General features: G+C 71.7%; 89 protein-coding genes and 1 riboswitch (1 of these 90 running past the window's edge). Of the genes, 28 read left to right on the top strand and 61 right to left on the bottom strand.

Going from position 1 to position 105,258, the window contains the following annotated elements; all coding sequences use genetic code 11:
- Window positions 1-352: 352 nt before the first annotated feature.
- The 3 genes from ACFVWY_RS17760 to thyX form a co-directional block, all read right to left on the bottom strand.
- Window positions 353-2,038, bottom strand: a complete 1,686-nt coding sequence (locus ACFVWY_RS17760; protein WP_389872884.1) for a ribonuclease J — start codon at window positions 2,036-2,038, stop codon at window positions 353-355.
- Between the two features lie 129 nt (window positions 2,039-2,167).
- Entirely contained in the window at window positions 2,168-3,067 is a 900-nt protein-coding gene (gene dapA, locus ACFVWY_RS17755; protein ID WP_389872881.1) for a 4-hydroxy-tetrahydrodipicolinate synthase, read from the bottom strand.
- A gap of 152 nt (window positions 3,068-3,219) precedes the next feature.
- Window positions 3,220-3,957 (bottom strand): FAD-dependent thymidylate synthase, encoded by a 738-nt coding sequence (gene thyX / locus ACFVWY_RS17750; protein WP_389872878.1) that lies wholly within the window; start codon window positions 3,955-3,957, stop codon window positions 3,220-3,222.
- Between the two features lie 184 nt (window positions 3,958-4,141).
- Here thyX and ACFVWY_RS17745 point away from each other — a divergent pair, with 184 nt between their 5' ends.
- Both ACFVWY_RS17745 and ACFVWY_RS17740 read left to right on the top strand, forming a co-directional pair.
- Window positions 4,142-4,381 (top strand): hypothetical protein, encoded by a 240-nt coding sequence (locus ACFVWY_RS17745; protein ID WP_389872876.1) that lies wholly within the window; start codon window positions 4,142-4,144, stop codon window positions 4,379-4,381.
- Between the two features lie 93 nt (window positions 4,382-4,474).
- Window positions 4,475-5,026: a hypothetical protein gene (locus tag ACFVWY_RS17740; protein WP_389872874.1), complete on the top strand. Its 552-nt coding sequence runs from the start codon at window positions 4,475-4,477 to the stop codon at window positions 5,024-5,026.
- Between the two features lie 39 nt (window positions 5,027-5,065).
- Here ACFVWY_RS17740 and ACFVWY_RS17735 read toward each other — a convergent pair whose 3' ends face one another.
- The 6 genes from ACFVWY_RS17735 to eccD form a co-directional block, all read right to left on the bottom strand.
- A complete protein-coding gene (locus ACFVWY_RS17735; RefSeq protein ID WP_389872872.1) occupies window positions 5,066-5,527 on the bottom strand; it encodes a hypothetical protein in 462 nt (153 codons plus the stop codon).
- Window positions 5,528-5,539: 12 nt separating this feature from the next.
- On the bottom strand, window positions 5,540-6,292 hold the full coding sequence (gene dapB / locus ACFVWY_RS17730; RefSeq protein WP_389872869.1) for a 4-hydroxy-tetrahydrodipicolinate reductase: 753 nt from the start codon (window positions 6,290-6,292) through the stop codon (window positions 5,540-5,542).
- Window positions 6,293-6,354: 62 nt separating this feature from the next.
- The gene (locus tag ACFVWY_RS17725; RefSeq protein WP_389872866.1) at window positions 6,355-7,734 is read right to left on the bottom strand and encodes a M16 family metallopeptidase; all 1,380 of its coding nucleotides are present in this window, start codon (window positions 7,732-7,734) and stop codon (window positions 6,355-6,357) included.
- Entirely contained in the window at window positions 7,731-9,941 is a 2,211-nt protein-coding gene (locus ACFVWY_RS17720; RefSeq protein ID WP_389872864.1) for a polyribonucleotide nucleotidyltransferase, read from the bottom strand. The genes ACFVWY_RS17725 and ACFVWY_RS17720 overlap by 4 nt, the downstream gene beginning before the upstream one ends.
- Before the next feature lie 337 nt (window positions 9,942-10,278).
- Window positions 10,279-10,566, bottom strand: coding sequence for a 30S ribosomal protein S15 (gene rpsO / locus ACFVWY_RS17715; RefSeq protein WP_389872861.1), 288 nt, complete (start codon window positions 10,564-10,566; stop codon window positions 10,279-10,281).
- A 187-nt stretch (window positions 10,567-10,753) separates the two neighbouring features.
- Window positions 10,754-12,298 carry a type VII secretion integral membrane protein EccD gene (gene eccD / locus ACFVWY_RS17710; protein ID WP_389872916.1) on the bottom strand — a complete coding sequence of 515 codons (1,545 nt, stop codon included), beginning with the start codon at window positions 12,296-12,298 and terminating at the stop codon, window positions 10,754-10,756.
- A 278-nt stretch (window positions 12,299-12,576) separates the two neighbouring features.
- Between eccD and eccCa the strand changes: the two genes are divergently transcribed.
- Window positions 12,577-16,602, top strand: a complete 4,026-nt coding sequence (eccCa, locus tag ACFVWY_RS17705) for a type VII secretion protein EccCa (protein WP_389872858.1) — start codon at window positions 12,577-12,579, stop codon at window positions 16,600-16,602.
- 89 nt (window positions 16,603-16,691) lie between these two features.
- Here the strand turns inward: eccCa and ACFVWY_RS17700 are convergent, their stop codons facing one another.
- The 5 genes from ACFVWY_RS17700 to ACFVWY_RS17680 form a co-directional block, all read right to left on the bottom strand.
- Window positions 16,692-16,994 carry a WXG100 family type VII secretion target gene (locus tag ACFVWY_RS17700; RefSeq protein WP_389872856.1) on the bottom strand — a complete coding sequence of 101 codons (303 nt, stop codon included), beginning with the start codon at window positions 16,992-16,994 and terminating at the stop codon, window positions 16,692-16,694.
- A gap of 63 nt (window positions 16,995-17,057) precedes the next feature.
- Window positions 17,058-17,417 carry a WXG100 family type VII secretion target gene (locus ACFVWY_RS17695; RefSeq protein ID WP_389872853.1) on the bottom strand — a complete coding sequence of 120 codons (360 nt, stop codon included), beginning with the start codon at window positions 17,415-17,417 and terminating at the stop codon, window positions 17,058-17,060.
- A gap of 356 nt (window positions 17,418-17,773) precedes the next feature.
- On the bottom strand, window positions 17,774-17,971 hold the full coding sequence (locus ACFVWY_RS17690; protein ID WP_389872850.1) for a hypothetical protein: 198 nt from the start codon (window positions 17,969-17,971) through the stop codon (window positions 17,774-17,776).
- Window positions 17,972-18,092: 121 nt separating this feature from the next.
- The gene (mycP, locus tag ACFVWY_RS17685) at window positions 18,093-19,331 is read right to left on the bottom strand and encodes a type VII secretion-associated serine protease mycosin (RefSeq protein ID WP_389872847.1); all 1,239 of its coding nucleotides are present in this window, start codon (window positions 19,329-19,331) and stop codon (window positions 18,093-18,095) included.
- Window positions 19,332-19,344: 13 nt separating this feature from the next.
- Window positions 19,345-20,892 (bottom strand): type VII secretion protein EccB, encoded by a 1,548-nt coding sequence (locus ACFVWY_RS17680; protein WP_389872844.1) that lies wholly within the window; start codon window positions 20,890-20,892, stop codon window positions 19,345-19,347.
- 214 nt (window positions 20,893-21,106) lie between these two features.
- Here ACFVWY_RS17680 and eccE point away from each other — a divergent pair, with 214 nt between their 5' ends.
- The 9 genes from eccE to ACFVWY_RS17635 all read left to right on the top strand — a co-directional run bounded on the left by eccE (window position 21,107) and on the right by ACFVWY_RS17635 (window position 32,636).
- Window positions 21,107-22,408 carry a type VII secretion protein EccE gene (eccE, locus tag ACFVWY_RS17675; protein WP_389872841.1) on the top strand — a complete coding sequence of 434 codons (1,302 nt, stop codon included), beginning with the start codon at window positions 21,107-21,109 and terminating at the stop codon, window positions 22,406-22,408.
- A complete protein-coding gene (locus ACFVWY_RS17670; protein ID WP_389872838.1) occupies window positions 22,405-23,139 on the top strand; it encodes a hypothetical protein in 735 nt (244 codons plus the stop codon). Before eccE ends, ACFVWY_RS17670 begins: the two co-directional genes overlap by 4 nt.
- An 85-nt stretch (window positions 23,140-23,224) precedes the next feature.
- Complete coding sequence (locus tag ACFVWY_RS17665) at window positions 23,225-23,458, top strand: DUF397 domain-containing protein (RefSeq protein ID WP_389872836.1); 234 nt, start codon at window positions 23,225-23,227, stop codon at window positions 23,456-23,458.
- A 355-nt stretch (window positions 23,459-23,813) separates the two neighbouring features.
- Window positions 23,814-26,429, top strand: coding sequence for an SCO5717 family growth-regulating ATPase (locus ACFVWY_RS17660; RefSeq protein ID WP_389872833.1), 2,616 nt, complete (start codon window positions 23,814-23,816; stop codon window positions 26,427-26,429).
- Between the two features lie 198 nt (window positions 26,430-26,627).
- Window positions 26,628-28,499: an ABC transporter substrate-binding protein gene (locus tag ACFVWY_RS17655; RefSeq protein WP_389872832.1), complete on the top strand. Its 1,872-nt coding sequence runs from the start codon at window positions 26,628-26,630 to the stop codon at window positions 28,497-28,499.
- 90 nt (window positions 28,500-28,589) lie between these two features.
- Complete coding sequence (locus ACFVWY_RS17650; RefSeq protein ID WP_389872829.1) at window positions 28,590-29,675, top strand: ABC transporter permease; 1,086 nt, start codon at window positions 28,590-28,592, stop codon at window positions 29,673-29,675.
- The gene (locus tag ACFVWY_RS17645) at window positions 29,672-30,619 is read left to right on the top strand and encodes an ABC transporter permease (RefSeq protein WP_389872827.1); all 948 of its coding nucleotides are present in this window, start codon (window positions 29,672-29,674) and stop codon (window positions 30,617-30,619) included. The genes ACFVWY_RS17650 and ACFVWY_RS17645 overlap by 4 nt, the downstream gene beginning before the upstream one ends.
- Window positions 30,616-31,644 carry an ABC transporter ATP-binding protein gene (locus ACFVWY_RS17640; protein WP_389872824.1) on the top strand — a complete coding sequence of 343 codons (1,029 nt, stop codon included), beginning with the start codon at window positions 30,616-30,618 and terminating at the stop codon, window positions 31,642-31,644. Before ACFVWY_RS17645 ends, ACFVWY_RS17640 begins: the two co-directional genes overlap by 4 nt.
- Complete coding sequence (locus ACFVWY_RS17635) at window positions 31,641-32,636, top strand: oligopeptide/dipeptide ABC transporter ATP-binding protein (protein ID WP_389872821.1); 996 nt, start codon at window positions 31,641-31,643, stop codon at window positions 32,634-32,636. Before ACFVWY_RS17640 ends, ACFVWY_RS17635 begins: the two co-directional genes overlap by 4 nt.
- A 67-nt stretch (window positions 32,637-32,703) precedes the next feature.
- On the opposite strand, the gene ACFVWY_RS17630 is transcribed toward ACFVWY_RS17635, so the two are convergent.
- From ACFVWY_RS17630 to rimP, 9 genes are all read right to left on the bottom strand, one after another.
- Complete coding sequence (locus ACFVWY_RS17630; RefSeq protein ID WP_389872818.1) at window positions 32,704-33,657, bottom strand: bifunctional riboflavin kinase/FAD synthetase; 954 nt, start codon at window positions 33,655-33,657, stop codon at window positions 32,704-32,706.
- 43 nt (window positions 33,658-33,700) lie between these two features.
- Window positions 33,701-37,453, bottom strand: a complete 3,753-nt coding sequence (locus tag ACFVWY_RS17625; RefSeq protein WP_389872816.1) for a trypsin-like peptidase domain-containing protein — start codon at window positions 37,451-37,453, stop codon at window positions 33,701-33,703.
- A gap of 197 nt (window positions 37,454-37,650) precedes the next feature.
- Window positions 37,651-38,547: a tRNA pseudouridine(55) synthase TruB gene (truB, locus tag ACFVWY_RS17620; RefSeq protein ID WP_389872814.1), complete on the bottom strand. Its 897-nt coding sequence runs from the start codon at window positions 38,545-38,547 to the stop codon at window positions 37,651-37,653.
- Window positions 38,544-38,996 carry a 30S ribosome-binding factor RbfA gene (rbfA, locus tag ACFVWY_RS17615; RefSeq protein WP_366295923.1) on the bottom strand — a complete coding sequence of 151 codons (453 nt, stop codon included), beginning with the start codon at window positions 38,994-38,996 and terminating at the stop codon, window positions 38,544-38,546. Before rbfA ends, truB begins: the two co-directional genes overlap by 4 nt.
- 25 nt (window positions 38,997-39,021) lie before the next feature.
- Window positions 39,022-39,318 carry a DUF503 domain-containing protein gene (locus ACFVWY_RS17610; protein ID WP_389872811.1) on the bottom strand — a complete coding sequence of 99 codons (297 nt, stop codon included), beginning with the start codon at window positions 39,316-39,318 and terminating at the stop codon, window positions 39,022-39,024.
- Window positions 39,319-39,486: 168 nt separating this feature from the next.
- Entirely contained in the window at window positions 39,487-42,552 is a 3,066-nt protein-coding gene (infB, locus tag ACFVWY_RS17605) for a translation initiation factor IF-2 (protein ID WP_389872809.1), read from the bottom strand.
- A 147-nt stretch (window positions 42,553-42,699) separates the two neighbouring features.
- Window positions 42,700-42,978 (bottom strand): YlxR family protein, encoded by a 279-nt coding sequence (locus tag ACFVWY_RS17600; protein ID WP_389872807.1) that lies wholly within the window; start codon window positions 42,976-42,978, stop codon window positions 42,700-42,702.
- A 111-nt stretch (window positions 42,979-43,089) separates the two neighbouring features.
- Window positions 43,090-44,130, bottom strand: coding sequence for a transcription termination factor NusA (nusA, locus tag ACFVWY_RS17595; protein WP_389872805.1), 1,041 nt, complete (start codon window positions 44,128-44,130; stop codon window positions 43,090-43,092).
- 2 nt (window positions 44,131-44,132) lie between these two features.
- Complete coding sequence (gene rimP / locus ACFVWY_RS17590) at window positions 44,133-44,630, bottom strand: ribosome maturation factor RimP (RefSeq protein WP_389872802.1); 498 nt, start codon at window positions 44,628-44,630, stop codon at window positions 44,133-44,135.
- A 176-nt stretch (window positions 44,631-44,806) separates the two neighbouring features.
- On the opposite strand from rimP, the gene ACFVWY_RS17585 reads away from it, so the two are divergent.
- Genes ACFVWY_RS17585 through ACFVWY_RS17575 form a run of 3 tightly spaced genes read left to right on the top strand, consistent with a single transcriptional unit; the run spans window position 44,807 to window position 46,768 of the window.
- A complete protein-coding gene (locus tag ACFVWY_RS17585) occupies window positions 44,807-45,334 on the top strand; it encodes a hypothetical protein (protein ID WP_389872800.1) in 528 nt (175 codons plus the stop codon).
- Entirely contained in the window at window positions 45,331-45,834 is a 504-nt protein-coding gene (locus ACFVWY_RS17580; protein ID WP_389872797.1) for a ferritin-like domain-containing protein, read from the top strand. Before ACFVWY_RS17585 ends, ACFVWY_RS17580 begins: the two co-directional genes overlap by 4 nt.
- A gap of 28 nt (window positions 45,835-45,862) precedes the next feature.
- Window positions 45,863-46,768 (top strand): aminoglycoside phosphotransferase family protein, encoded by a 906-nt coding sequence (locus tag ACFVWY_RS17575; RefSeq protein ID WP_389872794.1) that lies wholly within the window; start codon window positions 45,863-45,865, stop codon window positions 46,766-46,768.
- A 69-nt stretch (window positions 46,769-46,837) separates the two neighbouring features.
- On the opposite strand, the gene ACFVWY_RS17570 is transcribed toward ACFVWY_RS17575, so the two are convergent.
- The 9 genes from ACFVWY_RS17570 to ACFVWY_RS17530 all read right to left on the bottom strand — a co-directional run bounded on the left by ACFVWY_RS17570 (window position 46,838) and on the right by ACFVWY_RS17530 (window position 60,433).
- Window positions 46,838-48,532, bottom strand: coding sequence for a proline--tRNA ligase (locus tag ACFVWY_RS17570; protein ID WP_389872791.1), 1,695 nt, complete (start codon window positions 48,530-48,532; stop codon window positions 46,838-46,840).
- A gap of 37 nt (window positions 48,533-48,569) precedes the next feature.
- On the bottom strand, window positions 48,570-49,184 hold the full coding sequence (locus tag ACFVWY_RS17565) for a GNAT family N-acetyltransferase (RefSeq protein ID WP_389872789.1): 615 nt from the start codon (window positions 49,182-49,184) through the stop codon (window positions 48,570-48,572).
- A gap of 75 nt (window positions 49,185-49,259) precedes the next feature.
- A complete protein-coding gene (locus ACFVWY_RS17560; protein ID WP_389872786.1) occupies window positions 49,260-50,105 on the bottom strand; it encodes a GNAT family N-acetyltransferase in 846 nt (281 codons plus the stop codon).
- 153 nt (window positions 50,106-50,258) lie between these two features.
- Window positions 50,259-51,413: a flavodoxin-dependent (E)-4-hydroxy-3-methylbut-2-enyl-diphosphate synthase gene (ispG, locus tag ACFVWY_RS17555; RefSeq protein WP_389872783.1), complete on the bottom strand. Its 1,155-nt coding sequence runs from the start codon at window positions 51,411-51,413 to the stop codon at window positions 50,259-50,261.
- A 200-nt stretch (window positions 51,414-51,613) separates the two neighbouring features.
- Window positions 51,614-52,924 (bottom strand): M50 family metallopeptidase, encoded by a 1,311-nt coding sequence (locus ACFVWY_RS17550; RefSeq protein ID WP_389872780.1) that lies wholly within the window; start codon window positions 52,922-52,924, stop codon window positions 51,614-51,616.
- On the bottom strand, window positions 52,921-54,183 hold the full coding sequence (dxr, locus tag ACFVWY_RS17545; RefSeq protein WP_389872777.1) for a 1-deoxy-D-xylulose-5-phosphate reductoisomerase: 1,263 nt from the start codon (window positions 54,181-54,183) through the stop codon (window positions 52,921-52,923). Before dxr ends, ACFVWY_RS17550 begins: the two co-directional genes overlap by 4 nt.
- 473 nt (window positions 54,184-54,656) lie before the next feature.
- Window positions 54,657-56,102 carry an aldehyde dehydrogenase family protein gene (locus ACFVWY_RS17540; RefSeq protein ID WP_389872775.1) on the bottom strand — a complete coding sequence of 482 codons (1,446 nt, stop codon included), beginning with the start codon at window positions 56,100-56,102 and terminating at the stop codon, window positions 54,657-54,659.
- Window positions 56,103-56,389: 287 nt separating this feature from the next.
- Window positions 56,390-57,958 (bottom strand): PucR family transcriptional regulator, encoded by a 1,569-nt coding sequence (locus tag ACFVWY_RS17535; RefSeq protein WP_389872772.1) that lies wholly within the window; start codon window positions 57,956-57,958, stop codon window positions 56,390-56,392.
- A gap of 120 nt (window positions 57,959-58,078) precedes the next feature.
- The gene (locus ACFVWY_RS17530; RefSeq protein WP_389872769.1) at window positions 58,079-60,433 is read right to left on the bottom strand and encodes an ATP/GTP-binding protein; all 2,355 of its coding nucleotides are present in this window, start codon (window positions 60,431-60,433) and stop codon (window positions 58,079-58,081) included.
- A 275-nt stretch (window positions 60,434-60,708) separates the two neighbouring features.
- Between ACFVWY_RS17530 and gabT the strand changes: the two genes are divergently transcribed.
- Together gabT and ACFVWY_RS17520 are read left to right on the top strand one after the other, a co-directional pair.
- Entirely contained in the window at window positions 60,709-62,049 is a 1,341-nt protein-coding gene (gabT, locus tag ACFVWY_RS17525; protein ID WP_389872768.1) for a 4-aminobutyrate--2-oxoglutarate transaminase, read from the top strand.
- A gap of 382 nt (window positions 62,050-62,431) precedes the next feature.
- On the top strand, window positions 62,432-63,010 hold the full coding sequence (locus ACFVWY_RS17520; protein ID WP_389872765.1) for a phosphatase PAP2 family protein: 579 nt from the start codon (window positions 62,432-62,434) through the stop codon (window positions 63,008-63,010).
- Here the strand turns inward: ACFVWY_RS17520 and ACFVWY_RS17515 are convergent.
- The 8 genes from ACFVWY_RS17515 to ACFVWY_RS17480 form a co-directional block, all read right to left on the bottom strand.
- Complete coding sequence (locus ACFVWY_RS17515; protein ID WP_389872763.1) at window positions 62,995-64,824, bottom strand: chitinase; 1,830 nt, start codon at window positions 64,822-64,824, stop codon at window positions 62,995-62,997. The two genes, ACFVWY_RS17520 and ACFVWY_RS17515, sit on opposite strands and share 16 nt — an antisense overlap.
- Window positions 64,825-64,952: 128 nt before the next feature.
- A complete protein-coding gene (locus ACFVWY_RS17510; protein ID WP_389872762.1) occupies window positions 64,953-65,414 on the bottom strand; it encodes a hypothetical protein in 462 nt (153 codons plus the stop codon).
- A 190-nt stretch (window positions 65,415-65,604) separates the two neighbouring features.
- Window positions 65,605-67,020 (bottom strand): NAD(P)/FAD-dependent oxidoreductase, encoded by a 1,416-nt coding sequence (locus tag ACFVWY_RS17505; RefSeq protein WP_389872759.1) that lies wholly within the window; start codon window positions 67,018-67,020, stop codon window positions 65,605-65,607.
- Between the two features lie 24 nt (window positions 67,021-67,044).
- Window positions 67,045-67,845, bottom strand: coding sequence for an ABC transporter permease (locus ACFVWY_RS17500; protein WP_389872755.1), 801 nt, complete (start codon window positions 67,843-67,845; stop codon window positions 67,045-67,047).
- Window positions 67,845-68,771: an ABC transporter permease gene (locus ACFVWY_RS17495; protein ID WP_389872753.1), complete on the bottom strand. Its 927-nt coding sequence runs from the start codon at window positions 68,769-68,771 to the stop codon at window positions 67,845-67,847. Before ACFVWY_RS17495 ends, ACFVWY_RS17500 begins: the two co-directional genes overlap by 1 nt.
- The gene (locus ACFVWY_RS17490) at window positions 68,768-69,916 is read right to left on the bottom strand and encodes an ABC transporter ATP-binding protein (RefSeq protein ID WP_389872750.1); all 1,149 of its coding nucleotides are present in this window, start codon (window positions 69,914-69,916) and stop codon (window positions 68,768-68,770) included. The genes ACFVWY_RS17495 and ACFVWY_RS17490 overlap by 4 nt, the downstream gene beginning before the upstream one ends.
- Before the next feature lie 117 nt (window positions 69,917-70,033).
- A complete protein-coding gene (locus ACFVWY_RS17485; protein WP_389872747.1) occupies window positions 70,034-71,284 on the bottom strand; it encodes a PotD/PotF family extracellular solute-binding protein in 1,251 nt (416 codons plus the stop codon).
- Window positions 71,285-71,324: 40 nt separating this feature from the next.
- Window positions 71,325-72,839 (bottom strand): gamma-aminobutyraldehyde dehydrogenase, encoded by a 1,515-nt coding sequence (locus ACFVWY_RS17480; protein WP_389872914.1) that lies wholly within the window; start codon window positions 72,837-72,839, stop codon window positions 71,325-71,327.
- Between the two features lie 215 nt (window positions 72,840-73,054).
- Between ACFVWY_RS17480 and ACFVWY_RS17475 the strand changes: the two genes are divergently transcribed.
- Window positions 73,055-73,594 carry an NADAR family protein gene (locus ACFVWY_RS17475; protein ID WP_389872912.1) on the top strand — a complete coding sequence of 180 codons (540 nt, stop codon included), beginning with the start codon at window positions 73,055-73,057 and terminating at the stop codon, window positions 73,592-73,594.
- A 123-nt stretch (window positions 73,595-73,717) separates the two neighbouring features.
- Here the strand turns inward: ACFVWY_RS17475 and ACFVWY_RS17470 are convergent, their stop codons facing one another.
- Window positions 73,718-74,512: a DUF4190 domain-containing protein gene (locus ACFVWY_RS17470; protein ID WP_389872744.1), complete on the bottom strand. Its 795-nt coding sequence runs from the start codon at window positions 74,510-74,512 to the stop codon at window positions 73,718-73,720.
- Window positions 74,513-74,644: 132 nt separating this feature from the next.
- Between ACFVWY_RS17470 and ACFVWY_RS17465 the strand changes: the two genes are divergently transcribed.
- From ACFVWY_RS17465 to ACFVWY_RS17445, 5 genes are all read left to right on the top strand, one after another.
- On the top strand, window positions 74,645-75,673 hold the full coding sequence (locus ACFVWY_RS17465) for an adenosine deaminase (RefSeq protein ID WP_389872741.1): 1,029 nt from the start codon (window positions 74,645-74,647) through the stop codon (window positions 75,671-75,673).
- 207 nt (window positions 75,674-75,880) lie between these two features.
- A complete protein-coding gene (locus ACFVWY_RS17460; protein ID WP_389872739.1) occupies window positions 75,881-76,585 on the top strand; it encodes a glycerophosphodiester phosphodiesterase in 705 nt (234 codons plus the stop codon).
- Between the two features lie 110 nt (window positions 76,586-76,695).
- Window positions 76,696-77,820: a sensor histidine kinase gene (locus tag ACFVWY_RS17455; protein WP_389872910.1), complete on the top strand. Its 1,125-nt coding sequence runs from the start codon at window positions 76,696-76,698 to the stop codon at window positions 77,818-77,820.
- Window positions 77,817-78,473: a response regulator gene (locus ACFVWY_RS17450; protein WP_389872736.1), complete on the top strand. Its 657-nt coding sequence runs from the start codon at window positions 77,817-77,819 to the stop codon at window positions 78,471-78,473. The genes ACFVWY_RS17455 and ACFVWY_RS17450 overlap by 4 nt, the downstream gene beginning before the upstream one ends.
- 447 nt (window positions 78,474-78,920) lie before the next feature.
- Window positions 78,921-80,120, top strand: a complete 1,200-nt coding sequence (locus ACFVWY_RS17445) for a serine hydrolase domain-containing protein (protein ID WP_389872733.1) — start codon at window positions 78,921-78,923, stop codon at window positions 80,118-80,120.
- 33 nt (window positions 80,121-80,153) lie between these two features.
- Here ACFVWY_RS17445 and ACFVWY_RS17440 read toward each other — a convergent pair whose 3' ends face one another.
- The 3 genes from ACFVWY_RS17440 to ACFVWY_RS17430 form a co-directional block, all read right to left on the bottom strand.
- Window positions 80,154-80,735 carry a hypothetical protein gene (locus ACFVWY_RS17440; protein ID WP_389872731.1) on the bottom strand — a complete coding sequence of 194 codons (582 nt, stop codon included), beginning with the start codon at window positions 80,733-80,735 and terminating at the stop codon, window positions 80,154-80,156.
- A 78-nt stretch (window positions 80,736-80,813) separates the two neighbouring features.
- The gene (locus ACFVWY_RS17435; RefSeq protein WP_389872908.1) at window positions 80,814-81,977 is read right to left on the bottom strand and encodes a PotD/PotF family extracellular solute-binding protein; all 1,164 of its coding nucleotides are present in this window, start codon (window positions 81,975-81,977) and stop codon (window positions 80,814-80,816) included.
- 233 nt (window positions 81,978-82,210) lie between these two features.
- Window positions 82,211-83,650, bottom strand: a complete 1,440-nt coding sequence (locus ACFVWY_RS17430) for a gamma-aminobutyraldehyde dehydrogenase (RefSeq protein ID WP_389872728.1) — start codon at window positions 83,648-83,650, stop codon at window positions 82,211-82,213.
- 161 nt (window positions 83,651-83,811) lie between these two features.
- Between ACFVWY_RS17430 and ACFVWY_RS17425 the strand changes: the two genes are divergently transcribed.
- From ACFVWY_RS17425 to ACFVWY_RS17410, 4 genes are all read left to right on the top strand, one after another.
- Window positions 83,812-84,318, top strand: coding sequence for an Lrp/AsnC family transcriptional regulator (locus ACFVWY_RS17425; RefSeq protein WP_376686254.1), 507 nt, complete (start codon window positions 83,812-83,814; stop codon window positions 84,316-84,318).
- A complete protein-coding gene (locus ACFVWY_RS17420; RefSeq protein WP_389872725.1) occupies window positions 84,303-85,682 on the top strand; it encodes an aspartate aminotransferase family protein in 1,380 nt (459 codons plus the stop codon). Before ACFVWY_RS17425 ends, ACFVWY_RS17420 begins: the two co-directional genes overlap by 16 nt.
- Before the next feature lie 220 nt (window positions 85,683-85,902).
- Window positions 85,903-86,640, top strand: coding sequence for an ABC transporter ATP-binding protein (locus tag ACFVWY_RS17415; RefSeq protein WP_389872723.1), 738 nt, complete (start codon window positions 85,903-85,905; stop codon window positions 86,638-86,640).
- Window positions 86,622-87,809 carry a hypothetical protein gene (locus ACFVWY_RS17410; protein ID WP_389872720.1) on the top strand — a complete coding sequence of 396 codons (1,188 nt, stop codon included), beginning with the start codon at window positions 86,622-86,624 and terminating at the stop codon, window positions 87,807-87,809. Before ACFVWY_RS17415 ends, ACFVWY_RS17410 begins: the two co-directional genes overlap by 19 nt.
- A 28-nt stretch (window positions 87,810-87,837) precedes the next feature.
- On the opposite strand, the gene ACFVWY_RS17405 is transcribed toward ACFVWY_RS17410, so the two are convergent.
- From ACFVWY_RS17405 to rpsB, 9 genes are all read right to left on the bottom strand, one after another.
- Window positions 87,838-88,863, bottom strand: coding sequence for an ABC transporter ATP-binding protein (locus ACFVWY_RS17405; protein ID WP_389872718.1), 1,026 nt, complete (start codon window positions 88,861-88,863; stop codon window positions 87,838-87,840).
- 109 nt (window positions 88,864-88,972) lie between these two features.
- Complete coding sequence (locus ACFVWY_RS17400; protein ID WP_389872716.1) at window positions 88,973-90,586, bottom strand: ABC transporter permease; 1,614 nt, start codon at window positions 90,584-90,586, stop codon at window positions 88,973-88,975.
- A gap of 95 nt (window positions 90,587-90,681) precedes the next feature.
- A complete protein-coding gene (locus ACFVWY_RS17395; RefSeq protein WP_389872713.1) occupies window positions 90,682-91,791 on the bottom strand; it encodes a thiamine ABC transporter substrate binding subunit in 1,110 nt (369 codons plus the stop codon).
- 73 nt (window positions 91,792-91,864) lie between these two features.
- Window positions 91,865-91,981, bottom strand: a riboswitch (TPP riboswitch).
- A 55-nt stretch (window positions 91,982-92,036) separates the two neighbouring features.
- A complete protein-coding gene (gene rlmN / locus ACFVWY_RS17390; RefSeq protein WP_389872710.1) occupies window positions 92,037-93,143 on the bottom strand; it encodes a 23S rRNA (adenine(2503)-C(2))-methyltransferase RlmN in 1,107 nt (368 codons plus the stop codon).
- 94 nt (window positions 93,144-93,237) lie between these two features.
- A complete protein-coding gene (locus ACFVWY_RS17385; protein ID WP_389872708.1) occupies window positions 93,238-94,293 on the bottom strand; it encodes a phosphatidate cytidylyltransferase in 1,056 nt (351 codons plus the stop codon).
- Complete coding sequence (gene frr / locus ACFVWY_RS17380) at window positions 94,293-94,850, bottom strand: ribosome recycling factor (RefSeq protein ID WP_389872706.1); 558 nt, start codon at window positions 94,848-94,850, stop codon at window positions 94,293-94,295. The genes ACFVWY_RS17385 and frr overlap by 1 nt, the downstream gene beginning before the upstream one ends.
- Before the next feature lie 178 nt (window positions 94,851-95,028).
- A complete protein-coding gene (gene pyrH, locus ACFVWY_RS17375; protein ID WP_389872704.1) occupies window positions 95,029-95,805 on the bottom strand; it encodes a UMP kinase in 777 nt (258 codons plus the stop codon).
- Between the two features lie 161 nt (window positions 95,806-95,966).
- On the bottom strand, window positions 95,967-96,803 hold the full coding sequence (tsf, locus tag ACFVWY_RS17370) for a translation elongation factor Ts (RefSeq protein ID WP_389872702.1): 837 nt from the start codon (window positions 96,801-96,803) through the stop codon (window positions 95,967-95,969).
- Between the two features lie 99 nt (window positions 96,804-96,902).
- Window positions 96,903-97,826, bottom strand: coding sequence for a 30S ribosomal protein S2 (gene rpsB, locus ACFVWY_RS17365; RefSeq protein WP_389872699.1), 924 nt, complete (start codon window positions 97,824-97,826; stop codon window positions 96,903-96,905).
- A 643-nt stretch (window positions 97,827-98,469) separates the two neighbouring features.
- On the opposite strand from rpsB, the gene ACFVWY_RS17360 reads away from it, so the two are divergent.
- Window positions 98,470-98,892, top strand: coding sequence for a peptidoglycan DD-metalloendopeptidase family protein (locus tag ACFVWY_RS17360; protein WP_389872696.1), 423 nt, complete (start codon window positions 98,470-98,472; stop codon window positions 98,890-98,892).
- Window positions 98,893-98,962: 70 nt separating this feature from the next.
- Here ACFVWY_RS17360 and ACFVWY_RS17355 read toward each other — a convergent pair whose 3' ends face one another.
- The 8 genes from ACFVWY_RS17355 to lepB all read right to left on the bottom strand — a co-directional run.
- Window positions 98,963-99,529, bottom strand: coding sequence for a TetR/AcrR family transcriptional regulator (locus ACFVWY_RS17355; RefSeq protein ID WP_389872905.1), 567 nt, complete (start codon window positions 99,527-99,529; stop codon window positions 98,963-98,965).
- Window positions 99,530-99,637: 108 nt separating this feature from the next.
- Window positions 99,638-100,474, bottom strand: a complete 837-nt coding sequence (gene whiG, locus ACFVWY_RS17350; RefSeq protein ID WP_389872694.1) for an RNA polymerase sigma factor WhiG — start codon at window positions 100,472-100,474, stop codon at window positions 99,638-99,640.
- A 239-nt stretch (window positions 100,475-100,713) separates the two neighbouring features.
- Window positions 100,714-101,946 (bottom strand): DNA-processing protein DprA, encoded by a 1,233-nt coding sequence (gene dprA / locus ACFVWY_RS17345; protein ID WP_389872691.1) that lies wholly within the window; start codon window positions 101,944-101,946, stop codon window positions 100,714-100,716.
- An 11-nt stretch (window positions 101,947-101,957) separates the two neighbouring features.
- The gene (locus ACFVWY_RS17340; RefSeq protein ID WP_389872688.1) at window positions 101,958-103,583 is read right to left on the bottom strand and encodes a YifB family Mg chelatase-like AAA ATPase; all 1,626 of its coding nucleotides are present in this window, start codon (window positions 103,581-103,583) and stop codon (window positions 101,958-101,960) included.
- Between the two features lies 1 nt (window position 103,584).
- Complete coding sequence (locus tag ACFVWY_RS17335) at window positions 103,585-103,944, bottom strand: YraN family protein (RefSeq protein ID WP_389872687.1); 360 nt, start codon at window positions 103,942-103,944, stop codon at window positions 103,585-103,587.
- Window positions 103,945-104,071: 127 nt separating this feature from the next.
- A complete protein-coding gene (locus ACFVWY_RS17330) occupies window positions 104,072-104,380 on the bottom strand; it encodes a DUF2469 domain-containing protein (RefSeq protein ID WP_003965949.1) in 309 nt (102 codons plus the stop codon).
- Between the two features lie 64 nt (window positions 104,381-104,444).
- A complete protein-coding gene (locus ACFVWY_RS17325) occupies window positions 104,445-104,933 on the bottom strand; it encodes an NUDIX hydrolase (RefSeq protein ID WP_389872684.1) in 489 nt (162 codons plus the stop codon).
- Window positions 104,923-105,258, bottom strand: the end of a protein-coding gene (lepB, locus tag ACFVWY_RS17320; protein WP_389872682.1) for a signal peptidase I. 414 nt of this gene lie beyond the right edge of the window; only the last 336 of its 750 coding nucleotides appear in the window; its start codon lies beyond the right edge, outside the window — the gene reads right to left on this strand; it ends in the stop codon at window positions 104,923-104,925. Before lepB ends, ACFVWY_RS17325 begins: the two co-directional genes overlap by 11 nt.

Genomic DNA, 105,258 nt, shown 5'->3' with positions numbered 1-105,258 from the left:
CTTGCGTTTCCGACTCTATCAGACTCTTTCGAGTGCCGATTCCCAGTCGAAGCGGGATTCGCTTTCCAGTTCCTCGCTTCCGCGATTCCCTTTCCGGCGGTTCCGACCTTACCAGACTCTTTTTCGTTCCGTTTCCGGTCCGAATTTCAATTCCGGTGACCTGTTGGAAGGTCTTTGCCTTTCGGCGGATCCGACTTTATCAGAGATTCTGAGTCGGAATTCCCGCCTGTCCCGGGACGACCGCGGCACACGAGTGTGTGCGGCTGTTCCCTTCAGGCGGAGCCGTAAACGTACTGGAGCGGGGCGCCCGATGCAAATCGGGGCCCCGCTCCCGTGTTCCTGTCCCTCGGCGTCAGACCTCGACGACGACGGGAAGGATCATGGGCCGCCGTCGGTAGGTGTCGGAGACCCACTTGCCCACCGTGCGGCGGACGAGCTGCTGGAGCTGGTGCGGCTCCAGCACACCGTCCTGCGCGGACTTGTTGATCGCTTCCTCGATCTTCGGCGCGACGGCGCTGAACGCCGCGTCCTCGATGCCGGACCCCCGGGCCTGGATGTGGGGACCGGCCACGATCTTGCCGGTGGAGCTGTCGACCACGATGAAGACCGAGATGATGCCCTCGTCGCCGAGGATGCGGCGGTCCTTGAGCGACGTCTCGGTGACATCGCCGACGGAGAGACCGTCGACGTAGACATAGCCCGCCTGGACCTTGCCCACGATCTTGGCCTTGCCGTCGACCAGGTCGACGACGACCCCGTCCTCGGCGATGACGATGTGGTCCTTGGGCACTCCGGTGAGCGCGCCGAGTTCGGCGTTGGCCCGCAGGTGGCGCCACTCCCCGTGGACCGGCATCAGGTTCTTCGGCTTGCAGATGTTGTAGAAGTACAGCAGCTCGCCGGCCGAGGCGTGGCCCGAGACGTGGACCTTGGCGTTGCCCTTGTGGACGACGTTGGCGCCCCAGCGGGTCAGACCGTTGATCACGCGGTACACCGCGTTCTCATTGCCCGGGATCAGGGACGACGCGAGGATCACCGTGTCGCCCTGGACGATCCGGATCTGGTGGTCGCGGTTGGCCATCCGGGACAGCGCGGCCATCGGCTCGCCCTGGGAACCGGTGCACACCAGCACGACCTCGTCGTCCGGCAGGTCGTCGAGGGTCCGCACGTCGACGATCAGCCCCGCGGGGACGTTCAGATAGCCGAGGTCCCGGGCGATGCCCATGTTGCGGACCATGGACCGGCCGACGAAGGCGACCCTGCGGCCGTACTCGTGTGCCGCGTCGAGGATCTGCTGGATGCGGTGAACGTGGCTGGCGAAGCTCGCCACGATGATGCGCTTCTGGGCATTGGCGAAGACCGTGCGCAGCACGTTGGAGATGTCGCGCTCGGGCGGCACGAAGCCGGGGACCTCGGCGTTCGTCGAGTCGGAGAGGAGGAGGTCGATGCCCTCCTCGCTCAGCCGGGCGAAGGCGTGCAGGTCCGTGAGGCGGCCGTCCAGCGGGAGCTGGTCCATCTTGAAGTCGCCGGTGGCGACGGCCAGGCCCGCCGGGGTGCGGATGGCGACCGCGAGGGCGTCCGGGATCGAGTGGTTGACCGCGATGAACTCGCAGTCGAAGACGCCGATGCGTTCGCGCTGGCCCTCCGCCACTTCGAGCGTGTACGGACGGATGCGGTGCTCCTGAAGCTTCGCCTCGATCAGCGCGAGGGTCAGCTTGGAGCCGATGAGCGGGATGTCCGGCTTCAGACGCAGCAGATACGGGACACCGCCGATGTGGTCCTCGTGGCCGTGCGTCAGGACGATGCCCTCGATGTCGTCGAGGCGGTCCCGGATCGTGGTGAAGTCCGGCAGGATCAGGTCGACGCCCGGCTGCTCCTCCTCGGGGAAGAGGACGCCGCAGTCGACGATGAGCAGGCGGCCGCCGTACTCGAAGACCGTCATGTTGCGGCCGATCTCACCGAGGCCTCCGAGCGGGGTGACGCGCAGTCCGCCCTTCGGGAGCTTCGGCGGGGTGCCGAGTTCGGGATGCGGATGACTCAAAAGACTCTCCTTACCACGCGCGCCACGTACCGCTTGGGCACGTGGCGCGCAGGTCATTCGTGCACTTGCTGTTGTCTGTGATGTCTTGCCGGCGAGGGTTCCCCGCCTATTCAGTTGTGAAGTCTGTGGCTAAAGCTCTACCCCGCCAGCCGCGAGATCGATCTTGAGCTGAGCCGTTTCCTGCGCGGTGAGCTCCACCAGGGGGAGGCGGAGCGGGCCCGCGGGAAGGCCCTGGAGGGCCAGTGCGGCCTTGGTGGTGATCACACCCTGGGTGCGGAACATGCCGGTGAAGACCGGGAGGAGCTTCTGGTGGATCTCGGTGGCCTTCTGGACGTCACCGGAGCTGTGCGCCTCGATGAGGGCCCGCAGGTCCGGGGTGACCACATGGCCGACCACGGAGACGAAACCGACGGCACCGACCGAGAGGAGCGGCAGGTTGAGCATGTCGTCGCCGGAGTACCAGGCGAGACCGGAGCGGGCGATGGCCCAGCTGGCGCGGCCGAGGTCACCCTTGGCGTCCTTGTTGGCCACGATGCGCGGGTGCGCGGCGAGGCGTACGAGCGTCTCCGTGTCGATCGGCACACCGCTGCGGCCGGGAATGTCGTAGAGCATCACCGGGAGACCGGTGGCGTCGGCGATGGCCGTGAAGTGGCGGAAGAGCCCTTCCTGCGGCGGCTTGTTGTAGTACGGCGTCACCGCGAGCAGGCCGTGGGCGCCGGAGCGCTCGGCGGTACGGGCGAGCTCGACGCTGTGCCGGGTGTCGTTGGTGCCGATGCCGGCGACGACATGGGCCCGGTCCCCCACGGCTTCCAGGACCGCTCGTACGAGCTGGTCCTTCTCCTCGTCGCTGGTGGTCGGGGACTCACCGGTGGTGCCGTTGACGACCAGGCCGTCGTTGCCCGCGTCCACGAGATGGACGGCGAGCCGCTGGGCGCCGTCGAGGTCGAGTGCACCGTCCGCCGTGAAGGGCGTGACCATAGCGGTGAGGACCCGCCCGAAGGGGGCCTGCGGAGTGGAGATCGGAGCCATGGGTAACACGCTACTCGCTGCTCAACGGGGACTGCCCCCTCGGGGGGACAAGCAGAAGGAGCCCGGCACTGCCTGCTCGGGGGTTCAAGCAGTGCCGGGTCCGTTTGATCAGCCTAGATGAACTTCATGAAAGGCCGCAATACGGACACCGCTTACGGGGCGACGCGTCCGTTCTTGTTGAAGGCTGCATGGGTGAGCGGCATCAGCCGGGCCCAGTGCTCCTCCATCCGCTCGCCGACCATCTCGATCTCGCGCTGCGGGAAGGACGGCACCTTGGCCAGCTCGTGCTGGGTACGCAGGCCGAGGAAGTGCATCAGCGAGCGGGCGTTGCACGTGGCGTACATCGAGGAGAAGAGGCCGACGGGGAGCACGGAGCGGGCGACCTCGCGGGCCACTCCAGCGGCGAGCATCTCCTGGTACGCCTCGTAGGCCCGGCGGTAGGAGTCCTCCATGACCCGGCCGGTGAGCTCCAGCTGGGTGTCGGTGCCCTCCACGAACTCGTACTTGCCGGGGCGGCCCTGCTGGACCAGCTTGCGGGAGGCGTCAGGGACGTAGAAGACCGGCTGCAGCTCCCGGTAGCGGCCGGATTCCTCGTTGTACGACCAGCCCACGCGGTGGCGCATGAACTCCCGGAACACGAAGATCGGGGCGCTGATGAAGAAGGTCATCGAGTTGTGCTCGAACGGGCTGCCGTGGCGGTCGCGCATCAGGAAGTTGATGAGGCCCTTGGAACGCTCGGGGTCCTTGGTGACCTCCTCCAGGGACTGCTCGCCAGCCGTGGAGACACGGGCCGCGAACAGGACATCGGAGTCGCCCGCGGCGTGTTTCACCAGCTCAACGGTGACATCACTGCGGAAGCTGGGCTGTGCGGGCTCGGGGGTCTCGGTCACCGGCGGGGTCCTTCCAATCGCGTCGCTCGGGCGGCGCCCACTCTACGGGCCGCCACTGACAAGCAGGCTGGAAGGGTCGTGCCGGGATTTCTTCGACGAATTCGGTGATTCAGGCACCGATCGGGCCGTTCACGCGTCTGACTCAATAGCAGCATCCACCACAGAGTTCAAGGAGATCCTCCTCATGTTCCGCCGGCGTGAATCCGTTCCGTTCTCGTTCGTGGCCGAGAGCGACCGATTCCGCAGTAATGTCACTCCGCCGCCGAGGCAGCGGCCCTCCGTCTCCGAGCTGGCCGGCCGCTCCCTCGTGGGGCTGACGGTGATAGCCGGTCTGGCCGGGGCACTGATCCTCGGCCTGCCCGCGCTCAGCCCCTCCCAGGGCCCCGCGCACACGGAACAGGCCGAGGCCGCCCAGGGGCGGTGACTCGTACGGGCCCCCTGGGGTGGTCCGGTCGTGATCGTCTCGGTAGCCTCACCGGGCACAGCAATCGAGTGTGCTTGTGAGTGAGGATCAGACGTGCCCCTGCCCTTCCTGACGGCCGATCGCGCGTTTGACGCGCAGGCCGAGGACATCGCGCTGCCGTTCGACGACCACGACAGCTGGCGGCGTCCCTACCGTCCCGGGCCCTGGCGGGTCGCGGCAGCGGCCTCCGCGCTGCTGCTGGCCTCCTTCGTCCTGCTGGCGGGCATGATCATCGCGTTCGCCGCGGAGTTCCCGGGCGCGACGGTGTGTCTGGTGCTGGCGCTGGTGATCATCGGCTGTGCCCTGCGGCTGCTGCGGATGGGCACCTGGGTCAGCCGCCACGGCGTACGCCGGGTCGGTTTCTTCGGCACGGTGACCGTGCCGTGGAACCGGGTCACCGCGGTCCGCACGGTGCAGCAGCCGGTGAAGTGGCTCGGCTTCCCGCGCACGGTCCAGGGGCAGGCGCTGCTCCTCGTACGCCAGGGGGGCGGCGCGCTCCCGCCGCTGCTCACCGACAACAACGCCGACTTCCTGACCCGGGGCGAGGCGTTCGACCGCGCGGCCGACACGGTCGAGGCCTGGGCGGACGAGTACCGGCAGGCCTGAGGCCCCGTACGACCGGAAGGCTCGGCCCCGCGCGCCCGTTCAGGACGTGCTGGGCCGGGCCTTCTCGGCTCCCCGCAGGGCGATGGCCCGCTGCATGGCCTTGCGGGCCCTCGGGGTGTCCCTGGCGTCCTGGTAGGCGACAGCGAGGCGGAACCAGCAGCGCCAGTCGTCCGGGGAGTCCTCGGTCTCCTCGCGGCGGCGGGCGAAGACGGCATCGGCCGAATCACGGTCGACGCGGCCGGACGGGGTGCGGACCAGTTCGTCGACCGGCAGGCCGCCCTCCGCGTCGAGCTGCGCGGCCAGCGCGTTGGCCCGGGAGACGAACTGGGTGTTCTTCCAGAGGAACCAGACCCCGATCACCGGCAGGATCAGCACCGCGATCCCGAAGGTGACCGTCAGCAGGGTGCCGTGCTTGATGAGCAGGACGCCGCGGCTGCCGACCAGGACGAAGTAGAAGACCAGGACGGCGGCGGTGACGAAGTAGGTGATCTTTGCGCGCATGGCAGGGCTCAGTCAGTTCAGGTCGAGGAAGTGTTCCAGGCCGAACGTGAGGCCGGGAGTGGTCACCACGCGGCGGGTGCCGAGCAGGATGCCCGGCATGAAGCTGCTGTGGTGCAGGGAGTCGTGGCGGATGGTGAGCGTCTCGCCCTCCCCGCCGAGCAGCACCTCCTGGTGGGCGAGCAGGCCCCGGAGCCGGACCGCGTGGACCGGTACGCCGTCGACGTCGGCGCCGCGGGCGCCGTCCAGGGCCGTGGCGGTGGCGTCCGGCTGGTCGCCGAGACCTGCCTTGCGGCGGGCCCCGGCGATCAGCTGGGCGGTGCGGGTGGCGGTGCCCGAGGGGGCGTCGGCCTTGTTGGGGTGGTGCAGCTCGACGACCTCGACGGACTCGAAGTAGCGGGCGGCCTGCTCCGCGAACTTCATGGTGAGGACAGCGCCGATGGAGAAGTTCGGCGCGATGAGGACGCCCGTCGCCGGGGAGGCGGCGAGCCAGGTGTTCAGCTGCGCGAGCCGTTCGTCGGACCAGCCCGTGGTGCCGACGACGGCGTGGATGCCGTGCCGGACACAGAATGCGAGGTTGTCCATCACCGACGAGGGGGTGGTGAGCTCGACGACGACCTGGGCGCCGGATTCCGTGAGGGTCTCCAGCTTGTCGCCCCGGCCGAGGGCGGCCACCAGCTCCATGTCGTCGGCGGCCTCGACGGCTCGTACCGCCTCGGAACCGATCCGGCCCCCGGCACCGAGAACGGCCACGCGCAGCTTGCTCATTGCTCTGCTTCCTTAACGGGTGGGTCAAGAGTCGACAGATGGTCGGAGGACCGCTTCGACGGTCAGGAGACCGCTTCTTCGAGGCGGTCTGCCTGCTTGTCCTTCAGCGGACCGATGACGGAGAGGGAAGGGCGGTGTCCGAGGACCTCGCCCGCGACGGCGCGGACGTCGTCAGGGGTGACCTGTGCTATCCGGGCCAGCATGTCGTCGACCGACATCTGGTCGCCCCAGCACAGCTCGCTCTTGCCGATCCGGTTCATCAGCGCCCCGGTGTCCTCCAGACCGAGGACGGTGGAGCCGGAGAGCTGCCCGACGGCGCGGCCGATCTCCTCGTCGCTGAGCCCCTCGGAGACCACCCGGTCGAGCTCGTCCCGGCAGATCTTGAGGACGTCGTGGACCTGGCTGGGCCGGCAGCCCGCGTACACCCCGAAGAGACCGCAGTCGGCGAAGCCCGAGGTGTAGGAGTACACGCTGTAGGCGAGGCCGCGCTTCTCCCGTACTTCCTGGAAGAGGCGGGAGCTCATGCCGCCGCCGAGGGCGGTGTTGAGTACGCCGAGCGCCCAGCGGCGGTCATCCGTGCGGGCCAGGCCGGGTACGCCGAGGACGACGTGGGCCTGTTCCGTCCTGCGGTTCAGCAGTTCCACCCGGCCCGCGGTGCGCAGGGTGCGGGAGCCCTGGCGCGGGGCGACCGGAACGGCGTCCGTGCGGGAGAGCGCGCCCGCCCGCTCGAAGGCCCTGCGGACCTGGCGTACGACCGTGGCGTGGTCGATGTTGCCCGCGGCGGCGACGACCAGGTGCGTCGGGTCGTAGTGCTTCTTGTAGAAGCGGGCGATCCGGCCGCGGTCGAGCGCGTTGACGGTGTCGACGGTGCCGAGGACCGGGCGGCCGAGGGGGGTGTCGCCGAGCATGGTGTGCGCGAACAGGTCGTGCACGCAGTCGCCCGGGTCGTCCTCGGTCATCGCGATCTCTTCGAGGATGACGCCGCGTTCGGCGTCGACGTCCTCGGCGGTGATCAGCGAGCCGGTCAGCATGTCGCAGACGACATCGATGGCCAGCGGCAGGTCCGTGTCGAGGACCCGCGCGTAGTAGCAGGTGTACTCCTTCGCCGTGAAGGCGTTCATCTCGCCGCCGACCGCGTCGATCGCGGCGGAGATGTCGAGGGCGCTGCGCTTGGCGGTGCCCTTGAAGAGGAGGTGTTCGAGGTAGTGCGTCGCGCCGTTCAGCGTGGGGGTCTCGTCGCGGGATCCGACGTTGGCCCAGATACCGAAGGTGGCGGAGCGTACGGAGGGCAGGGTCTCGGTGACGACCCGGAGGCCGCCAGGGAGGACCGTACGGCGGACCGTTCCGGCGCCGTTGCTGCCCTTGAGAAGCGTTTGGGTACGGGCGACGGCCCGCGCTCCAGAGGAAGCGCGGGCCGTCGTCACGGAACTACGGGACGTCACTTGGCGGCGTCGTCCTTCTCGTCGTCCTCGCCCTCGACGACCGGGACGAGGGAGAGCTTGCCACGGGAGTCGATCTCGGCGATCTCGACCTGGACCTTGGTGCCGACACCGAGCACGTCCTCGACGTTCTCCACGCGCTTGCCACCGGCGAGCTTGCGGATCTGCGAGATGTGCAGCAGGCCGTCCTTGCCCGGCATGAGGGAGACGAAGGCACCGAAGGTGGTGGTCTTGACGACCGTACCCAGGTAACGCTCGCCGACCTCCGGCATGGTCGGGTTGGCGATCGCGTTGATCGTGGCGCGGGCGGCCTCGGCGGCCGGTCCGTCGGCGGCACCGATGTAGATGGTGCCGTCGTCCTCGATCGTGATGTCGGCGCCGGTGTCCTCCTGGATCTGGTTGATCATCTTGCCCTTGGGGCCGATGACCTCACCGATCTTGTCCACCGGGATCTTGACGGTGATGATCCGCGGGGCGTTCGGGGACATCTCGTCCGGAACGTCGATGGCCTCGTTCATCACGTCGAGGATGTGCAGACGCGCGTCGCGGGCCTGCTTCAGCGCGGCGGCCAGGACCGAGGCGGGGATGCCGTCGAGCTTGGTGTCGAGCTGGAGCGCGGTCACGAACTGCTTGGTACCGGCGACCTTGAAGTCCATGTCGCCGAAGGCGTCCTCCGCACCGAGGATGTCGGTGAGGGCGACGTAGTGGGTCTTGCCGTCGATCTCCTGGGAGATCAGGCCCATGGCGATACCGGCGACGGCGGCCTTGAGCGGCACACCGGCGTTCAGCAGCGACATGGTGGAGGCGCAGACCGAGCCCATGGACGTCGAGCCGTTGGAGCCCAGCGCCTCGGAGACCTGGCGGATCGCGTAGGGGAACTCCTCGCGCGACGGCAGCACCGGCACGATGGCGCGCTCGGCGAGCGCGCCGTGGCCGATCTCGCGGCGCTTGGGCGAACCCACGCGGCCGGTCTCACCGACGGAGTACGGCGGGAAGTTGTAGTTGTGCATGTAGCGCTTGCGGGTCACCGGGGAGAGGGTGTCCAGCTGCTGCTCCATGCGGAGCATGTTGAGGGTGGTGACGCCCAGGATCTGGGTCTCGCCACGCTCGAACAGCGCGGAGCCGTGCACCCGCGGGATGGCCTCGACCTCGGCGGCGAGCGTACGGATGTCCGTGACGCCGCGGCCGTCGATGCGGACCTTGTCCTTGATGACGCGCTCGCGGACCAGCTTCTTGGTCAGCGCGCGGTACGCGGCGGAGATCTCCTTCTCGCGGCCCTCGAAGGCCGGGAGGAGCTTCTCGGCGGCGATCTCCTTGACGCGGTCCAGCTCGGCCTCGCGGTCCTGCTTGCCGGCGATGGTGAGGGCCTGGGCCAGCTCGGACGTCACGGCGGCGGCGAGCGCCTCGAAGACGTCGTCCTGGTAGTCGAGGAAGACCGGGAAGTCGCCGGTGGGCTTGGCGGCCTTGGCGGCGAGGTCCGACTGGGCCTTGCAGAGCGCCTTGATGAAGGGCTTCGCGGCCTCGAGACCGGCGGCGACGATCTCCTCGGTCGGGGCCTCGGCGCCGTCCTTGACAAGCTGGATGGTCTTCTCGGTGGCCTCGGCCTCGACCATCATGATCGCGACGTCGCCGTCCTCCAGGACGCGACCGGCGACGACCATGTCGAAGACGGCGTCCTCGAGCTCGGTGTGCGTCGGGAAGGCGACCCACTGGCCCTTGATCAGGGCGACACGGGTGCCGCCGACCGGGCCGGAGAAGGGCAGGCCGGCCAGCTGCGTGGAGCAGGAGGCGGCGTTGATCGCGACCACGTCGTACAGGTGGTCGGGGTTGAGCGCCATGATCGTCTCGACGATCTGGATCTCGTTGCGCAGGCCCTTCTTGAAGGAGGGGCGCAGCGGGCGGTCGATCAGGCGGCAGGTGAGGATCGCGTCCTCGGAGGGGCGGCCCTCCCGGCGGAAGAAGGAGCCGGGGATCTTGCCGGCGGCGTACTGCCGCTCCTCGACGTCCACCGTGAGGGGGAAGAAGTCGAGCTGGTCCTTGGGCCGCTTGGAGGCGGTGGTGGCCGACAGCACCATGGTGTCGTCGTCCAGGTACGCGACGGCGGAGCCAGCGGCCTGCTTGGCCAGGCGGCCCGTCTCGAAGCGGATGGTGCGGGTGCCGAAGGTGCCGTTGTCAATGACGGCCTCGGCGTAGTGGGTCTCGTTCTCCACTAGCGTTTTCTCCGTTACGTATCGTCTTCGCGTCCCCGCGCCCGTGTGGCGGGGGGACGGTTGCGGAGAAGCCCTCCATCGGCGGGCCGGTCTTCGATCGAAGCACCCGGGTCGATGAGTCCGGGGGCCACTACCGAGGACCGGCGGCGGGGAGGTCTGCTTCTCGCTCGTCTGTCGGTCGTTCTGCGACCAGGTTACTGAGATTCGGTTCTGCTTGGCATCACGGCCGTACGGGCGGGCCCGTCACGTGCCGTGTCCGTGCGCTGTACGCACAATCGTACGTACAGCAAAGGGAGCGGCCCCCCTCAGTGGTGGGAACCGCTCCCTTCACGGCGACTTACTTGGCGCCGGCCGCACCACGGCGGATGCCGAGGCGCTCGACCAGGGCGCGGAAGCGCTGGATGTCCTTCTTGGCCAGGTACTGCAGGAGGCGGCGGCGCTGGCCGACCAGGATCAGCAGACCACGACGGGAGTGGTGGTCGTGCTTGTGGATCTTCAGGTGCTCCGTCAGGTCCGAGATGCGACGGGAGAGCATCGCGACCTGGACCTCGGGGGAACCGGTGTCACCCTCCTTGGTGGCGAACTCGGCCATGATCTGCTTCTTCGTAGCGGCGTCGAGCGACACGCGGTACTCCTCTTGGTATTCGATGCGCCCGCGAGTGCCCCTGGTCCGTTCTCAGGGGTGCTTCCATGACTCGGGAGCGAGGGTCCGATGAGCGCAGCTCCCAGGATGATCCGGGAGGGCGTACACAAACGGCCGTCACACAGCGTACCAGTCCGGCGGAGCCGGTACCGGCCGGGGCGGGCCCTGGTCAGCCGGTGAGCGCGCGGACCGCGTGGTAGAGGTCGAAGACGGCGAGGCAGAGCGGGAGCGGGGTCAGGAGCACCCCGGCCTCCGCGATCTCCAGGAAGCGCCCCCAGAACGGGGTGACCCCCTTGCGCGGCACGATCAGCCCGATGGCGGTGAGCAGCGCGGCGGCGCCCGCGACGGCGGCGGCGAGCCAGATCGTACGGAGGGCGAGCGCGGAGCCGTTCCCGGTGGCCGCCTCGCGCAGCAGGCCGGGCGGCGGATTCAGGGACAGCCCCAGGCCCAGGAGTACGAGTGCGGCGAGGCCCGCCGCCAAGGCGCAGCCGACCTGGTCCGTGTGGCGGAAGAGGCGGGCGCGCGTCAGCAGGGCGACCCCGGTGGCAAGGGCCAGCAGCCGCCCCCAGAGACCGCCGGAGAACCCCAGGACGGCCGTGGCGCCCACCGCGGGGAGCGCGCATCCGCCGACCAGGCCGACGAGCAGTTCGTGGCCGCGCCGGGCCCGGACGGCGATGAGGCCGCCGTCGACGGGGCGCCGCGACACCGGTTCGGGCGCCGGGTGGCCGCCGGGGGTGGCGCGGGGCGGGTCGAAGCCGAGGGGCAGGCGGGCGAGGCGGGTGGAGAGGCCGGGCAGGAAGGCCAGCGCGCCCACGCAGACCGGGGCGCACAGCGCGGCGGCCTCGACCGGGGTCATGCCGGTCGTGATCGCGGCGAAGGTGAGCAGCAGGCCGACGGCTGCGGCGCAGCCGCAGGCGACGAAGACCCCGTCACCGCCGGGGGCGGCGATCGTGAGGATCACGGCCGTCACCAGCACGGCGGCGCAGGCGAGCAGGAACTGCAGCCGCCCGGGGCCCTCGCCCGCGGCGGGCGCCAGCAGCCCGGACCCGGCGACCGCGGCGTTGGCTAGCGCGCCGGTGCCCAGGGCGGTGGCCGATCCCCGGTCGCCGTACACCCGGGTGCGTACGCAGGCGAGCGTGAGGGCGAGCACGGCGGTGACGGCGGCGAGGACGCCGGGAAGGCCGTGCGTGTCGTGGCGGGGGCCGGAGGTCCACAGCGCGAAGCCCAGCAGGATCAGCAGGACCGCCCCGCCGAGGAGCCCGGCCGTGCGGGTGAGTCCGTCGTCCCAGAGCGTGCGGTCCCGGGCGACGGCGGTGGCGACGGCGTCGCAGACGTCGTCGAAGACCGCCGGGGGAAGGGACTGGGCGAAGGGGCGCAGACAGAGCGGCTCGCCGTCCATGACGTGCTGCGCGGCGAGGCCGCGGCCGCCGTCCAGGACGGTGCCGTCGCGGCGTACCAGGTGGTAGCCGACCGGGGCGCCGGGGTCGGGGGTGTGGCCGGACAGCCGGAGGATCTCGGGGTACAGGTCCGCGACGGCGAGGTCCTCGGGCAGGGCCACGTCGACGCGGCCGTCCGGCGCGACGACCGTGACCCGGCAGAACCCGGTGCCGTCGGCGGCGGACTGGACCGCGGGGGCCCGTCGGCCGGGCGGGGCCACGGGGGCGGGCCGGCCGGGCGGGGGTTCGGGAGCCGGGGGCGTCGCGCGGTCCGTCATCGTCACCTGGTGCTCCCCTGGTCGTTGTTCCTGAGCGCGCCCGCGTGCGTCCGGGCGTGTCTGCGCAACGAGTCCCGGGAACGCGGGTCACGCCCGGGGCCGAGGGCGCCGCCGTCAACGGTTCTCTTCGTGTGCCGTCCCTCCTCGTGTGCCGCCGGCTCTTTCGGCGCGGCGCCCCGGCGGGGCGCCGCGAGAGGCCGCAGCGTGTCGCGGCACATCGCGGCACATCGCGGCACCGGGACGCGGCGAGGGAATTCCGCGAGGGGATGGGGTGGGCCGTGGGCCAGATCGTCGTCAAGCGTCCGCCACGGGTGTGGCCCTGCGGGGTGCCCGACGAGCCGGTGGAGCTGAAGCCGCCGCCGGAGCTGCCACGCGGCCAGCAGGAGGGGGTGATGCTGCAGTTGCTGCCGCTGCTCGGCATGGGCGGGTCAGTCGTCTTCTTCCTCATCACCCCGAACCCGATCATGCGCGTCATGGGCGTGATCATGATCGCGTCGACGCTCGCGATGGCCCTGGCGATGGTCGTCCGCTTCCGGCGGGGCACTCAGGGCCGGCTCGCCGGGCTGCGGCGCGACTACCTGAAGTACCTGACACGGACCCGACGAACGGTGCGGGAGACGGCGCGGAAGCAGCGCGACGCCCAGTTCTGCCTCCATCCGTCGCCGGACCAGCTGTGGGCACTGGTCGCCGAGGGCAGTCGGGTGTGGGAGCGCCGCCCCGGTGACGCCGACTTCGCACAGGTACGTGTCGGGCTGGGCAGGCGGGAGCTCGCGACCCGGCTCGTCGCACCCCCGACCGCGCCGGAGGACGAGCTGGAGCCGCTGACCGCGGGGGCGATGCGGCGGTTCCTGGCGACGCACAGCACACTGGACGGGCTGCCGGTCACGGTCTCGCTGCGCGCCTTCCACCACCTGACGATCAGTGGTGACACGGAGTCGGCGCGGGCCGTCGCGCGGGCGATGGCCGTCTCGCTCGCCTCGCTGCACTGCCCCGGGGATCTGGTCCTCGCCGTCGCGGTGGGCCGGGAGGCGGCCCCGCACTGGGAGTGGGCGAAGTGGCTGCCGCACGTCCAGGCCCCGGGCCCCGGCGACGGTGCGGGCAGCCGCCGCCTGATCGCCGCCTCTGTCGCGGAACTGGAGGAGCTGCTCTCCGACCGGCTGGAGGGACGGCCCCGCTTCCAGCCCGAGGGCCGGCCGCTCCAGGAGCGGCCCCACGTCGTCGTCGTGCTCGACGGCCGGTCCGTGCCACCGGTGTCGGTGCTCGCCGCCCCCGAGGGGCTCCAGGGCGTGACGGTCGTCGAGCTGCTGCCGGGTGGGGCGGACGGGGCGCGCGGTGCCCTGTCCGTCGTGGTCGGCCCCCGTACGCTGCGGCTGGAGTCCGGCCGTGGTCCAGTCGACGACGGGCTTCCCGATCTGCTCGGCCCGCAGGCCGCCGAGGCACTGGCCCGGCAGCTGGCTCCGCTCCGGGCGGCCCCGGTCGGGGACGACGGCGAACCGCTCCTCGCCGACCTGGAGTTCACCGATCTGCTGAACCTCGGCGACGCGGCAGCGATCGACGTCGGCTGGGCCTGGCGGTGCCGTACCCGGTCCGAGCGGCTGCGGATCCCGATCGGTGTCGGCGAGGACGGCGGCCCGGTGATGCTGGACCTCAAGGAGGCGGCGCGGGAGGGGATGGGACCGCACGGCCTGTGCGTCGGAGCCACCGGTTCCGGAAAGTCCGAGCTGCTGCGTACGCTCGTGCTCGGTCTCGCGGTCACGCACGGTTCGCAGACGCTCAACTTCGTCCTCGCGGACTTCAAGGGCGGCGCCACCTTCGCCGGGATGGCGCGGCTGCCGCACGTCGCGGCGGTGATCACCAACCTCGCGGACGACCTGACGCTGGTCGACCGGATGGGCGACGCGATCAGCGGTGAGCTCAACCGCCGCCAGGAGCTGCTGCGCGACGCGGGCAACTACGCGAGCGTCCACGACTACGAGGAGGCACGCGCCGCGGGAGTCGCGCTGCGGCCCCTTCCCACGCTCGTCCTGGTCATCGACGAGTTCAGCGAACTCCTCACGGCCAAGCCCGACTTCATTGAGATGTTCGTGCGGATCGGGCGGATCGGCCGCTCGCTGGGGGTTCATCTGCTGCTGGCCTCGCAGCGTCTGGAGGAGGGGCGGCTGCGCGGCCTGGAGACCTATCTGTCGTACCGGATCGGGCTGCGTACGTTCTCGGCGGGCGAGTCGCGGGCGGCGCTGGGGGTGCCTGACGCGTACCACCTGCCCGGTGTTCCCGGGTGCGGCTATCTGAAGTACGGCACGGACGAGATGGTGCGCTTCAAGGCCGCGTACGTCTCCGGGGCGTACCGCGCGGGTGCCCGGGAGACGGTGTCCCCGGGGCCGTTGCCGGTGGACCGCAGGCCGGTGGTGTTCACGGCGGCTCCGGTGCCGGTGCGATACGCGGAGCCGGGGGCCCCTGCCCCTGATGACCGCGCACCCGGTGCGTACGCGTCCGGCGCGTATGTGTCCGAGGGCTGTGCGTCCGAGGGCTGTGCGGGGGCGCAGGAGAGCGGTCCGGCCGAGACGGTACTCGATGTGGTCGTGCGCCGGCTGGAGGGCCGGGGAGCCGCCGCGCACCGGGTGTGGCTCCCGGCGTTGGGCGGCCCGCCGTCGCTGGACGGACTGCTGCCGGGGCTCTGCCCGGTCGAGGGGCGTGGGCTGACCGTGCCCGGGTCCGAGGGGGCGGGCCGTCTCGTCGTACCCCTCGGTGTGGTCGACAAGCCGTACGAGCAGCGCCGCGACCCGTTGTACCGGGACTTCTCCGGGGCGGCGGGCCACCTGCAGATCACCGGCGGCCCGCAGTCCGGGAAGTCCACGCTGCTGCGCACTCTGGTCGCGGGCTTCGCGCTCACCCACACCCCCCAGGAGGTCCAGTTCTACGGGCTCGACTTCGGCGGCGGGGGCCTGAACTCGGTCTCGGGACTGCCGCACGTCGGCGGCGTCGCCTCCCGGCTCGACCCGGAACGGGTACGGCGCACGGTCGCCGAGGTGTACGGGATCATGGCGCGGCGCGAGGAGTACTTCCGCGGCGCGGGCATCGACTCCATCGCCGCCTTCCGCGAGGGGCGGGCGCGCGGCGAGATCCCGGTCACGGACCAGCCGTGGGGCGACGTCTTCCTGCTCATCGACGGCTGGGGCAGTTTCCGTACGGACCACGAGGGGCTGGAGGGCCTGGTCGTGGACCTCGCGGCGCGCGGTCTGGGCTACGGGATCCACCTGGTCGTCACGGCCTCGCGTTCCCCGGAGGTCCGGGCCAGCCTCAAGGACCACCTGATGAACCGGCTGGAACTGCGGCTTGGTGACGTCATGGACTCCGAGCTGGACCGCAGGGCCGCGGCCAATGTGCCAGCCGGTGTTCCCGGCCGTGGGCTCACTCCGGAGAAGCTGCACTTCATGGCCGCGGTGCCGCGGATCGACGGCATCGGCTCCGGCAGCGGTCTCGCCGGGGCGACGGCTGCCCTGAGCCGGGAGGTGGCCCGGCACTGGACGGGGGCTCTGGCCCCGGCGGTCCGGCTGCTGCCGCGCTCACTCCCGGTGTGCGAGCTGCCCCCGGGCCACGCGTACCCGGACCGGGGCGTCGCGTTCGGTATCGACGAGAACGGTCTGGAGCCGGTCTTCCTCGATCTCGAACGCGACCCGTTCTTCCTGGTGTTCGGGGAGAGCGAGTCCGGCAAGTCGAACCTGCTGCGGCTGCTCGTCAAGCAGCTGAGCGAGCGGTACGACGGGGACGCCTGCCAGTTCTTCGTCATCGACAACCGGCGCACGCTGCTGGGTGCCGCCCCGGCAACGCACCTGGCGGAGTACGTGCCCCTGTCCAACGCCATGGAGCACCACGTGGACGCCCTGTACCAGCTGATGGAGCGCCGCACGCCGTCGCCCGACGTCACGGCGCGGGAGCTGCGCGAACGCAGCTGGTGGAGCGGCCCGACGGTCTACGTCGTCATCGACGACTACGACCTGGTCCCCACCTCCAGCGGCAACCCGCTGGGCAGGCTGACGGAGATGCTGCCGTTCGCGCGCGACGTCGGCGTCCGCTTCGTCATCGCCCGCAGCACCGCCGGGGTCGGCCGCGCCCTGTACGAGCCGTTCCTGCAACGCGTCGTGGAACTGGGCGCGCAGGGTCTGGTGCTCTCGGGCGACCCGGTGGAGGGGGACGTCCTCGGCGCCGTACGGCCGCGGCCGATGCCTCCGGGACGCGGCGTCTTCGTCACCCGGCGCCGGGGAAACCCGCTCGTGCAGTCGGCGTTCATGGATGAGGAGCGGTAGCGGCGGGCGGGGAACCGGTGGTGGCGGCCGGGGCGGGCGTGTCTCCCTCGCGCGCCCGCCCCGGCCGCCGCCCCGGTGCTCGCCGGGCCCTACTCGAAGTTGGCCCGTGCCCGCTTGTCACCGGCGTGGTACGCGGCACCGGCCTCGCGCACCTTGCGGGAGATCTCGCTCAGCGCGTTGTGGATCGCCGTGGCATCGTTCTCCCAGCCCTGCTGGGCGATGTCGTAGGCCCTCTTGGCCTCGCCCACCCACAGTTCGGACACCTGGGCGATCATCCGCTGGATGGACGCGAGATCCTCCTGGAGCTGTTTGCCCTGTCGTTCGATGGCTCCGGCCGCGAGTTCCAGGCTCGCGTAAGTGACAACCATCGTGCCGCCGTTGTCGTTCGGCATGCGGTCCTCCCGTGTGGTCCAGATGTGAGGTCACGTCGTCATGCGGTTTTGGCCGTTACTGGCTCAGAACTTGTTCAGGTTGGAGATCCTGGCCTCCGCCGCGGCGTCTCCCGAGTAGCCGCTGACGACGTCGACGCCGTGCAGCGCCTGCCGGATCTCGTCCTCGGTGTTGCTGGAGATGGTGCGCGCCGCCTTGATGGCCTCCTGGAAATGGAGCAGCCGGCGGGCGATGCTGACCATCTTCCGGTTGATCTCCTCCTGCTTGGTGTTGAAAGCACCGGCGCCGATGCCCTGCCAGGCGCCCTCCAGGCTGTCGATCGTGCCCTGCAATGTCTTCAGCTGGCCCTTCACCGAATCGAACCGTGTGGTGAGCTCGCCCTCCAGCTTGCGGAGGGCGGCATCCGAGAGCTTCTGGTCCGCCATGTCTTCGTCTTCCCTTCCGCTGCGGCCGTGACCGCGTTTGTTTTGCCATGTCCCTGGCGGTACCGCTCCGGTTCCTGGCCGCACCAGAACGGAACGTCATCACCGGGGCGGCGGTATTCACCCGCCTCCGAACGGCGTGCCGGTGATCCCCGCGCCGCTGTCGGCTGACGGCCGCCCCCGTCTTCAGGAGCGCCTCGCCCGCGTCCTTGGGACGTTCCAGACGGGAGTTCTCGACCAGGTCCGGTCACCGCGGGGAGTTCGTATCCCTCGAACGAGGTACGCAGGCCGGGGAGAACCGGAACCTGTCCGGACACGCTGACGGTCCTCCGGCCGCGGTTCCCTCACATCCACATCGCTCATCCGGCTGCCCGCCCCCTGTCGCTCCGCCGGTCGCCGCTGCGACGACCGGGCCGTTCGGCCTTGCCCGTGTTCCCGGTTCCCGTGCGTTCGTGTTCTCTGACCGGGCGGGTGCTGATCTCGTGGAAGCGGTGGCGTACGTCGCCGTCCACGTTGCCGAGGCCGACGGCCGACGCCTGCCCGCTCCGGACCTCCACCCACCCGAACCTCACTCTCCGTACACACCCTAGCCACCGAATGTGACAGACGCGTCGGGCTGTGGGCCCTGCCCCTCGATCGGGCGAACTTGGCCTGACGCCGGATCACGCGCGGCCGGTACTACGTTCCGGTGCCGGTCCGCCGTCGGCTGTCGCGCACGGCGACGGCGACGCCCGCGAGTGCGGCGACCAGTACCGCCGCGCCCACCACCACGTAGGTCGCGAGGCGGGTGGCGCGTTCGTCCGCCGTTTCGCCCGGCTGGAGCGCGGCCGGGGCCGGGGCCTCGCCCCTGCTCACACCTTCGCGGGCCACCGGGCGCTCAAGGGGCCGCTCGTCCTCCGTCAGGGCCCGCACCGGGTCCACGACACCCCAGCCCACCAGGCCGTCGCGGCCCGCGACCGACCGCTCCGCCGTCTGCTCGATCTGGGCGACGACCTGGTTCCGTGTCCAGCCCGGGTGCTTGGCCCGGATGAGGGCGGCGACGCCCGCGACGTACGGGGCGGCGAAGCTGGTGCCGTTGTCCGCGCAGTGTCCGCCGCCCGGGACCGTGGAGACGATGTCCACGCCGGGGGCGGCCACGTCCACGAAGTCGCCGGACCGGGAGAAGGCCGCCCGTTCGTTGTCGCGGTCCGAGGCGGCGACGGCCAGGACACCTTCGTACGCAGCCGGGTAGGCCGTCCGGACGGTGCCGTCGAGCCCGTCGTTGCCAGCCGAGGCGACGATCACGACGTCCCGGTCCAGAGCGGCGTTCACCGCCTGTTCGAGGACAGGGGCGGAGGCGACCGCTTCGGCCGTGTCCTGGGAGATGTTGATGACGTCCGCACGGGCGGTGCCGGCCGCGTAGCGGATGGCGTGGGCCAGGGTGGCGGCCGTTCCGTTGCCCCCGGCGTCGTTCTGCTGGACCGGGATGATCGTCGCGTCCGGCGCCAGGCCGGTGAAGCCGGTGCCGTCCGCTTCCCGCGCGGCGATGATCCCGGCGACCTTGGTGCCGTGGCCGACCGTGTCGGTCGTGCCGTCCTCCTTGCCGCGCGCGAGCGCGCCGCCGTGTCCGTCCTTGAGGTTCCCCGGCAGGAGGTTGCGACCGCTCCCGGTGTCCACGGCCGCCTTGAGCTGGGGATTTTTGATGTCCACTCCCGTGTCGATGACGGCCACCCGTACCCCCGCGCCGGTGGACTGCCGCCATAGTTCGTCCAGCAGGACGCGCTGCAGCGACCAGGGGCGGCCCGCGTACGGCTTCGCGCCGAAGACGCAGCGGGCCGGATCGTCCGCCCCGGCGGGCGGCACCGGCGGCAGGACGGTCAGGAGCGCGGCGGCCACGGCCGTCAGCGCGTGCCGGTACGGCAGGCGGGGCGTCGTCATGCCGCCGCGCCCTTCAGGAGCCCTGCGGCCGACGGGCCGCGCCGGTCGACAGGCGCGGCCCCGTGGGCAGGAGGCCGGACCAGGCGGCCGGAACGGGCGCGGGCACGACGTCCGCGTACCCGAGCCGGTTCTGCGCCTGCCGTGCTTCCAGGCGCCGTCGCTCCTGTTCCTCCGCGGAGCCGGACGCACCGGCCTCGGCGTCGCCCCGGACACCGTTCCCGCTGTCCCCGCTGTCCCCGTTGGACTGCATCGCGTAGCGCAGTCCCGTGTCGGTGACCAGGAAGAGCGGACCGGAGTGGGTGGCGGCCCCCTTGAACTGGCGGAAGAGCTGCCCCGACCCGGGAGTCACGTAGGCGCTGCTGGAGCCGGTGGGCAGCGTCGCGGGAAAGCGTGTGCCCGCCCAGGTGCTGAGCGTGGTGGCCCCGCCGGCCGGGGCGACGCCGCGCAGGACGACGCAGACGGTGTCACGGCTCCCGGGCGCGGCGCTCGCGGAGTTGACCGGTCTCGGCTCGTGGGTGGGCCAGTCCAGGTTCCGGCCGAAGGGCGCGCCGGGAGCGAAGGCTCCGGCGCTGACGTGCCGCGCCCTGCCGTCCTGGCCGAGCCCGAGCAGGGCGCGGCTGTTGAGCAGGAGCTTCGCGACGAAGTCCGATACGGGAGCGACCCGTCCGGACAGGACCACGTACCGCCGGGTCCGGGTGCCGGAGGTCGCCGCGAGGACCATGCCCACCCGGTTCGCCCCGGGCGGCAGCCGTCCCGGGACGCCCGCGTCGGCACCGGGGTCGCCGGGGAGCGGCGGGAAGTCGATCGTGTCCCCCAGGTGCAGGGTGCCCAGCCACGCGGCGGAGACCCGCTGCGGGGCGCGGTCGCCGGTCAGGGTGCGGAGCAGCAGTTCGCGTTTCCTGACGGGGTACGCCCGGCCCGCGGCGTCCACGACGTAGCGGGTGCGGTCCGGTCCCGGGCCCTCGACATGGATCAGCTCGCCGCCGCGTGGCCGGTTCTTCCCCTCGGTCCGCCGCAGATCGCGTGCGGCGAGGACGAACGCCGCCCGCTGGATGGCCCTGCCGCCCTGCACCGGCCGTTCGCAGACCGCCCAGCGCTTCTTCGCGCCGGCCTCCTTCTTGTCCGGCAGCCGGTCGGGGGCGTACGGGATGCCGAGGGTGGCTCCGTGCGGAATCCCGCCGCTGTCGAGGACCGCCTCGCCGACACTGATGACCTCGTCCTTGCCCGGGGCGAGGAGAAGCCGGGCGCTCGACATGTTCAGCACCGGGTGGAGCTGCTTCCGTCCCCCGGTCCGCAGCACCACGTACCGCGTGGTGGACTTGTCGGCCACGATGACGTGCTCGTACGGGGTGTCCCAGTCGCGGGGCGCGACGGGGCTGAACATCCCCCAGGCTCCGAACCCCGCGAGGATCACGGCCCCGGCGACCGCGCCGGGCACCACGGCGCGCAGCGGCCTCGGAGCGCCCTCGTCCGAGCCGGCCGGGCCGGGGCACAGGAACTGCGCGACCATCCTCCGCTTCGCGAAGGTGTACGCGTTGAGTTCGTCCCGCCGCGATGCCATCAGCCGGTCCCCGCCCCTCTTCCCGGTGGCCGACCAGGTTCCCACACGCACTGCCACCACAGATCATCGAACTGGCGTCTACACACAGGGATTTGACGTGTGGCGTCGCCGCTCGGGTAGCGTGGCCGACTGGCCGGCACCGGTGGGACGAAACGGTGCACAGCGGCGCGAGGGGGCACAGGCGGCGATGGCGACGACGCGTGACCGTACACGGATGGCCCACCGGGGACCAGCCGTCACTTCCCGGGGGCAACGCAGCAACGAACCCGCCGCAGCGGCCTTCGCGCCCCCGGCGGGCGCCCCGGCGGACCCTCCGCGGCGGGTCCGCCGCCCGGGGTTCGCGCTGCGGCGGCTGGTACTCGTCGAGACAGCGCTGGCGGTCGGCGTGGCGGGCTGCGTGCACGGCGGCGCCGCGGCGGCGGGCTCGGTCGTGGTCGCCGGTCTGCTGGCGCCGTTCGCGGTGGCGCCGTTCACGGTGACGCGCCGTCGGGGCCGCGCCGTGCCCGGACGGCTGCCGACGGCCCTCGCCCTGCGCGCACGGCGACGTGATGCCGCGGCGGTCGCACCCGGCACGCACCCGGACTGGGCTCCGGTGGCGGAGGCCGCGCCGGGGCTCGCCCCGTACGGCTACGCCGACCGGGGGCGCCGCACGGTGGGCATGGCCGGGGACGGTTCGTTCCTGACCGCTGTCGTACGGGTCGAGGCCGGTCGCGAGTCGCTGCGCCGGGCACCGGGCGCGCGGGCGTTCCCGCTGTCCCTGCTGGGCGACGCGCTCACGGTGGACGACATCGTGCTGGAGTCCGCGCAGCTCGTGCAGCAGGTGCGTCCCGCTCCGGCGCGGCAGTCGGCCGCGCGGTCTTCCGGTGTGCCGCCGCAGGAGCGGGACGGGGCGCCCGCGCTGCGGATGACCTGGGTGGCGGTGAGGCTGGACCCGGAGGCGTGCCGGGAGGCGGTCGAGGCGCGCGGGGGCGGGCTCGGCGGCGCCCAGCGCTGTCTGGTGCGGGTGGCCGACCAGGTGGCGAGCCGGATCACCGGGGCCGGGTTCCGGGCGTCGGTGCTGGATCAGGAGGAGCTGCGCGCGGTCCTGGCCGCGGCCCTGTGCGCGCGCGCCGCCGTGCCGCCCGGCGGCGGGCACCGGGACGGGGCGTCGGGCCGCAGGACGGCGGAGACGCCGGGGGCCTGGCGGTGCGACGGCCGCCTGCACCGTTCCTATGTGGTGGACCGTTGGCCCGGGTCGGGCCGTGGCCCGGCCCCGTTGCCCCGTCTCGTCGCGTCGCTGACGCGGGTACCGGCGTACGCGACGACCTTCTGCCTGACGCTGCGGCGCGGCCCGTACCGGGCCGAGGTGTCGGTATCCGGACATGTGCGGGTCACCGGCGGCTCCGCTGCCGAACTGGCCGGGGCGTGCGAGGCGTTGGAGCGGGAAGCCCGGAGCGCGAGGGTCGGTCTGGTGCGGCTGGACCGCGAGCAGCTGCCGGGCGTGCTGGCGACCGTGCCGCTGGGAGGCACCCGATGAGGTACGCGAGGGGGCGGGCGATGGCGCGGCTCGTCGGGCCCCGGCGCGGGCTGCGCGGCCCGCGTCACCCGGGTCACGCCCTGGCGGCCGGGCAGCTGGACGCGCTGTCGCTGCCGGTCGGCGACGACGGCGTGCCCCTCGGCAGCGATGCCGAGGGGACCGAGCGGACGCTCTCCTTCCCTCACCCCGCGCCGTACGACGTCCTGCTGATCGGCGGGCTGTGGACGGCACAGGTGCTGGCGCTGCGGGTAGCGGCCACCGGGGCGCTGGTGCTCGTCGAGACCGGGCGCCCCGCGGCGTGGACCAGCCTGGCGCGGGCCGCGGGCACCGGCTGGGAACGCGTGATCCTCCACCAGGTGGGCCGGGTGCCGCCGGCCGGAGCGGCCGAGGGCCGCCCCGTGCTGGTGGTACGGGACTGCGGGATGCGCCCGCCCCGGGGCCGGGTGGTGCCCGCGCCCTGGCAGTCGGTGCTGACGCTGCTGCCCTATCCGAGCGTCGTGGCACCACGGTTGATGCGGGCGTCGGCGCTCGTGGGGGTCCAGCGGGTCTCGCCGCAGGAGGCGGGGACGATCGGCGGGGTCCTGGGGCTTCCCCGTACCGAGAGCGAGGCGCTGCCGACCCTGGCGGACAGTGTCACGCTCTGGGTGGCGGGCCGGGAACGCCACTGGGTGACGACGGGCGCGAGCGAGGCCGAGACCCGTCTGCTGGGCGCTGCTCGCCGGATGGACTGAATACTGTCCATTCAGCGCCCCGGAGCTGCCGCCTCCGGGGAAGATGACCAGAGAACGACACGGTTCGATCGAAAGGGACGCCGCCATGGGCACCCAGCAGGAGAAGGACGAGCTCTACGCCCTCGACATCTCGGATGTGGAGTGGCTGAGCGCACCGGGGACCGAGGACGTCGAGGAGCGGGTCGAGATCGCGCATCTCCCGGGCGGCGCGGTCGCCATGCGTTCCTCGCTGGACCCCGAGACCGTGCTGCGGTACACGGAGGCCGAGTGGCGTGCCTTCGTACTGGGCGCGCGGGACGGCGAGTTCGACCTCGCGTAGGCGCTGACCGGCCGGAAGGGGCAGCCGTCCGCACGGGATGACCGCCCCTTTCCTTATATACAGGGACTAGTTGGCGCGGTATATCCGGCCTCACGGCATATCAAGCACTTCGTTCCGCGGGCTCCGTCGTGCCCCGGAAGCCTGTAGCCATGACGTGACCTACTGGACAGTTCCTGTCCTGCGGAACGGCCTGCCGGAGCAAGCCCCCTGGCGATTAGGCTGGGTCCGGGCGCGGCAGAAGAACCTGCGGGCAGGCCATGCGTGCCCCGGGGGGAGAGCCGGGCGTTCAGGCAGACGGAAACGGTCGCCCCCACCCACCACGGCACAAGGGTGCTCGACCACACCAGGAGGCAAAGTGAGCGGCGATCGGGACGAAATCCGCGGGGGCTGGAACAAGCCCGTCGACGAGTCGTCCGACGCGGAGCCCGTCGAGATGACGGGTGAGTTCACCATCGACTACACCCCGCCCGCCTGGTACACGCAGAACGCGCCGGGGGACTCGTCGGGGGGTGCCGGGACGCACCTCGCGCCGCCCACGCCTCCGGGCGGTTCGCCGATTCCCGCGCCCGCGGCGCCGGCCGGGGCCACGTCCGACTCCGACTGGACCCCGGCGCCGCCCGCGCCGCTGCACGCCCCGGCGGCCCCGGCGGGCGGATCCGCCATGGGCGCCGCCGAGCCGTTTCCGTCCGCGGCCCCGTCCTCCTCGCCTTCGCCCTCCGCGTCCTCCGTGCCCGCGCCGTCCGGGCCTTCGTCGTCCGTGCCCGGCGCCGAAGAGGCCGGTGCGGTGTCGGACCCGTTCGGGAGCGACGACGTGGAGAGCGGTTCGACGATGCGGTTCTCGCCCGCCTCGCTGAAGCGCCAGATCGCCGAGATCGAGGGCGGTTTCGGGAACGGCACCGCGAGCGGCCCGGCGCCGGGAAGCGGTGACGCGGAGAGCTTCGGTACGGGTACGGCCCCGGCCGGCCCGGCCGCGACGGGCGGCGCCGGGGACGGGGCCGGTGCTCCGCTCCCGGGCGAGGCGGCCGGTTCCACCGGGGAGCCCGCACCCGAGGGCCGTACGGAACCGGCGGGTGGTGCGGACGACGAACCGCGCGACGCCGCGCCCGCCGACGCCGTCCCCGCCGCGGCCCCCCAGGACGCACCGCCCGCGGCCGCGCCGCCGGGTTCCCCGGCGCCCGCCGCACCGACCGCCTGGACCCCGGCTCCGCCGCAGGGCGGGGCGCTGCCGCCGCTGCCGCCCGCCTTCCAGCCCGCCGCGCCCCAGGCGGCCCCGCAGTGGCCCGCTTCGGCCCCGGCGGGACAGGCCCCCGGTGGCTACGGCTTCCCGCAGCAGCCCGCTCCCCCGGTCCAGCAGGCACCCGTCCAGCAGCCCCCGGCGCAGCAGCCCCCCGTTGCGCAGGCGCCGGCGCAGCAGGGCGGTTACGGCTTCCCGCTCCAGCAGCCGCAGCCCCAGGTGCCCCATCAGTCCCAGTGGCCCGGCCAGCCCGGCGCCCCCCTGCCGCCGCAGGCACCCCAGGGTGCCCAGAGCCCGCAGCCTCCCGCCTCGGCCACGCCCCACCTGCCCGCCCAGGCCCCGGCCGCCCAGCAGCCCCAGCCGCACCAGCCGGGTCAGCAGCCCCAGCAGGCTCAGCCTCCCCACCAGCAGCCGTACCAGCAGCCGCAGCCCCAGCAGCCGCAGCCGGGTGCCCCCCTCGACCCGCGTACCGGCGCCGCCTGGCCCAGTCCGGTCACCCACGACCAGCGCGAGCGTTCCGTGCCCGGCGCCCCGCTCGGGTACACCGCGGCCGTCGAGCTCTCCTCCGACCGGCTGGTGCGGGGCAAGCAGAAGGCGAAGAGCAGCCGTAACCCCTCCGGCGCGTCCCGCTTCAAGCTCGGCGGGAAGAAAGAGGAGGCCGAGCGCCAGCGCAAGCTCGAACTGATCCGTACGCCGGTGCTGTCCTGCTACCGGATCGCGGTGATCAGCCTCAAGGGCGGCGTGGGCAAGACCACCACGACCACCGCCCTCGGCGCGACGCTGGCCACCGAGCGGCAGGACAAGATCCTCGCCATCGACGCCAACCCGGACGCGGGCACGCTCGGCCGCCGGGTGCGCCGCGAGACCGGGGCGACCATCCGCGACCTGGTCCAGGCGATCCCGTACCTCAACTCGTACATGGACATCCGCCGGTTCACCTCGCAGGCGCCCTCCGGCCTGGAGATCATCGCCAACGACGTGGACCCCGCGGTCTCCACGACCTTCAACGATGAGGACTACCGGCGCGCGATCGACGTACTGGGCAAGCAGTACCCGATCATCCTCACCGACTCGGGCACCGGCCTGCTCTACAGCGCGATGCGCGGAGTGCTGGACCTCGCCGACCAGTTGATCATCATCTCGACGCCCTCGGTCGACGGCGCGTCCAGCGCCTCCACCACGCTGGACTGGCTCTCCGCGCACGGGTACGCCGAGCTGGTGCAGCGCTCCCTCACCGTCATCTCGGGGGTGCGCGAGACCGGCAAGATGATCAAGGTCGACGACATCGTGCAGCACTTCGAGACGCGGTGCCGCGGCGTGGTCGTCGTCCCGTTCGACGAACACCTGGCGGCGGGTGCCGAGGTCGACCTCGACATGATGCGTCCCAAGACCCGCGAGGCGTACTTCCACCTCTCCGCCCTGGTCGCCGAGGACTTCGCGCGGGCCCAGCAGCAGCAGGGGCTGTGGACGTCCAACGGCTCCACCCCGCCACCCCAGTTCGCCCCGCCGATGCCGGGCCAGCAGCAGTACGCCCCGCAGCAGGGCCAGCCGTACCAGCACCAGCCGTACGGCGGTCAGCAGCCCGCGCAGCCGTACCCGCCGCAGCCCGCGCCCGGAACGGGGCAGAACGGCTGGCAGCAGCAGCCTCCGCCGCCGCAGGCTCCGGGGGCCGCCGGTCCGGCCGCTCCGCAGCCGCCCGCGGGATGGCAGCAGCCACCGTCAGCGCCTCAGCAGTAAGGCATCAGAGGTCTGAACCAATGAGGGCCCGCACCGTCCGGACGGTGCGGGCCCTTGTGCGTATTCCCGCAGCCCACACGCGGTTTGGACGACCGTTGACGCAGCTCGACCACCGCTGATAAACCTTCGCTTCACCAGCTGGCGAACCACAGATCAACCCGCCTTCTCCGTGCGAGTCATGACGCGAGGTCCCTGACCATGGTCGTAAGAGTTCCACCACGCTCCGTCCAGCCACGCTCCCGTCTGCGCGTTCTCCTGGCCTCCGGTGCCGCCGCGCTGGCGCTGGCCGCCGGTTCCGTCGTCCCGGGTGTGCCGTTCGGCGCCGCGCCTCAGCAGGCGCAGGCCGCGGACGGCGGGAAGTCGACCCTGACCGTCGCCGTCGCGCAGAGCGTCGACTCGATGAGCCCGTTCCTGGCCCAGAAGCTGCTCAGCACCAGCATCAGCCGGCTCATGTACGACTTCCTCACCAACTACGACGCCAAGGACAACCACACGATCCCCGGCCTCGCCACCACGTGGGAGCCGTCCGCGGACAAGTTGACCTGGACGTACACCATCCGTTCCGACTCCAAGTGGTCCGACGGGAAGCAGGTCACCGCCGAGGACGCGGCCTGGACGTTCAACAAGATGATGACCGACGAGGCCGCCGCGCAGGCCAACGGCAACTTCGTCGCCAACTTCAAGAAGGTCACGGCGCTGAGCCCCACGCAGCTGGTCGTCGAGCTCAAGGAACCGCAGGCCACGATGGCGGCGCTCGACGTGCCGATCGTGCCGAAGCACATCTGGGAGAAGGTCGGTGACTTCTCCAAGTTCAACAACGACACGGCGTTCCCGGTCGTCGGCAACGGACCGTTCATCCTGACCGACTACAAGGTCGACCAGTACGTGAAGCTCAAGGCCAACAAGGACTTCTGGCGTGGCACGCCGAAGTTCGACGAGCTGGTCTTCAAGACGTACAAGGACCAGGACGCCGCCGTCGCCGCACTGCGCAAGGGCGAGGTCTCCTTCGTCGCCGGTTCCCCCGCGCTGACGCCCGCCCAGGCCGCCTCACTCAAGGGCGACAAGAACATCAAGGTCAACGAGGGTCCGGGCCGCCGCTTCTTCTCGCTGGCCGTCAACCCGGGCGCGCAGACCAAGGACGGCAAGAAGTTCGGCGACGGCAACAAGGCCCTCCAGGACCAGAAGGTGCGCCAGGCCCTCTTCCTGTCGATCGACCGCAAGACCATCATCGACAAGGTCTTCCAGGGCCACGCCGTCGAGGGCCAGGGCTACATCCCGCCGCGCTTCACCGAGTACCAGTGGAAGCCGACGGCCGAGCAGAGCCTGGCGTACGACCCGGCGAAGGCGGCCAAGCTGCTCGAGGAGGCGGGGTACCCGCTCAAGGGCGAGCAGCGGATCGGCAAGGACGGCAAGCCGCTCGACCTGCGCATCCTCTGCCACGCCACGGACCCGAACGACAAGGCGATCAGCAAGTACCTCAAGGAGTGGTGGGGCAAGCTCGGCATCGGCCTGAAGGTCGACTGCCTGGACGACGTCTCCGTACCCTGGTACGCCGGTGAGTACGACCTCGCCTTCGACGGCTGGTCGGTCAACCCCGACCCCGACTTCGTCCTCGGCATCCACACCTGCGCCGCCCTGCCGGTCAAGGCGAAGGACAGCGCCGCCACGGACAACTTCATCTGTGACAAGACGTACGACGCGCTCTACAAGAAGCAGCTCGCCGAGTACGACCCGGCCAAGCGCGCCGCGATCGTCAACCAGATGCAGTCGTGGATGTACGACTCCGGGTACATGAACATCATCGCGTACCCGAACGCGGTCGAGGCGTACCGCACCGACCAGATCAAGTCGATCACGACCATGCCCGAGGCGGCCGGGAACATCTACGGCCAGGACGGCTACTGGAGCTGGTGGTCCGCGGTTCCCGCGTCCGGCGACAGTTCGGACGGCTCCGGCGGGTCGGGCTCGACCGGTGTGGTCATCGGCATCATCGTGGTGGTCGTGGTGCTCGCCGGAGGTGGCCTGTTCATCGCCCGGCGCCGCAGCACCACCGCGGACGATCGCGAGTAATCACCCGGATGGGTGAAGAGGGGCCGGCCGGGGAACATGCACCTCACCGGCCGGCCCCTGCACGTGCGGCACGAGTAACGAGAGTTCCCCATGACAGCTGACAGCACTCCGGCGCTCGTGCAGAACGCGGATGCGGAGACCGAGGGTCCGGCTCAGTCCGGTCCGTCGGCCACACGCGGTCCACGGGCGCGCAACACCAAGGCCTACCTCCGATACGTGGCCACCAAGATCGTGGGGGCGGCGGTCTCCCTCTTCGCGGTCCTGGTCACCAGCTTCTTCCTCTTCCGGCTCATCCCCAGCGACCCGGTGAAGCAGATGACGGGCGGACGCCCCGTCTCCGCGGAACAACTCCAGTCGCTGCGCCACCAGTTCGGTCTCGACCAGCCGATGTGGCAGCAGTTCACCACGTACGTGGGCGACGCGCTCACGGGTGACTTCGGGATGTCGTTCCAGTACCACATGCCGGTCATCGACAAGATCACCGCGGCGCTGCCCGCGACCCTGCTCCTCACCGGCACGTCGTACGTCCTGTACACCGCGCTCGGCATCTGGCTCGGCACCCGTGCCGCCTGGCGCAACGGTTCCCGCAGCGACCGCTTCCACACCGCGTTCGCCCTGACGCTCTACTCGGTACCGTCGTTCTGGCTGGGCCTGCTGCTGATCATCGTCTTCTCGGTGGGCATCGGCCCGATCCCCGGTCTCTTCCCGACCGGCAACCTGGATTCCGGCACCGGCGAGACCGGGTTCGCCTACGTCCTCGACGTGGCGCACCACCTGGTCCTGCCGGTGATCACCCTGGTGGCCGTCGGGTACGCGCAGACGCTGCTGGTGATGCGTTCCTCGCTGCTCGACGAGATGGGCAGCGACTATCTGACGACGGCGCGCGCCAAGGGCCTGCGGGACGACGTCATACGGCGCAAGCACGCCGTGCCGAACGCGATGCTGCCGACCTTCACGCTGATGTTCGTGAATCTCGGGCATGTGATCGCGGGGCAGATCCTGGTGGAGACCGTGTTCTCCTGGCCGGGGCTCGGCGGGCTGTTCTACGAAGCCCTCAGGGTGCCCGACCTCCCGCTCGTGCAGGCGCTGTTCTTCGTCTTCGCCACCGCGGTGATCCTGGCGAACACCCTTGCCGACCTGCTCTATCCGCTGCTCGATCCCCGGGTGGGCCGATGACGACCGAATCCATGCCCACGTCCACGAAGACGCCCGCGGAGCCGGAGGCCGCGCAGAGTGCGCGCGCCCTGGCCCGCGCCCGCAAGCGCCGGTCCGCCGCCCGCTTCTGGCGGGAGTACCGCGGGCACCGGGGCGGACTGTGGGGGCTCGCGGCACTCGTCCTGATCGCGCTGGTCGCCCTGTTCGCACCGCAGCTGGTGGGCTCCGGGGCGCAGAGCGTGACCAACGCCCCGGGCGGTGCGCTGGAGTCGCCGAGCGGTGAATTCCCCCTGGGAACCGATCAGTTCGGCCGCAGCGTACTGGCCCTGCTGGTGTGGGGGGCCAGGATCTCGCTGACGGTCGGGCTGCTCGCGGCGTTCCTGTGCGTCGCCATCGGCACGGTCGTCGGGATCGTCGCCGGGCACTTCCACGGCTGGTACTCCACGGTCCTGATGCGCGTCACCGACTGGTTCCTGGTGATGCCGACCCTGGTTCTCGCGATCGCGCTCGCCACCGTGATGGACCGTTCGATGTGGACGGTCATCATCGCGATCGGCGTCACCACCTGGCCGACCACGGCCCGGCTGGTGCGGGCGCAGACCCTCGCCGTGGAGTCCCGCCCGTACATCGAGCGGGCCCGTGCGCTGGGCGGCGGCCACGGGCACGTCATGATCCGGCACGTGCTGCCGAACGTGATGCCGCTGGTGCTCGCCCAGACCACGCTGGTGATCTCCAGCGCGATCCTGACCGAGGCGACCCTGGCGTTCCTCGGCCTCAGCGACCCGACGACCACCTCCTGGGGCGGCATGCTCCAGGACGCCCGTGCCGCGGGCGCGGTGAGCGCGGGTGACTGGTGGTACCTGGCCCCGCCCGGCATCGCCATCGCCCTGGTCGCCCTGGCGTTCACCCTGTGCGGCCGCGCTGTCGAGGCCGTCCTCAATCCCAAGCTGGGGGTGGCCCGTTGAGCACGACGAGCATCCAGAAGGCACCACTCCTCGACGTCCGCGATCTCACGGTGACGTACGCGGGAGGAGCCCAGGCCGTCCGCGGGGTGAACCTCTCGGTCGGCGCGGGACAGAAGCTCGGCATCGCCGGTGAGTCGGGCTGCGGGAAGTCGACGCTGGCGCTCGCGCTGCTGCGGCTGCTGCCCGCCGGAACGAAGGTCTCCGGCGAGATCCTGCTGAACGGGGAGGACGTCCTCGCCATGAAGTGGGGTCAGGTCCGGGCGGTGCGCTGGGCGGGCGCCTCGATCGTCTTCCAGGGCGCGATGCACTCGCTCAACGCCGTGCACCGCATCGGCGACCAGATCGCCGAACCGATCCTGCTGCACAAGAAGGCGACACCGGCCGGGGCCGGGAAGCGGGTCGGCGAGCTGCTGGAGCACGTGGGGCTGCCCGCCGCCCGTGCCTCCGCCTACCCGCACGAGCTCTCCGGCGGGCAGCGCCAGCGCGTGATGATCGCGATGGCGCTCGCCTGCGACCCGGGCCTGATCATCGCGGACGAGCCGACCACGGCTCTCGACGTGATGATCCAGGCCCAGATCCTCCGGCTGATCGAACGCCTGGTCGCCGAGCAGGACCTCGGCCTGATCATGATCAGCCATGACCTCGCGGTGCTCTCGGACACCTGCGACCGGCTTGCCGTGATGTACGCGGGCCGGGTCGTCGAGGAGGGCCCGGCCCACGAGGTCTACGAGCACGCGCACCATCCCTACGGCAAGGCGCTGTCCGGTGCGTTCCCCCGCATCGGCGACCTGGCCTCCCGGTTCGCGCCCCGCGGGCTGCCCGGCGATCCGCCGGACCCCTCGGCACTGCCGGGCGGCTGCACCTTCCACCCGCGCTGCCCGGTGGCCGTGGAGTCCTGTGCGAGCGAGGACCAGGAGCTGCGCGCCGTGGGGACGGGGCGGCAGGTCGCCTGCGCGCTGGTGGCGCCGGAGGCGGTCGTGGCCCCGGCCACGCCGGGCGCCGAGGAAGCAAGGAGCACATCATGACCACGACCACTCCCCTGCTCAGCGCGCAGGAGCTGAAGGTCACCTTCCCCGGCCGCCGCGGTGCCGCCCCGGCGCGGGCCGTGGACGGTGTCGACCTGGACATCCGTCCGGGCGAGATCGTCGCCCTGGTCGGGGAGTCCGGCTGCGGCAAGACGACGCTGGCGCGTTCGCTGCTGGGCCTGGTCCCGCCGACGTCCGGCCGCGTCACCTTCGGCGGTGAACCGCTCGACTACGGCAGCCGGGCACTGAAGAAGTACCGCAAGCGGGTCCAGCTGGTACTCCAGGACCCCAGCGGCTCCCTCAACCCGCGGCACACGGTGTACGACGCCGTCGCCGAGGGGCTGCGCATCCACGGATACGCGGGCGACGAGCGGGCCGCGGTCGCCGACGCGCTGTCACGGTCAGGGCTCCGGCCGCCGGAACGGTTCTTCCTGCGCTACCCGCACGAGCTGTCCGGCGGGCAGCGCCAGCGGGTGGTGATCGCGGGCGCCCTGGTGCTGGAGCCCGAGCTGATCGTGGCCGACGAGCCGGTGGCCTCGCTGGACGCCTCGGTGCGCGGTGAGATCCTGGCCCTGCTGCTGCGGCTGCGGGACGAGCTGGGGCTCTCCGCACTGGTGGTCACGCACGATCTCGGTCTGGCGTGGAACATCGCGGACCGGGTCGCGGTGATGTATCTGGGACGGATCGTGGAGACCGGCAAGGTCGAGGAGATCCTCACGGCCCCCCAGCACCCGTACACCCGGGCGCTGCTGTCGGTGCTGCCGGAATCCGGGACGGAGCCGGTGGTCCTGACCGGTGAGCCGCCGGACCCGTCCAAGGTGCCGTCCGGCTGCCGCTTCCACGCCCGCTGTCAGGTACTGGCCTCGGGCGAGGCGGAGCGGGCGGGCGTCGCGGCGGACTGCCGCACGAAGGACCTGCCGGTGCTCACGGGCGGCGGGCAGACCCAGGTGGCCTGCCACTGGGCCACCGCCGCCCCGGCGGCGCGGGGGTAGGACTCCTGGCAGCGCGGCGGGGCCGGGACCGTCCAGGACGGTCCCGGCCCCGCCGCGTCCGGCCGGGTCAGCCGCGCTCGTACGCGGCGACCAGCTCGCTGCACCGCTTCACATCGGCGGCCATCGCCACCAGCAGCTCGTCGATCGAGTCGAACTTCAGCATCCCGCGCACATAGGCCAGGAAGTCCACCGAGACGTGCAGCCCGTACAGGTCGAGGCCGACGCGGTCGATCGCGTACGCCTCCACCGTCCGCTCCGTGGCGTCGAACTGCGGGTTGGTGCCGACCGAGATCGCGGCGGGCATGGCCTCGCCGTCCACGTTCAGCCAGCCCGCGTAGACGCCGTCGGCGGGGATCGCGGTGTGCGGCAGGGTCTCCACGTTGGCCGTGGGGAAGCCCATCTCCCGGCCGCGCTGCGCCCCGCGCACCACGACGCCCTCCACCCGGTGCGGGCGGCCCAGGATCTCGGCGGCGCCCGCGACGTCACCCGCGGCGACCAGGCGCCGGGTCAGGGTGGAGGAGAACGGCTCGCCGCCGCCCGCCTCACCGCTCACCGACAGGTCGACGACCTCGACGCGGTAGTCGTACGTCGCGCCGAACTCGGTGAGCAGCTGGACGTTCCCGGCGGCACGGTGGCCGAAGCGGAAGTTCGGCCCCTCGATGACGAGCCGCGCGTGCAGCTTGTCGGCGAGCACCTTCACGATGAAGTCGGCGGGCGCCAGCTGGGAGAACTCGGTGGTGAACGGCAGGACGAGCATCGCGTCCACGCCCAGCTCCGCCATCAGCTCGGCACGGCGGTGGTGCGGGGCCAGCAGCGGCGGGTGGCTGCCGGGCCGTACGACCTCGCTGGGATGCGGGTCGAAGGTGACCACGACCGAGGGCACCCCCAGCTCGCGTGCGCGCTCCACGGCACGCCCGATGATCAGCTGGTGTCCGCGGTGCACCCCGTCGTAGGAGCCGATGGTGACGACGCTGCGTCCCCAGTCCTCGGGGATGTCCTCCAAGCCACGCCAGCGCTGCACTCTGACCGCTCCTCGCCCTCACCTGTGTACGTGGGTGTCTCTCTTACGCAGGTCTAAGACTGCCATGCTCACGCCGCGCGGCCTGCATCGGCATCGCCTTCGGGTCGTCCGCTCCCTCCACCGCCCGCCGTGCGCCCGCCCTGATCAGGGGCTCCCACTGCCGTGGCGCGTCGGCCAGCCAGCCGGTGATCAGCGCGGCGAATCCGGGCACGGTACGGGCCAGCCCGACCAGCCGGGCCTCGAAGCGGGCCGCGCCTTCGGGGGTACGGGACAGCAGCGTGCCGGTGCGGTGGACCAGGGCGCGGGTGCGGGCCGGGGCGCGCGTGCCGGAGCCGGTCGCGGCGGCCCGCAGCAGCGCGTCGAGCACGACCGGATCGCGGTGGGCGTCCTGCTCGAAGTCCAGCAGGACCTCCAGCAGCTGTTCCCGCAGCGCCCCGGAAGCGGCGCTGCCGGGTGTGGCGAGCACCCCGGCGAGCGCCGCCCGCGCCGGTGGCGGCACCGGACGCTCCCGCAGCAGCCCGGTCACCAGCGGCAGCAGCAGGGCGCGGGCGGCGGGGCCGTGCTCCAGCCTGCGGTCCACGTATCCGGCGACGTGCACGGCGTCGCCGGGGTGGCTGTCGGCGTAGGCACGTACGAGCCCCGCGGCGTGCAGGGCGAGGGCGGGGACATCGGCCTCGGCCAGGGCCCGCAGCACCTCGCCCGCCCCGTCGTCCGGCCGGGTCAGCCGCTCCCGGAGGGCGGCGAGCACCTGCTCCGGGTGGGAGGGCATCGCGGCGGCGAGCGCCTCGGCGCCGGGCCCGGCGTCCCCCGAGACGAAGGCCCGCAGCGCCTGCGGGAGATAGCGGTCGCGGGTGTCCGGGTCCTGGACGAGCAGGGCGAGCGCCGCTCCGTGCTGGCCTGCGTCGGCGGGGCGGGCCAGCAGGGCGAGGGCCGTGCCCCGCAGCAGCTCGCGGTCGGCGCCGAGGGGGGCACGGGCCCGGGTGAGCAGGGCGTAGGAGGCGGCTGCGGTACGGCGGGCGCTGCGCTCCTCGTCGTGGGCCCAGCGGTGCACGGCCCGGCACAGCGCGGCGGGCTCGTCCTCGGCGAGCGTGGCGAGCAGCTCCCCGGCCCTGGGGTGGGGAGTCGAGACGAGCACGTCGGCCAGGTCGTCGACGGCCAGATCGCGGCGGGCGTGGAGCAGCGCCTGGGCGGCGGTGGCCACGGTCGGGCCCGGCGCGTCCCCGGCCCCGCCGGGCAGCGGGCGCTCGTCGGTGAACCAGCCGCAGAGCAGCGGCTGGACCTCCCGGGGGCGCTCGGCGAGCCGCCGCGCGACGGCGTCCAGGAACCGCTCGCCGTCCTCGCCCTCGCCGCTCCGGCCCGCCGGGCCGTCGGCGGGCACCAGGCGGCGGAAGAGGTCGAGCCGGTCCTTCTCGGAGAGACTGAGCCGCCGCCAGAACCAGGGCCCGAACACGGCGTACGTCCCCGGCCCGCCGGGCCCGCCGGTGACCGCCCGGCGCACCACCCGGCCGGCCAGCAGCCGCAGCACCCCGAGGTACGGGCGGGCGTCGGGCACCCGGAGCAGGGTCTGGGCGAGCAGCCGGACCGCCCACCAGCGGGCATCGTGCTCCGGGCCGGTACCTCCCGCCGAGTCGGCATCCGCATCGGAATCCGCGTCGGAATCCGGAGCTGGGGCCGGTCCGCAGTCCGTCTCGGGCGCCTCCCGGGCCGACAGACGGTCCAGCGCGCCGATCAGGTCGGCCAGTTGGTGGGAGAGCGTGGCGGGCCCCTGGCGGCGGCCCAGGAGCAGCATGGCCTGGATCACCGGGCCGATGCGATGGCGCGGCACGGGCAGGGTGCGCGGCACGCCCGTCGCCGCTTCCGTCTCCGCTTCCGGCGCCCGCTTCCGCTTCCGCCCCGGCTCCGCCTTCTCCCGCGGGCCCGCCGCGTCCGGCCTCCTGGGCCGTGGCACCCGGACCCCGGCGGTCGCGGTGACGGCGGCGTCCGGCTCCTCGCCCGGCCCGGCTGGTGCGTGCCAGCGGTGGACCAGGGCGTACAGCGCGGCGTCCACGTCCAGATGGGCGCCCTGCACCCAGTCGCCCAGCTCTTCGTGGGCGAAGCGGTAGCCGGTGCCCGCCGGGACGATCAGGCCCTCGGTGAGGACGGCCGACGCCCAGCCCGTACGCCAGGGGAAGACGGCCTCGAACACCTCCCGGCCGAGCTCGCCCTGCCCGGGGCCCAGACAGCGCCGCGCCGCCTCGTGGACCTGCCCCGCCACCCGGGCGGCCAGCCTGCGGACCGCGTCGCCGCCCGGCGCCGGGCCGGCCGCCGCCGTGATCCGGACGGCGACCCTCAGGCACATCAGGTCCAGATGGGCGGCGAAGACCTCCTCGGTGCCGGGCTGCCCGGCGACGTCGCCCGGCAGCGCGGCGCGCACCTCGGCGAGCAGGCGCAGGGTGAGCGGGTGCCGGTCGTGGCCGGGGGCGAGCGCGTCGGGCGGGATGCCGTACCGCTGCTTGGCCTGCTCTGCCTGGACCGCGGTGAGCTGGCCCAGCGGGACCGCGGCGGGCAGCCGTTTCGCCGGGCGGGCGGGGTGGTGCAGCGAGCCGGGCGGACAGAGCGCACCGGCCGTCTCCCAGTGCTCGGGCCCGCAGCCGATCACCAGCCGTGCCCCGTGCTCGCGCAGCCAGGCGACCGTGGCGCTGATCCAGCGGGCCGGTTCGAGGGCCAGGGCGGGCGGCATCTCCTCGGGGCCGTCCAGCAGGACGAACAACGGGCTCCCGGACTCCTCGGCCAGCTGGGCCACCCGCTCGGGGGTGGCGCTCGCCATGCCGCCCCGGGCTCCGGCGGCGGTGACGATCCGCCCGGCCCGGCGCAGCGCACGGGCGATGGCATCGGCGACCGAGGTGTCGTCGGCCAGCAGGTCGGCGCCGCGCAGCCAGAGCGTGGGGGCGGGCACCGGGCCCCGCGCCCGCCGCGCGGTGAGCGCGGCCAGCTCCGTGGTGCGGCCCGTGCCGGGGGCTCCGACCAGGCCGAGGACCACCGCCGCGGCCCCTCGGTCCGGGGCCGCGAAGGCGTTGAGCTCCGCGACGACGTCCGGGCGTTCGACGGGATCGGGCCCGCCGCCCGGCCCGTTCGCCGAGCCGAGCGAGGTCGCGGTGAGGTGCAGGGCCCCCGCGAGGTTCAGGTCGCGGCCGTATCCGGGAACGGTGCTCGCGTTGCGCCGCAGCAGTTCGCCGAGCGGGCCGCCGGTGCCCGCCGCCCACAGCGGTACGGCGAAGGCCGCGCCGGGGTGTCCGGCGCGCAGCGCGGTGCCCAGCACGGCGATGACCGCACCGCTCTCCGGGTCGAAGACGGGTCCGCCGACGGCCGCGCCGCCGGTCCTCAGGGCATCCCGGCCGTCCGTGCCGAGCGCCAGCTCCAGCGCCGCGCCGATCCGGTGGGAGCCGCCCCGGTCGGTGTACGTCACGGGGGCGGTGCCGAGCACCCGGGCCTCGCGCTGGCCGTGCGCGGCGATCGTCACGTACGTACCGGCCTCGAAGGTGTCCCGCCGGGCGATCGGGACGGGCTCCACGCCCAGCTCGCCGGGGCCGGGGGTGCGCAGCAGGGCGAGGTCCAGTCCCGGCAGCGGTGTGATGTCGCCGGGCTCGACGGTGTGGCTGCGGCCGTCCGCGCCGTGGAGCACCGGCCGGACGAGGCCGGTCACGGCTTCGTGGCTGGTCAGTACCGTGCCGCGGTCGTCGGCGACGAATCCGGTGCCTCTCGGTCGGCCGCCCGGATCGCAGATACGTACCAGCGTTGCCCGGTCACCGCTTCCCATGGTCCGACGTTAGGCCGGATGATCAGCGACTGGGCCACTCGGAGTAAAAGCGCCCCCGAATGCACCCTGGATTCACTCCGAGCGCTTACCCGTTGGGGTGAATGAATGGCCTCGGGTGGACAGGGGAAAGGCCGTGGGGCGGACGCGGGGGCCTCCCCACGTCCGCCCCACGGCATCCCTGAGGGGCCGCCCGGCCCTCAGGCGAAGACGGCGAGGCTCTTGGCCTTGCCCTTCTGCTCCTCCACCAGGACCAGGAAACGCCCATCGGGCCCGAAGACACCGACCGGCCCCGGCGGGAAGGCCGGCATGTCCACCCGTACGCCGTTCAGCAGCAGCCTGGCGCGCTTCTCGTCCACGTCCCAGCGGGGGAAGGCCGAGGCGGCGGCCTCGGCCACCGGCATCACGGTCAGCTCCTCCTGGTGCTGGTCGAGCGTCCGCGCCATGTCGAGACCGTAGGGCCCGACCCGGGTGCGCCGCAGGGCGGTCAGATGGCCGCCGACACCGAGCCCGGCGCCGAGGTCCCGGGCGATGGCGCGGATGTACGTACCCGAGGAGCAGACCACCGAGACGATCAGGTCGACGACGGGGGTGCCGTCCTCGGCGGTCTCGGGGCGGACGTCGTAGACCCGGAAGGACGAGATCGTCACCGGGCGGGCCGGGATCTCGAACTCCTCGCCGCCGCGCACCCGCGCGTAGGACCGCTTGCCGTCGATCTTGATGGCGCTGACCTTGGACGGCACCTGCATGATCGGGCCGGTCAGGGCGGCCACCCCGGCGTCGATGGCCTCACGGGTCACCGCCGAGGCGTCGGTGGACGAGGTGATCTCGCCCTCCGCGTCGTCCGTGACGGTGTTCTGGCCGAGCCGGATCGTACCGAGGTACTCCTTCTCGGTCAGTGCGAGATGGCCCAGAAGTTTGGTGGCCCGCTCGACGCCGAGCACCAGGACGCCTGTCGCCATCGGGTCCAGCGTGCCGGCGTGACCAACCCTCCGGGTCCGGGCGATGCCGCGCATCTTGGCGACGACGTCGTGCGAAGTGAAGCCGGACGGCTTGTCGACGATGACAAGGCCGTCCGGCGTGTTCTGCGATGTCATTCGGAGGCGGCGTCCTCGTCGTTCTCGTCGTCCGCCTTGCGGTACGGGTCGGCCCCGCCCGCGTACGTGGCGCCCGAGGACGCCTCGCGCACCCGCGCGTCCGAGGCGCGCGCCCGGTCCAGGAGGTCCTCGATCGCCTTGGCGTTGTCCGGCAGGGCGTCCGCGACGAAGGCGAGGGTGGGGGTGAACTTCGTCCCCGCCGCCGCTCCGACCGCCGACCGGAGGATGCCCTTGGCGCTCTCCAGACCGGCTGCCGCGCTCGCCCGCTCCTCCTCGTCGCCGTAGACCGTGTAGAAGACCGTGGCCTCCCGCAGGTCACCGGTGACCCGGGTGTCCGTGATGGTCACGTGCGTACCCAGACGCGGGTCCTTGATGCCGCGCTGCAGTTTCTCGGCGACCACCTCCTGAATGAGGTCCGCCAGCCTCTTAGCCCGCGCGTTGTCGGCCACTGGTCCGTCTCCTTCTTCGCCTTGCTCAGTCGTCTTCGTCGCTGTGTACCCGCCGTCGTACGGACAGCAGCTCCACTTCCGGGCGCGCGGCCACCAGCCGCTCGCACCGGTCCAGAACATCTGTGAGGTGTCCGGTGTCCCCGGAGACCACGGCAAGGCCGATCTCGGCCCTGCGATGGAGATCCTGACCGCCCACTTCCGCCGCGCTCACCCCGAATTTCCGCTGGAGCTCGGCGACGATCGGGCGGACGACGGAGCGCTTCTCCTTCAACGACCGTACGTCGCCGAGAAGCAGATCGAAGGACAGTGTCCCCACATACATAGGTGTCCGGATGTCCCGCCGGTTCGGGTTCGTGCCCCGCCCGTGCTGGGCGGGGACACCAGAACCGTACACGGAACGGCCGGGGCCGATCGACGGAAATATGACCCGTCGACCGGCCCCGACTGTTGAGGAGAGACCCGGGGGCACGCCCCGGGATTCCCCCGTGGATCAGCCTCGCGGCTTCTCGCGCATCTCGTAGGTCGCGATGACATCGTCGATCTTGATGTCGTTGAAGTTTCCGAGGTTGATACCGCCCTCGAAGCCTTCGCGGATCTCGGTGACGTCGTCCTTGAAGCGACGCAGACCGGAGATGGTGAGGTTCTCCGCGATGACCTTGCCATCGCGCAGCAGCCGCGCCTTGGTGTTGCGCTTGACCTCGCCGGAGCGGACCAGCACACCGGCGATGTTGCCCAGCTTGGACGAGCGGAAGATCTCGCGGATCTCCGCCGTGCCGAGCTCGACCTCTTCGTACTCCGGCTTGAGCATGCCCTTGAGGGCCGCCTCGATCTCCTCGATGGCCTGGTAGATCACCGAGTAGTACCGGACGTCGACGCCCTCGCGCTCCGCCATCTGCTGGGCACGCCCGGCAGCGCGGACGTTGAAGCCGATGACGATGGCGTCGGAGCCGGTCGCCAGGTCGATGTCCGACTCGGTGACCGCACCCACGCCGCGGTGCAGGACCCGGATGTCGACCTCTTCGCCGACGTCGAGCTGGAGCAGCGAGGACTCGAGAGCCTCCACCGAACCGGACGCGTCGCCCTTGATGATGAGGTTGAGCTCCTGGACCAGACCGGCCTTGAGCGCCTCGTCCAGGTTCTCCAGGGAGAACCGGACGCCCTTGCGGGCGAAGTTGGCGTTGCGCTCGCGGGCGGCACGCTTCTCGGCGATCTGACGGGCCGTACGGTCCTCGTCGACCACCAGGAAGTTGTCGCCGGCACCCGGGACGTTGGTGAGACCGAGCACGAGGACGGGGGTCGACGGACCCGCTTCCTCGACGTTGTTGCCGTTGTCGTCGAGCATCGCCCGGACACGGCCGTACGCGTCGCCGACCACCATCGTGTCACCGATGCGCAGCGTGCCTCGCTGGACCAGGACGGTCGAGACGGCACCGCGGCCGCGGTCGAGGTGGGACTCGATCGCAATACCCTGCGCGTCCTGCTCCGGGTTGGCCCGCAGGTCGAGCGAGGCGTCCGCGGTCAGGACCACGGCCTCCAGCAGCTGCTCGATGTTCAGCCCCTGCTTGGCGGAGATGTCGACGAACATCGTGTCGCCGCCGTACTCCTCGGCCACCAGACCGAACTCGGTGAGCTGACCGCGCACCTTGGTCGGGTCGGCACCCTCGACGTCGATCTTGTTGACCGCGACCACGATCGGCACCTCGGCCGCCTTGGCGTGGTTCAGCGCCTCGATCGTCTGGGGCATCACACCGTCGTTCGCCGCCACCACGAGGATCGCGATGTCGGTGGACTTCGCACCACGGGCTCGCATGGCGGTGAACGCCTCGTGACCCGGGGTGTCGATGAAGGTGATGCGGCGGTCCTCGCCGTTGACCTCGGAGGAGACCTGGTACGCACCGATGTGCTGCGTGATGCCGCCGGCCTCGCCCGCGACGACGTTCGTCTTGCGGATCGCGTCCAGCAGTCGGGTCTTACCGTGGTCGACGTGACCCATGACGGTCACGACCGGCGGACGGGAGACCAGGGCCTCTTCGCCGCCCTCGTCCTCGCCGAACTCGATGTCGAAGGACTCGAGCAGCTCGCGGTCCTCCTCCTCCGGGCTGACGATCTCCAGGACGTAGTTCATCTCGTCGGCGAGCAGCTTGAGCGTGTCGTCGGAGACGGACTGCGTGGCGGTGACCATCTCGCCGAGGTTCATCATCACGGCGACGAGCGACGCCGGGTTGGCGTTGATCTTCTCCGCGAAGTCGGTGAGGGAGGCACCGCGCGACAGACGGACGGACTGCCCGTTGCCGCGGGGCAGCATGACGCCGCCCACCGACGGGGCCTGCATGGCCTCGTACTCCTGGCGCCTCTGCCGCTTCGACTTACGGCCACGACGCGCCGGACCGCCGGGACGGCCGAACGCACCCTGTGTGCCACCACGGCCACCGGGGCCGCCGGGACGGCCACCGAAGCCGGGACGGCCGCCGAAGCCGCCGCCACCGCCGGGACGGCCCGCGCCGCCACCGCCGCCACCGCCACCGGGACGGCCGGCGAAGCCGCCGCCACCGCCGCCGGGACCGGCCGGACGGCCCGCGAAGCCGGGACGACCGCCGCCGCCACCGCCACCGGGACGACCGCCGCCGCCACCACCGGGACCACGGCCACCAGGGCCGCCACCGGGACGGGGACCGGCCGCGGGACGCTGCGGCATCATGCCCGGGTTCGGGCGGTTACCGCTGGGGGCACCCGGACGGGGCGCCTGCGGACGCGGCATGCCGCCCGGGGTCGGACGGGCGCCGCCCTGGCCCTGGGGACGCGGGGCGCCACCGGGGCCGCCCTGCGGACGCGGGGCCGGACGGTCCTGGCCACCGCCGGGACGCGGGGCGCCACCGGGACGGGGGGCCTGCGGACGGGCCATGCCCGTCGAGCCGCCGGACGTGAAGGGGTTGTTGCCCGGACGGGGGCCCGCCGGACGGGCGCCGGGGCGCGGGGCGCCCTGACCACCAGGACGCGCCGGACGGTCGCCGCCGCGCTGGTCTCCGCCGCGCTGACCGCCCTCACGCTGACCGCCGTCACGCTGACCGCCGGCCGGGGCCGGACGGGCGGGACGCGGACCGGGCGTGGCGCCCGAGGGGCGCGCAGCCTGCTGCGGGGCCGGGGCCGGCGCCGAGAACTCGGCGGCGGGCACCGGGGTCACCGGGGCGGGCTTGGGTGCGGGACGCGGACCCGGTCGCGGGCCCGCGGACGCCGCGGGGGTGCTGCTCGCCGGGGCGGCGGGGGCCGGCTTGGGGGCCGGGGCGCCGGGCTTCGGGGCAGCGGGACGTGCCGCGGCGGCCGGAGACGGCGCCGCGGGCTTGGCAGGCGTCGCCTTGCGGGGCGCGCCGGGCTTCGCAGCGGACTTGCCGGCGTTGCCGGGCCCCTGCAGTGCGTCAGTCAACTTGCGTACAACCGGCGCCTCGATCGTCGAGGACGCCGAACGGACGAATTCACCGAGTTCCTGGAGCTTGGCCATGACGACCTTGCTCTCTACACCGAACTCCTTGGCGAGCTCGTATACCCGGACCTTAGCCACTTCGCTCCTTTTAGGTCCGGGTTACCGCCGGACCGTCGCTACTTCATGGGCGTACTCATCGCGTACTCATCGAGTGCTCATCGCAATCTCGACCTACTTCCAACTCGCGAGGTACCTGACCGCACGGGATTCCGTGCCGTTCGTTTCTTACGGTGTCTCCCGCTCGACGAACCGCTGAACCGCTGCGGGGTCGAACGGCCCCTTGGCCTTGAAGGCCCGGGGGAAGGCCCGGCGGCGAACCGCCAGGTCCAGACAGATGGAGACGGGGTGTACATAGGCACCCCGGCCGGGCAGCGTACCGCGAGGATCGGGAACACAGGTGTCCCCGTCCACAACGATGCGCAGCAGCTCGCTCTTGGCCGCCCGCTCCCGGCATCCCACACAGGTTCGCTCAGGGCAAGCCCGGGCGTGCGTCCGGCCAGACACGTTTAAGTCTACCTCCCCGCACCGACCTCACCCCTTTGGGGCAAGAATCGAACGGATGTTGTCGTGATCTCGGCGGCAAAACGCCGGGATGTAGTCCCCGCGCGGTACGCGTCAGCGGCGCTCGGAACGCTCCCGGGCGCGCTCGGCGCGCTCCCGGTCCGCCGCGTCACGCTCGTCGTCGGTCTCGGTGTCCGGACGGATGTCGATCCGCCAGCCGGTGAGCCGGGCGGCGAGGCGGGCGTTCTGCCCCTCCTTGCCGATCGCCAGCGACAGCTGGTAGTCGGGCACGGTGACCCGGGCGGACCGGGCACCGAGGTCAACGACCTCGACCATACTCACCCGCGCGGGTGACAGCGCGTTGGCGACCATCTCGGCCGGGTCGTCCGACCAGTCCACGATGTCGATCTTCTCACCGTGCAGCTCGGCCATGACGTTGCGCACCCGGCCGCCCATCGGGCCGATGCAGGCGCCCTTGGCGTTCAGCCCGGAGCGGGTCGAACGGACCGCGATCTTGGTGCGGTGACCGGCCTCACGGGCGATCGCGCAGATCTCGACGGAACCGTCGGCGATCTCCGGGACCTCCAGCGCGAAGAGCTTCTTCACCAGGCTGGGGTGGGTTCGCGACAGCGTCACGGACGGACCGCGCACCCCCTTGGCGACCCGCACGACGTAGGTGCGCAGCCGCAGGCCGTGGGTGTACTCCTCGCCCGGAACCTGCTCCTGCACCGGCAGGATGGCCTCCAGCTTGCCGATGTCGACCAGGACGTTCTTCGGGTCCTTGCCCTGCTGGACGACGCCGGTGACGACATCGCCCTCGTGGCCCGCGTACTCGCCGAAGGTCTTGTCGTCCTCCGCGTCGCGCAGCCGCTGGAGGATGACCTGCTTGGCGGTGGTCGCGGCGATCCGGCCGAACCCGGTCGGGGTGTCGTCGAACTCCTTGGGCTCCTGGCCCTCCTCCAGGTCGGCCGGGTCCTCCTTCGCCCACACCGTCACATGGCCGCGCTCGTCGATCTCCACCCGCGCGCGGCGGTAGCTTCCGTCGGTGCGGTGGTAGGCGATGAGGAGGGCCGACTCGATCGCCTCGACGAGCACGTCGAAGGGGATCTCCTTGTCCTGTGCCAAGCCCTTCAAGAGCTTCACATCGATGTCCACGGCTACGCCTCCTCTTCCTTCTTGTCCTTGCGGTTGAATTCGATCTCCACACGCGCCTTGGCGATCTCGCCGAAGGCGACCCGGCGGGACGTGGGCTTGCGCCCCTTGACGCCCGGCACCTCCAGGTCGAGCCCGTCCTCGTCGACGGCGAGGATGCGGGCGACCAGCTCGCCGTCCTCGCGCAGGTGCAGCTTGGCCAGACGGCCCGTGGCGCGTACGTAGTGGCGGTGCTCCGTCAGCGGACGGTCGGCACCGGGGGAACTGACTTCGAGGACGTACTCGTCCTCGCCCATCGCGTCGCTCTCGTCGAGCTTCTCGGAGATCGCGCGGCTCAGATCGGCACAGGCGTCCAGCTCGACGCCCTGCTCGGAGTCCACGACGATCCGCAGTACGCGGCGGCGGCCGGCCCGGGACACCTCGATCTCTTCGAGGTCGAGTCCTTCGGCGCTGACGAGCGGTTCGAGCAGCCCGCGCAGCCTCTCGCTCTGGGTGGTGCTCATCCGGGTGACTCCTCGGCCGCGTGTGCTGTTGTGGGGATCGTCGTGTGTCAGGTCAAAGGGTATCCGGTCCCGAGGGGTGTTGCCGTCCGCCCGCTCCCCCGCCGCAGGTACGCTCGCCTGCATTGATCACTTCAGGACAGATCCAGTCAAGACAGGTACAAGGCCGAAGGAGAACAGTGCGGCGCACGGGGACGACGCGCAGGGGTGCGCTCACCGCGACGGGAGCGGCCGCCCTGGGGGCGGTGCTGGCCGGCTGCGGTGACGGGGCTGGACGTGAGGGGGGCTCCGGCCGGTCCGGCGCGACCGCGGCCGAGCAGGCCGCCGCGGTGCGGGCCGAGAAGAGGATCCGCAGCGCCGCCGCCCGAACCAGCCTGGAGCTGCTCGGCCGGTACGAGAAGACGGCCGGGGCCCATCCGTCGGCCGCCGCCGCGCTCGCGCCGCTGCGGGACGCGTCACGGGCCCACGCCGAGGCGCTGGCCCCCGCGGGGGGCCGGGCGGCGGCCGCGCCGTCCCCGGCGGCCCCGGACGGCGCCCGGACCGCAGTGAAGGAGCTCGCCGCGGCGGAGCGCCGGGCCGCGGACGACCGGCTGGCCGCTCTCGTGGAGGCCCCGCCGGAGCTGGCCCGGCTGCTGGCCTCGGTCGCCGCGGCGAACGCGGCCCACGCCTTCGTGCTGACCGGACTCGCCAAGGAGGTCTCGTCATGAGCGCCGGGACACGACAGGCCGCCCAGGCCGCCCTGGCCGCCGAGCACGCGGCGGTGTACGGCTACGGGGTGGCTGGCGGCCGGGTCGCCGAGGACCGCCGGGCCGAGGCCATGGCCGCGTACCACGCGCACCGGGCCCGCCGCGACGCGCTGGCGCGGACCGTGCGCGGGCTGGGCGGTGAGCCGGTGGCGGCGCAGGCCGCGTACGCTCTGCCGTTCGCGGTGCAGGACCCGGCCGCGGCGGTGCGGCTGGCGGCCGTGCTGGAGGACCGGGTCGCCGGGGTGTACTCCGACCTCGTCCGGGCCGCCGAGGGACCGCTGCGGCGGGAGGCGGCCGACGCGCTGCGGGAGGCCGCGGTGCGCGCGGTCCGCTGGCGGGGCAGCGGCGTACCCTTTCCCGGGCTCGCCGAGCGGGACGGCACCGGCGCACACACCGGAACCGCCGCGTCCGCCGCGCCCCACGGGGCCGATATGACGAACGGGCCCGGTCCGGCGCACTGAGCACGCTCTGAAAGGGAACACAGCACGTATGGGTTTTGAACCGCCGCAGCGTCTGGTGCGGGCGCTGGGCGAGTCGCACGAGGACGCGTCCGCCGCCGACTGGCTGGACCGGCTTCCCGCACTGGCCGAGGAGGCGCTGACCGCCACCGGGCGCGGACCGGCCGTCGACCGGGTCGCCGCCCCGGGCGGCCGCAGCAGCCTGGTCCTGCTGGTGACGTGTGCCGACGGAACCCCGGCCGCGCTGAAGATCGCGCCGCCCGGAGCCGCCCCCGAGCAGGAACGGGCGGCGCTGGACCACTGGAACGGCTGGGGCTCCGTACGGCTCCTGGCCGCCGCTCCCGGCGCGCTGCTCCTGGAGCGGCTGCACCCCGAGGTGTCACTGCGCTCCCTGCCCGAGGCGAAGGCGCTGCTGGAGGCGGCCGGAACGGTGCGCAGGCTGTGGGTCGAGCCGCCCGCCGGGCACGGCTTCGAGACGGTCGCCGGGCGGACCGGGCGCCGGATCGGGCCGATGCGGGCCTTCGCGGCGGCCCGGCCGGAGCTGGCGCCGCTGGTGTCCGCGGCGCTCGCGGCCCGCGAAGAGCTGGTCACCGGCTCCCGCGAGCTGCTGCTCCTGCACGGGAACTTCCGGCAGAGCAAGGTGCTCGCCGGTGAGCGGGCGCCGTGGCTGACGGTCGGTCCCGAGCCGGTGGTCGGTGAGCGCGCCTACGATCTGGCCCGGCTGGTGCGCGACCGCGTGGAGGATCTGATCGCCTCGCCGAACGGCGCGGTGACGGCCCGGCGGCGGATCGGGAAGCTCGCCGACTCGCTGGAGGTGGACCGGGAGCGGCTGCACGGCTGGACGCTGTTCCGCGCGGTGGAGTCGGGCGCCCGTGCGCTGGCGGCGGGCCGTCAGCAGGAGGGCGAGCTGACGCTGGAGTTCGCGAGCTGGCTCTGAGGGGCCTTCGTACGGATACGCCGCAGGCCCCCGCGCACCACGCGCGGGGGCCTGCGGCGTTGCGCGGACTCAGGCGGTGAGGCGGGCGATCGCCTCGTCGACCGTGAGCTCCTCGCGCTCACCGGTGCGGCGGTCCTTCAGCTCCACGACGCCCTCGGCCGAGCGGCGGCCGGCGACCAGGATCTTCGGGACGCCGATCAGCTCCGCGTCGGTGAACTTCACGCCGGGCGAGACGCCCGCACGGTCGTCGACCAGGACCCGCAGGCCCACCGCGTTCAGCTTCTCGGAAACGTCGAGCGCCAGCTCCGTCTGGAGCGCCTTGCCCGCCGCGACGACGTGCACGTCGGCCGGGGCCACCTCACGGGGCCAGCACAGGCCCTTGTCGTCGGCGGTCTGCTCGGCGAGGGCGGCCACCGCGCGGGAGACGCCGATGCCGTACGAGCCCATCGTGACGCGGACCGGCTTGCCCTGCTGGCCGAGGACGTCGAGCGAGAAGATGTCGGCGTACTTGCGGCCGAGCTGGAAGATGTGACCGATCTCGATGGCGCGGTCCACCTGGAGGCCGGCGCCGCACTTCGGGCAGGGGTCGCCGGCCTCGACGACGACGACGTCGAAGTAGTCGGAGACCTCGAAGTCACGGCCCGCGACGACGTTCTTCGCGTGCTTGCCCTCCTGGTTGGCACCCGTGATCCAGGCGGTGCCGGGGGCGATGCGCGGGTCGGCGATGTACCGGACCTTCTCCAGGCCCTGCGGGCCGACGTAGCCGCGGACCAGGTCGGGGCGGCCCACGAAGTCCTCGGCGGTGACGAGCTCGACCACGGCGGGCGCCAGGTGCTCGCCGAGCTTGCCGAGGTCGACCTCGCGGTCGCCCGGGACACCCACGGCCACGATCTCGCCGTCCACCTTGACCAGCAGGTTCTTCAGGGTGGCGGAGGCCGGGACGCCGAGGTGGCCGGCGAGCGTCTCGATGGTCGGGGTGCCGGGGGTGTCCAGCTCCTCGACGGGGCCGTGCGCCGCGCCGTCGGCCGGGGCGGCGTTGAAGGTCACGGCCTCGGTGTTGGCGGCGTAGTCGCAGGCGGGGCAGTCGACGAAGGTGTCCTCACCGGCCGGAGCGGGCGCGAGGAACTCCTCGGAGGCCGAGCCGCCCATGGCGCCGGAGACCGCGGAGACGATGCGGTGGTCGAGGCCGAGCCGCTCGAAGATCCGGATGTAGGCGGCGCGGTGCAGCTGGTACGCCTCGGCCAGGCCCTCGTCGGTGGTGTCGAAGGAGTACGAGTCCTTCATCTGGAACTCGCGGCCGCGCAGCACACCGGCGCGGGGGCGGGCCTCGTCGCGGTACTTGGTCTGGATCTGGTAGAGGATCACGGGCAGGTCCTTGTAGGACGAGCACATGTCCTTGACGACCTGGGTGAAGATCTCTTCGTGGGTGGGGCCGAGGAGGTAGTCGGAGCCCTTGCGGTCCTGGAGCCGGAAGAGCAGGTCTCCGTACTCCTCGTAGCGGCCGCTCGCCTCGTACGGCTCCTTGGGCAGCAGGGCCGGGAGCAGCACCTCCTGGCCGCCGATGGCGTCCATCTCCTCGCGGACGACGCGGATGACGTTCTCCAGGACCTTCTTGCCGAGCGGCAGCCAGGTCCAGATTCCGGCCGCGGTGCGACGTACGTATCCGGCCCGGACGAGCAGCTTGTGGTTGAGCGTCTCGGCGTCGGCCGGGTCGTCGCGCAGTGTCTTGATCATCAATCGGGACATGCGCTGGACCTGGGCCATGGTGAACTCCTGCTCGGAAAGGGTGATGTGCAGGAGGTTAGCCGGGCGGTGCGGGTGGGCGGAAATCCATATCACCCGGACCGCGGGAACGGCGGCGCAGCGGGAGCGGGGCTCCCATGACCGCGTACGGCTGCGGGGCGCTGGGGAAGAGCACCTGCCGGGCCAGGTCCTGGTAGCCGAGACTGCGGTACAGGCCGCGCGCCGGGCTCTCGGTGTCGATGGCGGAGAGGATGGACCGGGGGTGGCCGACGGCGTCGGTGAGGGTGGTGATCAGCGCGCGTCCGATGCCGAGGTTCTGGAAGTCCGGCAGGACGTGGAGTTCGGTGACGACGAAGGCGTTGTCGAGCCAGTGGGCGCGGCCGGTGTCGCGGAGGTAGGGCTCGACGACGGTGGACCACCACTGGCCGCGCTCGTTGGGCATGCCGTAGACGAAGCCGACGAGCCGTTCGTCCGCGGTGGTGGCGCCGAGGGCGCGGGCCTCGGGGTGGTCGAGGTGTCTGAGGACGATGTGGCGGCGCACCTCGACCTCCTCGGGTCCGAGGCCGAAGGCGACGGCCTGCACGGCGAGGGCCTCGTCCACGCGTACGGCGAGATCGACGGGCCCGATCCGGACGCCGGGGGTGCGGGGGCCGCCTTCGGAAGCTGCTGCCATGTGCCGACCCTACTGGCCGCCGCGGGGTACGGGGTACGGGGCGGGGGTCCGGGCCGCCGGGGGCGGCGCCAGAGGTCAGAACAGCACGCTCATGAACGCGCCGGTCTCCCGGAAGCCGACCCGGGTGTAGGCCCTGCGCGCGGGGGTGTTGTAGTCGTTCACGTAGAGGCTGACGACGGGGGCGATGTCGGCCAGGGCGTAGCGCAGGACCGCTGCCATGCCGGTCTCGGAGAGCCCGTGGCCGCGGTGTTCGGGGGCGACCCAGACACCCTGGATCTGGCAGGCCTGCGGGGTGGCGGCGCCGATCTCCGCCTTGAAGACGACCTTGCCGTCCTCGATCCGGGCGAAGGAGCGGCCCGCGCCGATGAGTTCGGCGACGCGTGCCTGGTAGAGGAGTCCGCCGTCGCCCGCGAGCGGGGAGATGCCGACCTCCTCGGTGAACATCGCCACGCAGGCGGGCATCAGCAGGTCCATCTCGTCCTTGCGGATGCGGCGGACCCCCGGGTCGGGGGTGATGTCGGCCGACGGGCTCTCGGTGACCATCAGCGGCTGGTTCGCGCGGACCTCGCGGGCGGGGCCCCAGCCGGGTTCGAGCAGTCGCCAGAGCTGGGCGGTGGGCTCGGCGGGGCCGACGATGGAGGAGCAGCGGCGGCCCGTCCGGCGGGCCCGGTCGGCGAAGGCGCGGACGGCTTCGGGGGTGGCGCAGATCGGGACGAGGTTGGCTCCGGAGTAGCAGAGCGAGCGGAGCCGCCCGTCGGCGTACCAGCCCCACATCTCGCCGCCCAGCCGCCAGGGGTCGAGTCCGGCGACCTGGACGCGGGACGCGACGAAGGCGTTGGCGACGGGCTCGCTCTCCAGGACGGCGAGAGCGGCACCGAGGTCGCCGGGGTCGAGGACCCGGGTGGTGGTCTGCGTCAACACGAGGGGGCCTCACCATACGGTCTGCTGATTTCCGCACTTTAACCGAAGTGGCCCAGCCGTGCCGCCGGTGGGCGGTCGCCGCCGGGGCCGCTCATGGCGGCGCCCCGCCGGTCGGTGTCCGTCCGGCGGGGCGCGGCTGCCGCGAGCGGCGGGTCAGCTGACGGAGACCTCGGGCTCGCCCGAGGCGATGCCGTCCTTCTCCATCTGCTCGGCGATCTTCAGGGCTTCTTCGATGAGCGTCTCGACGATCTTCGACTCGGGCACCGTCTTGATGACCTCGCCCTTCACGAAGATCTGTCCCTTGCCGTTGCCGGAGGCCACACCCAGGTCAGCCTCGCGGGCCTCGCCGGGGCCGTTGACGACGCAGCCCATCACGGCGACCCGCAGCGGGACCTCCATGCCTTCGAGACCCGCCGTCACCTGGTCGGCCAGCTTGTACACGTCGACCTGGGCCCGGCCGCACGACGGGCAGGACACGATCTCCAGGCGGCGCTGGCGCAGGTTCAGCGACTCCAGGATCTGGATGCCGACCTTGACCTCCTCGGCGGGCGGCGCCGAGAGGGACACCCGGATCGTGTCCCCGATGCCCTCCGACAGCAGCGCGCCGAACGCCACGGCCGACTTGATCGTCCCCTGGAACGCCGGTCCGGCCTCCGTCACACCGAGGTGCAGCGGGTAGTCGCAGCGCTCGGCGAGCTGGCGGTAGGCGTTGACCATCACGACCGGGTCGTTGTGCTTCACGGAGATCTTGATGTCGCGGAAGCCGTGCTCCTCGAAGAGCGAGGCCTCCCAGAGCGCCGACTCGACCAGGGCCTCGGGGGTCGCCTTGCCGTACTTCGCGAGCAGTCGCGCGTCCAGCGAGCCCGCGTTCACGCCGATGCGGATCGGGGTGCGCGCGTCGTTCGCGGCCCGCGCGATCTCCTTGACCTTGTCGTCGAACTGCTTGATGTTGCCGGGGTTCACGCGCACCGCCGCGCAGCCCGCGTCGATCGCGGCGAAGACGTACTTCGGCTGGAAGTGGATGTCCGCGATCACCGGGATCTGCGACTTCCTGGCGATCGTCGCCAGCGCGTCCGCGTCGTCCTGCGTCGGGCACGCCACGCGGACGATCTGGCAGCCGGACGCGGTCAGCTCCGCGATCTGCTGGAGCGTCGCGCCGATGTCCGACGTGCGCGTCGTGGTCATCGACTGGACCGAAACCGGCGCGTCCCCGCCCACGGCGACCGACCCGACCTGGATCTTGCGGCTGACCCTCCGGTCGGCGAGCTTGGTCGGAACGGAAGGAATTCCGAGAGAAATCGCAGTCATGCGCTGAGCATCCCCAAGGTGTGGATCAAGGACCCGAGATCGGCGGGCTTTGAGCTTCGAGGTTACGTCACCCGCGGGGTACGGAAGCACACCGCGCGCGGGAGTGCCGCACAACGAGGACGGCCCGGACACGGTGTGTGTGCCGGGCCGTCACCCGTGGTGTGCGGAGCCGTGCGTTCAGCGGGCGCGGGGGTCAGGGATCAGGAGATCTTGACCGGGTTCACGATGTCGGCGACCAGCACCAGCAGGGTGAAGCAGATGAAGACACCGGCGACGACATAGGCGACCGGCATCAGCTTGGCCACGTCGAACGGGCCCGGGTCGGGGCGCTTGAAGACCCGTGCGACGTTGCGCCGCAGGGCTTCCCAGAGCGCTCCGGCGATGTGTCCGCCGTCGAGGGGCAGCAGCGGCAGCATGTTGAAGAGGAAGAGCGAGAGATTGAATCCGGCCAGCAGGAACAGCATCATCGCGACCTGGTTCTCCGCCGGTACGTCCAGCGTCATCACCTCGCCGCCGATCCTGGCCGCGCCGACGACGCCCACCGGGGAGTCCGCAGCGCGCTCGCCGTCGCTGAAGGCGGCGTCCCAGAGGCCCGGGATCTTGGTCGGGAGGGCGATGATCGATTCGACGCCGTTCTGGACCATGTCTCCCATGCGGACGACCGAGTCACCGAAGGAGAGCGGGATGATCTCCTGCTGGGCGGCGAAGCCGAGGTAGCCGGCCTTCACGAACTCACCGGCGACCGGTTCGCCCCTGGAGTCCTTCTTCGCCACCGAGTTCTCCGCCAGCACGGCGTGGAGGGTCTTCTCCTGGCCGTCGCGCAGGACGGTGAGGGTGGCGGGGCCGATGGTGTCGCGGATCCTGCCGGAGAGGGTGTCCCAGTCGTCGACCTTCTGCCCGTCGAAGGCGACGATCTTGTCGCCCTTCTTGAGTCCGGCCGCCTGCGCGGGCGAGACCGGGTCGGACTTCTTGCAGGTGTCCCGGTTCTCGCTCTGGTCGATCACGCACTTCTGGACGCCCGCCACCTCGGTGGTCTGGGTCTGGAAGCCGAAGGTCATCGCCACGCCGAGGAAGATCGCGACGGCGAGGACCAGGTTCATGAACGGTCCGGCGAACATGACGATGACGCGCTTCCACGGCTTGCGCGTGTAGAAGAGGCGCTTGTCGTCGCCCGGTTCGAGCTCCTCGAAGGCGGCGGACCTGGCGTCCTCGATCATGCCGCGCCACGGCGAGGTGGACCGCGCCTCCAGGCGCCCGTCCGCCCCGGGCGGGAACATGCCGATCATGCGGATGTAGCCGCCGGCCGGGATGGCCTTGATGCCGTACTCGGTGTCGCCCTTCTTCCGCGACCAGATCGTGGGGCCGAAGCCGACCATGTACTGGGGGACGCGGATGCCGAAGAGCTTCGCCGTCGACAGGTGGCCCAGCTCGTGCCAGGCGATCGAGAAGAGCAGGCCGAGGACGAACACGGCGATGCCGAGAATCGTCAGCAGGACCGTCGTCAGACTCATGCGCGCGCCTCCGCTGTCGCTGTCGCCGAGAGTTCACGGGCCCGGGCGCGTGCCCAGGTCTCCGCTTCGAGGACGTCTGCGACCGTGAGCGAAGTTCCCGTGCCGGGGGTGCCGTGTTCGGCGACCACCGCGCTGACCGTATCCATGATTCCGTTGAACGGCAGCCGTCCGGAGAGAAACGCGTCGACGCATTCCTCGTTGGCGGCGTTGAAGACGGCCGGTGCGGTGGCCCCGAGCGTGCCGACGTGCCGGGCCAGTCCGACCGAGGGGAAGGCCTCGTTGTCGAGCGGGAAGAACTCCCAGGTGGACGCCTTGGACCAGTCGAACGCCGGGGCGGCGTCCGGAACCCGGGCGGGCCAGCCGACGCCGATGGCGATCGGGCCCCGCATGTCCGGCGGGGTGGCCTGGGCGAGGGTGGAGCCGTCGGTGAACTCGACCATGGAGTGCACGTACGACTGGGGGTGGACCACGACCTCGATCCGGTCGAAGGGGATGTCGTAGAGGAGGTGGGCCTCGATGACCTCCAGTCCCTTGTTGACCAGGGTCGCGGAGTTGACCGTGATGACCGGTCCCATGGCCCAGGTCGGGTGGGCGAGGGCCTGTTCGCGGGTGACGTCGGCCAGTTCGCCGCGGGTACGGCCGCGGAAGGGACCGCCGGAGGCGGTGACCACGAGCTTGCGCACGTCGGCGCGGGTACCGGCGCCCAGGGCCTGGAAGAGGGCGGCGTGCTCGGAGTCGACCGGGATGATCTGGCCGGGCTTGGCCAGCGCCTTGACCAGCGGGCCGCCGACGATCAGCGACTCCTTGTTGGCCAGGGCGAGGGTGCGGCCCGCTTCGAGAGCGGCGAGGGTGGGGGCGAGCCCGATGGAGCCGGTGATGCCGTTGAGCACGGTGTGGCAGTCGCTCGCGGCGAGTTCCGCGGCGGCGTCGGGTCCGGCGAGGATCTCGGGGAGCGGCTCGCCCGTCCCGTACCGCTCGCTCAGCGCCTCGCGCAGGGCCGGTACGGCGTCGGGCGCGGCGACGGCCACGGTGCGCACCCGCAGCAGCCGCGCCTGCTCGGCGAGGAGGGCGACCCGGCCGCCCGCGGCCGAGAGCCCGGTGACGCGGAAGCGGTCGGGGTTGCGCAGCACCAGGTCGATGGCCTGGGTGCCGATGGAACCGGTGGAGCCGAGGATGACGAGATCCCGTCGGCCTCTCGTCGCGTCGAAGACGCGATGCGGATCGGCGAGGGGGGCAGGGCTGTCGCTCATGCCCCCCATTGTTGCCGCTTCGCCTGTGGGTGTGGACAGTGCGTCCCGCGGAACGGCCCGAAGGGCCCTTGACCGGTTCCGGCCGTTTCCGTCGCGCCCGGTGCCAGCCGCGGCGCGGGCGGCGAACGCCCGGGGCGGTATGGGGCGGTCCGGTCAGGACGGCGCCGTCCCGCTCGGCCTCGGCGCCGGAGGCGCGCGTCATCGCGAGGGTGATTCCCCGTACGGAGAACAGACCGGGCCGACGACGGTGGTCCGGAGGCCGGTCGCGAGGAGCGGGCCGGGCGTCAGCCGTGAGGTGAGGTGCCGGGACGGCCCCGGACTGCCCCGGACGGCTCCCCCGGACGGCCTCCTGCCGGGCAGAACGGGACGGCCTGAACCCCCGCACAGTGGGTTCAGGCCGTCTCGTTGTCACCTGCTGTCGTGCTGTCCAGGCGGAAACACAGGCGACGTGGGCGGGCCGGTCGGACCGGTCCGGTTCGGGGCTACAGGGCGAGGCCGGTGAGGACCAGCACGCGCTCGTAGGTGTAGTCGTCCATGGCGTAACGGACGCCCTCGCGGCCGACGCCGGACTGCTTGACGCCGCCGTACGGCATCTGGTCCGCGCGGTAGGACGGGACGTCGCCGATGATCACGCCGCCGACCTCCAGGGCCCGGTGGGCACGGAAGGCGGTCTGCAGGTCGTGGGTGAACACACCGGCCTGGAGGCCGTACTTGGAGGAGTTGACGGCCTCGAAGGCCTCGGCCTCGCCGTTCACCTTCTGGACGGACAGCACCGGTCCGAAGACCTCCTCGCAGGAGAGGGTGACGCCGTCCGGGAGCTCGGCGAGCACGGTCGGCGCGTAGGTGGCACCGTCCCGCTTGCCGCCGGCGAGCAGCTGGGCACCGGCCTGCACGGCCTCGTCCACCCAGGACTCGACGCGCTTGGCGGCGTCCTCGCTGACCAGCGGGCCGACCTCGGTGGCCGGGTCGGAGGGGTCGCCGGTGACCTGGGCCTCGACCGCCGCGACGATCTTCGGGAGCAGCCGGTCGTAGACCGCGGCGTCCGCGATGACGCGCTGCACGGAGATGCAGGACTGGCCGCCCTGGTAGTTGGAGAAGGTCGCGATGCGGGTCGCGGCCCAGTCCAGGTCCTCCTCGGAGGCGTAGTCGCCGAGGACGACCGCGGCGGCGTTGCCGCCCAGCTCCAGGGTGCAGTGCTTGCGCGGCACCGACTCCATGATCGAGTAGCCGACCGGGCCGGAGCCGGTGAAGGAGATCACGGGCAGGCGCTCGTCCTGGACCAGGGCGGGCATCCGGTCGTTGGGGACCGTGAGCACGGACCAGGAACCCGCCGGAAGGTCGGTCTCGGCCAGCAGCTCGCCCAGGATCAGCGAGGAGATCGGGGTGGCCGGGGCGGGCTTCAGGATGATCGGGGCGCCGACGGCGATGGCCGGGGCGACCTTGTGGGCGCTCAGGTTCAGCGGGAAGTTGAACGGCGCGATGCCGAGGACCGTGCCGCGCGGGAAGCGGCGGGTCAGGCCGAGGCGGCCGGTGCCACCGGCGTCGGTGTCCAGGCGCTGGGCGTCGCCGCCGTTGAAGCGGCGGGCTTCCTCGGCCGCGAACCGGAAGACGGAGACGGCGCGGCCGACCTCGCCGCGGGCCCACTTGATGGGCTTGCCGTTCTCGGCGGAGATCAGCTGGGCGAGTTCCTCGGTGCGCTCCACCAGGCGCCGTACGACGTGGTCGAGTGCGGCGGCCCGGACGTGCGCCGGGGTCGCGGCGAACTCTTCGCGCACGGCGTGCGCGGCCGCGACGGCCTCCTCGATCTGGGCGTCGGTCGGCACGCTGACCGTGCCGACGTGACGGCCGTCCCAGGGGTTGGTGACGTCGAAGCTGTCCTCGCCGGTGGCCTGGCGGCCGGCCAGCCAGAAGGCGTGGGTGGAAGTCATGGAGGTTCCGGCCCTTCGGAGCGGTGGGGGTGTCTTGCCCCCACCGTAGGGCCGCGGGGCCGTTTCGGCGTTTGTCCGGGGTGGAGCAGTGCGCGCCGCGGACGCTCCGGATTGTCGGACGCCGGCTAGGGCCTCTCGTTTGGATCATGCCGGGCTCGCGGGGGCCGGCACGCACATCTGCCGCGTTGTCGTCAGTCACCGACGCTCCGCGTCGGCTCCTTCCTCCGCCTTGCAGCTGCACGCACCAGCCCCCGCTCCCTGATCCAGCCTGATCCAAACGAAAGACCCTAGGGCGCGGGGGTGCTGGTGGCCTTCAGGGCCAGCCACAGCTCCATGCGGACGTCCGCGTCGTCCAGTGAGCGGCCCAGGATCTCCTCCACCCGGCGCATCCGGTAGCGCAGGGTGTGGCGGTGGACGCCCAGATCGGCCGCGGCGGCGTCCCACTGGCCGTGGCGGGCGAGCCAGGCCCGCAGCGAGGCCACGAGATCGCCTCGGCCCTTGGCGTCGTGTTCGCGCAGGGAGCGGAGCATGCCGTCGGCGAAGGCGCGCACCGCGTCGTCCGCGAGCAGGGGCAGCACCGAGCCCGCGGCCAGTTCCTCGTGCTCGACCAGGGACCTGCCCCGGCGGCGGGCCACCGAGAGGGCCTGCTCGGCCTGCTTGTACGCGGCGGAGACGGCGATCGGTCCCGCCGGGGCGGAGAGCCCCACGACGACGGCGCCCTCCTCCGGCTTCGCGCCCTCCCCGGAGGTCCGGGCCTCCTGCGCCTCGGCGTACGCCGCGCAGGCGGTGACCGCCGCTCCGCCGTCCGCGGCGAGGACGACGAGCCGGCCGCCCTCGGGCACGGAGAGCAGGGTCTCGCCGGTCCGCAGGGCCGCCGCCTCCATCGCCTCGGCGAGTGCCGCGGGTCCGGCGGGTTCGGCGGCCTCGGCGATGAGCAGCCGGAACGGGGCGTCGAGCAGTCCGCCGTAGAGGTCTCCGGCGACGGCGCGGGCGTGGTCCGGCTGACCGGCCAGCAGCATCCGCAGCACGGCCGCGCCCAGGCGCTGTTCGGCGCCCTGGAGGGACCGGGAGCGCGCGGTGGTCAGGGTCAGCAGGGCGACGGCGGAGTGGACGGCGTACCGCCCGGCGGTGCCGAGGGCCGCGCCGGTGCCGACGGCCAGCACGCCGCGGACCTGGCGGCCGGTGCCCAGGGACTGGAGCTCGACCCGGTCCTCGGCGCCGCCGACGACCATGCTGGCGGGGGCGGCGCGGTCCCGCAGCCGTTCCACGTCGGGGATGAGCCGGGCGGCGCGGCGGGCGGCCCACTCGGGGGCGGCGGCGACGACCTGGCCGGCCGCGTCGTACAGCGCGGCCCAGCCGTCGAGGTGGGCGGCGAGCCGGGTCAGCAGGGCGACGGGGCCGTCGCCGGAGAGCGCCGCCCGGGTCAGCTCCCGCTGGACCTCGAAGCCCGCTGTCACGGCCCGGTACTGGTCCTCGGCGATGGCCGAGGACACGGCCTTGGCGATCGCGATGAACGGGGTGCGGCGCGGCACTTCGAGGAGCGGCAGCCCGGCTTCCTCGGCCGCGTCGATCAGCGCCCCGGGCACCTCGTCGTAGTTGACGCCGACGGCGAAGCCCAGGCCGGTGACGCCCGCCGCGGCGAGCCGTCGTACGTACCGCCGCATCGCCTCGGGGTTCTCGGCGTCCAGGTTGGTGGCGGTGACGAGCAGGAACTCCCCGCCCTCCATGTACGGCACGGGGTCGGTCAGCTCGCTGGCGTGCGCCCAGCGCACGGGCGCGTCGAGCCGGTCCGCCCCGGCGCGCACGGTCAGTTTGAGCGCCGGGCGCTGGACGAGCGAGGCGAGAGTGAGGGGCATGGGGACCGCGGGACCTCGGAGTGTCGGTTTTCGCCGTCCCGTATGAACGGCCACTCCCAATTCTGCCAGACTGGCCTGGTTCGCCGGGACCACGGCCGGGCGCCGCGGTCCCGCCCCCGGTCAGCCGTTCAGATCGACCAGGAGCGGCGGCGCGTGCTCGCCGCCGACGGTCGTCAAGGAGAGCACCGCGTGCCCGGCCGGGACCTGGTGGGCCAGCTCGGAGGCCGACCAGCGCTCCCTCTCGACCTGGCGGACGGTCACCGCGTCGGTGGTGACCGCCTTGCCGGTGACGAGCTTGCGCAGGGCGTGCACGGCCCGGGTGAGGGGCTGGTCGGCGAAGACCGTGTGCTTGGCGACCTCGGTGGTCTCCACCCATTCGGTGCCCCAGGCCTGCGCGAAGAGCCGCCCGTCCCAGGTGGTGACGCCGGAGAAGGCCATGTGGCAGCCAACCGAGCCGAGCAGGGTGGTGTGCAGGCCCTCGGGGACGTCGTCCAGTCCGCGCAGGGTGAGCAGCACCCCGGCGTTGCGGCTCCGCAGCCGCTGCACGGCCCGCACCGACTCGGCGGTGACGGTGTGGGTGGCGTCGTCCAGGGCGAGGAAGGCGAACAGGGAGCGGTCCGAGCGGGTCGCCGCCCCGGTGGTGAACTGGGCGAGCACCAGGCGGGTGAGCAGCCGGGCGGCCTCGGGATGGGCCCGCTCCGGCAGGTCGATGCGGACCCGCAGCGGGTGTTCGAGGGTGCGCGCCGAGAAGGGGCGGGCGGCCCCGGGGTCGAAGAACCCGGCGAAGGCCGGCCGGTCCAGGGCCGCGATCCGGTCGGCGAGCCGGACGCCCGGGTCGCCGGGGGTGCCCGCCTGCCGGGCCCGGCCGTCCAGTTCGCGGATGTACGAGCGGTGGGTATCAGCGTCGAGCCGGGCCCGGAGCTCCCCCAGGGCGCCGGGAGAGCCGTCGAGGAGCTCGCGCAGCACCGGCACGGAGGGGAAACGGCCGTGGGCCGCCCGGTACGGGCCGAGGAGCTGGGCCAGCGCCGTGGTGGCCCGCCGCGCGTCGACATCGGGCAGGTCTCCGGCGAGCGCCTCGGCGAGCAGGGCGGCGGCCTCGTCGGCGTCGTCGGTTCCGCTGTACAGATCCAGGTCGTGGGCGCAGGACGGGTCGCCCGGCCTGATGACCACGTCGTAGCCCTCGTCGGCCCCGAGCGGGGTACCGGCCGCGCAGACGGCGATGACGACGGCCTGCCCGGCGAGGGCCTGGAGGGCGAGCGACTCCACGACGGGCCGCACCACGTGCCGGGTCTTGCCCGCGCCGAAGGGCCCGACGGCCAGCAGGGACGCGCCGAGCACCGCCGGGTCGACGGCGGCGCCCGCGCCGCGCCGGGCGGCCGGGCTGCGGTCGCGGTCGGGGTAGCGGCCGAGCCGGACCTGCGAGGTGAGCAGGTCGTGGGTGGCGGAGCGGACCGGCAGGTCCCGGGCTCCCGACGGGTGCGCGCAGGCCCCCGCGCCCAGGCCGCGGACGGCGTCGGCGAACGGGCGCAGCCGCGCGGAGTCGGCCTCCACGGTGCTCCAGGCGCGCCGGATGCGTGCCCAGTCGACGTCGTTCATGCGGCCGGTGCGCTGCTCCGCCATCAGCCGGTCGGCGGCCTCCTCCTGGCCCGCGGCGCGCAGCTGCGGCCAGTCGGCCGGGTCCGCCGTCTGCGGTGCCTTCTGCGGCTCCGGGCCGCTCCCGCGGCTGCCGCGCAGGTCGCGGATGATGCCGGGCCAGTTCCCGGCCCGCCCGATGAGCAGCAGGATCAGGGCGGTGCCCACCAGGTGGTAGACGGTCGTGAAGGTCTCCACCCGCGCCAGGGTCTCCTCGGCGGTGCCGCCGTACAGCCAGGAGTAAGGGGTCAGGCCCAGGACCAGGTCGTCGAAGGGCAGCAGGGCGTCGGCGTTCACGAAGCACCAGACCAGGACGGCGGCGGCCAGCGCGGTTCGCACGGCCCGGCCCGGCAGGGGGTGGTCGGCCGCGTAGCGGTGGAACACCCCGCGCCAGTTGCCGAGCCTGCCGAAGCCCCAGATCACCAGGGCGGCGACCAGGCTGTTGTAGGCGGACAGGGCGGTCACGGCCGCCATGGGGCGTTCGAGCCCCCACCAGTCGGAGGGGGTGACCAGTTCCAGCAGGATGCGGCTGTGGGGCACGTAGCCGTTGCGCCACAGCGACCAGACCAGCAGGGCGGCGAGCAGCGCCACCACCGCGCCGCCGATCAGGGCCCGGTCGGGCACCCGGTCCGGGTCGGCCTCGGGCCGGGGGACGTGGCCGAAGCGCCACAGGCCGGGCTCGGCCGCCGCGCGGGGGGTCCGCAGCCAGCTGTCGACCGGGAGGGCCGCGGCGGGGGCGTGGCCGGGCCTGGGCGGTGCTCCCGGAGGGGGTGCGGCGGCCGGGCGCGGCACCTGATGACCCGAGCGGGTGCCGCGTGAGTCGTACGTGCCCTCGGTGTCCATGTGTGCTGTCCCTCGTCCCCTGACCAGCGCCGACCGTGTCCCCGGGCGCGGACGCCCGGAACCCTCAATCTAGTGCCCCGTACCGCTCGTTGACGCGGTCCGGCGGGATGTCCGTGCCGGTGCCCGGGGTTCTTTCCCGGCCCCGTGCGCCGCCCCGCCATGTCCACCACGGACAACCGCACCCGGCCACCACTCCCGAACGGAACATGCCGGACCCCGGGCCCCGCCCCTAGCCTGCAGGGAAAGCGTCCAAGACATCCCCCCAGGAGCCCCACATGACCGAAATCCCGCAGGAGCGACGCGTCGTCACGGCCATCCCTGGCCCGAAGTCGGTGGAGCTTCAGGCCCGACGGCTGAACACGGTGGCGGCAGGCGTGGGCTCCACCCTGCCGGTGTTCACCGCCCGCGCCGGTGGCGGGATCATCGAGGACGTCGACGGCAACCGCCTGATCGACCTCGGCTCCGGCATCGCCGTGACCTCGGTCGGCGCCTCCGCCGAGGCCGTGGTGCGCCGCGCCTCCGCGCAGCTCGCCGACTTCACCCACACCTGCTTCATGGTCACGCCGTACGAGGGCTACGTCGAGGTCTGTGAGCAGCTCGCCGAGCTGACCCCGGGCGACCACCCGAAGAAGTCCGCGCTGTTCAACTCGGGCGCCGAGGCCGTCGAGAACGCGGTGAAGATCGCCCGCGTCCACACCAAGCGCACCGCGGTCGTCGTCTTCGACCACGGCTACCACGGCCGCACCAACCTGACCATGGCGCTGACCGCGAAGAACATGCCGTACAAGCAGGGCTTCGGTCCGTTCGCGCCCGAGGTCTACCGGGTGCCGGTGGCGTACGGCTACCGCTGGCCGACCGGTGCCGAGAACGCCGGCGCCGAGGCGTCCGCGCAGGCCATCGAGCAGATCAGCAAGCAGATCGGCGCGGAGAACGTCGCCGCGATCATCATCGAGCCGGTGCTCGGTGAGGGCGGCTTCATCGAGCCGGCCAAGGGCTTCCTCCCGGCGATCGCCCAGTTCGCCAAGGACAACGGCATCGTCTTCGTCGCCGACGAGATCCAGTCCGGCTTCTGCCGCACCGGCCAGTGGTTCGCCTGCGAGGACGAGGGCATCGTCCCGGACCTGATCACCACCGCCAAGGGCATCGCGGGCGGTCTGCCGCTCTCCGCCGTGACCGGCCGCGCCGAGATCATGGACTCCGCCCACTCCGGCGGCCTCGGCGGCACCTACGGCGGCAACCCGGTCGCCTGCGCCGGTGCCCTCGGCGCCATCGAGACGATGCGCGAGCTGGACCTCAACGGCAAGGCCAAGCGCATCGAGGAGATCATGAAGGGCCGCCTCGCCGAGATGCAGGCGAAGCTGCCCAACGGCGACGTGATCGGGGACATCCGCGGCCGTGGCGCGATGATCGCGATCGAGCTGGTGAAGTCCGGCTCGAAGGACCCGAACCCGCAGGCCGCCTCGAAGCTCGCCGCGGCGTGCCACGCCGAGGGCGTGCTGGTGCTGACCTGCGGTACCTACGGCAACGTCCTGCGCTTCCTGCCGCCGCTGGTGATCGGCGAGGACCTGCTGAACGAGGCGCTCGACGTCATCGAGCAGGCGTTCGCCGCGATCTGATCCGTGCGAGTCTCCGCGCCCCGGGATCCCGCCCTCGCGAGGTCCCGGCGGGGCCCGCGTGAGGGCCTGTGAAGAAGGTGTGCGGGGCCGATGGCGGGATCCGTTTCCCGCTGTCGGCCCCCCTTCCGCTGCCGTACGGTTTGCGCAGATGAGAGAAACACCCCGCCCGCAGGGGACTACGGGCGATGCCGGACCGGAGCTTCCCCAGCGCCGTTCCGGTCGTGCCTTCGCGCACACCGCTGGAGCCTCTGGTTCCGGAACTCCTCACCGATCGGATGGCCGCTCGCCCCAGACCCCCCGGGGCGTGCGGCACACCGGTCCTACCGGCCGCCCCGGAACCACCCCCCCGGTTCCCGGGCGGCCGGCTCTTCTGCGTTCCCCGGTGCCGGGGGCGCTCGTCGCACTGGTCCTCTTCGCGCTGGTCACCTGGCAGGTCGCGGCCGACGGCCCGCTGCGCCGGCTGGACGAGCGGACCGGCCGGGCCGTCGTGGGGCACGGCCCTGCCGGGCTGACCGAATTCCTCGCCGATCTCGGCAACACACAGGTCGCGCTCCCGGTGCTGGGCTGCGCCATCGTCCTCGCCGTGCTGCGCGGGGCGCGCCGCCGGGCGCTGTACGCGGGGCTCGCGATGGGTGCGGTGCCGCTGCTCGCCGTCCCGCTGAAGGCGTGGATCGCGCGCCCGGGGCCGCTGACGGAGGCCACCGGCTACTACCCGTCCGGGCACGCGGCGACGGCCCTGGTGGCGTACGGGGCGGCGGCCCTGCTGCTGGCGCGCCCGGGACGGCGGTGGTCATGGATGATGCCCGTCGCCGCTGCCTTGCTGGCCACGGCGACGGGCATCGGTCTGGTGCTGCGCGGCTACCACTGGCCGCTGGACGTGCTGGGCAGCTGGCTCCTGTTCGGGGCGGTGCTGCTGCCGCTGCGCCCGGGTCCGCTACGGGGCCGTCAGCTCCCGAAGTAGGCGTCGAAGTTCTTCGAGAACTCCCCGTTGTTGAACCGGTCCCAGTTGATCGACCAGGTCATCAGGCCGCGCAGGGCGGGCCAGGTGCCGTGGGTGGTGTAGGACCCGCAGTCGGTCTTCTTCGTGAGGCAGTTCAGCGCCTTGGTGACCTCGGCGGGCGAGGTGTGGCCGTTGCCCGCCTGGGTGGAGGCCGGGAGGCCGATGGCGACCTGCTCGGGGCGGAGCGGCGGGAAGACCCTGGTCTGGTCGCCCGCCACCGGGAAGCCGGTGAGCAGCATGTCGGTCATGGCGATGTGGAAGTCCGCGCCGCCCATCGAGTGGTACTGGTTGTCCAGGCCCATGATGGAGCCCGAGTTGTAGTCCTGGACGTGCAGCAGGGTCAGGTCGTCGCGCAGCGCGTGGATGACCGGGAGGTAGGCACCGGCCCGCGGGTCCTGGCCGCCCCAGGGGCCCGAGCCGTAGTACTGGTAGCCGAGCTGGACGAAGAAGGTCTCCGGGGCCATCGTCAGGACGAACGCGTCGCCGTACTTGGCCTTCAGGGTCTTCACCGCGGAGATCAGGTTGACGACGACCGGGGTGGTCGGGTTCCGGAAGTCGGTGTCGCCGGTGTTCAGCGAGAGCGAGTGGCCCTCGAAGTCGATGTCGAGGCCGTCGAGGCCGTACGCGTCGATGATCCGGCTGACCGAGGAGACGAAGGTGTCGCGGGCGGCGGTGGTGGTGAGCTGCACCTGGCCGTTCTGGCCGCCGATGGAGATGAGCACCTTCTTGCCCGCGGCCTGCTTGGCCTTGATGGCGGCCTTGAACTCGGCCTCCGACTCGACGTTCGGGCATTCGGTGACCGGGCAGAGCGAGAAGCGGATGTCGCCGGAGGTGACCGAGGTCGGTTCGCCGAAGGCCAGGTCGATGACGTCCCAGGAGTCGGGCACGTCCGCCATCCGCGTGTAGCCGGAGCCGTTGGCGAAGCTGGCGTGCAGATAGCCGACGAGCGCGTGGGCGGGCAGCGTGCCGTCACCCCCGCCACCCGGGCCGCCCGCGGTGGTGGTGGCCTGGACGGCGGCGGACTTGGCGGACTCGCCCGCCGCGTTGACCGCGGCGACCTGGAAGCTGTACGCGGTCGACGCGGTGAGGCCGGTCACGGTGGCGGAGGTGCCGGTGACCGTGAGGACCTTGGTGCCGCCCCGGTAGACGTGGTAGCCGGTGGCGCCCGCCGAGCCGGACCAGGAGAGGTCGACGGTCGAGGAGGTGGCGGTGCCCGCCCTGAGCGCGGTGGGGGCGGCCGGGAGTTCGACGGGGGCGCCGCCGGGGCCGGTCAGGGACAGGTCGTCGGCGTAGTAGGCGGGGGTGCCGAACCAGCCGTGGGTGTAGACGGTGACCTGCTTGGTGGCGGAGCCGGTCTTGAACGTGGTGGTGAGCTGCTTCCAGCCGGACGAGGACGGGGACCAGGTGGAGACGTCGGTGGTGCCGGTGCCCTCGGCCCCGAGGTAGACGTACGAGCCCTGCACCCAGGCGCTCAGCGTGTACGTGGAGTCCGGCTGGACGTTCACCACCTGGGAGCACTTGGCGTTGTCGGCACCGGCCGGGGTGGCCTTGAGCGCCGATGCGCCACCGTGCGCCGGGGTACTGACGGCGGCTCCGCTGCCGCCGGTGCAGTTCCAGCCGTCCAGACCGGACTCGAAGCCGCCGTTGCGGGCGAGTTCGGCGTCGGCCGCGGCGGCGGGCGGGGCAAGGGCGGTGAGCCCGCCGGCGGCGAGCAGCGCGGCCGAGAAGGCGGCCACGACGCCGGTCAATCGGGCGGGGAATCCCGTACGTTCCACAGCGGCCTCCGTGCATGGGGGAAACGAGTGCGGCGGCCACAACATGGTCCAGACCAATCAGGTTGTCAAGACCTCTGACAGCACGGGGCCGCCCGCGCGGTCGGCCCCGTACCGCCCTTCCCCGGCTGTCAGCGGCTGTCGCGGCCGGCCTGTCCGGCCGCCGCCTCGTGCATCGCGAGCTCCAGAAGTGCCGCGTCGGTGAGGGTGCCCGAGCCGTCCGGCGGGACCAGCCAGCGCACCCCGCCGCGGGCGGGACGGCCCGGGTGGGGCACGACGATCCAGGTTCCCCGCCCCGCTCCGCGTACGCCGGTGCCGACCCAGCGGGCGACGGTGCCCGGCGGCACGAAGAAGCCCATCCGCCTGTCGCCGAATCCCCCGAGCACCGGGCCCGGCCGGTCGATCAGGCGGGTCAGTACGTCGAGGGTGGGGTATCCCAGCTCCCCCGGGAGGATCAGCACGTCCCAGCGCCTCCCCGCGGGCAGCAGCGCGACCCCGCGGGGATCGCGCTCCCACGTCCACCGGCAGGCGCCCGGGTCCGGCGCCACCGATACGAGCCATTCGACTGCTGCTTTGACCCCCGTGCCGGTCATGACCTGTCTCCGTTTCCGTGTGTCGGTGTCCGCCAGCCTTGGTTACCGGCGCGTACACACGGGTGAGAGAGCGAAGTCCCCGGTCGATTACGCGGCTTCGGGAAGGAAATTCAGAAAAAAGCGGCCCGGCCGCCTGAAGGCGGCCGGGCCGGAGGTCAGGAGGGTCCTTTTCCGGACACTCCCAGAAGGGTCAGCTGTCGAAGCCGAGTCCCAGTCGGTCCATCGTCTTGAGCCAGAGGTTGCGACGGCCCTGGTTGTCGTCGGCCCTGGCCAGAGACTTCCGGGTCAGCTCGATCCCGGCCCAGGCGAACGGCTCGGGCGGGAACGGCATCGGCTTGGTGCGGACCATTTCCAGCGTGGTCCGTTCGCTCTGCTCGCCCGCCAGCAGGTCGAGCATCACATCGGCGCCGAAACGGGTGGAGCCGACGCCCAGACCGGTGAATCCGGCGGCATAGGCGACCTGGCCCTGATGGGCGGTGCCGAAGAACGCGGTAAAGCGCGAACAGGTGTCGATCGCGCCGCCCCAGGCATGGCTGAAACGAATTCCCGCCAGCTGCGGGAAGCAGTCGAAGAACTGCCCCGCGAGTTTGAGGAAGGTCTCCGGACGCTGGTCGAGCTCGGCGCTCACCCGGCCCCCGTACGGGTAGATCGCGTCGTAGCCGCCCCACAGGATCCTGTTGTCGGCCGACAGCCGGAAGTAGTGGAACTGGTTGGCGCTGTCGCCCAGGCCCTGCCGGTTCCCCCAGCCGATGGAGGCGAGCTGGTCGGCGCTGAGCGGCTCGGTCATCAGCGCGTAGTCGTAGACCGGCACGGTGAACGGGCGTACCCGCTTGACCAGCGAGGGGAAGACGTTGGTGCCGAGCGCGACCCGGCGGGCGAAGATCCGCCCGTACGGGGTGCGGACGGCCATCTGGGTGCTGGTCCGGGCGAGTTCGAGACCCCGGGTCTGCTCGTAGATCCGTACGCCGAGGTCGAGGCAGGCCCGCTTCAGGCCCCAGGCCAGCTTGGCCGGGTGCAGCATGGCCACGCCCCGGCGGTCCCAGAGACCGCCCAGGAAGGTCGGCGAGTCGACCTCGGCGCGCAGCGCGTCGCCGTCCAGGAAGTCGGTCCCGGTGAAGCCGAGCTTCGTCATCTCCTCGTGCCACTCGTGGAGCTCTTCGAGCTGGTAGGGCTGGGTGGCGACGTCGATCTCGCCGGTGCGCTCGAACTCGCAGTCGATCCCGTAGCGGGCGACGGCGTCCTCGATGGCGTCGAGGTTGCGCTCGCCCAGCTTCTCCAGCTTGTGGATCTCGTCGGGCCAGCGCTCCACGCCGTTGGGCAGCCCGTGGGTGAGGGAGGCGGCGCAGAACCCGCCGTTGCGGCCCGAGGCGGCCCAGCCCACCTCGTGCCCCTCGATCAGCACGACGTCCCGCCCGGGGTCACGCTCCTTGGCGATGAGCGCGGTCCACAGACCGCTGTAGCCACCGCCGACGACCAGCAGGTCGCAGTGCTCGTCCCCGGTGAGCGCGGGCAGCGCCTCGGGCTTGCCCGGGTCGTCCAGCCAGAACGACACGGGCTTCGCGTCGGAGAGCGATTGTGCAGCGATACGCATGGCAGCTGGGGCCATGGTTTCCAACTCCTTCAGAGCTTTCTAGCGTGTGCTGTTCTTGCGCCGGTTCGCGATGAGCTGGCCGACGACGACCACCAGTACCGCGATGATGAACATCGCCGTGCCGATGACGTTGATCTGCACGGGCGTGCCGCGCTGTGCCGAACCCCAGACGAACATGGGGAAGGTCACGGTGGAGCCCGCGTTGAAATTGGTGATGATGAAATCGTCGAAGGAGAGCGCGAAGGCGAGCAGCGCTCCCGCCGCGATTCCGGGGGCGGCGATCGGCAGGGTCACCCGCAGGAAGGTCTGCACGGGCCCGGCGTACAGATCGCGGGCGGCCTCCTCCAGCCTCGGGTCCATCGACATCACACGGGCCTTCACCGCCGTCACGACGAAGCTCAGGCAGAACATGATGTGCGCGATGAGGATCGTCCAGAAGCCCAGCTGCGCGCCCATGTTGAGGAAGAGCGTGAGCAGCGAGGCGGCCATGACGACCTCGGGCATCGCCATCGGCAGGAAGATCAGCGAGTTGATCGCGCCGCGCGCCCGGAAGCGGTAGCGGACCAGCGCGAAGGAGATCATCGTGCCGAGCACGGTCGCGCCGATGGTGGCCCACAGGGCGATCTGGAGGGAGAGCGAGAGCGAGCCGCACATGTCGGCGACGCCGCAGGGGTCCTTCCAGGCGTCCAGGGAGAACCGCTGCCAGGCGTAGTTGAAGCGCCCGTTCGGCTTGTTGAACGAGAACACCATGACGACGATGTTCGGAAGGATCATGTACGCGAGGGTCAGCAGACCCGCGAGGACGATCAGATTCCGGCGAATCCAGCGCAGTACGGGCATCAGACCAGGTCCTCCGTCCCGGAGCGGCGGATGTAGACGGTGACCATGATCAGGACTGCCGCCATGAGGATGAAGGAGAGCGCGGCCGCCGTCGGGTAGTCCAGGACCCGCAGGAACTGGGTCTGGATGACGCTGCCGACCATCTTCGTGTCGGTGGATCCCAGCAGTTCCGCGTTGACGTAGTCGCCGCTGGCCGGGATGAAGGTGAGCAGGGTTCCGGAGACGACTCCCGGCATGGAGAGCGGGAAGGTCACCTTGCGGAAGGTGGTGGCGGGGGTGGCGTACAGGTCACCGGCCGCCTCGTGCAGCCTGCCGTCGATCCGCTCCAGCGAGGTGTAGAGCGGCAGGATCATGAAGGGCAGGAAGTTGTACGTGAGGCCGCAGACCACCGCCATCGGAGTGGCCAGCACGCGGTTGGACTCGGTCCAGCCGAGCCAGCTGGTGACGTCCAGGACGTGCAGGGTGTTCAGTACGTCGACGACCGCGCCGCCGTCCGCGAGGATCGTCTTCCAGGCGAGCGTGCGGATCAGGAAGCTGGTGAAGAACGGCGCGATGACCAGGACCAGCAGGACGTTGCGCCAGCGGCCCGCCTTGAACGCGATGAGGTAGGCCAGCGGGTAGCCGAGCAGCAGGCACAGCACGGTGGCGGTGCCCGCGTACAGCAGGGAGCGGAGGAACTGCGGGTAGTACTCCGTCAGCGCGTCCCAGTAGGTCTGGAAGTGCCAGGTGACCTCGAAGCCCTTCTCCAGGGATCCGGTCTGCACGGAGGTCGAGGCCTGGTAGACCAGCGGGAGGGCGAAGAAGACGACGAGCCACAGGATGCCCGGGAGCAGCAGCCAGTAGGGGACGAGCCGTCTGCGGGCGGAGGGCTTGCGTATCTTCAGTTCGGTGACGGGCGCCGGTGGCGCCTCCTGGGTGACGGTCACGCCGCGTCCTCCACCGTCTCCACACCGGCGTCGATGTCCTGGGCCGCGTCGAGCCCGAAGGTGTGCGCGGGGTTCCAGTGCAGCACGACCTCGGAGCCGGGCGCGAGCCGGGAGTCGCGCTCGATGTTCTGCTCGTAGACCTGGAGCGCCTTGCCGGCCGGGCTCTCGACCACGTACTGGGTGGACACCCCGATGAAGCTGGAGTCGACGATGCGGCCGGTGACCCGGTTACGGCCGTCGGCGATGGCGTCGGCGTCGTCGGCGCGTACCAGCGAGATCTTCTCGGGCCGGATGCCGACGAGCAGCTTGCCGCCGTCCTTGACCGGGGCGCTGCACCGTCCGGCGGGGAGCCGCAGCCTTCCGCCGCCCGCGGCCACGACGAGGTCGGTGCCGGTGGAGACGATCTCGGCCTCGATGAGGTTGGAGGTGCCGAGGAAGTTGGCGACGAAGGTCGTCTTCGGGTTCTCGTACAGGTCGGCGGGGGCGCCGAGCTGCTCGACACGGCCTCCGTTCATCACCGCGACCGTGTCGGCCATGGTCATGGCCTCCTCCTGGTCGTGGGTGACGTGGATGAAGGTGATGCCGACCTCGGTCTGGATGCGCTTGAGCTCCAGCTGCATCTGGCGGCGCAGCTTGAGGTCGAGGGCGCCGAGCGGTTCGTCGAGCAGCAGGACCTGGGGGTGGTTGATCAGCGCGCGGGCGACGGCGACGCGCTGCTGCTGGCCACCGGAGAGCTGGTGCGGCTTGCGCTTGGCGAAGTCGCCGAGCTGGACGAGGTCCAGCATCTCGTCGACCTGCTTCTTCACGGACTTGATGCCGCGCCTGCGCAGACCGAAGGCGACGTTCTCCGAGATGTCGAGGTGCGGGAAGAGCGCGTAGCTCTGGAAGACCGTGTTGACGGGCCGTTTGTACGGCGGGAGCGCGGTGATGTCCCTGCCGCCGAGGAAGACCGTGCCGGTGGTGGCCTCCTCCAGCCCGGCGATCATCCGCAGGGTGGTGGTCTTGCCGCATCCGGACGCGCCGAGCAGCGCGAAGAAGGAGCCCTGCGGGACGGTCAGGTCGAGCGGTTGGACGGCGACGAACGAGCCGTAGGTCTTGCTGATCCCGGTGAGGCGGACGTCGCCGCCGGTCTGCTGCTGTGTCATGGAGCGCGGTCCCTGTGGTGTCAGAGGGGGATCTGGGGAAGATCGGGGGAGATCAGGAGATCGCGAGGATCGAGGGGCGGTGCGGGGAGGAAGGGAGAAGAGCGGACGGGCCGGTGGTCAGGCGCCGATGAGCTTGGCGAACTTCTCCTCGTACGCCGTCTCTTCCTTGGCGCTCAGGGAGCGGAAGGAGTGCGACCGGGAGGCCATCTCGCTGTCCGGGAGGATCAGCGTGTTGGCGGCCATCTTCTCGTCGATCCGGGCGAGCTCCTCGCGGACGCCGTCGACCGGGCAGACGAAGTTGATGAAGGCGGCGAGGCGGGCGGCGACCGGCGGCTCGTAGTAGTAGTCCATGAGCTTCTCGGCGTTGGTCTTGTGCCGTGCCTTGGCGGGGACCAGCATGTTGTCGCTCGACGTGATGTAGCCGGCGGCCGGGATGGCGTACTTGATGTCCGGGTTCCCGGCCTGGAGCTGGATGATGTCACCGGCCCAGGCGACGCAGGCGGCGATGTCGCCCTTGTCGAGGTCGGCGGTGTAGTCGTTGCCGGTGAAGCGGCGTATCTGCTTCTTGTCGACGCCCTTCTGGAGCCGGTTGACCGCGGCGTCGTAGTCGGCGTCGGTGAAGGAGGCCGGGTCCTTGCCCAGGTCGAGCAGGGTCATGCCGATGGTGTCGCGCATCTCGGAGAGGAAGCTGACCCGGCCCTTGAGCGCGGGGTCGTCCAGGAGCTGCGTGACGGAGTCCACCTTCCGGCCGCCGGTCGCCTTGGAGTTGTAGGCGATGACGGTGGGGATGCCGGTCCAGGGGTACGAGTAGGCGCGGCCCGGATCCCAGTCCGGGGTGCGGAACTGGGCCGAGAGGTTGGCGAAGGCGTGCGGCAGGTTCGAGGCGTCGAGCCGCTGCGCCCAGCCGAGCCGGATGATGCGGGCGGCCAGCCAGTCGGTGACGATGATCAGGTCGCGGCCGGTGTCCTGTCCTGCGGCCATCTGCGGTTTGATCTTGCCGAAGAACTCGACGTTGTCGTTGATGTCCTCGGTGTACTTGACGCTGATCCCGGTGCGCTTGGTGAACGCCTCCAGGGTGGGCCTGCTCGTCTGGTCGTCGCCGATGTCCATGTACTCGGTCCAGTTGGAGAAGTTGACCTGCTTCTCCTTGGCCGAGTGGTCGTCGGAGGCCGCGGCGGCGTCGCCCTCCCGCTGGGCGGGCGGAATGCCGCACGCGCTCAGTGTGCCCAGCCCGCCGATCGCCAGCGCCCCCGTACCGGAGGCGCGGAGGAGCGATCGGCGGGTCAGGGCGCCCCGGCCGCTGGTGAGACTGCGTCGCATCGCGGCGGTCTGGGCCGCGGAGAGCCGCTCTGGCTCGTACTGCTCCATGCGCGTTTCCCTTTCGGGTGTGAGGCCGGGGTCGGCCGGACTATCGGTCTCCGAAGATCGTGCGGTGCCAGTCCTTGCGGGCGACCGCGGTGTTGTCGTACATGACGTGCTTGACCTGCGTGTACTCCTCGAAGGAGTACGCCGACATGTCCTTGCCGAAGCCGCTGGCCTTGTATCCGCCGTGGGGCATCTCGCTGATGATCGGGATGTGGTCGTTGACCCAGACGCATCCCGCCTTGATCTCGCGGGTGGCGCGGTTGGCGCGGTACAGGTCACGGGTCCAGGCGGAGGCGGCGAGGCCGTACGGGGTGTCGTTGGCGAGCCGCAGGCCCTCGTCGTCGGTGTCGAAGGGCAGCACGACCAGGACCGGGCCGAAGATCTCGGACTGGACGATCTCGCTGTCCTGGGCGGCACCGGCGACCAGCGTCGGCCGGTAGTAGGCGCCCGCCTCCAGTGCGCCGCCGGGGGCCTCGCCACCGGTGACGACGGTGGCATAGGCGCGGGCGCGCTCGACGAAACCGGCGACCCGGTCCCGCTGGGCGTGGCTGATCAGCGGGCCGAGGTCGGTCGACGGGTCGAAGGGGTCGCCGAGCCGGACGGTCTCCATGAGCTCCGCGACACCCTGCACGAAGGCGTCGTACAGCGGGCGCTGGACGTAGGCACGGGTGGCGGCGGTGCAGTCCTGGCCGGTGTTGATGAGCGCGCCGGCGACGGCGCCGTTGACCGCGGCTTCGAGGTCGGCGTCGTCGAAGACCACGAAGGGGGCCTTGCCGCCGAGCTCCAGGTGGAGGCGCTTGACGGTGGCGGTGGCGATCTCCGCGACCCGCTTGCCGACGGCGGTGGAGCCGGTGAAGGAGGTCATGACCACGTCCGGGTGGCCGACCAGGTGCTCGCCGGCCACCCTGCCCGCGCCGGTGACGATGTTGATCACACCGTCGGGGAGGCCGGCCTCGGTGGCCGCCTGGGCGAACATCAGCGAGGTCAGCGGGGTGATCTCGGCAGGCTTCAGCACGATGGTGTTGCCGGCGGCGACGGCCGGGAGGATCTTCCAGGCGGCCATCTGGAGGGGGTAGTTCCACGGCGCGATCGAACCGACGACGCCGATCGCCTCGCGGCGTACGTAGGAGGTGTGGTCGCCGTCGTACTCACCGGCCGACTTGCCCTCCAGGTGGCGGGCCGCACCGGCGAAGAAGGAGGTGTTGTCGATGGTGCCGGGCACGTCGAACTCGGTGGAGAGCTTGATCGGCTTGCCGCACTGGAGGGACTCCACCCGCGCGAAGTCCTCGGCCTGCCCGGCGAGGACGGCGGCGAAGCGGTGCATCGCCTCGGCCCGCTCGGCGGGCGTTGCGCCCGACCAGCCGGGGAACGCCGCCTTGGCGGCAGCCACCGCCGCGTCCACGTCGGCCGTACCGGCCAGCTCGTAGGTGTAGACGGTCTCCCCCGTCGCCGGATTCACCACGTCGTGGTGGTGTCCCGAGGTTCCGGACCGCAGCTTTCCGCCGATGTACTGTGCGCCGTCCGCGAAGCGGTCCCGCACCTGGATGCCGTTGCCCATGACGTTCTCCTCCGCCGCGGACCCCGAATCCGGGGGCGGCGTAGCCATTGCTCGATTTGAGTGCCGATCCTGGCAGAGGGGAGGAACCCCAACAAGTGATTCCGTTGTTGCCTTTTGGTTACGCGACGGAATCTGTCGACCATGTGTCGCGTCTTTACGGAATTCCCCGTACGGAGTGTCAGTGGCGAATGCCAGAATCGCATGCCATGGAACACATGGTCGATCTCCTGGCCCGGACCGCGCGCGGGGAACGGGTGAAGTACCTGCACTTCTGGGGGCACCGCCCGCGGCCCGACGGGCGCGTCGGCGCGAGCTGTCTGAGCCAGTGGTGGCCCGCGCCCTTCACGGCCGACGGGGTGCGGTACGCCTCGGCCGAACACTGGATGATGGCCGCCAAGGCCCGTCTGTTCGGCGACGCGGAATCGGAGGCGGCCGCGGTGGCGGCGACGAGCCCGGCGGCGGCCAAGAAGGTGGGCAGGCTGGTGCGCGGCTTCGACGAGGCGCTGTGGGAGCGCGAGCGGTTCGCCCTGGTGGTGACCGGCAGCGTGCACAAGTTCCGGGCCCATCCGGAGCTGCGGGAGTTCCTGCTCAGCACCGGGGAGCGGGTGCTGGTCGAGGCGAGCCCGGTGGACCGGGTCTGGGGCATCGGCCTGGCGGCGGACGATCCGCGGGCGGCGAGCCCGGCGGGCTGGCGCGGTCTGAACCTGCTGGGCTTCGCGCTGATGGACGCGCGGGCAAAGCTGCGCGCGGCCTGAGCCGCGGCCGGGCGGTGCAGCACGTGCCCGCGGCCCGGCGGGACCGGTACATCCGGTCCCGCCGGGCCGCGGGTGGGTGGCGGTGCTGAACGGGTGGGCCGCACCGGGCCCCGCCCTGGTCCGTCAGCGGCGCACGTCGACGACCAGGGAGGTGGCGTACGGGTCGTCGTACGAGGAGTCTTCCTCGATGTCGTTGAACTGGGTCGCGATCATCCAGATGAAGAAGCTGATGATCGCCACTCCGAAGACGATGCCGACCGACCCGAGGATGATCCCGGTGAGCGCCTGTCCGCCGTTGTTCGCCTCACCGCGCTGTGCCCGCTTGCGTCCGAGGATGCCGAAGATCAGGGCGAGCGTGCCCAGGATCAGGCTGGGAATCCCGTAGATGCAGAACAGGCAGACGGCCAGGATGCCGAGCACCATGGCCGCGGTGCCCATCCCGTTGGCGGGCGGCGCGGCGCCCCAGGCCCCCTGCCCGTAGCCGGGGTAGGAGGGGTAGCCGTACTGCACGGGCGGCGCGGCCGGGTAGCCGTACGGTCCGGCGGGCGGCGGGCTCTGCTGCCCCGGTCCGTTCGGCCCGAACGGCGGCGGCGGTACGTCACCGGCGCCGGGCACCGGTCCGGTCTGCGCCGGTGAGCCGAATCCCGACGACGGCGGTGCGTCGGCAGGCGCGGGGCCCTCCCCGGCCCCGGGCGCCGCCGCGGCCGTGGGCTGCTGGTGCCCGGCGGGTGGAGCGGTGTCGGCGGACGGAGCGGTGTCGGCGGACGGAGTGACGCCGGCGGACGGAGTGACGCCTGCGGACGGCTTCTCCAGCGGCACCTTGTTCTCCGGCAGCGGCGCCCTGTTCTCCGGCGGGGCCCACGGGTCGCGCGGCGCGCCCCCGCCCCCGCCCCCGGGCTGCTCTGTGCTGTCTGACATATGCCTCCCCCATCGTGATCCCGTCATGCTACGGCCCCGCTTCCCGCGCACCGAAGCGGCCTACGATGATCCCCGTCCCCTGCCCGGCCGACGGTGCCCGGCAGCCGCGCCTTCCTCGCCCCGGAGTGTCCGATGACCGATCTGCATCCCTTCATCGCGGGTCTGCCAAAGGCCGAACTGCACGTCCACCACGTCGGCTCCGCCTCCCCCCGTATCGTCGCCGAGCTGGCCGCGCGCCACCCCGACTCCAAGGTCCCCACCGACCCCGAGGCGCTCGCCGACTACTTCACGTTCACGGACTTCGCGCACTTCATCGAGGTGTACCTCTCCGTCGTGGACCTGATCCGCACCCCGGAGGACGTCCGGCTGCTGACCTTCGAGATCGCCCGCGACATGGCGCGGCAGAACATCCGCTACGCGGAGCTGACGGTGACGCCGTACTCCTCGACCCGGCGCGGCATCCCCGAGCAGGCGTTCATGGAGGCGATAGAGGACGCCCGCAGGGCCGCCGAGGCCGAGCTCGGCGTGGTGCTGCGCTGGTGCTTCGACATTCCGGGTGAGGCCGGGCTGGAGGCCGCGGAGGAGACCGCCCACCTCGCCGTGGACCTGCGGCCCGAAGGGCTGGTCTCGTTCGGTCTCGGCGGTCCGGAGATCGGGGTGGAGCGGCCCCAGTTCAAGCCGTACTTCGACCGGGCGATCGCGGCGGGCCTGCACTCCGTGCCGCACGCCGGGGAGACCACGGGGCCGCAGACCGTCTGGGACGCCCTGACGCATCTGCGCGCCGAGCGCATCGGTCACGGCACCAGCTCCGTCCAGGACCCGAAGCTGCTGGCCCACCTCGCCGAGCACCGCATCCCGCTGGAAGTCTGCCCGACCTCGAACATCGCGACCCGTGCGGTGGCGGACATCGAGCAGCACCCGGTGCGCGCGATGGTGGAAGCGGGGGTGCTGGTCACCATCAACAGCGACGATCCCCCGATGTTCGGCACCGACCTCAACAACGAGTACGCGGTCGCGGCCCGGCTGCTCACCCTGGACGAACGGGGACTCGCGGAGCTGGCGAAGAACGCGGTCGAGGCCTCGTACCTTGACCCGGCCGGCAAGCGGGCACTGGCCGCCGAGATCGACACGTACACGACGAACTGGCTGGGCCGGATCTGAGCCGGACCCGCCGGGACCGGGATCGGACGGGCCGGGCCGGGCGGGGCGGGACCGAGGCGGAGACGGACGGGCCTGGTCGGGCGGAGACGGGCGGGCGGGGACAGGCCGGGGCCGGGCTGAAGGAACGCGCGGGCCGGGACAGGCCGGGTCGGGCTGGGTCGGGCTGAAGGGACGCGCGAGCCGGTGTCCGCTGGCCACAATGACCCCATGATCACCTCAGTCACCGCCGTGGCCCACCGCGGCGACCCCTACCGGGTCAGGGAGAACACCCTCGCCTCGATCCGTTCCGCGCTCGGCCGGGGCGCGGACGCGGTCGAGATCGACGTCCGGGTCACCCGCGACGGCGTGCCGGTCCTGCTGCACGACGCCACGCTGAAGCGGCTGTGGGGACACGACGCGCGGATCGACCGGCTGACCCACCGGGAGCTCACCGGACTCACCCGGGGCGGCGTGCCCACCTTGCGCGAAGCGCTGCTCGCCACGGAGGCACACCGGCTCATGATCGACCTGCCGGGCGCCACCGACGCCTCCGTCCCAGCGGTCATCGGCGTGGTCCGGGAGTGCGGAGCCGGTGAGCGGGTCTACTACTGTGCCGGTCCCGGCGCGATGCTCCGGGTGCGGGCCGCCGATCCGCACGCCGAGATCGCCCTGACCTGGGCGACGCACGCGCCACCGCGCGCCGTGCTGCTCGACGCGGTACGGCCGCGCTGGCTGAACTACCGGTTCGGGCTGGTGGACCAGGAGCTGACGGACCGTCTGCACCGCGACGGGCTGCTGGTCTCCGCCTGGACGGCCGACACCCGGCGGACCATGCGCCGTCTGGTCCGCCGCGGCGTCGACTCGGTCACCACCAACCGGGTCGACGTGCTGCGGGGTGTCCTCGGCGGCCCGGCCGAAGGAGCGGCGACGTGACCGGGGCCCCGTCGGCCGGACCGTACCGGGCCGGGTCACGCGCCGTCCGGGCCCCCGGACCGCGCACCGTCGACCTGCTCGTCGCGCTGCTGGTGCAGGCGGCTGTGACGATGCCGTTCGTGGTGCCGCGCGCCCCGGACCTGCCGCCCGCGACCTGGACGGCGTACGGGCTGACCACGCTGACGGTGGTGCCGCTGGTCCTGCGCCGCCGGGCACCGGTGCTGGTGCTGCTGACCGTGCTCACGGCCGGCGCGCTGTACAACGTCGCGGTGGACGGGCCGGGCCAGCCGCTCCCGTACACCGGGCTCGTGGCGTTCTACACCGTGGCCGAACTCTCCTCACCGCCGAAGCGGCTCGGGGTGACGGTACTGACGGCGGTGGCGGTGCTGGTCTCGGTGGGGCTGGGCCGCCAGGATCTGCGGGAGCTGTTCTTCTCCCTGTTCGTGTTCGCGGCGGCGTACGCCTTCGGCAGGCTCACGGTGACGCGCCAGGCGTATCTGCGCGCGGTGGAGGACCGGGCGCGGCAGCTGGAGCTGACGCACCGGATCGAGGCCGAACAGGCCGTGGCGCGCGAACGGTCCCGGATCGCCCGGGAGATGCACGACATCCTGTCCCATGCGGTGAGCCTGATGATCGTGCAGGCGGAGGCGGGGCCGGTGGCGGTGCGTACGGCGCCGGAGCGCGCCGAGGCGGCCTTCGACGCGATCTCGGAGACGGGCCGGGACGCGATGGTGCAGTTACGCCGGATGCTCGGCCTGCTGCGCGAGCCGGAGGCCGCACCGGACACGCCGCGCGCACCGCAGCCGGGACTGGCGGCCCTGCCCGGACTGGTGGAGCGGGTCCGCGACAGCGGCCTCGCCGTCTCGTACCGGGCGACGGGCGTTCCCCGGCCGCCGGGCCCGGCGGTGGAGGCCACGGTCTACCGGATCGTGCAGGAAGCCCTGACCAACGTGGTCAGGCACGCGGGCGCGGACACCGTCCACGTTCTGCTGGACCACGGAACCGAGACGCTGGCCCTCACCGTCACCGACGACGGACGGGGTCCTGGCGCACACCGCGGCCCCGGCCCGGGGCTGGGGCTGGTCGGCATCCGGGAACGGGCCGCCGCGCACGGCGGTACGGCCACCACCGGCCCCGGCCCGGACAGGCTGGGCTTCCGGGTGCGGGTGGCGATTCCGCGGACCGCCCCGGAGACCGGCGGCGGGAACGAACGAGTGGCGGGAGAGGCACGTTGACGATCCGTGTGGTGGTGGCCGACGACCAGGAGCTGGTGCGCAGCGGCTTCGCGATGATCCTGGACGCGCAGCCGGACATCGAGGTGGTGGCCGAGGCCGCCGACGGGGACGCGGCGGTGGCGGCGGTACGGCGGCTGGCGCCCGAGGTGGCGCTGCTCGACATCCGGATGCCGGGCACGGACGGCATCGAGGCCTGCCGCGCCATCAGCGCCGGGACCAGCTGCCGGACGGTGATGCTGACCACCTTCGACTCCGACGAGTACGTCTTCGAGGCGCTGCACGCGGGCGCGAGCGGCTTCCTGCTGAAGGATGTCCGCCGGGAGGACCTGGTGCACGCGGTACGGGTGGTGGCGGCCGGGGAGTCGCTGCTCGCGCCGTCGGTGGCGCGGCGGCTGATCGCCGAGTACACCGCGCGGCCGCCCGCCGCGGCGCCGTCGGCCCGTCTGGAGGCGCTGACCGCGCGGGAGCGTGAGACGCTGCTGCACCTGGCCCGGGGGCTGTCGAACGCGGAGATCGCGGCGGCGCTGGTGGTCAGCGAGCACACGGTGAAGACCCATGTCGGCAATGTGCTGGCGAAGCTGGGGCTGCGCGACCGCATCCAGGCGGTGATCTGCGCGTACGAGTGCGGTCTGGTGACGCCGTCGGCGGGGTGACCCCTGGTCCGGGTGGTTTTCCTCTGAAGGCGGCCCTCCGTGCATGCCTTTTTCACGCGCGGCCCCCTCCCCGCGTGGCTCCCTTCATGCAATGGCTTTCTCCGCGCACCGCCCCCTTCACGCATGGCTCCCTCCGCGCACCGCCCCCTTCACGCATGGCTCCCTCCGCGCATGGCCCCCCCTTCACACGCGGCTCCCTCCGCGCATGGCCCCCTCCTTCGGTGAGTCCGTCGCGGTGTGTGGCTCCTTCCACTGGTGACTCCCTCCGTCGGCGCGTTCCCGCGCTGGTGGCTCCCTCGTCGGGGGGAGGAGCGGCGCTCCCCTCCCCCGCGGGAGCGAGAAGGTCTCCCTCCAAGGACCCCCCGGCCGGGTGATCCGCCCGAGCCCTTCCTTCAACAGGATGGAACCCGACAGCAGTTGAGGTTCCGCGCCCAGGAGGCACCGGAGATGAACACCCGTACGTCCCGCACCGTCGTCGCGGCAGCGCTGGTTCTCGGCATCGCGGCGGGCCCCGCCGCCCCGGCCCTGGCGGCGCCCGGCACCCCGTCCGCCACGGGCCCCACCAGCGCCACCACACAGCGGGCGGTCACCGGACAGGCCCCGGACGCCAGGGCGCTGCGCTGCGCGCTCGCCGGGCTGCCGAAGGACGATGCCACCGCCGCGCTGGTCCGGGTCTCGGGCAGCGGGGGCACCTGGCGGGGCAGCGCCGGTGTCCACGATCTGGTCTCCGGGCGCCCGGCGGACCCGGAGGGGCGCTTCCGGGCCGGATCGGTGACCAAGGTGTTCACCGCGGCGGTGGTGCTGCAACTGGCCGGGGAGGGCAGGATCGGCCTGGACGCCCCGGTCCGGCGGTACCTGCCGGACCTGATTCCGGCGGCGTACGGGAAGGTGACGGTACGCCAGTTGCTGGACCACACGAGCGGCATTCCGTCCGTGGGCGGAGGCGGCGACCTGGAGGACTGGTACGCGCACCGCTTCGACCTGCACGACCCGGTGCGCACCGTGCGCGAGGCCACCTCGCGGGAGCCCGACTTCGTGCCCGGCACCCAGCAGCACTACGACAACATCGGCTACACGGTGGCGGGCCTGCTGATCGAGCGGGTCACGGGCGACACGTACACCTCGCAGGTCTCCCGCCGCGTTCTTGAACCGCTGCACCTGAGGGACACCTACTTCCCGGGGGCCGACCCGGCGATCCGGGGCCCGCACAACCGCGGCTACCAGATCTTCGGTGCGGACGAGCTGCGCGATGTGACGGTGTGGGGAGCGACGGACGCGTGGGCGGCGGGCGACCTGATATCGACCACCGCGGATCTGGAGCGCTTCACCCGGGCGCTGTTCGGCGGCCGGGTGGTGCGCGCTCCGCTGCTGGAGGCGATGTTCACGCTGCCCGACGCATCGGTCCACGAGTACGGCACGGGCAAGCCCGCCGCGTACAGCGCGGGTCTGTCGGTGATGCGGCTGGGCGGCCGTGACGTCTGGGGCAAGACGGGTGGCCGCTGGGGGTACAACACGGTGATGGCGGCCACCCGTGACCTCTCCCGGACCCTCGTCTACAGCGTCAACTCCACCGACGCGAAGGGCGAGGGGATGAACCCCACGGCTCTGGGCATCGTGGTCGCCGCCTTCGGCGCCCCGTCGGCCTGATGAGCCGGCCGACGGGCCCGGGAGCCGCGCGCCTCAGCCGGCCGGGGCGGCTGTCGCGGTCGGCTCGGCCGGCGCGGTCGACTCGGCCGGTGAGGTCGACTCGGCCGGCGAGGGCTTCTCCAGCGCCTCCAGCCGCTTGATCATGCGGCGCACCACGAGCAGCGGGATCACTCCGAACACGCCGAACGACATGTCGATGACGGACCACCAGAAGGGGATGTCGCGGATGGGACCGCAGATCAGCGCGAGCGGAATGATTCCGGCGCAGGCGATCATGCCGAATTCGATGACCCAGATATTGCGGACCGGGTCGCGGTAGGGACCGTAGAAGGCGACCGCGATGACCAGATGGGCGAAGGCCAGCCAGTCGGTGCCGTACAGCACGAAGGGGTATTGCGCGTCGGCCTCGTCGAGACCGGTACGGACCTTGGTGATCCATTCCATCAGTGCCGGGAAGTGCTCCGGCACGGGAGAGGCCGAGGACCTCAGCAGATCCTCGGCCCAGTGGAGTTCGTGCACCAGCGGAAAGGCGGTCAGCCCGCTCAGTACCAGACAGACGATAAAGAGGACCAACCACACGCGTATGCGCCTCAGCAAGGCTCTTCGCTCGCTCATGTCCCGCAGCGTACGCCCGTGTTCACCGGCCCCCGGGGCCACCCCTGGAGGCAGCCCCTCAGCAGGTCCCGGTACGGATCAGAGGCCCACGATGCCGTTCCACCTCTTCGCGAACTCGGTGCGCTCCTCGGAGGTGACGTCGCGTGCGATCGCGAGCCGCTTGCGCATGTCGTCGTCGGGGAAGATCAGCGGGTCCTCGGCGAGTTCGGCGGACTCCTTGTCCTTGGCGGAGGCCAGCACGTCGCGGGCGGCGGGCACCGGGCAGACGTAGTTGACCCAGGTCGCCAGTTCGGCGGCGACCTCCGGCTCGTAGTAGTAGTCGATGATCCGCTCCGCGTTGCGCTTGTGGCGGGCGAGGTTGGGGATCATCATCGACTCCGCCCAGAGCTCGGCGCCCTCCTCGGGCACCACGAACTCGATCTCCGGGTTGTCGGCCTGGAGCTGGATGACATCGCCGGAGTAGGCCTGGCAGGCGAGGACGTCGCCGGTCGACAGGTCCTTGATGTAGTCGTTGCCGGTGAAGCGGCGGATGTGCCGCTTGTTCACCAGCTTCTCGACCTGCTCGCACACCAGGAGGAAGTCGTCCCGCGTCCAGCGGGTGACGTCCACGCCGTTGCCCTGCATCAGCAGGGCGATGGACTCGTCGAGCCCGGACATGAGCGTCACCTTGCCGCGCAGGTCGTCCGCCCACAGATCGCTCAGGTGCTTGACCTCGCGGCCGAGCTTCTTGCGGTTGTAGGCGATGCCGGTGATCCCGGACTGCCAGGGAACGCTGTGCAGACGGCCCTCGTCGAAGGCGGGCGAGCGCAGCTGGGGGTCGAGGTACTTGGCGACGTTCGGCTGCTTCGCCCGGTCCATCTCCTGCACCCAGCCCAGCCGGACGAACCGGGCGGACATCCAGTCGCTCATCACGATCAGATCGCGTCCGGTCTGCTGGTGGTTCATCAGCGCCGGACTGATCTTCCCGAAGAACTCGTCGTTGTCGTTGATCTCCTCGGTGTACGTGACGGAGATCCCGGTCCGCTGGGAGAAGGCGTCGAGGGTGGGCCGCTTCGACGTGTTCTCGTCGTCGGTGTCGATGTAGAGGGGCCAGTTCGCGAAGTGCAGGGTGTGGTCGCTCGCCGAGGTGTCGCGCCCGGCGCGGTCGCCGGGCTCCACGTAGGCGGCGGGCACGCCGCACCCGGCCAGCGCGGTACCGGCCGCCGTGACTCCGAGGGCGCGCAGCAGGGAGCGGCGGGACATGGGGTTCTTCGGGATTGCTCGCACCCGCGAAGAATGCCGGTCGGCGGCCGGGCGGGCAATGGACCAACCGTCCAGCGGCACCGGCACCGGCCGCACACCCTGTCGATCCGCTCGATCCTCGCGGGTGCCCGGGAACGGCCGACGGCCCCGGACGGGCGCCCGGGGCCGTGACCTGCCTGCCGACGGTTCGTCGGCCCGCCGCTCGCGGGCCGCCGCTCGCGGGCCGCCGCTCGTCAGCCGTCGAGCGAGGTCATGACGTGCTTGATGCGGGTGTAGTCCTCGAAGCCGTAGGCGGAGAGGTCCTTGCCGTAGCCGGACTTCTTGAAGCCGCCGTGCGGCATCTCGGCGACGAGCGGGATGTGGGTGTTGATCCACACGCAGCCGAAGTCGAGGTTCTTGGACATCCGCATGGCGCGGGCGTGGTTCTTGGTCCACACCGAGGAGGCCAGGGCGTACTCGACGCCGTTGGCGTACTCCACGGCCTGGGCCTCGTCCGTGAACTTCTGGACGGTGATGACCGGGCCGAAGACCTCGTTCTGGATGATCTCGTCGTCCTGCTTGAGGCCGGAGACGACCGTCGCGGCGTAGAAGTAGCCCTTCTCGCCGACCCGGTGGCCGCCCGCCTCGACCTTGGCGTGGGCGGGCAGCCGCTCGATGAAGCCGCTGACCTGCTTCAGCTGGTTGGCGTTGTTGAGCGGCCCGTACGCCACGTCCTCGTCATCCGGCAGCCCGGTCTTGGTGTCGCCGGCGGCCTTGGCGAGCTCGGCGACGAACTCGTCGTGGATGGACTCGTGGACCAGGACCCGGGTCGCGGCGGTGCAGTCCTGACCGGCGTTGAAGTAACCCGCGCCGGCGATGCCCTCGACGGCCGTGGCGATGTCGGCGTCCTCGAACACGACGGCCGGGGCCTTGCCGCCGAGCTCCAGGTGGACCCGCTTGACGTCCTTGGCGGCGGACTCGGCGACCTGCATGCCCGCCCGCACCGAACCGGTGATGGAGGCCATCGCCGGGATCCGGTGCTCGACCATCGCGCGGCCGGTGTCCCGGTCGCCGCAGACGACGTTGAAGACACCCTTGGGCAGGATCTGGCCGATGATCTCGGCGATCAGCACCGTCGACGCCGGGGTGGTGTCGGACGGCTTGATGACGACGGTGTTGCCCGCGGCGAGCGCCGGGGCGAACTTCCAGACGGCCATCATCATCGGGTAGTTCCACGGCGCGACCTGCGCGCAGACGCCGACCGGCTCGCGCCGGACGATGGAGGTCAGGCCCTCCATGTACTCACCGGCCGAGCGGCCTTCGAGGAGCCGCGCGGCACCCGCGAAGAAGCGGATCTGGTCCACCATCGGGGGGACCTCTTCGACCCGGGTGAGCTCGATCGGCTTGCCGGTGTTCTCCGACTCGGCGGCGATCAGGTCCTCGGCGCGCTCCTCGAAGGCGTCCGCGATCTTCAGCAGGGCCTTCTGGCGCTCGGCGGGCGTGGTGTCGCGCCAGGCGGGGAACGCGGCCGCGGCGGCGTCCATCGCGGCATCGACATCGGCCTGGCCGGAGAGCGGCGAAGTCGCGTAGACCTCTTCCGTCACCGGGTTGACCACATCGATGGTCCGCCCGTCAGCGGCGTCGCGGAATTCTCCGTTGATGTAGTTGCGCAGACGGCGCACCTCGGTGGTCACAACCACCCCTCCTGTCACACGTCAATGGGTGAGACGCCCAGCGTAGTCGCTCGGGTGTCGCTTTCGACATGCCCACCTGCCGTGAACTTCGGATTCAGTGAGATCTAGACCCTCAAACAACGGATTTCATCGATTCGGGGTTGCCAGACAGACGAGTCCCGGTGCACAGTGGATGCGTGGCCAGTCGCAGCGCAGACTCCAGGACCGGGAACGGATCGTCTCCAACGGTCGATGCCGTCTCTCTCGCAATCATCGAGCAGCTCCAGGAGGACGGGCGCCGTCCGTACGCCGCTATAGGCAAGGCCGTCGGCCTTTCCGAGGCGGCCGTGCGGCAGCGCGTCCAGAAGCTGCTGGATCAGGGCGTGATGCAGATCGTCGCCGTCACCGATCCCCTCACCGTGGGGTTCCGGCGGCAGGCGATGGTCGGCATCAACGTCGAGGGCGACCTCGACCCCGTCGCCGAGGCACTGTCGGCGATGGCCGAGTGCGAGTACGTGGTGATGACCGCGGGCTCCTTCGACCTGATGGTGGAAATCGTCTGCGAGGACGACGACCACCTGCTGGACACGATCAACAAACGCATCCGGGCCCTCCCCGGTGTGCGCTCCACCGAGAGCTTTGTTTACCTGAAGCTCAAGAAGCAGACCTATATGTGGGGAACCCGATAGCCGTGAGCAAGGACCTCAGCCGAACCGCGTACGACCACCTGTGGATGCACTTCACCCGCATGTCGGACTACGAGACCGCGCCCGTTCCCACCATCGTCCGTGGTGAGGGCACTTACATCTACGACGACCAGGGCAAGCGCTACCTCGACGGCCTGTCCGGCCTGTTCGTGGTCAACGCCGGTCACGGCCGTCACGAGCTCGCCGAGACGGCGTACAAGCAGGGCCAGGAGCTGGCCTTCTTCCCGGTGTGGTCCTACGCCCACCCGAAGGCCGTCGAGCTGGCCGAGCGTCTGGCCGACTACGCGCCGGGCGACCTCAACAAGGTCTTCTTCACCACCGGTGGCGGCGAGGCCGTGGAGACGGCCTGGAAGCTGGCCAAGCAGTACTTCAAGCTGCAGGGCAAGCCGACCAAGTACAAGGTCATCTCCCGCGCGGTCGCCTACCACGGCACCCCGCAGGGCGCCCTGTCCATCACCGGCCTGCCGGCTCTGAAGGCCCCCTTCGAGCCGCTGGTCCCCGGTGCCCACAAGGTGCCGAACACCAACATCTACCGGGCCCCGATCCACGGCGACGACCCCGAGGCCTTCGGCCGCTGGGCCGCCGACCAGATCGAGCAGGAGATCCTCTTCGAGGGCCCGGAGACCGTCGCCGCGGTCTTCCTGGAGCCCGTGCAGAACGCCGGTGGCTGCTTCCCGCCGCCGCCCGGATACTTCCAGCGGGTCCGCGAGATCTGCGACAAGTACGACGTGCTGCTCGTTTCCGACGAGGTCATCTGCGCCTTCGGCCGCCTCGGCACGATGTTCGCCTGTGACAAGTTCGGCTACGTGCCGGACATGATCACCTGCGCCAAGGGCATGACCTCGGGCTACTCCCCCATCGGTGCCTGCATCGTCTCGGACCGCGTCGCCGCGCCGTTCTACGAGGGCGGCAACACCTTCCTGCACGGCTACACCTTCGGTGGCCACCCGGTCTCCGCGGCGGTCGGTCTCGCCAACCTCGACATCTTCGAGCGCGAGGGCCTCAACCAGCACGTGCTGGACAACGAGAACGCCTTCCTCACGACGCTGCAGAAGCTCCTCGACCTGCCGATCGTCGGCGACGTCCGCGGTAACGGCTTCTTCTACGGCATCGAGCTGGTGAAGGACAAGGCCACCAAGGAGACCTTCAGCGACGAGGAGACCGAGCGCGTCCTGTACGGCTTCCTCTCCAAGGCGCTGTACGAGAACGGTCTGTACTGCCGGGCCGACGACCGTGGCGACCCGGTCGTCCAGCTCGCGCCGCCGCTGATCTCCGACCAGTCGACGTTCGACGAGATCGAGGGCATCCTGCGCAACGTCCTCACGGAGGCGTGGACCAAGCTCTGACCAGCCCTGCGACGGCCGGCCCGACCACGGACCGGGCGGCCGTCGCCCGACACGGTCCACACGGCCCGGATGCGCCCATTCGAGTGGGAAGGGGCGCATCCGGGCCGTGTGCTGTGTGCTCACCGCGGTTCGAATCCTTACGGTGCCGGTGACCGATCGGCCTTGTTTTCGTTCCCCCGTACGAGGGACGGGAACTACGATCTGAACCGAGGTGTACGCCATGGTGGCCCCGCCGGACAACGATGTGATCTGGGCGCGTTCCCTGCACCACTCCCACAACGGATCGCCTGCCCTCGGCGGTGTCTCCCTGGGGGTCCGCGACGGCGAGATCCTTGCCGTGACCGGCCCCCGGGGCTGCGGAAAGACCACCCTGCTGCACTGTCTGTCCGGTCAGCTGGTGCCCGAACAGGGCGAGGTGTGGTTCAACAGCGTGCCCGTCCACACCATGGGCCCCCGGCTCCGCGAACGGCTGCGCCGCGACCGCTTCGGCTGGATCGCCCCCGAGCCCCAGCTGGTGCCCGAGCTGAACACCTGGGAGAACACCGCCCTCCCGCTGCTGCTGCGCGGCACCCCTCGCCGCGAGGCCAAGAAGACCGCCCTGGAGTGGCTGGAACGGCTCGACATCGGCGGCTGTGCCCGGCAGCGTCCGCACACCCTGCTCCAGGGGGAGCGCCAGCGGATCGCCGTGGCCCGCGCCCTGGCCGGAGCCCCCACCGTGATCTTCGCCGACGAGCCCACCGCGACCCTGCACCGCGGCGACCGCACCCACGTCCTGCGCACCCTCACCAGCGCGGCCCGCTCGCACGGCATCACGATCGTGCTCGCCACCCACGACGCGGAGATCGCCGCCCTGGCCGACCGTGCCGTCCCCCTGCTCGACGGCCGCCGGGTCGCCACCGTCGCCCTGCCCGCCACATCCGACACCCAAGGCCGGTCGGCGTGCTCGCTCTCCGTCTAGCCCGGGGCTCCCACCCGCTGGTCCTGCTGCGGCGGCTGCTGGTCGCCGCCGCCTCCGCCGGAGTGGGCTTCCTGCTGCTCTGCGCGCTGAGCCACGCCGCCGCGCACCCGGCGCACGCCGGTGCGACAGTGCCGCGCCTGCTCTGGTGCCTGGTGCCGCTCGCCGCCACCGTGCAGTTCGCGGTCGCCGTGGCCCGTACGGACCCGAGCACCCGGCCCCGGTCCGGCCTCTCCGCCGTGGGTCTCGGGCCGGTCCGCCTCGCCGTGCTCGGCGCGGTCTCCACCGCCGTCTCCTGCACCCTCGGCTCCGCGGTGGCGCTGCTGTTCTTCCTGCACCTGCGCGGTGATCTGTCCGGGCTGCCCTTCGACGGCGCGGCGGCCGGGCTGCTCGACGCCGGCACCCCGCTGCCGCTCGCCGCCGCGCTGGTACTGCTGGCCCTGGTCCCGGTGGCCGCGGCCGGGCTGAGCGCCTACGCGCTGCGCGCCGAACGGACCCCTGCACCGGCTGCCCCCAAGGCCGCCGACCCGGACGTACTGACCGAACCGGAGCCGCCCGGTCCGGCCACGCCCCCGACCGGGCTGCCGTGGGGCGTCGCGCTGGCCGCGGTCGGTCTCGCCGTCGAGGCGTACATGAGCCGGAGCGGCGGGCACCGCCTGCTCCCGATGCCGGGCCGCCTCGAAGCCACCCCGGCGGGGGTGCTGGCGGGATGGACGCTGGCGGCGGTCGGGCTGGCCCTGGCGGGACCGGGCCTGGCCCACCTGTGCGGGCGGCTGCTCCAGGCGGTGCGCCCCGGCGCCGTACGCCTGCTGGCGGGCCGGGTACTGATGGACGAGGCGCGCCGGATCGGCCGGCCGCTCGGCGTGGTGTGCGCGGTGCTCGCCGCCACCGTCGCCGGTTACGCGCTGTACGGAGCCGGGGCACACCCGCTCGGCCCGCTCACGGCGCTGGGCGGTGTGCTGGTACTCGGCTGCACGACGGCGACCCTGCTGACCTCGGCGCTGGAAGCACGGCAGGACCGGGCGCGAACGGCGCGGGCGCTGCTGCGGCTCGGGGCCCCGGCATCGGCACTGCGGGCCGCGACCGCGCTGCGCGCCACCGCCCTGCTGCTGGTCTTCGCCCCGCTGACCTGGCTGGTCGCGGAACTGGCCGCGCTGCCGCTTTCGGCCTGAGGCCCCCAGCCCGCCCCGTCCGCCCGGGTCAGCGGGCGGACGGCAGGACGACGACCTCCTCGGCGTCGAAGCCGACCCCGACCGCCGCCCCCTCCCCGGGGGCGTCGCGGGGCGCGCACTCCGCCTCCAGGTCCGGGCCGCTCGGCGGTGTCAGCCGCACCAGGACACGGCTGCCCCGGAACGTCCGCCCCCCGGCCACGCAGCGCAGTCCCTGCTCCGGGGCGCCGATCCGGACCCCGGCGGGCCGCACCAGCAGTTCGTGCGCCCCCTGCGGGGAGCCCTCCGGCACGGGCACCTTGCCCCACACCGTGTCGGCGGCCCCGCCGGTCACCGTTGCCGCGACCACGTTGTCGAAGCCGAGGAAGCGGGCGACGAAGGCGGACGCGGGCCGCCGCCACACCTCCAGCGCGGTCCCCACCTGGGCGATGCCGCCCTCGCGCATCACCACCATCCGGTCGGCCAGTGCGAACGCCTCGCCCTGGTCGTGCGTGACGGCGAGCACGGTGGTCCCCAGCTTCCGGAAGAGTGTGCGCAGCTCGACGACGAGCCGTTCACGCAGCCCCCGGTCGAGCTGGCCGAGCGGCTCGTCCAGCATCAGCAGTTTGGGCCTCGGGGCGAGGGCCCTGGCGAGGGCGACGCGCTGCTGCTCGCCGCCGGAGAGCGTGGCGACGGCACGCCGCTCGGCCCCGGGCAGGCCCACCAGGTCGAGGAGTTCGCCGACCCGGCGTTCCTGGTCGCGACGGGAAGCCCCGCGCATCCGCAGCCCGAAGGCGACGTTGGCGCCCACGTCACGGTGCGGGAAGAGCTGGTGATCCTGGAACATCAGGCCGAGGCCACGCCGGTGCACCGGCACCCCCGCCTGGTCCATACCGTCCAGCAGCACCCGGCCGCCGTCCACGGACTGGAGTCCGGCAACCACCCGCAGCAAGGTGGACTTGCCGCTTCCACTCGGACCGAGCACGGTGACGATCTCGTGCTCGGCGACCTCCAGGTCCACCGCGTCAAGCGCCGCCCGCTCGCCGAAGCGGACGGTGGCCGATTCCAGCGTCAGCATCTCGGGAACTCCCCGGACATCGTCAGCACCCCTCGGAACATCGTCAGTACTCCCACTCCCACTCCCAATCCCACTCCCCCGAACACCCTCGGCACGCCCCGGCCCTCCCTCAGAACTCCCCGGACCGGTCCGTGCGAATCCGTTCGAGCAGCAGCAGCGAAACAGCGCAGACCACCATCAGGATGGTGCTGAGCGCCATAGCCTGGCCGTAGTTCAGCTCCCCGGCCCTCCCCAGCAGCCGGGCCACGGCGACCGGCAGCGTCGGGCGGTCGGGCCGTGCGATGAACACCGTCGCCCCGAACTCGCCGAGCGAGACGGCTAAGGCGAAACCGGCGGCCACCAGCAGCGCCCGGCGCACCAGCGGCAGATCGACCTCCCGCCAGGCCCGCAGCGGCGAGGCCCCGAGCACCGCCGCCGCTTCCCGCAGCCGCCCGTCCACCGCACGCAGCACCGGCAGCATGGTCCGTACGACGAAGGGCACCCCGACCAGCGCCTGGGCGAGCGGCACCAGGATCCAGGAGGTCCGCAGGTCGAGCGGCGGCTTGTCCAGGGTGATCAGGAAGCCGAAGCCGACGGTGACCGCGGACACCCCGAGCGGCAGCATCAGCAGCGCGTCGAAGCCGCGCACCAGACGGCCCGACCGCCGGGTCAGCGCGGCGGCCGCGAGCCCGCCGATCACCAGCGCGATCAGGGTGGCGACCAGCGCGTACTGGAGGGAGTTGGCGACCGCTTCGAGCGGCGCGACCAGGAACGTGCCGCCACCCGCGTCCACCGAGCCCAGCGCCCGGTAGTAGTCCAGCCCATGGCCGCCCCCGGTGTTCACCGAGCGCTCCACGAGCACCCCGAGCGGCAGCAGGATCAGCAGCAGCACGGTCAGCAGCACCCCGCCCAGCAGCGCCCACTGCCCGGCGCCGCACGGCCTGCGCGCCGTCTGCGCCGGGTCCACCAGGCGCAGCGCGGTCTCCCGGCGCCGTACGGTCCAGGCGTGCACGGCGAGGATCGCGCCGACCGCGGCGAACTGCACCAGGGTCAGCACGGCGGCGGTCGGCAGGGCGAGCAATTGCGCGGTCTGCCGGTAGATCTCCACCTCCAGGGTGGCGAAGCCGGGACCGCCGAGGATCTGCACCACCCCGAAGGAGGTGAAGGTGAAGAGGAAGACCATCAGCGCGGCGGCGGCCACCGCGGGAGCCAGCGCCGGGAGGGTGATTCGCCGCCAGGCGGCGAACCGTCCGGCGCCCAGCACCCGGGCGGCCTCCTCCTGCCGGGGGTCGAGCTGGGCCCACAGCCCGCCGACCGTGCGGACGACCACCGCGTAGTTGAAGAAGACATGGGCGAGCAGGATCGCCCAGACGGTGGTGTCGAGCCGTACGCCCCAGAGTTCGTCGAGGAATCCGCCGCGCCCCAGCAGCGCCAGGAAGGCGGTCCCGACGACCACGGTCGGCAGTACGAACGGCACCGTGACGACCGCCCGCAGGAGCTGCTTGCCGGGGAAGTCGAGGCGGGCGAAGACGTAGGCGCCGGGCAGCGCGATCAGCAGCGTCAGTGCGGTCGAGGCGAGCGCCTGCCAGCAGGTGAACCAGAGCACCTCGCGGATGTCCGGCCGGGCCAGCACCTCACCGAGCTGGCCGAACTGCCAGACGCCGTCCGCCTTCAGGCCCCGGCCGACGATCGCGGCGACCGGGTAGGCGAAGAACAGCGCGAAGAACGCGACGGGCACGGCCATCAGACCGAACCGCGTCGCGCCCTGCCCCAGGGCCGGACCGCGGGCCGGGCGCGTGCCCCTGCCGCCCGGCTCCGGCCCGCGTCCCGCGGTCTTCGCTACTTCACGACGAGCGAGGACCACGACTGGACCCACTGCTCACGGTTCTTGACGATCCGGTCCGGCGCGACGGTCTGCGGCCGGTCCACCGTGGCGCCGAACCTGGTGAACAGTTCCGGCAGCTTCGCGTCCTCGGTGACCGGGTTCACGAACATGCTGAGCGGCAGGTCCTCCTGGAACTTCTTGCTGATCAGGAAGTCCAGCAGCGCCTTGCCGCCCTTCTCGTTGCGCGCCCCGTCCAGCAGCCCGGCGAACTCGATCTGGCGGAAGCAAGTCCCGGTGGCCACCCCGGTCGGGGCCTCGGCCGGCTGAGGCTTCGCGTACAGCACCTCGACGGGCGGGCTGGAGGCGTACGAGACGACGAGCGGCCGGTCGGCCTTGGCCTTCTTGCCGCCCGCCGAACCGGAGAACTCCTCGTTGTACGCCTGCTCCCAGCCGTCGACCACCTTGACGCCGTTGGCCTTCAGCTTCTTCCAGTAGTCCTGGTAGCCGTTCTCCCCGTAGGCGGCGATCGTGCCGAGCAGGAAGCCGAGGCCGGGCGACGAGGTCCCGGCGTTCTCGGTGACCAGCAGGTCCTTGTACGCGGGCTTCGCGAGGTCGTCGAAGGTGCTCGGCGGCGTGAGCTTCTTGTCGGCGAAATACTTCTTGTCGTAGTTGACGCAGATGTCGCCGGTATCGACGGGGGTGACCCGGTGCCCGGCGTCGAGCTGGGTGTCCTTCGTGACCCGGTCGATGCCCTTGGCCTCGTACGGGGTGAAGAGCCCGCTGTCGAGGGCACGGGAGAGCAGGGTGTTGTCGACGCCGAAGAACACGTCACCCCGGGGCGATCCCTTGGTCAGGATCTCCTGGTTGAGCGCGACACCCGCGTCGCCGCTCTTCAGCACCTTGACGGTGTAACCGGTCTCCTTGGTGAACTCCTTCCAGACCGCCTCGGAGGCGGCGAAGGAGTCGTGGCTGACCAGGGTCACGGTCTTGGAGCCGGAGCCCTTGGTGCCGCCGGAGCCCGTGGCCGTGTCGTCGGAACTCCCGCATCCGGCGAGTGCCGTGACGCCGAGCGCGGCGGCGACGGCCGTTGCCGCGAGCTGTCTGGTCCTGCGCGTGGTGCTCATTGTGGATTCCTCCTGGGTTTTGGCCAGGAAGAGACGCGGCCCTGCCCGCGGGAAGCGGGCAGGGCGCAACAGCATGAGTTGATGACCGAACTTCCTACCCGGAATGACCCGGGCGAGGTTCAGAGGGTCTGCGGCCGACCTGTCCTCGGTACCGCACTCTCAGCGCTGTGGCGCTCCCCTGTCGGAATATGAAGTTGAATCGCGGGCCCAGGCTACACGGGCCCCCGCGACGGCCCGAAAGGCGCTCAGCGTTCGGCCGCCGCCAGCTGGCCGCAGGCCCCGTCGATCTCCTGGCCGCGGGTGTCCCGCACGGTCACCGGGACACCGTGGGCCGCGATCGCCTCGACGAAGGCCCGCTCGTCCTCGGGCCGCGAAGCGGTCCACTTGGAGCCGGGCGTGGGGTTCAGCGGAATCAGATTGACGTGTACGCGCTTGCCCTTGAGCAGCCGGCCGAGCCGGTCGCCGCGCCATGCCTGGTCGTTGATGTCGCGGATCAGGGCGTACTCGATGGAGATGCGACGGCCGGACTTCTCCGCGTACTCCCACGCGGCGTCCAGCACCTCGGCCACCTTCCACCGGGTGTTGACCGGGACGAGGGTGTCGCGCAGCTCGTCGTCCGGCGCGTGCAGCGAGACGGCGAGACGGCACTTGAAGCCCTCGTCCGCGAACCGGTGCATCGCGGGCACCAGGCCCACGGTGGAGACGGTGATCCCGCGCTGCGAGAGGCCCAGCCCGTCCGGCTCGGGGTCGGTCAGGCGGCGGATCGCGCCGACCACCCGGTTGTAGTTGGCGAGCGGCTCGCCCATGCCCATGAAGACGATGTTGGAGAGCCGGGCCGGACCGCCGGGAACCTCTCCGTCCCGCAGCGCCCGCATGCCGTCGACGATCTGGTGGACGATCTCGGCGGTCGACAGATTACGGTCGAGCCCGGCCTGGCCCGTCGCACAGAACGGGCAGTTCATCCCGCAGCCCGCCTGCGAGGAGATGCACATCGTCACCCGCTCCGGGTAGCGCATCAGGACGGACTCCACGAGCGTCCCGTCGTGCAGCTTCCAGAGCGTCTTGCGGGTGGTGTCGTCGTCACAGCTGATGTGGCGGACCACCGACATCAAGTCCGGGAACATCGCCTCGGCGAGCTTGTCCCGCGACCCGGCGGGAATGTTGGTCCACTCGGCCGGGTCGTGCGTGAACCGCGCGAAGTAGTGCTGCGAGAGCTGCTGGGCGCGGAACGGCTTCTCGCCGATCGCGGCGACGGCCTCCTTGCGCTCGGCGGGCGTGAGGTCGGCGAGGTGCCGCGGCGGCTTCTTGGCTCCGCGGGGCGCGACGAAAGTGAGTTCTCCGGGCTTAGGCATGGTTCTTCCAGTGTCGCAGACAGAACGGTGAGGGCCCGCCGTCCTGTGGACAGCAGGCCCTCACCGAGGAAATCGCAGGTCATCGGGGTGGTGATCAGCCAGAGCCGACGAACAGCACCAGCAGCAGCCAGACCACCGGCGCCGTTGGCAGCAGCGAGTCGAGCCGGTCCATGATGCCGCCGTGACCCGGCAGCAGCGTGCCCATGTCCTTGATCCCGAGATCCCGCTTGATCATCGACTCGCCCAGGTCACCCAGGGTGGCGCTGGCCGCGACCGCGAGCCCGAGCAGGATCCCCTGCCACCAGGAGCCGCCGTCGATCAGGAACTGCATGCACAGGGCACCGGCGACCATCGCGAAGGCGACGGCTCCGAACAGACCCTCCCGGGTCTTTCCGGGGCTGATGCGCGGCGCGAGCTTGTGCTTCCCGAACCGCCAGCCGACGGCGTACGCGCCCGTGTCGCTGACCACGGTCAGCAGCAGGAAGGTGAGCACCCGCTGCGGGCCGTCGTCGGCGGTCAGGAGCATGGCGACGAAGGTGGCGAGGAACGGCACGTAGAAGACGGCGAACACACCGGCCGTGACGTCCCTGAGGTAGTCCGCGGGCGGCTGGGCCATCCGCCAGACGAGCACCGCCAGCGCGGTCAGTGCCGTCGCCACCCAGGCGCCTTCGGCGCCCCGTGCGTAACCGGCCACCACCATCGCCGCGCCGCCCACGGCGAGCGGGATCAGCGGCGCCCTGATGCCCTTGCGCTCCTGGAGCCGGGAGGTGAGCTCCCACAGGCCCACCACGACGGCGAGGACGACAACGGCGACGAAGACGGCCTTCACGATGAAGAGCGAGGCGACGATGACGGCGCCGAGCCCCACACCGACCCCTATGGCTGCTCGCAGGTCACGGCCCGCACGTTTCTTCTGCGGGGGCGGCGGCGCGGTGGACATGGGCTCCTGCGGGATCTCGTCACGGAACAGGGGACCGCCGCTCAGGCGTCCGGCCCCCTGGTCCCGGTCATCACGGTCGTCAGCGTCTCTACCTGCGTCGGGAACGTCCGGCACACGCACATCGTAAGCAGGACCCGCCGGAGCGGCCCGCATCTGGGGCGCGCCCCAGTGACCGGCTCCCTGCGGGGCGCCCCAGGAAGAGTCGTTCATCAGACTTCGAGCAGCTCTGCTTCCTTGTGCTTCAGCAGCTCGTCGACCTGCGCGACGTACTTCGCGGTGGTGTCGTCGAGCTCCTTCTCGGCGCGACGTACCTCGTCCTCGCCCGACTCCTTGTCCTTGACCAGCTTGTCCAGGATCTCCTTGGCCTTGCGGCGCACCGCGCGGATGGAGATCTTGGAGTCCTCGGCCTTGCTCTTGGCGACCTTGATGTAGTCGCGGCGGCGCTCCTCGGTGAGCTCCGGGAAGTTCACCCGGATGATATTGCCGTCATTGCTCGGGTTGACGCCGAGATCCGAGTCACGGATGGCCTGCTCGATGTTGCGCAGCGCGCTCTTGTCGAACGGCGTCACGACAGCCATGCGCGGCTCGGGCACCGAGAACGAGGCCAGCTGGTTGATCGGGGTCAGCGCGCCGTAGTAGTCAGCGACGATCTTGTTGAACATCGCCGGGTGCGCGCGGCCGGTACGGATCGCGGCGAAGTCCTCTTTCGCGACGACGACGGCCTTCTCCATCTTCTCCTCGGCCTCGAGGAGGGTTTCTTCGATCACCACGTGCTCCTGCGTGTCTTGAGTGGGCCCGTCGTGCTCGGGCCCGGCGGGTCCTGCGTCGCGTCCTCACCTGCACGGTGTCCGACCGGCAGGCCGTTGTCCATCCTTCGGGCCGGTCCCGGCGGATCACCGGTCGGCCCGCGCCTCCCCGTCGTACGCCGGGGAGGCGCCCCGGTCATCAGACCCGGGTGCTCCGGTCACTCACGAGCGTGCCGATCTTCTCACCCTTGACCGCTCGGGCGATATTGCCGGTGGCGGTCAGCTCGAAGACGAGGATCGGCAGGTCGTTGTCGCGGCAGAGCGTGATGGCGGTGGCGTCGGCGACCTTGAGATCGCGGGCGAGAACCTCGCTGTACTCGAGCGCGTCGAACTTCACCGCGTCGGGGTTGCTCTTCGGGTCGGAGTCGTAGACCCCGTCCACCCCGTTCTTGCCCATCAGGAGTGCCTCTGCGTCGATCTCCAGGGCGCGCTGGGCGGCAGTGGTGTCGGTGGAGAAGTACGGCATGCCCATGCCCGCGCCAAAGATGACAACGCGCCCCTTCTCCAGGTGGCGCACAGCGCGCAGCGGGATGTACGGCTCCGCGACCTGCCCCATGGTGATGGCGGTCTGGACGCGGGAGTCGATGCCCTCCTTCTCCAGGAAGTCCTGGAGGGCCAGGCAGTTCATGACCGTGCCGAGCATGCCCATGTAGTCGGAGCGGGCCCGGTCCATGCCGCGCTGCTGGAGCTCGGCACCGCGGAAGAAGTTGCCGCCGCCGATGACGACCGCGATTTCCGCGCCGTCACGGACGACCGCCGCGATTTCCCGGGCGATGGCGTGTACGACGTCGGGGTCGACGCCGAGACCTCCGCCGCCGGCGAACGCCTCTCCGGACAGCTTCAGCATGAAGCGTCCGCCCGCCTTGCCGTCCTCGCGCTTGTGGTCACCTGTGGCGGCGTCCGCGCCCTTGTTCATGGAGATTCTCCTCGTGCACATACGAAGAAGGCCATTGCCGGTGGGTCTGGTGTCCCTCAGCGGCAATGGCCTCCTCGTCAGATCTGCGGTCGTACGGCGTGAGTGCGGCCGACGACTGCACTAGACCCTATCGCGGGGTCCACCGTTGTTCGCGGACGGACTCAGATGCCGACCTTGATACGCGTGAAGCGCTTCAGGGTGACACCGGCCTCGTCCAGGACCTTCTGAACGGACTTCTTGTTGTCCAGCGCGTACGGCTGGCCGAGGAGGGTGGCCTCCTTGAAGAAGCCGTTGACGCGACCCTCGACGATCTTCGGGAGGGCGGCCTCGGGCTTGCCCTCGGCGCGCGTGGTCTCCTCGGCGACGCGGCGCTCGGCCTCGACGACCTCGGCCGGGACGTCCTCGCGGGACAGGTACTTCGGAGCGAACGCGGCGATGTGCTGCGCGATGCCCTTGGCCAGCTCGGCGTCGGCCTTGTCCAGCTCGACCAGAACACCGATCTGCGGCGGCAGGTCGGGCATGGTGCGGTGCATGTACGCGGAGACGTACGAGCCGGTGAACTGCGCGAAGCGGTCCAGGACGATCTTCTCGCCGAGGTTGGCGTTGGCCTCGTCGACGTACGCCTGGACGGTCTTGCCAGCCTCGATCTCGGAGGCGAGCAGCGCCTCAAGGTCGGCCGGGGAGTTGGCGGCGACGTGCGCGGCGAGGGTGTTCGCGACGCTCTGGAACTTCTCGCCCTTGGCGACGAAGTCCGTCTCGCACTTCAGCTCCAGCAGAACACCGGACGTCTGGTCCTCGGAGATGAGGGAGACGACGGCACCGTTCTCGGCAGAGCGGCCCTCGCGCTTGGCGACGCCCTTCTGACCCTTGATACGGAGCGCCTCGACGGCCTTGTCGACATTGCCTTCGGCCTCGTCGAGCGCCTTCTTGCAGTCCATCATGCCGGCGCCGGTCAGCTCGCGGAGCTTCTTGACGTCAGCGGCGGTGTAGTTCGCCATGAGTCTGTGTTTCTCTCTCGAAGTCTGAAAGATCTACGGGTGGACGGCGGGGGCGGTGCTTGTGGCACCTGCCCCCGCCGTCGTCAGCCGTGACGGGTGTCAGGCCTGCTCGGCGTCCGCGGCCGGAGCCTCGGTCTTCTCAGCCTCGGCGTCCGCGGCCGGGGCCTCGGCCTCGGCCTCGGTCTTCTCAGCCTCGGCGGCCTTCTCGGTCTCGGCGGAGGACTGCACCTCGGCGTCGGCCTTCTTGTCGCCCTCAAGCAGGTCGCGCTCCCACTCGGCGAGCGGCTCGCCAGCGGCCTTCTCGCCCGGCTTCGAGTCACCGGTGGCGGCACCGGAACGGGCGATGAGGCCCTCGGCGACGGCGTCGGCGATCACGCGGGTGAGCAGGGTGACGGAGCGGATCGCGTCGTCGTTGCCCGGAATCTTGTAGTCGACCTCGTCGGGGTCGCAGTTGGTGTCGAGGATCGCGACGACCGGGATGTGGAGCTTGCGCGCCTCACCGACGGCGATGTGCTCCTTCTTGGTGTCGACGATCCAGACGGCGCTCGGCACCTTCTGCATCTCGCGGATACCACCGAGGGTCTTCTCCAGCTTGGCCTTCTCGCGGGAGAGAACCAGGAGCTCCTTCTTGGTGAGGCCGGAGGCGGCCACGTCCTCGAAGTCGATGAGCTCAAGCTCCTTCAGACGCTGAAGGCGCTTGTAGACGGTGGAGAAGTTGGTGAGCATGCCGCCGAGCCAGCGCTGGTTGACGTACGGCATGCCAACGCGGGTCGCCTGCTCGGCGATGGCCTCCTGGGCCTGCTTCTTGGTACCCACGAACATGATGGAGCCGCCGTGAGCGACGGTCTCCTTGACGAACTCGTAGGCGCGGTCGATGTACGACAGCGACTGGAGCAGGTCGATGATGTAGATGCCGTTGCGCTCGGTGAAGATGAAGCGCTTCATCTTCGGGTTCCAGCGACGGGTCTGGTGACCGAAGTGGACGCCGCTTTCCAGCAGCTCCCGCATCGTGACGACGGCCATGGCCGTACTCCTTGAGGTGCTCGGTTGTCGCGACCGCAGGATTGCTGTCGCGCCTGACGCCCCGACGCGCCGTGCCACGAGGGACCGAGGAGCGCGGCCACCGTCCGCTAAGAGGGAGGTGGAGGGGCGTGCGAAGTCGACCCGGTGGCCCGGGTCGCCGTATGAAGTGTACGGGACGGCCTGGGTGCCGGGTGACGGCGCTGTCCACAATGGGTCCGTCGTCCACAGACCCGGCCCTTGATCCCCGCGGACCGGCGGGTTGCGGGACGGTTCTGCCATGCGCTGCGCGAATGATCCGAACGCCCTGCCCCCACCGGCCACCGCTCCGGTCACCGCACCGGCCGCCGCTCCGGTCACCGCCCGTTTCCGGGCCTCACTCCGCCGGTCCCTGCCACACCGGCCAGGCACCCGGCGAGCCCGCGTACGCGGGCTCGTGGCCACGGCGGCGGGACTGCTCGCGGTGGCGGGAGGCGCGTCGGCCGCCCCGGCCGGTGCGCCGGAGCGCGCGTCCGATTCCCTACGTTCCCCGGCTCCGCCACCCACGCCCGCATCCGCGCCCGCACCTGGGCCTGGGGAGCCGTCGGCGCCTCCGCCGGGGCCGGTGCCTGACGGCGGGCGAAGCTGGCCGCTGGCCGGGCGGCCCGTGATCGTACGGGGCTGGGAACCCCCGGCCGGCCCCTACGCACGCGGCCATCGCGGTGTCGACCTCGGCGCCCGGCCGGATACGCGGGTGCTCGCCGCCGCACCGGGGCAGGTGTCGTTCGCGGGGCGCGTGGCGGGGCGCGGGGTGCTGGTGATCGAGGTGGCCGGCAGCGGCGGCCCACCACTGCGGACCACGTACGAGCCGGTGCGCGCCTTGGTCCCCGAGAGGGGCGCGGTGACGGCCGGGCAGGTGGTGGCCACGCTGGAGGAAGGACCGTTCCACTGCGTCCCGGGATGTCTGCACTGGGGGCTGCGGCGTGGTGACACCTACCTGGACCCGCTGTCTCTGCTGCCGCCGGAGCTGCTGCGAAGAGGCCCGTCCCGGCTGCTCCCGGTGTTCGGCGTACCCGAATCCGGGCGGTAGGGCGAGCGGGCCGGGGACGGACTCGCCGCCCCCGGCGTCCGGCGCGCGGCGCCCCGCTCGCGGCGCCGCGTCAGCTCTGCGCGCCCCGCACGCCGTGGAGGATCATCGCGACGGCGGTGTCCGCGATCACGGGCGGTTCCTCGGCCGCGGCCAGTTCGATACGCCGCACCGCGGCGTCCACCGAGCCCTGGAGCAGCATCGCCGCCAGCCTCGGCTGGCTGTGCCCGAGGTCGCCGAGCGCCTCGACGATCATGGCGATCAGCCCGCCGTGCGCGGCCCTGATCTTCTCCCGGGCCCCGGCGTCCAGCTCGCTCGCGGAGATGGCGACGACCGCCCGGTGGCGGCGGTCGCCGACCAGGTCGAGCTGTCGGCGGACATATGCCTCGATCTTGCCCTCGGGCGTCGCGGCCCGCTCCATCGCCTGTTCGACCTCAGCCGCCCAGACCGGGAAGTCGACGGCGCAGAGCTCTTCGACGACGGCCGCGCGGGAGCGGAAGTACTCGTACACCGAGGACCGGGCGAGGCCCGTGCGCTCGGCGAGGGCGGGGAAGGTCAACGCCTCCGTACCGCCCTCGGACAGCAGGGTGCGTGCGGCGTCCAGGAGGGCGCCGCGCTGCATGGTCCGGTGCTCGGCCACCGAGGCCGCTCGAATCCTGGGCACGTGTCCACTCTACGGCGAGGGTGTTCGAGAGGGGGCGTACGGTCCTGGCGCATGGCCGAAGCGGCCGCCTCGACGAGGGGCGGCTCAGCGCCCGGCGTCGGCCAGTTTCGCGCGCAGTTGCAGCACCGATTTGGTGTGGATCTGGCTGACCCTGCTCTCGGTGACCCCGAGGACGTTGCCGATCTCGGCGAGCGTGAGGCCCTCGTAGTAGTAGAGCGTCACCACCGTCTTCTCGCGCTCCGGGAGCGTGTTGATGGCCCGTGCGAGCAGCCGTCTGAGCTCGCGGTCCTCGGCTACCTCCACCGGATCGTCGGCGGTGGTGTCCTCCAGCGTGTCCATGAGACTGAGCCGGTCGCCACCCTCGCCGCCGACGTGCAGCAACTCCTCCAGCGCGACCACATTGGCCAGTGACAACTGGCTGAAAACCGCGTGCAGTTCCTCCAGGGCGATACCCATCTCGGCAGCGACCTCCACCTCGGAGGGGGTACGCCGCAGCTGTGCTTCCAGGGTGGCGTACGCGCGTTCCACCGCCCGCGCCTTCTGCCGCACCGAGCGCGGAATCCAGTCCAGCGCCCGCAGCTCGTCGATCATCGCGCCACGGATTCGGGTGATGGCGTAGGTCTCGAACTTGATCGCACGCTCGATGTCGAACTTCTCGATCGCGTCGATCAGCCCGAAGACCCCCGAGGAGACGAAGTCCGCCTGCTCGACATTGGACGGCAGGCCCACACTCACCCGGCCCGCGACGTACTTCACCAGCGGCGAGTAGTGCAGGATCAGCTGCTCCCGCAGCCGCTCGTCGCCGGTGGACTTGTACGAACGCCACAGCTCGTCGAGCGAGGAAGGCGCAGGGGGGCGCACAGTGCCACGCGCAGCCGGTGGTACTGCCGCGCGGTCAGACCCGGAGGTGTGCTGGGGCATGTGGTGCCTTGAGCCGTTCTGCTGTGAGTGCTGGGACGTATGTCTGAGTCGGGGCCCTTGTGAGCGTAGCGTGACCGTGAGGTAGCGGTCCGCGCAGGATAAGGGATCGACGCTGTGCGAATCCGGCCGATCCGACATGAACGAGGCCCGGGGCCGTCGCCACGCGCGTCGGCCCCGGAGGCGTCACCGAGGGATCCGGCAAGGCCATCGGCATCACCTTTTCACCCGAATGCCCCAGGTCAAGTACCGCCTCGCCGCACGTCGTCACGGCGCGTCGGCCACGGCGTCAACCGCCACCCCTCGCCCTCCCGTTCGACGAACCCCAGTGAGTGCAGTTCATACAGCCTGCCGAGCGCCTCGTCAGCGCTGGTCCCGGCGGAACGCGCCACGTCGCGTCCGCTGACGGCCCCCTGCCCCGGCAATGCCTCCAGGACTCTGGCGGAGAGCGGATCCAGCGCGTCCCGGGGGTGCACGGGGCCGTGTCTGACCGGGGCGAGTTCGCCCATGTCCCCGACCAGTTCGACGACTTCCGAGGCATCGGTCACCAGGATGCCCTCGCCTCTCAGCAGTTCATGGACCCCTGCCGACAGACCGCTGGTGGCGGGGCCTGGCACCCCCATCGACAGGCGGCCGAGCCGCTGTGCGCAGCGGGCGGTGACCAGCGAGCCACTGCGGTACTCCGCCTCGACGACGACTGTGCCGCGCGTCAACGCGGCGATGACCCGGTTGCGCTGGATGAACCTGCCGCGGGTGGGATGATCGGACGGGGGCAACTCACCGATGACGAGCCCCTGTTCCGCGATACGCCCGATCAGCTCGGCGTGTCCCCTGGGATAGGGGACGTCCACCCCGCAGGCGAGGACGGCCATCGTCGCCCCGCCCACGGCGAGCGCGCCACGGTGGGCCGCCCCGTCGACCCCGAACGCGGCTCCCGAGACGACCACCCATCCCAGCTCCGCGAGTCCCGCCCCGAGACTGCCCGCCATGTGCGACCCGTACGGTGTGCAGGCCCGTGCGCCGACCACCGCCACCGAGCGCAGCGCCCAGAGCCGCAGGTCACAGGCGCCTCGCACCCACAGTCCGGTCGGCCGGGCGTACCCGAGGTCGTCCAGTTGGCTGGGCCACTCCCGGTCCCCGGGGCAGACGAAGCGACCGCCGAGCGCGGCGATCGCCGCGAGGTCCCGCTCCGGCTCGGCCTTCTCCGCACGCAGCCGGTAGCCGGCGAGCCGCTTCGGGGTCATGCCGCACAGCCGTTCCGCCGCGCCGTCATCCGTGACGATGCGCCGCACCAGCTCCACGGCACCGCATGCGCGCAGCCAGCGGCCACCGCGTTCGTCCCCCGGCTCGATGATGCGGGTCAGGGCCGCCCGGGCCAGTCTTTCCGCGCCGCTCACCGCCGCCCCCGGTGCTGGCCCGGCCGCCGCCCCCGGTTCCTGCCCCGTGCTCCGGCCGCCCTCCGTGGGCGGTTCCACGCCTGCCCGGTTCACGACGCCCCGACGTGGATCGGCGCTCCCCGTGGAATCCCGGTGCGCAGTTCCAGTGCCACCGCGACGTCGGACGCCTCGGGACGCTCGGCCCCGCGCAGGTCGGCGACCGTCCACGCCACCCTGAGCACCCGGTCCAGGCCCCGTGCGGTGAGCATGCCCCGGGCCAGGTCCCGCTCCGCTTCGAGGAGCGCGCCCGGGACCGCGGCCAAGCCGGTCCGCAGCTCATGGCCCGGCACCTCGCTGTTGGTCGACCGGCCGGTGCCCGCCAGCCGTTTCGCGGCCCGCGCTCTGGCCTCCCGGACCCTGGCCGCGACCAGGGCCGTCGGCTCCCCTCTGCCGCCCTGCCCCAGCAGATCCTCGCGCCGGACCGGGTCGACGGTGACCCGCAGGTCCACCCGGTCCAGCAGCGGCCCGGAGAGCCTGGCCTGATAGCGCCTGACCGTGGCGGGCGGGCATTCACAGCCGCCCCCGTCGAGGCGGTGCCGTCCGCACGGGCACGGGTTGGCGGCCAGCACCATCAGGAACCTCGCGGGCAGCCGCACCACCCCGGCACTGCGCGCCACCACCACATGGCCCGACTCCAGCGGCTGGCGCAGCGCGTCCAGCGCCCGTACCGAGAACTCGGGGGCTTCGTCCAGGAAGAGGATTCCCCGGTGAGCCAGCGAGACCGCGCCGGGCTTCGGCAGTCCGTTGCCCCCGCCGACCAGCGACTGCATGGTCGCCGAGTGATGGGGTGCGCAGTAGGGCGGCCGGACGACCAGGGGCTCACCCGGCGGAAGGATGCCCGCCACCGAGTGAACCGCGGTCACCTCCAGGGACTCCCGCTTGGTCAGCGGGGGCAGGATCGCCGGCAAGCGCTCGGCCAGCATGGTCTTGCCCGCGCCCGGTGGCCCCGAGAGCAGCAGATGATGGCCTCCGGCCGCGGCGACCTCAAGGGCCTTGCGGGCCAGCGGCTGTCCCGCCACGTCCGCGAGATCCGGCGGAGTCCCGTCGCCATGTCCACCGCCGTGGGCGAGCCCGGTGCCGACGCCCTCGCCCGGCACCATCAGCCCGGCCAGCATGGTGTCGGGCCGCCCTTCCTCGCGCGGCTCCCGTTCGTCGGGGACCGGCTCCTCGCAGAGCACCGCGATCAGCTGCCGCAGACTCCGTACCCCGAGGACGGAGATCCCGGGGACCAGCGCGGCCTCCCCCGCCGTCTGCTCGGGCACGACGACCTGCCGGTATCCGGACTCCGCCGCGGCCAGCACGGCCGGGAGCACACCGCGCACCGGCCTGACCCGGCCGTCGAGGCCCAGCTCACCGATCATCACCACATCGGCGATGGACGCGGGGTCGATCCGCTCGGCCGCCCCCAGCACCGCGCAGGCAACGGCGAGGTCGAAGCCCGAACCGCTCTTGGGGACGGAGGCGGGCGACAGGCCCACCGTGAGCTTCTTCTGCGGCCACTCGGCCCCCGAGTTCACCACTGCGGCCCTGACCCGGTCCCGGCTCTCCACCAGGCTCTTGTCCGGCAGTCCCACCAGGGTGAACGCCGCCACTCCGGCCTCCAGGTCCGCCTGGACCTCCACCACCACGCCCTCGACGCCGACGAGCGCCACCGAACAGGCCCGTGCGAACCCCATCTCAGGCCACCCCCCGGGCATGCTCCGCCACGGGCGCCCCGCGCCTGGGCAGCACCACGCCGACCAGGTCGATCCGGACCCCGCCCGGTGGTGAGCCGCCGTGCCGGTCCAGCCAGATACCGGCCAGCCTCCGCAGCCGCTCCGCCTTCACCGGCGTGACGGCCGCCATCGGATGCTCGAACGCGCCCGTCCTGCGGGTCTTCACCTCGCAGAGCACGAGCGCGTCGCCGTCCATCGCGACGATGTCGATCTCACCGGCGCGACAGCGCCAGTTCCGTTCCAGTACGGACATGCCGGCCTCGGTCAGCAGCCGTGCCGCCAGATCCTCGCCGTACCGCCCGAGTGCCCCCCGTGCGTTCATTCCGGCACCACCTCCGGGACCGACTCTGACGCCTTCGGGCCCGGCTTGTGGATCTTGGTGGACAACTCCGGGACTGTGGATATCCCGGCCACCCGGACGAGGGAATCAATCCCTCTTCGGGGTGGGCTCAGCCACCCGGAAGCTCAAGATCGCTCTTGTTGAGCTCCTCGATGTTGACGTCCTTGAACGTCAGCACGCGTACCTGCTTGACGAACCGTGCGGGCCGGTACATGTCCCAGACCCAGGCATCCGCCATCGACACCTCGAAGAACACCTCGCCCTGAACCGAGTGCACCTGCATCTCGTAGTCGTTGGTGAGGTAGAAGCGCCGCTCGGTCTCGATCACGTATTTGAACAGACCGACGACGTCGCGGTACTCCCGGTAGAGCTTCAGCTCCATCTCGGTCTCGTACTTTTCGAGGTCCTCGGCACTCATTGGCATGTTCCCCTTCAGCCGTGCGTCCCCCCATTGTGCGCCAGGCCCCGGGCCCCCAGGACGCTTAGGCGATTTCGGGGTCGAGAACCAGTGGTGTACGCGGAGGACCCTCGTCGAGCAGCGTGCGCAGCAGCCCGGCGAGCCTGGTCGGGTACACCGTCTCACGCGCCGCCGACAGTTCGGCGGAGGTCCACCATCTCAGCCCATCGACGCTGCGCCGCTCCAGACCGGTCTGCCCGCTGGTGTCGGTTTCGGTCCGTGCCGTACGCGCCAGGAAGTACCACTCGTCCTGCTCCCAGCGGCGGCCGTCGAACGGGAAGGAGCACATGCGCCGCCAGAGCACCGGCCCCAGATCGGCTCCGGTGATTCCGGTCTCCTCGGCGAGCTCGCGCAGCGCGGCCTGCTCCCTGGTCTCGTCGCCCTCCAGACCGCCGCCGGGGGTGAACCACCAGCTGCGCCGCGGGTCACCCGGCTCGAAGCCGTGCAGCAGGAGGATCCGGTCCTCGGGGTCCAGGAGCACCACGCGGGAGACCTTGCGCCGTTCAACGCGCACCGGCGGGCTGCCTCTCCCGTTCGTCGCGCGACGAGCGCGTGAGGAGCGTCTCGACCGGCCCGTAGGCGGCGCCGCCCACGATCAGCACCATGCCCACGATCACGGCCCAGAGCTGCGACCGGAGCGGACCGGGCGAGGAGATTCCGCCGGGAAGGCCGGCGAAGGCCTCGGGGCGTTCCACCATGCCGTTCATCGGCCAGGCGATGGCGTCCACCCGGGCCTGTACCGCGTCACGGGGGACCGAGCCCTTTCCCGCGTCCTCCAGGTGGACCCGGGAGTCCAGCGAGGCGGTGCGGTCGTCGCCCAGCAGGAAGAGCTGGCCCTC

The sequence above is a fragment of the Streptomyces sp. NPDC058195 genome (genome assembly GCF_042883525.1).
Lineage (GTDB): Bacteria > Actinomycetota > Actinomycetes > Streptomycetales > Streptomycetaceae > Streptomyces.
This window is presented reverse-complemented; position numbering and strand designations above follow the sequence as displayed.

Excerpts from the sequence above, each read along its gene's own strand:
- ACFVWY_RS17735 (WP_389872872.1), bottom strand. The coding sequence starts at position 5,527 with ATGCGCGCAAAGATCACCTACTTCGTCACCGCCGCCGTCCTGGTCTTC.
- ACFVWY_RS17510 (WP_389872762.1), bottom strand. The coding sequence starts at position 65,414 with ATGACCGGCACGGGGGTCAAAGCAGCAGTCGAATGGCTCGTATCGGTG.
- ACFVWY_RS17460 (WP_389872739.1), top strand. The coding sequence starts at position 75,881 with ATGATCACCTCAGTCACCGCCGTGGCCCACCGCGGCGACCCCTACCGG.
- ACFVWY_RS17565 (WP_389872789.1), bottom strand. The coding sequence starts at position 49,184 with ATGGCAGCAGCTTCCGAAGGCGGCCCCCGCACCCCCGGCGTCCGGATC.
- ACFVWY_RS17635 (WP_389872821.1), top strand. The coding sequence starts at position 31,641 with ATGACCACGACCACTCCCCTGCTCAGCGCGCAGGAGCTGAAGGTCACC.
- dapA (WP_389872881.1), bottom strand. The coding sequence starts at position 3,067 with ATGGCTCCGATCTCCACTCCGCAGGCCCCCTTCGGGCGGGTCCTCACC.
- ACFVWY_RS17745 (WP_389872876.1), top strand. The coding sequence starts at position 4,142 with ATGTTCCGCCGGCGTGAATCCGTTCCGTTCTCGTTCGTGGCCGAGAGC.
- ACFVWY_RS17530 (WP_389872769.1), bottom strand. The coding sequence starts at position 60,433 with ATGGACACCGAGGGCACGTACGACTCACGCGGCACCCGCTCGGGTCAT.
- ACFVWY_RS17670 (WP_389872838.1), top strand. The coding sequence starts at position 22,405 with ATGAGGTACGCGAGGGGGCGGGCGATGGCGCGGCTCGTCGGGCCCCGG.
- ACFVWY_RS17440 (WP_389872731.1), bottom strand. The coding sequence starts at position 80,735 with ATGAGCGAGCGAAGAGCCTTGCTGAGGCGCATACGCGTGTGGTTGGTC.
- dapB (WP_389872869.1), bottom strand. The coding sequence starts at position 6,292 with ATGAGCAAGCTGCGCGTGGCCGTTCTCGGTGCCGGGGGCCGGATCGGT.
- ACFVWY_RS17340 (WP_389872688.1), bottom strand. The coding sequence starts at position 103,583 with ATGGGGTTCGCACGGGCCTGTTCGGTGGCGCTCGTCGGCGTCGAGGGC.
- ACFVWY_RS17330 (WP_003965949.1), bottom strand. The coding sequence starts at position 104,380 with ATGAGTGCCGAGGACCTCGAAAAGTACGAGACCGAGATGGAGCTGAAG.
- ACFVWY_RS17650 (WP_389872829.1), top strand. The coding sequence starts at position 28,590 with ATGACAGCTGACAGCACTCCGGCGCTCGTGCAGAACGCGGATGCGGAG.
- ACFVWY_RS17455 (WP_389872910.1), top strand. The coding sequence starts at position 76,696 with ATGCCGTTCGTGGTGCCGCGCGCCCCGGACCTGCCGCCCGCGACCTGG.
- dxr (WP_389872777.1), bottom strand. The coding sequence starts at position 54,183 with ATGGGGGGCATGAGCGACAGCCCTGCCCCCCTCGCCGATCCGCATCGC.
- ACFVWY_RS17490 (WP_389872750.1), bottom strand. The coding sequence starts at position 69,916 with ATGACACAGCAGCAGACCGGCGGCGACGTCCGCCTCACCGGGATCAGC.
- rimP (WP_389872802.1), bottom strand. The coding sequence starts at position 44,630 with ATGAGCACCACCCAGAGCGAGAGGCTGCGCGGGCTGCTCGAACCGCTC.
- eccD (WP_389872916.1), bottom strand. The coding sequence starts at position 12,298 with ATGACGGACCGCGCGACGCCCCCGGCTCCCGAACCCCCGCCCGGCCGG.
- ACFVWY_RS17400 (WP_389872716.1), bottom strand. The coding sequence starts at position 90,586 with ATGGCCGTGCCCGTCGCGTTCTTCGCGCTGTTCTTCGCCTACCCGGTC.
- ACFVWY_RS17535 (WP_389872772.1), bottom strand. The coding sequence starts at position 57,958 with ATGCCCCTCACTCTCGCCTCGCTCGTCCAGCGCCCGGCGCTCAAACTG.
- rpsB (WP_389872699.1), bottom strand. The coding sequence starts at position 97,826 with ATGGCCGTCGTCACGATGCGGGAGCTGCTGGAAAGCGGCGTCCACTTC.
- ACFVWY_RS17335 (WP_389872687.1), bottom strand. The coding sequence starts at position 103,944 with ATGAACGCACGGGGGGCACTCGGGCGGTACGGCGAGGATCTGGCGGCA.
- ACFVWY_RS17505 (WP_389872759.1), bottom strand. The coding sequence starts at position 67,020 with ATGGCCCCAGCTGCCATGCGTATCGCTGCACAATCGCTCTCCGACGCG.
- ACFVWY_RS17540 (WP_389872775.1), bottom strand. The coding sequence starts at position 56,102 with ATGACTTCCACCCACGCCTTCTGGCTGGCCGGCCGCCAGGCCACCGGC.
- ACFVWY_RS17445 (WP_389872733.1), top strand. The coding sequence starts at position 78,921 with ATGAACACCCGTACGTCCCGCACCGTCGTCGCGGCAGCGCTGGTTCTC.
- ispG (WP_389872783.1), bottom strand. The coding sequence starts at position 51,413 with ATGACTGCGATTTCTCTCGGAATTCCTTCCGTTCCGACCAAGCTCGCC.
- ACFVWY_RS17500 (WP_389872755.1), bottom strand. The coding sequence starts at position 67,845 with ATGCCCGTACTGCGCTGGATTCGCCGGAATCTGATCGTCCTCGCGGGT.
- eccE (WP_389872841.1), top strand. The coding sequence starts at position 21,107 with ATGGCCCACCGGGGACCAGCCGTCACTTCCCGGGGGCAACGCAGCAAC.
- truB (WP_389872814.1), bottom strand. The coding sequence starts at position 38,547 with ATGACATCGCAGAACACGCCGGACGGCCTTGTCATCGTCGACAAGCCG.
- rlmN (WP_389872710.1), bottom strand. The coding sequence starts at position 93,143 with ATGCCTAAGCCCGGAGAACTCACTTTCGTCGCGCCCCGCGGAGCCAAG.
- ACFVWY_RS17570 (WP_389872791.1), bottom strand. The coding sequence starts at position 48,532 with ATGGCCCAGGTCCAGCGCATGTCCCGATTGATGATCAAGACACTGCGC.
- ACFVWY_RS17480 (WP_389872914.1), bottom strand. The coding sequence starts at position 72,839 with ATGGGCAACGGCATCCAGGTGCGGGACCGCTTCGCGGACGGCGCACAG.
- ACFVWY_RS17680 (WP_389872844.1), bottom strand. The coding sequence starts at position 20,892 with ATGGCATCGCGGCGGGACGAACTCAACGCGTACACCTTCGCGAAGCGG.
- ACFVWY_RS17610 (WP_389872811.1), bottom strand. The coding sequence starts at position 39,318 with ATGTATGTGGGGACACTGTCCTTCGATCTGCTTCTCGGCGACGTACGG.
- ACFVWY_RS17415 (WP_389872723.1), top strand. The coding sequence starts at position 85,903 with ATGGTGGCCCCGCCGGACAACGATGTGATCTGGGCGCGTTCCCTGCAC.
- ACFVWY_RS17645 (WP_389872827.1), top strand. The coding sequence starts at position 29,672 with ATGACGACCGAATCCATGCCCACGTCCACGAAGACGCCCGCGGAGCCG.
- pyrH (WP_389872704.1), bottom strand. The coding sequence starts at position 95,805 with ATGAACAAGGGCGCGGACGCCGCCACAGGTGACCACAAGCGCGAGGAC.
- ACFVWY_RS17625 (WP_389872816.1), bottom strand. The coding sequence starts at position 37,453 with ATGGGAAGCGGTGACCGGGCAACGCTGGTACGTATCTGCGATCCGGGC.
- ACFVWY_RS17580 (WP_389872797.1), top strand. The coding sequence starts at position 45,331 with ATGAGCGCCGGGACACGACAGGCCGCCCAGGCCGCCCTGGCCGCCGAG.
- ACFVWY_RS17405 (WP_389872718.1), bottom strand. The coding sequence starts at position 88,863 with ATGCTGACGCTGGAATCGGCCACCGTCCGCTTCGGCGAGCGGGCGGCG.
- tsf (WP_389872702.1), bottom strand. The coding sequence starts at position 96,803 with ATGGCGAACTACACCGCCGCTGACGTCAAGAAGCTCCGCGAGCTGACC.
- ACFVWY_RS17550 (WP_389872780.1), bottom strand. The coding sequence starts at position 52,924 with ATGAGTCTGACGACGGTCCTGCTGACGATTCTCGGCATCGCCGTGTTC.
- gabT (WP_389872768.1), top strand. The coding sequence starts at position 60,709 with ATGACCGAAATCCCGCAGGAGCGACGCGTCGTCACGGCCATCCCTGGC.
- ACFVWY_RS17475 (WP_389872912.1), top strand. The coding sequence starts at position 73,055 with ATGGTCGATCTCCTGGCCCGGACCGCGCGCGGGGAACGGGTGAAGTAC.
- ACFVWY_RS17700 (WP_389872856.1), bottom strand. The coding sequence starts at position 16,994 with ATGCCGAACGACAACGGCGGCACGATGGTTGTCACTTACGCGAGCCTG.
- mycP (WP_389872847.1), bottom strand. The coding sequence starts at position 19,331 with ATGACGACGCCCCGCCTGCCGTACCGGCACGCGCTGACGGCCGTGGCC.
- ACFVWY_RS17385 (WP_389872708.1), bottom strand. The coding sequence starts at position 94,293 with ATGAACGACTCTTCCTGGGGCGCCCCGCAGGGAGCCGGTCACTGGGGC.
- whiG (WP_389872694.1), bottom strand. The coding sequence starts at position 100,474 with ATGCCCCAGCACACCTCCGGGTCTGACCGCGCGGCAGTACCACCGGCT.
- ACFVWY_RS17395 (WP_389872713.1), bottom strand. The coding sequence starts at position 91,791 with ATGAGCACCACGCGCAGGACCAGACAGCTCGCGGCAACGGCCGTCGCC.
- ACFVWY_RS17665 (WP_389872836.1), top strand. The coding sequence starts at position 23,225 with ATGGGCACCCAGCAGGAGAAGGACGAGCTCTACGCCCTCGACATCTCG.
- ACFVWY_RS17435 (WP_389872908.1), bottom strand. The coding sequence starts at position 81,977 with ATGTCCCGCCGCTCCCTGCTGCGCGCCCTCGGAGTCACGGCGGCCGGT.
- ACFVWY_RS17695 (WP_389872853.1), bottom strand. The coding sequence starts at position 17,417 with ATGGCGGACCAGAAGCTCTCGGATGCCGCCCTCCGCAAGCTGGAGGGC.
- ACFVWY_RS17575 (WP_389872794.1), top strand. The coding sequence starts at position 45,863 with ATGGGTTTTGAACCGCCGCAGCGTCTGGTGCGGGCGCTGGGCGAGTCG.
- ACFVWY_RS17470 (WP_389872744.1), bottom strand. The coding sequence starts at position 74,512 with ATGTCAGACAGCACAGAGCAGCCCGGGGGCGGGGGCGGGGGCGCGCCG.
- ACFVWY_RS17485 (WP_389872747.1), bottom strand. The coding sequence starts at position 71,284 with ATGGAGCAGTACGAGCCAGAGCGGCTCTCCGCGGCCCAGACCGCCGCG.
- ACFVWY_RS17655 (WP_389872832.1), top strand. The coding sequence starts at position 26,628 with ATGGTCGTAAGAGTTCCACCACGCTCCGTCCAGCCACGCTCCCGTCTG.
- ACFVWY_RS17465 (WP_389872741.1), top strand. The coding sequence starts at position 74,645 with ATGACCGATCTGCATCCCTTCATCGCGGGTCTGCCAAAGGCCGAACTG.